The organism is Kribbella sp. NPDC005582 (assembly GCF_040605415.1).
Taxonomy (GTDB): domain Bacteria; phylum Actinomycetota; class Actinomycetes; order Propionibacteriales; family Kribbellaceae; genus Kribbella.
This window is the reverse complement of record NZ_JBEXCU010000001.1, coordinates 1,228,780-1,340,401: the sequence shown is the minus strand read 5'-3', so window position 1 is coordinate 1,340,401 and position 111,622 is coordinate 1,228,780. Positions and strand designations below refer to the sequence as shown.

General features: G+C 68.6%; 110 protein-coding genes and 1 pseudogene (2 of these 111 running past the window's edge). 74 read left to right on the top strand and 37 right to left on the bottom strand.

The genetic code is table 11. The features are described 5' to 3' along the window. Positions 1-727 carry the 5' portion of a hypothetical protein gene (locus tag ABZS29_RS06765; RefSeq protein WP_355459202.1) on the bottom strand. Its footprint begins 17 nt before the window's first position, so only the first 727 of its 744 coding nucleotides appear in the window; it begins with the start codon at positions 725-727; its stop codon lies beyond the left edge, outside the window. Positions 728-814: 87 nt separating this feature from the next. Between ABZS29_RS06765 and ABZS29_RS06760 the strand changes: the two genes are divergently transcribed. Genes ABZS29_RS06760 through ABZS29_RS06735 form a run of 6 tightly spaced genes read left to right on the top strand, consistent with a single transcriptional unit; the run spans position 815 to position 5,284 of the window. Beyond that, a complete protein-coding gene (locus ABZS29_RS06760) occupies positions 815-1,747 on the top strand; it encodes a Ppx/GppA phosphatase family protein (protein WP_355459200.1) in 933 nt (310 codons plus the stop codon). Between the two features lie 5 nt (positions 1,748-1,752). Continuing rightward, on the top strand, positions 1,753-2,622 hold the full coding sequence (locus tag ABZS29_RS06755; RefSeq protein ID WP_355459199.1) for a sugar phosphate isomerase/epimerase family protein: 870 nt from the start codon (positions 1,753-1,755) through the stop codon (positions 2,620-2,622). Next, the gene (locus ABZS29_RS06750) at positions 2,619-3,236 is read left to right on the top strand and encodes a TetR family transcriptional regulator (protein WP_355459198.1); all 618 of its coding nucleotides are present in this window, start codon (positions 2,619-2,621) and stop codon (positions 3,234-3,236) included. Before ABZS29_RS06755 ends, ABZS29_RS06750 begins: the two co-directional genes overlap by 4 nt. Next, positions 3,233-3,799 carry an HDIG domain-containing metalloprotein gene (locus tag ABZS29_RS06745; RefSeq protein WP_355459197.1) on the top strand — a complete coding sequence of 189 codons (567 nt, stop codon included), beginning with the start codon at positions 3,233-3,235 and terminating at the stop codon, positions 3,797-3,799. Before ABZS29_RS06750 ends, ABZS29_RS06745 begins: the two co-directional genes overlap by 4 nt. Positions 3,800-3,839: 40 nt before the next feature. Continuing rightward, the gene (locus ABZS29_RS06740; protein ID WP_355459195.1) at positions 3,840-4,562 is read left to right on the top strand and encodes an ABC transporter ATP-binding protein; all 723 of its coding nucleotides are present in this window, start codon (positions 3,840-3,842) and stop codon (positions 4,560-4,562) included. Further along, a complete protein-coding gene (locus tag ABZS29_RS06735; protein WP_355459194.1) occupies positions 4,559-5,284 on the top strand; it encodes an ABC transporter permease in 726 nt (241 codons plus the stop codon). The genes ABZS29_RS06740 and ABZS29_RS06735 overlap by 4 nt, the downstream gene beginning before the upstream one ends. Positions 5,285-5,324: 40 nt before the next feature. Here the strand turns inward: ABZS29_RS06735 and ABZS29_RS06730 are convergent, their stop codons facing one another. The 4 genes from ABZS29_RS06730 to ABZS29_RS06715 all read right to left on the bottom strand — a co-directional run bounded on the left by ABZS29_RS06730 (position 5,325) and on the right by ABZS29_RS06715 (position 9,493). Further along, positions 5,325-6,437: a hypothetical protein gene (locus ABZS29_RS06730; protein WP_355459192.1), complete on the bottom strand. Its 1,113-nt coding sequence runs from the start codon at positions 6,435-6,437 to the stop codon at positions 5,325-5,327. Positions 6,438-6,448: 11 nt separating this feature from the next. Then, positions 6,449-6,952, bottom strand: coding sequence for a SigE family RNA polymerase sigma factor (locus tag ABZS29_RS06725; RefSeq protein ID WP_355459191.1), 504 nt, complete (start codon positions 6,950-6,952; stop codon positions 6,449-6,451). A 63-nt stretch (positions 6,953-7,015) separates the two neighbouring features. Then, the gene (locus ABZS29_RS06720; protein ID WP_355459190.1) at positions 7,016-8,413 is read right to left on the bottom strand and encodes a M1 family metallopeptidase; all 1,398 of its coding nucleotides are present in this window, start codon (positions 8,411-8,413) and stop codon (positions 7,016-7,018) included. Between the two features lie 45 nt (positions 8,414-8,458). Continuing rightward, a complete protein-coding gene (locus tag ABZS29_RS06715) occupies positions 8,459-9,493 on the bottom strand; it encodes a DUF695 domain-containing protein (protein ID WP_355459189.1) in 1,035 nt (344 codons plus the stop codon). Between the two features lie 163 nt (positions 9,494-9,656). On the opposite strand from ABZS29_RS06715, the gene ABZS29_RS06710 reads away from it, so the two are divergent. After that, a complete protein-coding gene (locus tag ABZS29_RS06710; RefSeq protein ID WP_355459188.1) occupies positions 9,657-10,586 on the top strand; it encodes a proline dehydrogenase family protein in 930 nt (309 codons plus the stop codon). Here ABZS29_RS06710 and ABZS29_RS06705 read toward each other — a convergent pair whose 3' ends face one another. Further along, positions 10,587-11,090, bottom strand: coding sequence for a hypothetical protein (locus ABZS29_RS06705; protein ID WP_355459186.1), 504 nt, complete (start codon positions 11,088-11,090; stop codon positions 10,587-10,589). It lies immediately after the preceding gene. A gap of 103 nt (positions 11,091-11,193) precedes the next feature. Between ABZS29_RS06705 and proC the strand changes: the two genes are divergently transcribed. The 3 genes from proC to ABZS29_RS06690 are packed head-to-tail and all read left to right on the top strand — an operon-like array spanning position 11,194 to position 13,544. Beyond that, positions 11,194-11,997, top strand: a complete 804-nt coding sequence (gene proC / locus ABZS29_RS06700) for a pyrroline-5-carboxylate reductase (RefSeq protein WP_355459184.1) — start codon at positions 11,194-11,196, stop codon at positions 11,995-11,997. Between the two features lie 44 nt (positions 11,998-12,041). Continuing rightward, complete coding sequence (locus ABZS29_RS06695) at positions 12,042-12,620, top strand: hypothetical protein (protein WP_355459183.1); 579 nt, start codon at positions 12,042-12,044, stop codon at positions 12,618-12,620. Between the two features lie 18 nt (positions 12,621-12,638). Beyond that, the gene (locus tag ABZS29_RS06690; RefSeq protein ID WP_355459181.1) at positions 12,639-13,544 is read left to right on the top strand and encodes a TIGR03560 family F420-dependent LLM class oxidoreductase; all 906 of its coding nucleotides are present in this window, start codon (positions 12,639-12,641) and stop codon (positions 13,542-13,544) included. On the opposite strand, the gene ABZS29_RS06685 is transcribed toward ABZS29_RS06690, so the two are convergent. Continuing rightward, positions 13,541-14,284, bottom strand: a complete 744-nt coding sequence (locus tag ABZS29_RS06685) for an endonuclease/exonuclease/phosphatase family protein (protein WP_355459179.1) — start codon at positions 14,282-14,284, stop codon at positions 13,541-13,543. The two genes, ABZS29_RS06690 and ABZS29_RS06685, sit on opposite strands and share 4 nt — an antisense overlap. Then, positions 14,281-15,246, bottom strand: coding sequence for a tryptophan--tRNA ligase (trpS, locus tag ABZS29_RS06680; protein ID WP_355459178.1), 966 nt, complete (start codon positions 15,244-15,246; stop codon positions 14,281-14,283). The genes ABZS29_RS06685 and trpS overlap by 4 nt, the downstream gene beginning before the upstream one ends. 322 nt (positions 15,247-15,568) lie before the next feature. Between trpS and ABZS29_RS06675 the strand changes: the two genes are divergently transcribed. After that, positions 15,569-16,063, top strand: a complete 495-nt coding sequence (locus ABZS29_RS06675) for a GNAT family N-acetyltransferase (RefSeq protein WP_355459176.1) — start codon at positions 15,569-15,571, stop codon at positions 16,061-16,063. Here the strand turns inward: ABZS29_RS06675 and ABZS29_RS06670 are convergent. Further along, positions 16,060-17,193, bottom strand: a complete 1,134-nt coding sequence (locus ABZS29_RS06670) for a GDSL-type esterase/lipase family protein (protein WP_355459174.1) — start codon at positions 17,191-17,193, stop codon at positions 16,060-16,062. The two genes, ABZS29_RS06675 and ABZS29_RS06670, sit on opposite strands and share 4 nt — an antisense overlap. A gap of 120 nt (positions 17,194-17,313) precedes the next feature. Here ABZS29_RS06670 and ABZS29_RS06665 point away from each other — a divergent pair, with 120 nt between their 5' ends. Next, entirely contained in the window at positions 17,314-18,489 is a 1,176-nt protein-coding gene (locus ABZS29_RS06665) for an acetoin utilization protein AcuC (protein WP_355459173.1), read from the top strand. A gap of 136 nt (positions 18,490-18,625) precedes the next feature. Next, positions 18,626-18,841 carry a helix-turn-helix domain-containing protein gene (locus ABZS29_RS06660; protein WP_012923942.1) on the top strand — a complete coding sequence of 72 codons (216 nt, stop codon included), beginning with the start codon at positions 18,626-18,628 and terminating at the stop codon, positions 18,839-18,841. Between the two features lie 45 nt (positions 18,842-18,886). On the opposite strand, the gene ABZS29_RS06655 is transcribed toward ABZS29_RS06660, so the two are convergent. Next, complete coding sequence (locus ABZS29_RS06655) at positions 18,887-19,363, bottom strand: MarR family transcriptional regulator (RefSeq protein ID WP_355459171.1); 477 nt, start codon at positions 19,361-19,363, stop codon at positions 18,887-18,889. 63 nt (positions 19,364-19,426) lie between these two features. Here ABZS29_RS06655 and ABZS29_RS06650 point away from each other — a divergent pair, with 63 nt between their 5' ends. Beyond that, a complete protein-coding gene (locus ABZS29_RS06650; protein WP_355459170.1) occupies positions 19,427-20,659 on the top strand; it encodes an amidohydrolase family protein in 1,233 nt (410 codons plus the stop codon). Here the strand turns inward: ABZS29_RS06650 and ABZS29_RS06645 are convergent. Beyond that, entirely contained in the window at positions 20,656-21,516 is an 861-nt protein-coding gene (locus ABZS29_RS06645) for an alpha/beta hydrolase (RefSeq protein ID WP_355459168.1), read from the bottom strand. The two genes, ABZS29_RS06650 and ABZS29_RS06645, sit on opposite strands and share 4 nt — an antisense overlap. 55 nt (positions 21,517-21,571) lie before the next feature. Here ABZS29_RS06645 and ABZS29_RS06640 point away from each other — a divergent pair, with 55 nt between their 5' ends. Beyond that, positions 21,572-23,353, top strand: a complete 1,782-nt coding sequence (locus ABZS29_RS06640; RefSeq protein WP_355459166.1) for a BTAD domain-containing putative transcriptional regulator — start codon at positions 21,572-21,574, stop codon at positions 23,351-23,353. On the opposite strand, the gene ABZS29_RS06635 is transcribed toward ABZS29_RS06640, so the two are convergent. Further along, positions 23,350-23,565: a hypothetical protein gene (locus ABZS29_RS06635; protein WP_355459165.1), complete on the bottom strand. Its 216-nt coding sequence runs from the start codon at positions 23,563-23,565 to the stop codon at positions 23,350-23,352. The genes ABZS29_RS06640 and ABZS29_RS06635 overlap by 4 nt on opposite strands. A 9-nt stretch (positions 23,566-23,574) precedes the next feature. Beyond that, the gene (locus ABZS29_RS06630; protein ID WP_355459163.1) at positions 23,575-24,249 is read right to left on the bottom strand and encodes a class I SAM-dependent methyltransferase; all 675 of its coding nucleotides are present in this window, start codon (positions 24,247-24,249) and stop codon (positions 23,575-23,577) included. A 110-nt stretch (positions 24,250-24,359) separates the two neighbouring features. Between ABZS29_RS06630 and ABZS29_RS06625 the strand changes: the two genes are divergently transcribed. From ABZS29_RS06625 to ABZS29_RS06615, 3 genes are all read left to right on the top strand, one after another. Then, positions 24,360-24,461 (top strand): AURKAIP1/COX24 domain-containing protein, encoded by a 102-nt coding sequence (locus ABZS29_RS06625; RefSeq protein WP_008356322.1) that lies wholly within the window; start codon positions 24,360-24,362, stop codon positions 24,459-24,461. Between the two features lie 79 nt (positions 24,462-24,540). Beyond that, a complete protein-coding gene (locus ABZS29_RS06620) occupies positions 24,541-25,548 on the top strand; it encodes an NAD-dependent epimerase/dehydratase family protein (RefSeq protein WP_355459161.1) in 1,008 nt (335 codons plus the stop codon). Beyond that, the gene (locus ABZS29_RS06615) at positions 25,541-26,830 is read left to right on the top strand and encodes a lysophospholipid acyltransferase family protein (RefSeq protein ID WP_355459159.1); all 1,290 of its coding nucleotides are present in this window, start codon (positions 25,541-25,543) and stop codon (positions 26,828-26,830) included. Before ABZS29_RS06620 ends, ABZS29_RS06615 begins: the two co-directional genes overlap by 8 nt. Before the next feature lie 1,074 nt (positions 26,831-27,904). On the opposite strand, the gene ABZS29_RS06610 is transcribed toward ABZS29_RS06615, so the two are convergent. Together ABZS29_RS06610 and ABZS29_RS06605 are read right to left on the bottom strand one after the other, a co-directional pair. After that, positions 27,905-28,990 (bottom strand): DUF5667 domain-containing protein, encoded by a 1,086-nt coding sequence (locus ABZS29_RS06610; RefSeq protein ID WP_355459158.1) that lies wholly within the window; start codon positions 28,988-28,990, stop codon positions 27,905-27,907. Between the two features lie 205 nt (positions 28,991-29,195). Next, positions 29,196-29,738, bottom strand: coding sequence for a sigma-70 family RNA polymerase sigma factor (locus ABZS29_RS06605; RefSeq protein WP_132164702.1), 543 nt, complete (start codon positions 29,736-29,738; stop codon positions 29,196-29,198). Between the two features lie 399 nt (positions 29,739-30,137). Here ABZS29_RS06605 and ABZS29_RS06600 point away from each other — a divergent pair, with 399 nt between their 5' ends. The 10 genes from ABZS29_RS06600 (at position 30,138) to ABZS29_RS06555 (ending at position 38,954) form a co-directional block, all read left to right on the top strand. Beyond that, positions 30,138-31,583 carry an AMP-binding protein gene (locus tag ABZS29_RS06600; RefSeq protein WP_355459156.1) on the top strand — a complete coding sequence of 482 codons (1,446 nt, stop codon included), beginning with the start codon at positions 30,138-30,140 and terminating at the stop codon, positions 31,581-31,583. Then, on the top strand, positions 31,580-31,819 hold the full coding sequence (locus tag ABZS29_RS06595; RefSeq protein ID WP_355459154.1) for a glutaredoxin family protein: 240 nt from the start codon (positions 31,580-31,582) through the stop codon (positions 31,817-31,819). Before ABZS29_RS06600 ends, ABZS29_RS06595 begins: the two co-directional genes overlap by 4 nt. A 115-nt stretch (positions 31,820-31,934) precedes the next feature. Further along, entirely contained in the window at positions 31,935-32,693 is a 759-nt protein-coding gene (locus tag ABZS29_RS06590; RefSeq protein WP_355459152.1) for a redox-sensing transcriptional repressor Rex, read from the top strand. Continuing rightward, the gene (locus ABZS29_RS06585; RefSeq protein WP_355459151.1) at positions 32,690-33,973 is read left to right on the top strand and encodes a glutamyl-tRNA reductase; all 1,284 of its coding nucleotides are present in this window, start codon (positions 32,690-32,692) and stop codon (positions 33,971-33,973) included. Before ABZS29_RS06590 ends, ABZS29_RS06585 begins: the two co-directional genes overlap by 4 nt. Next, positions 33,970-34,851, top strand: coding sequence for a hydroxymethylbilane synthase (gene hemC / locus ABZS29_RS06580; protein ID WP_355459149.1), 882 nt, complete (start codon positions 33,970-33,972; stop codon positions 34,849-34,851). The genes ABZS29_RS06585 and hemC overlap by 4 nt, the downstream gene beginning before the upstream one ends. Before the next feature lie 68 nt (positions 34,852-34,919). Beyond that, on the top strand, positions 34,920-36,593 hold the full coding sequence (locus tag ABZS29_RS06575; RefSeq protein ID WP_355459148.1) for a uroporphyrinogen-III synthase: 1,674 nt from the start codon (positions 34,920-34,922) through the stop codon (positions 36,591-36,593). Position 36,594: 1 nt separating this feature from the next. Further along, positions 36,595-37,578, top strand: coding sequence for a porphobilinogen synthase (gene hemB / locus ABZS29_RS06570; protein WP_355459146.1), 984 nt, complete (start codon positions 36,595-36,597; stop codon positions 37,576-37,578). 3 nt (positions 37,579-37,581) lie between these two features. After that, positions 37,582-37,998 (top strand): hypothetical protein, encoded by a 417-nt coding sequence (locus ABZS29_RS06565; protein ID WP_355459144.1) that lies wholly within the window; start codon positions 37,582-37,584, stop codon positions 37,996-37,998. 9 nt (positions 37,999-38,007) lie between these two features. Next, positions 38,008-38,148, top strand: coding sequence for a hypothetical protein (locus tag ABZS29_RS06560; protein ID WP_355459143.1), 141 nt, complete (start codon positions 38,008-38,010; stop codon positions 38,146-38,148). Further along, on the top strand, positions 38,145-38,954 hold the full coding sequence (locus tag ABZS29_RS06555) for a hypothetical protein (protein ID WP_355459141.1): 810 nt from the start codon (positions 38,145-38,147) through the stop codon (positions 38,952-38,954). Before ABZS29_RS06560 ends, ABZS29_RS06555 begins: the two co-directional genes overlap by 4 nt. Positions 38,955-38,960: 6 nt before the next feature. Here ABZS29_RS06555 and ABZS29_RS06550 read toward each other — a convergent pair whose 3' ends face one another. Then, the gene (locus ABZS29_RS06550; protein WP_355459139.1) at positions 38,961-39,485 is read right to left on the bottom strand and encodes a dihydrofolate reductase family protein; all 525 of its coding nucleotides are present in this window, start codon (positions 39,483-39,485) and stop codon (positions 38,961-38,963) included. A gap of 126 nt (positions 39,486-39,611) precedes the next feature. On the opposite strand from ABZS29_RS06550, the gene ABZS29_RS06545 reads away from it, so the two are divergent. The 7 genes from ABZS29_RS06545 to ABZS29_RS06515 all read left to right on the top strand — a co-directional run bounded on the left by ABZS29_RS06545 (position 39,612) and on the right by ABZS29_RS06515 (position 47,338). Further along, on the top strand, positions 39,612-40,487 hold the full coding sequence (locus ABZS29_RS06545; protein ID WP_355459138.1) for a sugar ABC transporter permease: 876 nt from the start codon (positions 39,612-39,614) through the stop codon (positions 40,485-40,487). Further along, the gene (locus ABZS29_RS06540) at positions 40,477-41,313 is read left to right on the top strand and encodes a carbohydrate ABC transporter permease (RefSeq protein WP_355459136.1); all 837 of its coding nucleotides are present in this window, start codon (positions 40,477-40,479) and stop codon (positions 41,311-41,313) included. The genes ABZS29_RS06545 and ABZS29_RS06540 overlap by 11 nt, the downstream gene beginning before the upstream one ends. Positions 41,314-41,327: 14 nt before the next feature. Further along, positions 41,328-42,620, top strand: a complete 1,293-nt coding sequence (locus ABZS29_RS06535) for a sugar ABC transporter substrate-binding protein (RefSeq protein ID WP_355459135.1) — start codon at positions 41,328-41,330, stop codon at positions 42,618-42,620. Continuing rightward, the gene (locus ABZS29_RS06530; protein WP_355459133.1) at positions 42,620-43,699 is read left to right on the top strand and encodes a Gfo/Idh/MocA family oxidoreductase; all 1,080 of its coding nucleotides are present in this window, start codon (positions 42,620-42,622) and stop codon (positions 43,697-43,699) included. Before ABZS29_RS06535 ends, ABZS29_RS06530 begins: the two co-directional genes overlap by 1 nt. Before the next feature lie 248 nt (positions 43,700-43,947). After that, positions 43,948-45,369 (top strand): hypothetical protein, encoded by a 1,422-nt coding sequence (locus ABZS29_RS06525; RefSeq protein WP_355459132.1) that lies wholly within the window; start codon positions 43,948-43,950, stop codon positions 45,367-45,369. Positions 45,370-45,447: 78 nt separating this feature from the next. Next, the gene (locus ABZS29_RS06520; RefSeq protein ID WP_355459131.1) at positions 45,448-45,846 is read left to right on the top strand and encodes a hypothetical protein; all 399 of its coding nucleotides are present in this window, start codon (positions 45,448-45,450) and stop codon (positions 45,844-45,846) included. After that, a complete protein-coding gene (locus ABZS29_RS06515) occupies positions 45,830-47,338 on the top strand; it encodes a DnaJ C-terminal domain-containing protein (RefSeq protein ID WP_355459129.1) in 1,509 nt (502 codons plus the stop codon). Before ABZS29_RS06520 ends, ABZS29_RS06515 begins: the two co-directional genes overlap by 17 nt. Before the next feature lie 40 nt (positions 47,339-47,378). On the opposite strand, the gene ABZS29_RS06510 is transcribed toward ABZS29_RS06515, so the two are convergent. Continuing rightward, the gene (locus tag ABZS29_RS06510) at positions 47,379-47,966 is read right to left on the bottom strand and encodes a TetR/AcrR family transcriptional regulator (RefSeq protein WP_355459128.1); all 588 of its coding nucleotides are present in this window, start codon (positions 47,964-47,966) and stop codon (positions 47,379-47,381) included. 104 nt (positions 47,967-48,070) lie between these two features. Here ABZS29_RS06510 and ABZS29_RS06505 point away from each other — a divergent pair, with 104 nt between their 5' ends. Further along, a complete protein-coding gene (locus ABZS29_RS06505; protein WP_355459126.1) occupies positions 48,071-48,853 on the top strand; it encodes an SDR family oxidoreductase in 783 nt (260 codons plus the stop codon). A 1-nt stretch (position 48,854) separates the two neighbouring features. On the opposite strand, the gene ABZS29_RS06500 is transcribed toward ABZS29_RS06505, so the two are convergent. Beyond that, positions 48,855-50,066, bottom strand: coding sequence for an aldose epimerase family protein (locus tag ABZS29_RS06500; protein ID WP_355459125.1), 1,212 nt, complete (start codon positions 50,064-50,066; stop codon positions 48,855-48,857). A gap of 233 nt (positions 50,067-50,299) precedes the next feature. Between ABZS29_RS06500 and ABZS29_RS06495 the strand changes: the two genes are divergently transcribed. Both ABZS29_RS06495 and ABZS29_RS06490 read left to right on the top strand, forming a co-directional pair. Further along, positions 50,300-50,899 (top strand): isochorismatase family protein, encoded by a 600-nt coding sequence (locus tag ABZS29_RS06495; RefSeq protein ID WP_355459123.1) that lies wholly within the window; start codon positions 50,300-50,302, stop codon positions 50,897-50,899. A gap of 4 nt (positions 50,900-50,903) precedes the next feature. Then, complete coding sequence (locus tag ABZS29_RS06490) at positions 50,904-51,833, top strand: DJ-1/PfpI family protein (protein WP_355459121.1); 930 nt, start codon at positions 50,904-50,906, stop codon at positions 51,831-51,833. 18 nt (positions 51,834-51,851) lie between these two features. Here the strand turns inward: ABZS29_RS06490 and ABZS29_RS06485 are convergent, their stop codons facing one another. The 4 genes from ABZS29_RS06485 to ABZS29_RS06470 form a co-directional block, all read right to left on the bottom strand. Continuing rightward, positions 51,852-55,016 carry a glycoside hydrolase family 3 N-terminal domain-containing protein gene (locus ABZS29_RS06485; RefSeq protein WP_355459119.1) on the bottom strand — a complete coding sequence of 1,055 codons (3,165 nt, stop codon included), beginning with the start codon at positions 55,014-55,016 and terminating at the stop codon, positions 51,852-51,854. A gap of 108 nt (positions 55,017-55,124) precedes the next feature. Then, positions 55,125-58,109, bottom strand: a complete 2,985-nt coding sequence (locus tag ABZS29_RS06480; RefSeq protein WP_355459117.1) for a BTAD domain-containing putative transcriptional regulator — start codon at positions 58,107-58,109, stop codon at positions 55,125-55,127. A gap of 89 nt (positions 58,110-58,198) precedes the next feature. Continuing rightward, a complete protein-coding gene (locus ABZS29_RS06475) occupies positions 58,199-58,456 on the bottom strand; it encodes a hypothetical protein (protein ID WP_355459115.1) in 258 nt (85 codons plus the stop codon). An 88-nt stretch (positions 58,457-58,544) separates the two neighbouring features. Next, positions 58,545-59,075 (bottom strand): hypothetical protein, encoded by a 531-nt coding sequence (locus tag ABZS29_RS06470; RefSeq protein WP_355459114.1) that lies wholly within the window; start codon positions 59,073-59,075, stop codon positions 58,545-58,547. Positions 59,076-59,252: 177 nt separating this feature from the next. Between ABZS29_RS06470 and ABZS29_RS06465 the strand changes: the two genes are divergently transcribed. Then, positions 59,253-60,215, top strand: coding sequence for an LLM class F420-dependent oxidoreductase (locus tag ABZS29_RS06465; RefSeq protein ID WP_355459113.1), 963 nt, complete (start codon positions 59,253-59,255; stop codon positions 60,213-60,215). Positions 60,216-60,350: 135 nt separating this feature from the next. On the opposite strand, the gene ABZS29_RS06460 is transcribed toward ABZS29_RS06465, so the two are convergent. Then, complete coding sequence (locus tag ABZS29_RS06460; RefSeq protein ID WP_355459111.1) at positions 60,351-60,854, bottom strand: NUDIX domain-containing protein; 504 nt, start codon at positions 60,852-60,854, stop codon at positions 60,351-60,353. A 152-nt stretch (positions 60,855-61,006) separates the two neighbouring features. Between ABZS29_RS06460 and ABZS29_RS06455 the strand changes: the two genes are divergently transcribed. Beyond that, positions 61,007-61,570, top strand: coding sequence for a Type 1 glutamine amidotransferase-like domain-containing protein (locus ABZS29_RS06455; RefSeq protein ID WP_355459109.1), 564 nt, complete (start codon positions 61,007-61,009; stop codon positions 61,568-61,570). A 123-nt stretch (positions 61,571-61,693) separates the two neighbouring features. On the opposite strand, the gene ABZS29_RS06450 is transcribed toward ABZS29_RS06455, so the two are convergent. After that, on the bottom strand, positions 61,694-63,061 hold the full coding sequence (locus ABZS29_RS06450; protein WP_355459107.1) for a lytic transglycosylase domain-containing protein: 1,368 nt from the start codon (positions 63,059-63,061) through the stop codon (positions 61,694-61,696). Positions 63,062-63,307: 246 nt separating this feature from the next. Between ABZS29_RS06450 and hemL the strand changes: the two genes are divergently transcribed. From hemL to ABZS29_RS06405, 9 genes are all read left to right on the top strand, one after another. Continuing rightward, positions 63,308-64,627: a glutamate-1-semialdehyde 2,1-aminomutase gene (hemL, locus tag ABZS29_RS06445; protein WP_355459105.1), complete on the top strand. Its 1,320-nt coding sequence runs from the start codon at positions 63,308-63,310 to the stop codon at positions 64,625-64,627. 37 nt (positions 64,628-64,664) lie between these two features. Next, positions 64,665-65,288 carry a histidine phosphatase family protein gene (locus tag ABZS29_RS06440; RefSeq protein ID WP_355460835.1) on the top strand — a complete coding sequence of 208 codons (624 nt, stop codon included), beginning with the start codon at positions 64,665-64,667 and terminating at the stop codon, positions 65,286-65,288. Beyond that, positions 65,288-65,854, top strand: coding sequence for a TlpA disulfide reductase family protein (locus ABZS29_RS06435; protein ID WP_355459103.1), 567 nt, complete (start codon positions 65,288-65,290; stop codon positions 65,852-65,854). The genes ABZS29_RS06440 and ABZS29_RS06435 overlap by 1 nt, the downstream gene beginning before the upstream one ends. A 4-nt stretch (positions 65,855-65,858) precedes the next feature. Beyond that, on the top strand, positions 65,859-66,602 hold the full coding sequence (locus ABZS29_RS06430) for a cytochrome c biogenesis protein CcdA (RefSeq protein WP_355459102.1): 744 nt from the start codon (positions 65,859-65,861) through the stop codon (positions 66,600-66,602). A gap of 1 nt (position 66,603) precedes the next feature. Next, complete coding sequence (locus ABZS29_RS06425) at positions 66,604-68,178, top strand: cytochrome c biogenesis protein ResB (protein ID WP_355459100.1); 1,575 nt, start codon at positions 66,604-66,606, stop codon at positions 68,176-68,178. Then, the gene (gene ccsB / locus ABZS29_RS06420) at positions 68,175-69,137 is read left to right on the top strand and encodes a c-type cytochrome biogenesis protein CcsB (protein WP_355459098.1); all 963 of its coding nucleotides are present in this window, start codon (positions 68,175-68,177) and stop codon (positions 69,135-69,137) included. The genes ABZS29_RS06425 and ccsB overlap by 4 nt, the downstream gene beginning before the upstream one ends. Position 69,138: 1 nt before the next feature. Further along, the gene (locus ABZS29_RS06415; protein WP_355459096.1) at positions 69,139-69,393 is read left to right on the top strand and encodes a DUF4229 domain-containing protein; all 255 of its coding nucleotides are present in this window, start codon (positions 69,139-69,141) and stop codon (positions 69,391-69,393) included. A gap of 168 nt (positions 69,394-69,561) precedes the next feature. Further along, positions 69,562-70,164, top strand: a complete 603-nt coding sequence (locus tag ABZS29_RS06410; RefSeq protein WP_355459094.1) for a TetR/AcrR family transcriptional regulator — start codon at positions 69,562-69,564, stop codon at positions 70,162-70,164. Positions 70,165-70,220: 56 nt separating this feature from the next. Continuing rightward, complete coding sequence (locus tag ABZS29_RS06405; RefSeq protein WP_355459092.1) at positions 70,221-71,786, top strand: MFS transporter; 1,566 nt, start codon at positions 70,221-70,223, stop codon at positions 71,784-71,786. A gap of 61 nt (positions 71,787-71,847) precedes the next feature. Here the strand turns inward: ABZS29_RS06405 and ABZS29_RS06400 are convergent, their stop codons facing one another. Both ABZS29_RS06400 and ABZS29_RS06395 read right to left on the bottom strand, forming a co-directional pair. Then, positions 71,848-72,330 (bottom strand): GNAT family N-acetyltransferase, encoded by a 483-nt coding sequence (locus tag ABZS29_RS06400; protein WP_355459090.1) that lies wholly within the window; start codon positions 72,328-72,330, stop codon positions 71,848-71,850. 41 nt (positions 72,331-72,371) lie between these two features. Continuing rightward, a complete protein-coding gene (locus ABZS29_RS06395; protein ID WP_355459089.1) occupies positions 72,372-73,391 on the bottom strand; it encodes a M48 family metallopeptidase in 1,020 nt (339 codons plus the stop codon). A 140-nt stretch (positions 73,392-73,531) separates the two neighbouring features. On the opposite strand from ABZS29_RS06395, the gene ABZS29_RS06390 reads away from it, so the two are divergent. From ABZS29_RS06390 to ABZS29_RS06380, 3 genes are all read left to right on the top strand, one after another. Further along, positions 73,532-74,143, top strand: coding sequence for a M23 family metallopeptidase (locus ABZS29_RS06390; protein ID WP_355459087.1), 612 nt, complete (start codon positions 73,532-73,534; stop codon positions 74,141-74,143). 66 nt (positions 74,144-74,209) lie between these two features. Continuing rightward, on the top strand, positions 74,210-75,004 hold the full coding sequence (locus tag ABZS29_RS06385; protein WP_355459086.1) for an SLATT domain-containing protein: 795 nt from the start codon (positions 74,210-74,212) through the stop codon (positions 75,002-75,004). A 52-nt stretch (positions 75,005-75,056) separates the two neighbouring features. After that, positions 75,057-76,172: a PLP-dependent cysteine synthase family protein gene (locus ABZS29_RS06380; RefSeq protein WP_355459085.1), complete on the top strand. Its 1,116-nt coding sequence runs from the start codon at positions 75,057-75,059 to the stop codon at positions 76,170-76,172. A 560-nt stretch (positions 76,173-76,732) separates the two neighbouring features. Here ABZS29_RS06380 and ABZS29_RS06375 read toward each other — a convergent pair. The 3 genes from ABZS29_RS06375 to ABZS29_RS06365 all read right to left on the bottom strand — a co-directional run bounded on the left by ABZS29_RS06375 (position 76,733) and on the right by ABZS29_RS06365 (position 78,754). Then, positions 76,733-77,803 carry a hypothetical protein gene (locus ABZS29_RS06375; protein WP_355459083.1) on the bottom strand — a complete coding sequence of 357 codons (1,071 nt, stop codon included), beginning with the start codon at positions 77,801-77,803 and terminating at the stop codon, positions 76,733-76,735. Positions 77,804-77,845: 42 nt separating this feature from the next. Continuing rightward, positions 77,846-78,127 (bottom strand): hypothetical protein, encoded by a 282-nt coding sequence (locus tag ABZS29_RS06370; RefSeq protein ID WP_355459081.1) that lies wholly within the window; start codon positions 78,125-78,127, stop codon positions 77,846-77,848. 171 nt (positions 78,128-78,298) lie between these two features. Further along, on the bottom strand, positions 78,299-78,754 hold the full coding sequence (locus tag ABZS29_RS06365; RefSeq protein ID WP_355459079.1) for a MarR family transcriptional regulator: 456 nt from the start codon (positions 78,752-78,754) through the stop codon (positions 78,299-78,301). A gap of 77 nt (positions 78,755-78,831) precedes the next feature. Between ABZS29_RS06365 and ABZS29_RS06360 the strand changes: the two genes are divergently transcribed. Beyond that, on the top strand, positions 78,832-80,037 hold the full coding sequence (locus ABZS29_RS06360) for an FAD-dependent monooxygenase (protein ID WP_355459077.1): 1,206 nt from the start codon (positions 78,832-78,834) through the stop codon (positions 80,035-80,037). Here ABZS29_RS06360 and ABZS29_RS06355 read toward each other — a convergent pair. After that, positions 79,995-80,867, bottom strand: a complete 873-nt coding sequence (locus ABZS29_RS06355; protein ID WP_355459076.1) for a 1,4-dihydroxy-2-naphthoate polyprenyltransferase — start codon at positions 80,865-80,867, stop codon at positions 79,995-79,997. The two genes, ABZS29_RS06360 and ABZS29_RS06355, sit on opposite strands and share 43 nt — an antisense overlap. Before the next feature lie 36 nt (positions 80,868-80,903). Here ABZS29_RS06355 and menE point away from each other — a divergent pair, with 36 nt between their 5' ends. From menE to menD, 3 genes are read left to right on the top strand one after another with little or no spacing between them, the layout of a single operon-like run. After that, positions 80,904-81,968 (top strand): o-succinylbenzoate--CoA ligase, encoded by a 1,065-nt coding sequence (menE, locus tag ABZS29_RS06350; protein WP_355459075.1) that lies wholly within the window; start codon positions 80,904-80,906, stop codon positions 81,966-81,968. Beyond that, entirely contained in the window at positions 81,965-82,891 is a 927-nt protein-coding gene (locus ABZS29_RS06345) for an o-succinylbenzoate synthase (protein ID WP_355459073.1), read from the top strand. The genes menE and ABZS29_RS06345 overlap by 4 nt, the downstream gene beginning before the upstream one ends. Beyond that, positions 82,888-84,534: a 2-succinyl-5-enolpyruvyl-6-hydroxy-3-cyclohexene-1-carboxylic-acid synthase gene (gene menD, locus ABZS29_RS06340; RefSeq protein WP_355459072.1), complete on the top strand. Its 1,647-nt coding sequence runs from the start codon at positions 82,888-82,890 to the stop codon at positions 84,532-84,534. The genes ABZS29_RS06345 and menD overlap by 4 nt, the downstream gene beginning before the upstream one ends. A 19-nt stretch (positions 84,535-84,553) precedes the next feature. On the opposite strand, the pseudogene mptB reads toward menD, so the two are convergent. The 5 genes and pseudogenes from mptB to ABZS29_RS06315 all read right to left on the bottom strand — a co-directional run. After that, positions 84,554-85,867, bottom strand: a pseudogene (gene mptB / locus ABZS29_RS06335) (polyprenol phosphomannose-dependent alpha 1,6 mannosyltransferase MptB); the annotation flags it as partial. Positions 85,868-85,933: 66 nt separating this feature from the next. After that, positions 85,934-86,731, bottom strand: a complete 798-nt coding sequence (locus tag ABZS29_RS06330) for an ABC transporter permease (protein WP_355459070.1) — start codon at positions 86,729-86,731, stop codon at positions 85,934-85,936. Further along, on the bottom strand, positions 86,728-87,714 hold the full coding sequence (locus ABZS29_RS06325) for an ATP-binding cassette domain-containing protein (RefSeq protein ID WP_355459069.1): 987 nt from the start codon (positions 87,712-87,714) through the stop codon (positions 86,728-86,730). Before ABZS29_RS06325 ends, ABZS29_RS06330 begins: the two co-directional genes overlap by 4 nt. An 85-nt stretch (positions 87,715-87,799) precedes the next feature. Then, a complete protein-coding gene (locus ABZS29_RS06320; protein ID WP_355459067.1) occupies positions 87,800-88,417 on the bottom strand; it encodes a PadR family transcriptional regulator in 618 nt (205 codons plus the stop codon). Positions 88,418-88,433: 16 nt separating this feature from the next. After that, positions 88,434-90,017 (bottom strand): carboxylesterase family protein, encoded by a 1,584-nt coding sequence (locus tag ABZS29_RS06315; protein WP_355459066.1) that lies wholly within the window; start codon positions 90,015-90,017, stop codon positions 88,434-88,436. A 195-nt stretch (positions 90,018-90,212) separates the two neighbouring features. Here ABZS29_RS06315 and ABZS29_RS06310 point away from each other — a divergent pair, with 195 nt between their 5' ends. Together ABZS29_RS06310 and ABZS29_RS06305 are read left to right on the top strand one after the other, a co-directional pair. Next, a complete protein-coding gene (locus ABZS29_RS06310; protein ID WP_355459065.1) occupies positions 90,213-91,070 on the top strand; it encodes a GNAT family N-acetyltransferase in 858 nt (285 codons plus the stop codon). Beyond that, the gene (locus tag ABZS29_RS06305) at positions 91,067-91,906 is read left to right on the top strand and encodes a GNAT family N-acetyltransferase (protein WP_355459063.1); all 840 of its coding nucleotides are present in this window, start codon (positions 91,067-91,069) and stop codon (positions 91,904-91,906) included. Before ABZS29_RS06310 ends, ABZS29_RS06305 begins: the two co-directional genes overlap by 4 nt. Here ABZS29_RS06305 and ABZS29_RS06300 read toward each other — a convergent pair. Together ABZS29_RS06300 and ABZS29_RS06295 are read right to left on the bottom strand one after the other, a co-directional pair. Next, positions 91,899-92,516, bottom strand: coding sequence for an MBL fold metallo-hydrolase (locus tag ABZS29_RS06300; RefSeq protein WP_355459062.1), 618 nt, complete (start codon positions 92,514-92,516; stop codon positions 91,899-91,901). The genes ABZS29_RS06305 and ABZS29_RS06300 overlap by 8 nt on opposite strands. A gap of 2 nt (positions 92,517-92,518) precedes the next feature. Next, on the bottom strand, positions 92,519-93,787 hold the full coding sequence (locus tag ABZS29_RS06295) for an isochorismate synthase (RefSeq protein WP_355459061.1): 1,269 nt from the start codon (positions 93,785-93,787) through the stop codon (positions 92,519-92,521). Positions 93,788-94,045: 258 nt separating this feature from the next. Between ABZS29_RS06295 and ABZS29_RS06290 the strand changes: the two genes are divergently transcribed. The 16 genes from ABZS29_RS06290 to nuoN form a co-directional block, all read left to right on the top strand. After that, complete coding sequence (locus ABZS29_RS06290) at positions 94,046-94,744, top strand: demethylmenaquinone methyltransferase (RefSeq protein ID WP_355459059.1); 699 nt, start codon at positions 94,046-94,048, stop codon at positions 94,742-94,744. A 151-nt stretch (positions 94,745-94,895) separates the two neighbouring features. Beyond that, positions 94,896-96,209, top strand: coding sequence for a geranylgeranyl reductase family protein (locus tag ABZS29_RS06285; protein WP_355459057.1), 1,314 nt, complete (start codon positions 94,896-94,898; stop codon positions 96,207-96,209). Between the two features lie 101 nt (positions 96,210-96,310). Further along, positions 96,311-96,670 carry an NADH-quinone oxidoreductase subunit A gene (locus ABZS29_RS06280; RefSeq protein WP_132411643.1) on the top strand — a complete coding sequence of 120 codons (360 nt, stop codon included), beginning with the start codon at positions 96,311-96,313 and terminating at the stop codon, positions 96,668-96,670. 1 nt (position 96,671) lies between these two features. After that, positions 96,672-97,226: an NADH-quinone oxidoreductase subunit B family protein gene (locus ABZS29_RS06275; RefSeq protein ID WP_355459055.1), complete on the top strand. Its 555-nt coding sequence runs from the start codon at positions 96,672-96,674 to the stop codon at positions 97,224-97,226. After that, entirely contained in the window at positions 97,223-97,930 is a 708-nt protein-coding gene (locus tag ABZS29_RS06270) for an NADH-quinone oxidoreductase subunit C (RefSeq protein WP_355459054.1), read from the top strand. Before ABZS29_RS06275 ends, ABZS29_RS06270 begins: the two co-directional genes overlap by 4 nt. Next, entirely contained in the window at positions 97,930-99,273 is a 1,344-nt protein-coding gene (locus ABZS29_RS06265; RefSeq protein WP_355459052.1) for an NADH-quinone oxidoreductase subunit D, read from the top strand. Before ABZS29_RS06270 ends, ABZS29_RS06265 begins: the two co-directional genes overlap by 1 nt. Further along, entirely contained in the window at positions 99,274-100,098 is an 825-nt protein-coding gene (nuoE, locus tag ABZS29_RS06260; RefSeq protein ID WP_355459051.1) for an NADH-quinone oxidoreductase subunit NuoE, read from the top strand. 2 nt (positions 100,099-100,100) lie between these two features. Continuing rightward, positions 100,101-101,402 carry an NADH-quinone oxidoreductase subunit NuoF gene (nuoF, locus tag ABZS29_RS06255; RefSeq protein WP_355459049.1) on the top strand — a complete coding sequence of 434 codons (1,302 nt, stop codon included), beginning with the start codon at positions 100,101-100,103 and terminating at the stop codon, positions 101,400-101,402. Then, a complete protein-coding gene (locus tag ABZS29_RS06250) occupies positions 101,399-103,810 on the top strand; it encodes an NADH-quinone oxidoreductase subunit G (protein WP_355459047.1) in 2,412 nt (803 codons plus the stop codon). Before nuoF ends, ABZS29_RS06250 begins: the two co-directional genes overlap by 4 nt. Then, on the top strand, positions 103,807-105,144 hold the full coding sequence (gene nuoH / locus ABZS29_RS06245; protein ID WP_355459046.1) for an NADH-quinone oxidoreductase subunit NuoH: 1,338 nt from the start codon (positions 103,807-103,809) through the stop codon (positions 105,142-105,144). The genes ABZS29_RS06250 and nuoH overlap by 4 nt, the downstream gene beginning before the upstream one ends. Further along, complete coding sequence (nuoI, locus tag ABZS29_RS06240; RefSeq protein ID WP_355459045.1) at positions 105,137-105,730, top strand: NADH-quinone oxidoreductase subunit NuoI; 594 nt, start codon at positions 105,137-105,139, stop codon at positions 105,728-105,730. Before nuoH ends, nuoI begins: the two co-directional genes overlap by 8 nt. A gap of 5 nt (positions 105,731-105,735) precedes the next feature. Further along, positions 105,736-106,572, top strand: coding sequence for an NADH-quinone oxidoreductase subunit J (locus ABZS29_RS06235; RefSeq protein WP_355459043.1), 837 nt, complete (start codon positions 105,736-105,738; stop codon positions 106,570-106,572). Beyond that, positions 106,569-106,868: an NADH-quinone oxidoreductase subunit NuoK gene (gene nuoK / locus ABZS29_RS06230; RefSeq protein ID WP_132411663.1), complete on the top strand. Its 300-nt coding sequence runs from the start codon at positions 106,569-106,571 to the stop codon at positions 106,866-106,868. Before ABZS29_RS06235 ends, nuoK begins: the two co-directional genes overlap by 4 nt. Positions 106,869-106,880: 12 nt before the next feature. Next, positions 106,881-108,752 carry an NADH-quinone oxidoreductase subunit L gene (nuoL, locus tag ABZS29_RS06225; RefSeq protein WP_355459041.1) on the top strand — a complete coding sequence of 624 codons (1,872 nt, stop codon included), beginning with the start codon at positions 106,881-106,883 and terminating at the stop codon, positions 108,750-108,752. Further along, positions 108,749-110,272 carry an NADH-quinone oxidoreductase subunit M gene (locus ABZS29_RS06220; RefSeq protein WP_355459040.1) on the top strand — a complete coding sequence of 508 codons (1,524 nt, stop codon included), beginning with the start codon at positions 108,749-108,751 and terminating at the stop codon, positions 110,270-110,272. Before nuoL ends, ABZS29_RS06220 begins: the two co-directional genes overlap by 4 nt. Before the next feature lie 59 nt (positions 110,273-110,331). Continuing rightward, positions 110,332-111,622 carry the 5' portion of an NADH-quinone oxidoreductase subunit NuoN gene (gene nuoN, locus ABZS29_RS06215; RefSeq protein WP_355460833.1) on the top strand. 236 nt of this gene lie beyond the right edge of the window, so the window shows 1,291 of its 1,527 coding nt (coding positions 1-1,291); it begins with the start codon at positions 110,332-110,334; its stop codon lies off the right edge, out of view.

Genomic DNA, 111,622 nt, shown 5'->3' with positions numbered 1-111,622 from the left:
GCGGCAGGATCGGCCTGGCCGCTTCGAGCCGCTGCTTGCAGAGCTCGGCGAGGACGTCGTACGCCTTCAGGCCCATCAGGGTCTGCAGCTCGACCTTGCTCGACTCGAAGACCGCCTCGACGCCGATATGCGCCTCGGTGTTCCCCGTGCAGTACCAGTTCAGGTCGTGACCGCCCGGGCCCCAGCCGCGCCGGTCGTACTCACCGATGCCGACCTCCGTGTACGTCGTACCGTCCGGGCGCTCCACCTCGCGGAACGTCCGGCGGATCGGCAGCTGCCAGCAGACGTCGGGCTTGGTCTCGACGAAGTGCACGCCCTTCTTCAGGGCCAGGCCGTGCAGCGCGCAGCCGCCCATGCCGCCGTTGAAGCCGGGGCGGTTCAGGAAGATGCAGGCACCGTCGAAGACGCGGGTCTTCCGGTCGCCCTCGTCGTCGGTCTCGACCCAGCCGTTCCGCTTGCCCTCCTTGCGGAACTGCCAGTCCTCCTTGCCCAGCTCCTTCACATACGCCTTGACCCGGTTCTCGTCCTCGTCGTCGGAGAAGTGCGCGCCGAGCGTGCAGCAGCCGTCGTTCGGCCGGCCCTTGTAGATCCCGGCGCACCCACCGCCGAAGATGCAGGTCCAGTTCGACGTCAGCCAGGTCAGGTCGCAGCGGAACACCTGATCCGGGTCGTCAGGATCGGTGAACTCCACCCACGCACGGGGAAAATCAAGAGAAACCTCAGGCACCCGTGCAGCGTACGCGCCCAGCTGTGAGATCTGCGAACGGCAACTCCGAAACAACTGTTACGCCCCGGGTCGAGTAGTTTGTTGGGTATGCGGCTCGGCGTACTCGACGTAGGTTCCAACACCGTCCACCTGCTCGTGGTGGACGCGCACCGCGGTGCCGCGCCGCTGCCGGCGTACTCGCACAAGACCGAGCTGCGGCTGGCCGAGCACCTGGACAAGAACGGCAAGATCGCCGACGCGGGCGCCGACGAGCTGGTGGCGTTCATCGCCGGCGCCGCGGAGCTGGCCGAGGACAAGGGCTGCGAGTCGGTGCTCGCGTTCGCGACCTCCGCGCTGCGCGAGGCGCCGAACGGCGAGAAGGTGCTGGCGCGGGTGCGCTCGGAGGCTTCGGTCGACCTGCAGGTGCTGAGCGGCGTGGACGAGGCGCGGCTGACCTTTCTCGCGGTACGGCGCTGGTTCGGCTGGTCGTCCGGCCGGCTCGCGGTGTTCGACATCGGCGGCGGATCCCTGGAGATCGCGGCCGGGTCGGACGAGGAGCCGACGGTCGCGGTGTCGGTGCCGCTCGGCGCCGGCCGGCTGACCCGTGAGGGTGTCCACCAGGACCCGCCGGACAAGGACGAGGTCAAGGCGCTGCGGAAGCGGATCCGGATGGAGATGGCCGCGGTCGCCGGTGGCGTCCTGCGGGCCGGCAAGCCGCAGCGGGCGGTGGCGACCAGCAAGACCTTCCGGTCGCTGGCCCGGATCTGTGGTGCGGCGCCGTCCGACGACGGTCCGTACGTACCGCGCACGCTGAACCGCGACGATCTCGCCGAGTGGACACCGAAGCTGATCAAGATGTCGGCGGCCGAGCGGGCCGAGCTGCCCGGCGTCTCCGCCGGTCGCTCGTCGCAGCTGGTCGCCGGCGCGCTGGTCGCGGACGCCGTCATGGATCTGTTCGATCTGTCCGCACTCGAGGTCTGCCCGTGGGCCCTGCGGGAGGGCGTCATTCTGTCCCAGCTCGACCAGCTGCAGCCCCGGTGAGCCCGATGCCCGCGAACACCGCCGCCAAGATCGGCCTGTCGACCGCCTCGGTCTACCCCGAGACCACCGCGAGCTGCTTCGAGCTGGCCTCCCGCCTCGGGTACGACGGCGTCGAGGTGATGGTCGGGATCGACCCGCTGAGCACCCAGATCGACGCCATCCAGCGGCTCGTCGACTACCACCAACTGCCTGTGCTCGCGATCCACGCACCCTGCCTGCTGATCACCCAGCGGGTCTGGGGGACCGATCCGTGGGAGAAGCTGGAGCGGTCCGCTGCCGCCGCCAAGGACCTCGGCGCGGATGTCGTCGTCGTGCACCCGCCGTTCCGCTGGCAGCGCGACTACGCCCGCGGCTTCGTCGACGGGATCGCGCGGCTCGAGGACGAGACCGGCGTGATCTTCGCGGTCGAGAACATGTACCCGTGGCGTGCGCCCGGCAAGGGCCTGCAGGCGTACGCGCCGAGCTGGGACCCGACCGAGCAGACCTACGCGCACACCACTCTCGACCTGTCGCACTCGTCGACCGCCGAGCAGGACTGCGTCGAGCTCGCCGAGGCGATGGGCCGGACGCTCAAGCACATCCACCTCACCGACGGCACCGGATCGGCCAAGGACGAGCACCTGGTCCCCGGCCGCGGCACCCAACGCGCCGCCGACCTGCTGGCCACGCTGGCGAACCAGGACTTCCGCGGGCACATCATCATCGAGATCAACACCCGGCGCGCGACCAGCCGGGCCGAGCGTGAGGTCGATCTGATCGAGTCGCTCGAGTTCACCCGGAAGCACTTCATTTCGGACAAGCACGGCATTCGGGGGTCGCGTCGCTCCTCGTTCGCCGTCACCCCGGAGGGGGAGATCTCGGAGCTCACTCCGTGACTCCCCGCCGTACGGCGGAGGCGCCCGCGGCCCGGCCCGGTCGTTCCGGGCGCCGTCCCGGCGGACCGGACACCCGCGGTGAGATCCTCGACGCGGCCCGGAAAACCTTTGCGGACAAGGGATTCACCGCCACCTCGATCCGCGCGGTCGCCCGCGAGGCCGGGGTGGACGCGGCGCTGGTACACCACTACTTCGACAGCAAAGACGAGCTGTTCATCGAGGCGATGGCGTTGCCGGTCGACCCGCGCCAGATCGCCGGCACCGTCGTCGAGGGGCCGCGCGACGAGCTCGGCCGCCGGATCGCGACCGTGTTCCTCGGGGTGTGGGAATCGCCGGACGGGCAGCAGCGGATGCGAGCGATCGTCCGCAGTGTCGCGGGGAGTGCGGAGGTCGCGCGGCTGATGCGCGAAGGGATCACCCAGCTCATCCTGCAGCCGGTCTCCACGGCACTGGACGTGCCCGACGCGGCGCTGCGAGTCAGCCTGGTCGCGTCGCAGTTGATGGGCCTGGCGATGGTCCGCTACCTGATCGAGCTGGAGCCGGTCGCCTCGACCGACCTGCAGACTCTGATTGACCGCCTCGCACCCGTTCTTCAGCACCACCTCACCGGGTGATCCCGACCGACCGCGAGATCCTCGCGATTCACCGAGACATGGCGCCGACCCGAGCTGCCTTCGAGTCGGTCTCCACGCATTGCCAGATCGTCTGCACGCTGGCCGAGCAGCTCTTCGCCGGGCTGGACGTCGACACCGATCTCGTCCGCGCCGGTGCGCTGCTGCATGATGTCGGTGTCTACCGCGTCGCCGGTACGCCGTACATCCGGCACGGCGTCCTCGGCCACGAAACCCTTGCTGGACTGGGGTTTCCCGAGCAGATCTGCCGGTTCGCGTCGTGTCACACCGGTGTCGGGATCACGCGGGACGACGTACTGCGTCAGGAGCTGCCGATTCCGGTGGCGGACTACGTACCGCGGACGCGCGAGGAGGAGCTGGTCATGTACGCCGACAAGTTCCACAGCAAGCGGACCCCGCCGGTCTTCGTGAGCGGCGACAGCTACGAGGTGATCGTCAGCCGCTGGGGCGCCGACAAGGCGGCCACCTTCGCGGACCTCCGCCGCCGGTACGGCGACCCCGCGCTCGACGGGCTGAGCGCCGCTACCGGACACGCCGTGGTCTGAGGTCTTGCCACCGGGCCTTCGTGGTGGGTTAATTCATCACATGGTGAAAAACGCGGTGAGTTGCCGGGACGTCGCGGTGGTGCGCGGCGAGCGGGAGGTCTTGCGCGGGCTGAGCTTCGATCTGCGGACCGGGTCGGTGACCGGGCTGCTGGGGCCTTCGGGCTGCGGGAAGACGACGCTGATCCGCGCGATCGTGGGGCTGCAGGCCCGTGTCTCGGGCTCGGTGTCGGTGCTCGGTTCCCCGGCCGGCGCTGCCGGGCTGCGGTCGCGGATCGGGTACGTGACGCAGGAACCCAGCGTCTACGGCGATCTGACAGTCGTCGAAAACCTGCGCTTCTTCGCGGCCGTGCTCGGAGCTCCGGCCTCGGACGTCGCGCGGGTTGTCGATGCGGTGGACCTTGGCTCGCATGCCGACGTACGGGTGGATCGGTTGTCCGGCGGGCAGCGGTCGCGGGCTTCGCTGGCGGCTGCGCTGCTGGGAACGCCGGAGTTGCTGGTGCTGGATGAGCCGACAGTCGGGCTGGATCCGGTACTGCGGCGCGATCTCTGGGAACTGTTCCATCGGCTGGCGGCCGACGGGGTGACGCTGCTCGTCTCGAGTCACGTGATGGACGAGGCGGTGCGCTGTGATCGGTTGTTGCTGATGCGCGACGGTGAACTGCTCGCCGACGACACGCCACAGGCATTGCTGGCGGCGGTCGGCACGGAGGACATCGAGCAGGCGTTCCTGACCTTGATCGACCGGAAGGCGGAGGCGCGATGACGCTACGAGTGACGTTCGCTGTTGCGGGACGAGTGCTGTCCCAACTGCGCCGCGATCACCGCACGGTCGCCATGCTGATCGTGATGCCGGCGCTGCTGGTCACGTTGATGTGGTGGATGTTCATCGACTCGCCGACCACCTTCGACCGCGTCGGCGGTCCGCTCCTGGCGGTCTTCCCGTCGATCATCATGTTCATCGTGACGTCGGTGGCGACCCTGCGCGAACGGTCGAGCGGCACGCTCTCGCGGCTGTTCACGCTGCCGATGGGCAAGCTCGACTTCCTGCTCGGCTACGCTCTCGCCTTCGCGCTGATCGCCGTCGTACAGGCTCTCGTGGTGGTCTCGATCGCCTTGTATGCCTTGGATCTGGACATCCAGGGCGCCGCCTGGCAACTCGGCGTCGTCGCAGTTCTGGACGGCGTCCTCGGTACGGCGCTCGGCCTGTTCGCGAGCGCCTTCGCCGCCACCGAGTTCCAGGCGGTCCAACTGATGCCGGCCGTGATGATCCCGCAGCTGCTGCTGTGCGGTCTGCTGCTTCCCCGTGACCACCTGCCCGGCGTACTGCATGCCGTGAGCACTGTCCTGCCCTTGTCCTATGCCGTCGACGCCGTCGTGGGAGTTGCTCAAGGCAACAGTCCGGTTGGAGACCTGCTCGTTGTCGCGGCCTTCATCCTCGCCGCGCTCGGACTCGGCGCCGCGACGCTGAGACGCCGTACCGCATAGAAAAACGCCGGCCCGGGTGGTTCCGGGCCGGCGTCGTGGATTAGCGCTCCGGGTAGATCTTGCTGAGCAGCTTCCCGTCCTTGTCATAGGCGCGGACGGTCAGGTGGTCGGTCTTGTCGTCGTGCGACTTCTGGTCGAACTTCGCGAAGGCGAACCAGCCGTCCTTGACCGGTACGTCGAACTTCGGCCCGGTCCCGATCTGGACGACGATCTTGGCCGCGTCCACGGAGGTCCGGCCCCAGCCGGTCGGGATCGACTTGCCGCAGACCGTTCCCTCGCAGTCGGTGCCTTCACCGATGATCGTGGCGATATCCGTGCCCTTGTGTCCGTCCGGCCACTCCATGTGGGGCGTGTCCGTGCCGAGGTCGTCGAGCTTCAGCGCGAAGACTCCCCAGCCGAAGCCACTGGGCGGCATGTCCCGTTGCGGCAGCTCGCAGGCGATCGCCGTTCGTCCCGAGGGTGAGACGGCGACGAGCTGCGCGCGGCTGAATCCGCGATAGTTCTTCAGGTTGCTCGTGTCCAGCCGTTCGGCCGCCACGACATTCCACTTGGTCATGTCCGTCCAGGCAGCCACCGAGCAGTTCCGGAGCTGGCCGGCTGTTGTCTTCGGCAACGGGTCCGCCTCGGCGGCGGCCACCAGGGCAGCCGAGGGCTTGTCCCCGCCGGGAACGGTGCAGCTGAAGAGCGGACCTCCCTTCTTGCCGTCCGGGCCGATGGTGACGCTCCGCCCGCCCTTGTCCGCCGAGGTGGGCCGGAAGTCGTACATCAGGGTGCGAACGGACCGCAACTCCTTGGCCGCCAGGTCTCCAGTGGCGCCCGGGTAACGCAGCGCGCAGCGTCGCTTGGCCTCGGCCTTGTCGATCCGCTGTCCGGCGCCGTCCTCACCGCGCGGTACGCCGGGGACCGCTTCGAACTGTGAGTTCTCGGTGCCCGCCACGCCAGGGTCCTGCTTCGCGGAGCTGATGGTGGGTAGGAGGCTCGCTGCCAGCGCGATGGCCGCGACACCGGCGACAGCGCCGCCCGCGCCGAGAAGCCGGCGGCGGAGAAGGCCGCGATGGCCTCGGGTGAGGACTGCGTTGGTGTCGAAGTCGGGCAGCGGCTCGGCTTCGGCGAGGCGGTGCAGTTCAGCGCTGACTTCGGGATCGTTGTACATGAGGTCCTCCTTCACAGCGCCGGGCTCGGTCGCCGGTTCATGGCTTTGCGGAGAGTTTCGAGGCCACGGGCGGCCTGACTCTTGACCGTGCCTTCGGAGCAGCCGAGCACCTCGGCGGTCTGCTCGACCGACAGGTCCTCGTAGTAGCGCAGGACCACGCAGGCGCGTTGCCGGGGCGCGAGCGTGCGCAGGGCGGCCAGCACTTCGTCGCGGTCCGCGTGCCCGGAGGCGAAGTCCGTCGCGACGGGCTGGTCCGGTACGTCGGCGATCGAGTGTTCCCGTCGCCACGGTCGCCGGCCGCCGTCGTACGCGGCGTTGACGACCATCCGCCGTGCGTACGCGAACGGATTGCCGACCCGATTGATCTTCGGCCAGTGCAGGTACAGCTTGTACAGCGCGTCCTGCACGATGTCGTCAGCCTTGTGCCGGTCCCCACTGATCAGGTACGCCGTTCTTCGCAGCGACGGATTGGCCGTCTCGACGAACTCGACGAACGCCTGGTCCCGCTCGCTCATCCGCGCCTCCCACTCTCCAATGTCCCCCTCAAGACGGAAAGCCCGGTGAGCCGGGTTGCATGCCTAGAGCGTGGGCTTTCCCGGCTGGTAGACCCAGGTCTGGAAGAAGCTGCTCAGATCGCGGTGCGTCAGCCGCTCGACGTACCGGATGAAGGTCTGGGTCGAGACGTTGCCGTGCCGGTGGGCGGTCGGCCACTGCTTGAGCAGCTGGAAGAAGGCCCGGTCGCCGATCTTCAGCCGCAGCGCGTGCAGTGTCATCGCGCCGCGGGTGTAGACGAGGTCGTCGAAGATCTGGTCGCGGCCCGGGTCGGCCACCTTGCCGGTCCAGTTGTCCTCGCCGGCATACGCCTCCTCGAAGCTCTTCTGCGCCGGGACGCCCTTGAACTTCTCCTGGTACAGCCACTCCGAGTAGGTGGCGAAGCCTTCGTTGAGCCAGATGTCCGACCAGCGGATCGGCGTCAGGCTGTCCCCGAACCACTGGTGCCCGAGCTCGTGCGCGAGCAGTCCGCCGCTGACATTGCTGCTGCGCTGGTCGTAGACGGGGCGGCCCTGCGTCTCCAGGGCGTAGTGAACGCCGACGTCCGCGATGATGCCCCCGGTCGAGTCGAACGGGTACCGCCCGTACAACGACGCCTCCCACTCGACGATCTGAGCGGTGGTCCGGTTGAACAGCGCACCCTGGCCGGCCTTGGTGTCGATCGACTTGCCGATCGCGGTGATGTTCTGGCGCTTGTCCTTGAGGCGGCCGTGCGTGACGTTGTAGTTGCCGATCGCAAGCATGCTGAGCTCGCTGGCCATCGGCTTGTTCATCCGCCACCGGAACGTGGTCTTCCCGTGCTGCTTGGTCGTCGGGCCGGGCTCGCCGTTGGCCAGCACGGTCAGACCGGTCGGCACGGTGACGGTCTGGCTGTACGTCGCCTTGTCCGCCGTCGTGTCGTTCACCGGGTAGTAGGTCGCCGCCCCGATCGGCTGGTTCAGCGCCACCGCGCCGTCCTTCGTCGCCGCCCAGCCGGAGATCCCGAGTGCCGGATCATCGATCTTCTGCGGGACACCGGCGTACGAGACCGAGACCTTGAAGGGAGTCCCACGCCGCAAGCCCTTTGCCGGCGTGATCACCAGCTCCTGCGCGCCGGTGCGCGTGAAGGCCGCCGGTCGCCCGTTGACCGTCAGCCTGCTGATCTTCAACGGCCCCTGGAAGTCGAGGTTGAACCGCGAGAGGTTCTGCGTGGCCCGGGCTGTCACGGTCGTCGTCGCGCTGATCGCCTTGGTCTTCGGGTCGAACGCGAGGTTGATGTCGTAGTGGCCGACGTCGTACCCGCCGTTCCCCATGTCCGGGAAGTACGGATCCCCAGCCCCCGCCGCACCCGGCGAGAACACCGACGCAGCATCAGCAGGCAGGCTCCCCGCCCCCACCAACCCCAACGCCAAGATGACCGCCAGCAACCCCCGACGACGTCCCACAAGTCCTCCTACGTTTCCGGATCGGCCCCAGCAGCCTAAGCGACGTCAGCCGGACAGGTGGGAGACGTTGTCCCAGGCTGGGTCTTTGGTGGTGGTGACGGTCACCTTGCCGTGGGGCCAGCCGGGGGTGGCGGCTTCGAGTTGGGCGGCGGCGGGGGTGGTGCCGTCGGTGTAGTAGTGCAGGAGGCGGGTGCCGGCGGAGGTTTCGTGGGCCAGCAGGTTGCCGGAGCCGCCGAGGCGGTCGGTGAGGTGGTCTTCGAAGGCGCGGAGTTCGTCGAGCATGTCGGACTCGGGGAGGCCGTCTTCGCGGACGACGGGGTAGCCGATGGAGATCTCGACGTGGGTGTCGAGGTGCGGACGGCGGATGGAGCGCAGCGGGTATTCGGCGGTGGCGATCAGGCGGTGGCCGTCGCGGGTACCTTCCAGCATCTTCCAGGCGGGGCTGCCGTCCTCGAGGGTGTGTTCGGCGGCGAAGCCGGCGACGGCGGGGAGCAGCGCGCCGATCGGTCGGGCGTCGGCGGGTGGGGTGTCGAGGGTGTCGATGGCGCCGATCCAGGTCTCGACCATCTCCTCACCGAGCACGAGGTCGAGGATCAGGAACGTGACCCGCTGCCGCACCTCGACCGGGAGTTTGGGGAACGCCGGGTGGTAGACACCGACGTGGATCGCCGACGCGTCCGGGTCGACTTCGACGACCGCCTCCTCGATCGGTACGGCGGGCAGCCCCTCGAACTGGATCGTGCTGATCGGCCCCGGCCGCCGGAGGTCGGCGTACTCCCAGAGGTGGTCCGAGGCAGGTGCCGAGCGGAGCCAGCGGCGGGCAGTCGCGCGGCGGCTGGGGTTGCCGGCCGCGGTGACGATGAGGGCGTGCTTGGCGTGCAGCCCGGGCCCGAGCTCCCAGTCGAGCTCGGGGTGGATGCGGTTCACCCATTCACTCAGCGTCGCGCCGATGTCGGCGGGTTCCTTCCGGGCGATCGCGTCGGCGACGAGCGTCGCGCCGGTCGAGGTCCACCAGGTCCAGAACGCGCCGATCGGGTCGGCCTCCGCGACGGCCGTCTTGCGACGCTTGAAGATGGGCATACGTCCTATCCTCCCTCGCCGAGGGAGCGACCACACTCCGTGAGCAAACCAGTACGCCACTGGTGTGGTCCCGGACACAGGATTATGGAGCGTCCGGTTCAGGCGCGTAACCTGCAGACACCACTGGCATACGGGGCCGGGTGGCTTGAGGAGGAGAACAGAAGTGCTTCGGCGAGTCCTGCTGGGCATGTCCCGCAGCCCCCAGATCAAGAAGGCCGTGTCGGCCATGCCGGTCTCCAGTGGCATCGTGTCGCGGTTCGTGGCGGGTGAGACCGCTCCGGAGGCCGTGCTGGCCACCGAGAAGCTGGTCGCGAACGGCCTGAACGTCACGCTCGACCACCTCGGCGAGGACGTCACCGACCTGTCCGCGGCGACCGCGACGGTCGAGGCGTATCTCGAGCTCCTCCGCAAGCTCTCCGAAGCCGGCCTGACCAAGAACGCCGAGGTGTCGGTCAAGCTGTCCGCCGTCGGCCAGGCGCTGCCCGGTGACGGCGAGAAGATCGCTCTCGAGAACGCCCGGACGATCTGCCACGCCGCCCGCAACGCCGGGACCACGGTGACGCTGGACATGGAAGACCACACCACCACCGACTCCACGCTGGGCATCCTGCGCGAGCTGCGCCAGGACTTCCCGGAGACCGGTGCGGTGCTGCAGGCCTACCTGCGCCGGACCGAGGCCGACTGCCGCGACCTCGCGCACGCCGGCTCCCGGGTGCGGCTGTGCAAGGGCGCCTACAAGGAGCCGGAGTCGGTCGCGTTCCAGGACAAGCGCCAGGTGGACAAGGCTTACGTCCGCGCGCTGAAGATCCTGATGAACGGCGCCGGCTACCCGATGATCGCCTCGCACGACCCGCGGCTGATCGCGATCGCCGGCTCGCTCGCCGACCGCGCCAACCGCCTCCCTGGCAGCTTCGAGTACCAGATGCTGTTCGGCATCCGCCCCGAGGAGCAGCTTCGGCTGGCGGGTCTCGGCCACACCATGCGCATCTACATCCCGTACGGCGAGGACTGGTACGGATACCTGGTCCGTCGCCTGGCCGAGCGCCCCGCCAACCTGCAGTTCTTCGCGCGCTCGCTGATCAGCAAGAAGTAATCAGCACGGCGAGCCGTACTCGGTCCCGTACCACGGGCTGAACAGGGTGCCGTTGCGCGTGACGCCGTCCTTCAGCTCGTAGAGGCGCCAGCGAACGCACTTGCCTTCCCGGTGGTCGTAGTTGCAGTAACCCCAGCCATCGGCCTTGCTCGGCGCCTGGCAGTACCGGTCCTTGCCGTAGTTGGTCTGGATGTGGAAGACCGTCGCCCACCCGTTCTCTGCCAGGTCCCGCACCCATGAGACATCGCCCTCCCATTGGAAGCAGTGCTCACCCAGCCCGTACCCGTAGTCCCGGCAGGTCAGGTAGTTGGGCTGGCCGGAGTTGGTCGCCCGGAGCGGGTGGGTGAGGTCGGATGCGGTCGTCTCGACGTCGTCCGCGTCGTCGTCGGCGGTGATCACCGTCGAGACGGGCGCGGGAGGCTGGACGGCGGTGGCTTCGGTGAGGCCTACGGTGAGCGGGAGCAGCACGGCGGCGGCGAGGGCGAAGGTACGACGAAGTCGCATGGGCGGTTCCTTACGCGGGGGCGGAGGGACGGAGAGGACATCCTATGTCCTGTCCGTGGACAAATGATCGGAGTGCGTGGCGGATCGTCAGTACTGTGTGGGCATGACAGACCAGGTGGCCATTCTCGGGGCCGGTGTGATGGGCGAGACGTTGTTGTCGGGGCTGATCCGGGCCGGGCGACGACCGGAGCAGTTGCTGATCACCGAGCGGCGCGCGGAGCGGGCGGCCGAGCTGCGCGAGCGGTACGGCGTCGAGGTCGTCTCGAACCTGGACGCGGCCGCGAAGGCGGACACCCTGGTGCTCGTGGTGAAGCCGCAGGACATGCCGGAGCTGCTGGCCGAGATCGCTCCCGTGGTGAAGCCCGAGCAGACCGTGGTGTCGCTGGCCGCGGGGATCTCCACCAGCTTCATCGAGTCGCGGCTGCCCGAAGGCGTTGCTGTCGTCCGCGTGATGCCGAACACCCCGGCTCTCGTCGACGAGGGAATGGCCGCGATCTCCCGGGGCGCGCACTGCGACGAGAGCCACCTGGCGTTGGCCGAGGGACTGTTGTCCGCGACCGGCCGGGTGGTCCGGGTGCCGGAGAAGCAGCAGGACGCGGTGACCGCGATCTCCGGGTCCGGACCGGCGTACATCTTCTTCGTGGTCGAGTCGATGATCGAGGCCGGCGTCCACATGGGCCTGCCGCGCACCACGGCGACCGATCTGGTCGTCCAGACCTTGTTCGGCTCGGCCAAACTGCTGCGGGAGACCGGTGAACACCCGACCGTGCTGCGCGAGCGTGTGACGTCACCGGGCGGTACGACGGCGGCCGCCGTACGGGAGTTGGAGGACCACAAGGTGCGCGCGGCGTTCCTGTCCGCGATCGAGGCGGCCCGCAATCGCTCGCGCGATCTCGCCGCCGAGTAACACCTGCGGTGCGACTGGCGTGCTGAATCGGCTAGGGTCCGCCCATGGGTAATCGTTCGGAGCAGCAGAGCCCCGAGCAGCTGAGCCCTGCTCCGGAGCCGGTGGCCGAGCTGCCGCAGTTGCCGTGGCGGGTGCCGCTGGATCCCGCGCCGTGGTGGGCCTGGGCGTTGTTCGTGATCCCGTTCATCGCCATTCCGGCGCTGAACTCGTGGCTCTGGATGGGCGCCCGCGACATCCTCGCGGTCTTCCTGCTGACGATCATCGGCGCCTCGGTGGTCCGGATCGCCGGCGGCGTCGTGCTGTACCGGGTGATGCTGACGCCGACCGCCCTCAAGGCCCGCACCAGCATGCTGATCCGCAGCCTGCCCTGGCAGGACGTGGACAAGATCGAGGTCGGCGACGACAACGTCGTGCTCACCCGCGACAAGGACGAGAACGAGATCAACGGCATCCCCACCGACCGCACCGCCGAGGTCGCCGCCGTGATGGAAGCCCTGCGCCGCCAGGCCGCCGGTCGCCCCGCCCGCCGCGCTACCCCGCGCCCCGGCATCGGCGCCCTGCTCGTGCTGCTCTACCTGGTGCTGTCCATCGGCGCCTTCCTCCTGCGCTGGCACCTGGTCTGACGATTTAAAGTCGAGGCCATGGACTTTTCTCTGTGGCCGAGCGCCGGCCGGACCTGGACCGAAGTACTCGAAGGCGCCGAGTACGCCGAGCGCACCGGCTGGCACGGCGTCTGGATCGCCGACCACTTCATGAAGAACGACAACAACGACCTGTCGGCACCGGTGAACGAGGTGTTCGCGCTGCTCGCCGGCCTGGCCGTGCGCACCGAGCGGGTGCGGATCGGGTCGATGGTGCTCGGCAACACCTACCGGCACCCGGCCGTCGCCGCCAACGCGGCCGCGACCATCGACCAGATGAGCAACGGCCGCTTCGTCTACGGCATCGGCGCCGGCTGGCAGGTCAACGAGCACGAGGCCTACGGCATCGAACTGCCGCCGACCAAGGAGCTGCTGGCCCGCTTCGAGGAGGCCTGCCAGGTGCTGAAGGGTCTGCTCACCGAGGAGCGCGCGACCTTCGACGGCAAGTACTACCAGCTCAAGGACGCACCGCTCGAGCCGAAACCGGCACATCTCCCCGTACTGATCGGCGCCGCCGGCGAAAAGGTTGCCCTAGGCATCGTCGCCAACTACGCCGACGAGTGGAACCACTGGGGGCGCCCCGACCTCGCTGCCCACAAGGGCAAGGTCTTCGCCGAGCACTGCGAACGGATCGGCCGCGACCCCAAGACCGTCCGCCGCTCCGCCCAGACCTTCCTCGAGGTGATCGCCCCCGGCGACACCGAAGCCGCCGCCCGCAAGGAGAACTTCGAGTCCCGCGGCCTGCACGTCATCATGGGCTCGGCCCAGGAGGTCCTCGACGTCGTCGCCCAGTACGCCGACGCCGGCATCGACGAGATCCTCGTCCCCGACCACTGGTTCGGCTCCGGCGCCCAGCGCTTCGAAACCCTCGAACGCCTCCGCGAAGAGGTCTTCGCCAAGCTCTAGAGCGACAGCGTGGCCATCACCGGCCAGTGATCGCTGGGCAGCCGTCCGCCGGGCCGGAAGTGCGAGACGGCTGCCTCGGTCACTCTCCACGCCTGCGTGATCAGGATGTGGTCGATGCGGTCGTCGTCCTCGGCGCCGGTGAAGTCGTGCCAACTGCCGCCGGCATCAGCCGGTACGGCGTACCGCAGCCCGGCGTCGGTGAGCGCCTTCAGCGGCGGTGAGTCCGGCGTCGCGTTCAGATCGCCCATCACGATCCACGGCACGTCACCGGCGATCCACTTGGCGACCAGCCGCGACGACTGCAGTTGCGCGACCTCGCCGGCGTGGTCGTAATGCGTGTTCAGTACGCCGATCGTCGTACCGCTGCGGTGCCGTAGCCACACCAGCGTCGCGACGCGCGTCAGGTCCGCGTCCCAGCCGACCGAGCCCGGCGTACCGGGGTCGTCGGAGAGCCAGCGGGTCTCGGAGCGCTCGATGCGCCAGTCACCGGGCCGGACCAGCACGGACGAGTGCTCGCCGGCACTCATCCCGTCGTCCCGCCCGGCGCCGACGATCTCGTACTTCGGGAACCGGAACCGCAGGTAGTCGAGTTGGTCGGGCAGCACTTCCTGCAGCCCGACCACATCGGCATCGAGAAGCTCGATCGCCGCCACCGCCGCGTCCCGCCGCAGCGGCCAGGCGTTCTCGCCGTCCGGGGCGGAGGAGTTGCGGAGGTTGAAGGTGGCGGCACGAATCTTCATGGCATCGATCCTGCCAAACCCATCGCTCGCATCGCCGCCCGGAGTCGGGGTTCGCTCGCCTCAAGTGCCCGATCGCGTCCCTCGGCCAGCAATGCGTCGATCGCGCCGGGATCGGTCGCCAGCCGCGCGTACTCCTTCTGCAGCGGCTCGATAACCGCCAGTACGGCGTCGGCCACGTCCCGCTTGAGATCGCCGTACGACGAGTACGCCGTCGCCAGCGCGGTCGGGTCGCCGTCCGTACACGCGGCCAGGATCTCGAGCAGGTTGGTCACGCCAGGCTTCTCCGCTTCGTCATGGCGGACCTCGTTCTCGGAGTCCGTGACGGCCCGCATCACCTGGCGCCGGATCACGTCCGGCGGGTCGAGCAGCCGGATCGTGCCGACCGCGTCGTCGGAGTCGGACTTGCTCATCTTGGCGGTCGGGTTGGCCAGGTCCTTGATCCGCGTCGCCAGCGCGGCCTTGTGCAACTCCGGTACGACGAAGGTCTCGCCGTACTCTCGGTTGAAGCGGACTGCGACGTCCCGGGCCAGCTCGACGTGCTGGTCCTGGTCGCCGCCGACCGGTACCCGCTGGGCGCCGTACAGGAGGATGTCGGCGGCCATCAGGCAGGGATAGGTGAACAGCGACGCCCGGGTCATCGGCCGGCCGCCCTTCTCCTTGTACTGGATCATCCGGGACAGCTCACCGACGTACGAGGTGCACTCGAGCAGGTAGGCGAGCTGCGCGTGCGTCGGCACGTCGGACTGGACGAAGACCGCGCCGGGCGGGATGCCGGCCGCCAGCATCAGCGTCGCGCACTCTCTGGTGAGCGCGGCGAGCCGGCGTGGATCGTGTTTCGTGGTCATCGCGTGCAGGTTGGCGACGAAGTAGAACCCGTCGGGATCGGTGAACCGCCGCAGGGCGCCGAGGTGGTTGCCGAGCGTGAGACGGCCGGACGGGGTGATGCCGGAGAGCGAGGTCATGACAGTGCCTTTCGGTGAGGGTGCGAGCCCACCTCACCGAGCGCACAAAAAAGGCCGTCTCGGCGAGACGGCCTCTGGATGCGTGTGAACGCCGGGGGACCGCCCTAGACGGCCCACCACTGCTGCAGATTCGTGTTCACGGGTTCAGATTAGCTCACGATCGGCGATCGCTGCACTTGTTCTGCAAAATCTGTAACGCTTTGCAGTCCGGCCCCGATGAACCGATCGTTGGACCCGCTGCTGACCCAGCGCTCGGGCGGGCCGGCGCAGCCTGGGAGGGGTGTTGCGCCGCCCGCCGAATCGGGTTTGTCAGGATGAGGTCATGACGGTGCGGGTGCGGCGACTGGCCGAGGACGACTGGGAAACCCTGCGCGAGGTCCGGCTGAGCGCCCTGCTCGAGGCGCCGCAATCCTTCTACCAGACGTACGGCGACGCCGTGGCGCTGACCGAGGCCGACTGGCGCTCCCGGTTGCGGGCCACCGACAAGGTGTCGCTGCTGGCCGAATCCGACGCGCGCCCCGCCGGGATGGTGATCGGCGCCCCCGCTGGACCGGACGAGCGCGATCCGGATGCCGCGCTGATGCTGTCGATGTGGGTCGACCCGGAGTTCCGCGGCCAGCGGGTCGCCGACGCGCTGACCGCCGAGCTGGTGGTCTGGTCCCGGGAGCAGGGCTACAAGCGCCTGCTCCTCTGGGTGTACGACGCCGCGCCCCGGGCCGCCGCCTTCTACCGTCGGGCCGGCTTCGAGCCGACCGGACGCGTCGAGACGTTCTACGACCCGACGCGCCCGCTCACGCTGATGTCGCAGACCCTCTAGGCGGTCGGCTTCAGGCTGATGTCGATCGCGTCCAGTTCGGTGTAGCACTCGCCCTTGCCAAAGGTGACGGTGTTGGTGCCGACCTTCAGGTCCAGGTCCACAGCCGACGTACCGAGCAGATCCCACCCGTACGACGGGTACTTCATCGCGACCGCGGTGCCGCCGTTGGCGCTGACGTTGTGCGTGCACTCGGTGCCCATCCCGTTCGCGCCCCGGGCCCGGATCCGGTACGTGCCCGCGGTGCCGACCTGGAAGGTGAACTTGACGAAGCTGTCCGGCAGGTCGATGTAGCCGATCTTCGCGCCGCCGGAGGCCGAGGTGATCTGCGTGCGTTTGGTCGGCGCCCCGCTGATCACGGCGTTCGCGGACTGCTCAGCCTCGTACCGGGTGGTCTGGACCCCGGTCAGCGCGCTGTACCAGCGGACCGCGGCCTTCGACGCGGCGCCGTAGTTCGGGTGCCACATGTCGACGAAGTCGAACGGCTGGAACAGGCCCGAGTTGGCGTCCAGATACGACACCTGCTTGCCGGCGGCAACCTTCGCCGCGACGATGCCGGGAATCGTGTAGTTGAAGGCGGCGACCCGGCTGTAGTGGTTGGCGTCCGCGAGCTGCGGGATCGCGCTCACGAACACCTTGGTGTTCGGCAGGGTGGTCGTGATGCTGTCGATCAGCGCCGACAGCTTGCCGGGCGCGGCGCCGGCCGAGGCATCGTCGTACATGTCGTTGGTGCCGATCTGGAGCGTGATCACGTCCGGCGTGTAGGTGTTCAGCCAGCCGGTCACGCTGCCCTGGATCTGGCCGATGGTCCAGCCGCCGTGCCCCTCGTGGTTGCGGTCGCCGAGCGTCGTGGGACCGGACGTGACCGAGCCGACGAAGTCGATCGGCCGGCCGTCGGCCTTGAGCAGTTCGTACAGATCGACCCGGTACGCCGCTCCGGGGGCGTCGCCGCCGGCCGTGTTCGAGTCGCCGAGCGGCATGATCTTGGTCGGGGTGGCCCGCACGATCGGTACGGCGGGACCGTCGTCGGCGGGCGCGGTCGTGGCGCCGGTGACCGTCGCGGCGGTGACGGCGCTCCCGACCAGGGCCGCGGCGCCGAGCAGGGCGGGCAGTGCGCGAGTGATCGCACGCATGAGGGTTCTCCTCCAGATGGGCGGGCCGAACGTGGCGCCTCGATCGTCGGCCGCCGCCGGGACCCCGGCAAACCTTTCGACGGACCCCGAACAATCAGGCGGACCGCTATGGTCGGATCCATGAGTGGTGAGGCGAGACTGGTCTATGAGGATGGGCTGACGAAGTACGACTTCGGGCGCGGGCATCCGATGAGTCCGATCCGGGTGCAGCTGACCATCCGGCTGGCTGAACAGCTCGGCATTCTGGACCACCTCCCGATCGTGCCGGCGCCAGTGGCGAGCGATGAACTGCTGCGCACGGTGCACACGGCCGAGTACGTCGAGGCGGTCAAACGGGCCGGCGACAATCCCGACGAAGTGGATCTGGACCACGGGCTGGGCAGCGACGACACGTACTGCTTCCGCGGGATGCACGACGTCAGCGCCCAGATCGCCGGGGCCAGTGTCGAGGCCGCACGGTCGGTCTGGGAGGGCGAGGTGCTGCACGCGGCGAACATCGCCGGCGGCCTCCACCACGCGATGCCGAACCGGGCCAGCGGCTTCTGCGTCTACAACGACCCCGCGGTCGCGATCCAGTGGCTGCTCGACAACGGCGCGGAGCGAGTCGCGTACGTCGACGTCGACGTGCACCACGGGGACGGCGTACAGGAGGTCTTCTACAACGACCCGCGCGTGCTTACGGTCAGCCTGCACGAGTCGCCGACCACGCTCTTCCCGGGCACCGGCAGCGCCGGTGAGATCGGCGGACCGGATGCTTTGGGCTCTGCGGTGAACATCCCACTACCGCCTGGGACGGGAGATGCCGGCTGGTTGCGCGCGTTCCACGCGATCGTGCCGGACGTGGTTCGGGCGTTCCAGCCGTCGATCCTGGTCACGCAGCACGGGTGTGACTCGCATGTGGAGGATCCCCTCGCTCATCTGACCAAGACGGTCGACGGCCAGCGAGCGGCGTACCTGGCGCTGCACGATCTGGCCCACGAGGTCACCGGCGGCAAGTGGGTCGCCACGGGCGGCGGTGGCTACGCGATCATCGACGTCGTCCCGCGCGCCTGGAGCCACCTGCTGGCGATCGTGGCCGGCAAGCCGATCGACCCGCAGACGCCGGTCCCGGAGGCCTGGCGCGAAGAGGTGCAGATCCGGTTCGGCCGGGTGGCACCGCACCGGATGACGGACGGCCGCGACCCGGAGTACGTCGACTGGTCCGGCGGCTACAACCCGAACACCTGGCTGGACCGCTCGATCAAGGCCACCCGGGACGTCGCTTTCCCGTACTTGGGCCTTGACCCGACGTACTGAGTTCGTCACAGGATCGAGTCACACGAGTCCCCCTCTTTCCCATTCGCACCAACAGCCACTACCCTCGACACATGCACGGACGGAGGTGCCGGAGGGGAAGCCGGCGCACGATCCGTGCTGGAAGTGCGGTGCGCAAATGGCATCAAAGAAGTCCGGTGGTGAGCAGCCGCTCGCAGAGGTGAAGTTTCTGACCGTGGCAGAGGTTGCCACGGCCATGCGCGTCTCCAAGATGACGGTGTACCGGTTGGTGCACTCCGGTGAACTGCCCGCGGTGCGGGTAGGTCGTTCGTTCCGGGTGTCTGAGGATGCCGTGCACGACTACCTCAAGGGCGCCTTCTTTCAGGCCGGATAACCACGAGAGAGGCGGCCGGATCCCGTTCAGGGACCGGCCGCCTCGTCATGTCAGCTTCCGCAGCGCCGCTGCTGCTTCCCGGACGACCTCGGCGGGCAGGTGGTCCCACAGCTTGTGGTGGGCCGCGGCGCCCGCGGCGACCGCCTCCTCGGCGGTCTTCACGCCGGCCTCGGTCAGCCGGATCTGCGTGCCGCGCCCGTCGTCCGGATCAGGCTCCCGGACCACCAGGCCGCGGCGGACGAGCTGGTTCACCACGTTGCTGGTGCCGCCGGACGACAGCAGCAGGCTCCGGCTGAGATCCGAAGGCTTCTGCCGGTACGGCGCTCCCGATCGCCGCAGCGAAACGATCACGTCGAACTCGGCGGTGGTCAGTCCGAGCTCGCGCAGCACCTGCCGGGTCGCCTCAGTCAGAGCGTTGTTCAGGAACATCAGGCGCTTGGTCAGCTCGCTGGTCGGATAAAGCACGTCCGGCAGTTCGCGCTGCCACGCGGCCAGCAACTCGTCCACCCGATCCGGCGTCATGGTTGACAGTCTAGATGTCTTTGGTGATAGCTTTCAGGAAAGCTTTCTAGTGAGGAGTTTTCCATGCGGACAGTGGTGCAGGGCGGGTTGGTGATCGACACCGCGCCGGAGGTGACGGTCCGGGAGGTCGACGTACTGATCGAGGACGGCCGGATCGCCGCGGTCGGGCCGGGGCTGGCGGCCGAGGGCGCGGAGGTGATCGACGCGACGGACCGGATCGTGCTGCCCGGGTTCGTCGACACGCACCGGCACCTGTGGCAGACGGCGCTCCGGGGGATCGCGGTCGACGGTGACCTCGGGATGTACTTCGAGCGCGTGCTCGGCGGCCCAGGAACGCGGTACCGGCCCGAAGATGTTGCTGTCGGCAACTTGGTTGGCGCGCTCGAGTGCCTGGACGGCGGCATCACGACAGTGCAGGACTATTCGCATGTCCAGGGTTCGGCCGAGCATGCCGACGCGGCGGTCGACGCGTTGGAGCGCAGCGGAATCCGTGCGGTCTTCGGGTTCGGTCCGACGCCGCTGGGCGGCGGCGCGGTCGACGGCGCCGGCCTGCGACGGCTGCTGGGGCGGACTTCGGACCGGATCGGCTTCGCGGTCGCCGCGATCGGACCGGCGTACGTGCCGCTCGAAACCGTCCGCGCCGACTGGGCGCTGGCCGACGAGCTAGGGCTCCCGATCGTCGTGCACATCAGCAGCAGCGAGCTAGCCCCGACCCCGATTGCCATGCTCCGCGATGCGGGTATGACGCGGGCGAACACTCTCTACGTGCACGGCAACAATCTCCCGGACGCCGAACTCAAACTGATCGCCGAGTCCGGTGCCAGCGTCTCGGTCACACCGCTTGTCGAGGCGCGCCTCGGCCTCGGTACGGCGGTCGCCGGCCGGCTGCGCGCGGCCGGCGTACCGATCAGTCTTGGGATCGACACCGTCGCCAGTGCCGCCGGTGACATGTTCAGCGTCATGCGCGAGGTCCTCGCCCTCGGCCACGACACCTTCACCGCCGCCGAGGTTCTCCAGCAGGCGACGCTCAACGGCGCCCAGGCGCTCGGTCTTCCCGTCGGCTCCCTTGCCATAGGCAACGAAGCCGACCTGATGCTGCTCCGTGCGAGCGACCTCAACCTCGCCGGCGGCCTCCACGACCCGGTAGCCACCGTCGTCACCTCGGCCCACCCCGGCAACGTGGAGACGGTCCTGGTAGGTGGCTCCCCGGTCAAACAAAACGGCCGCCTACTGACCACCCCGCCCCTCGCCGACCTGTCCGCCTCCGCCGCCTACCTCCACGCAAGGAACGACTAGCGGGTGAGTAGGTGGGTTATCGCTGTGACGACCTCGTCGGGGGACTCTTCGGCGATGAAGTGGCCGGCGGTGGTGAGTTGGTGAGTGAGGTCGGGGGCCCAGGCGCTCCAGAGTGCGGCGGCGTCGAAGCCTAGGGCGGAGCCCCAGTCTTGCTGGATGACGGTGACTGGCATCTGGAGCTTGTTGCCCGCCTTGAGGTCTTCGGTGTCGTGTTGTACGTCGATGGTGGCGGAGGCTCGGTAGTCGGCGACGATCGATGGGATGGCGGCCCGGGACGCTTCCAGGTACGCCGTTCTGACGTCGGCGGGGATCGCGGTGGGGTCCTTGGTCCAGATGTCGAGGAAGTGGCCGAAGAACGTGTCGGAGGCACCGGCGATCAGGGTCTCGGCGAGGCCGGGGGGCTGGGCCATCAGGTAGAGGTGGAAGCCGACGGCGGCGGTGGTGCCGTGCATGACGTCCCACATGTCGAGGGTGGGGAGTACGTCGAGGATCAGCAGGTGGGTGACCACCTCGGGGTGGTCGAGCGCCGTGCGGAACGCGACCAGGGCACCGCGGTCGTGGCCGGCCAGGGCGAACGTGTCGTGCCCGAGCGCGTGGGCGACGGCAACGATGTCCTCGCCCATGGTGCGCTTCGCGTAGCCGTCGAGCGGCTTGTCGCTGTCACCGTAGCCGCGGAGGTCGGGGCAGATGACGGTGTGCTCGGCGGCGAGCTTCGCGGCGACGTGCCGCCACATCAGGTGCGTCTGCGGGAATCCGTGCAGCAGGACGACCGGCGTACCGGTGCCGCCGACTGCGACGTTGAGGGTGACGCCGTCGGCGCCAGGGAGCTGGTGGTAGTCGAATCCGGTGATCTTCACCCGGCCAGGGTTGCGGGTGCGGATGAGCGCTGGATGAGCACGTTACGGTGAGCGGGTGGAGTTCGGGGTGCTCGGGCCGGTGGTGGCTTGGGACGACGCGGGGCAGCCGGTTGCGCTTAAAGGGCCGCGGCATCGGGCGGTTCTGGCGCGGCTGATCGTGGCGCGGGGCCGAGTGGTACCCGCGACGCGTCTGGTGGACGACCTCTGGCTGGAACCGCCAGATGGTGCGCTGAGCGCCGTACGGACGTTTGTCGCGGCACTGCGCCGGTCGCTGGAGCCGGAGCGCGCACCGCGGGCTAAGCCGCAGCTGTTGGTGACTGAGGGGCCCGGGTACGCGTTGCGGACCGTTGCTGTCGACGCGTGGCGTTTCGAGCAGGCGGCGAACGCCTCGGCGTCGGTTGCGGAACTGGAGGCTGCACTGGGGTTGTGGCGCGGTCCGGCGTACGCCGAGTTTGCTGATGAGGACTGGGCGCAGGGGGAGCGGGCCCGGCTCGGCGAGCTGCGGTTGCAAGCGGTGGAGCGGCTCGGGGAGGCGCGGCTGGCGGCGGGGCTCGGTGGTGAGGCGGTGGCTGAGCTGGACGCCCATGTGACCGAGCATCCGTGGCGTGAGGAGGGCTGGCGGCTACTAGCGCTCGCTCTGTACCGCTCTGGTCGGCAGGCTGATGCACTCGCCGTACTGCGGCGTGCCCGCGCGATGCTGGTGTCGCAGCTCGGCATCGACCCCGGCCCGGCGCTGACGCGGCTCGAGGAGGACATCCTCAACCAAGCCGTGGAGCCTGCCTCGGTCTGGACTGCGACAGCAGCCGCCTATCAGCGCAGTGCGGGCAAGCGCGCCCAGCTGGAATCGACGGTCGGTCTGCTCCGCAGTCTCGCGGTGACCGGCGAGCTCGCCGAGGTACGACGGCATCGACTGGCCGCGATCACGGCGGCCGAGGAACTCGGCGATCCGGATCTGGTCGCGCGCGTGATCGGCGCGTACGACGTACCGGCGATCTGGACGCGGTCGGACGACGAAGCGCAGGCCGCGGCGATCGTCCGTGCCGCCGAACGCGTGCTGCCGACTCAGGATCACCCGACGATGCGAGCTCGGCTGCTGGCCACGATCGCCTTGGAATCAAGGGGTTCCAGCGCGGCGCGACCACTGGAAGCCGCGCGAGAGGCCGAGCGGATCGCGCGCACGCTCGACGATCCTGCGGTGCTTGCCTTCGCGCTCAACAGCGTCTTCATCCAGTCCTGCCGCCGGGCCGGACAGTCCCGCGAGCGTGATCGGATCGGTGCCGAGCTGGCCGCGCTCGCGGCCCGCCACGCGCTTCCGGCGTACGAGATCCTTGGGCTTTTGATCCGCCTGCAGTCGGCCTGTGCCGTCGGCGATTATGTTGCCGCCGACAACCATTCGGCCGCGGCTGATGAGCTTGCTGCTCGGCATGATTCGCCGTTGGTCACCGTCTTCACCCGCTGGTACGACGCTCTGCGCGCGGACACGCCGGCCGCCTACTGGCTCGCGGCCGAGCGCTACCCCGCGACTGCGATGCCCGGCCTCGATGCCGGTCTTCTCCCGCTGGCGCTCGCCGTTCAAGCCATCCGCCACGGAATGCCGGTCCCGGAGGCTGACTACGGCCCGCACGCGCCGTGGATCAACCCGGTTGCCACCACTCCGGACCCACCTCCGGGGCTCTTTCTCGAACTGCACTGGGCGCTGATCGCCCGCGCAGCCAAGGCCGGTGGGGACGAGCACACGCTGGCCCGGGCGCGCGCCGTACTGGCTCCTGCCGCAGACGAACAAGCCGGCGGACAGTCCGGGCTTCTTACCCTCGGTCCCGTCGCCGACTATCTCTAGAGGTCGTCGGGCGAGCCGGCCTCGGCCTGGCGATCGGCGGCACTGCGCTGTTCCTGGTGGGCGTGGTGTGAGGTGGGGCGGTAGGCCTCCTCGTACGCCGCGACGGCGCCGGCGAGGCCGCCTCCGCTGCCACGCCCCTTCGCCCAGCGCGCGAACCAGGTCAGACCGGCCAGCACGACGGCGGTGCCGCCGAGGAAGATCGCGGATGCCATAGAACCAGACTAGGCCGGTTTGGTGGCGCGGACGGCGAGCGAGTGCGGGACAGGGGGACCTTCGGGCTCGATGAATCGCTGGACGGTCAGGCCGGCGGTGAGGAAGGCGTTGAGGTAGTCGGCGAGCGGGACGTGGCTCATCCCGATCTGCCGGCGGATGCCGTCCTCGCCCCACCAAGGCGCGGGCTCGTGCCAGCCGGACTGCCGGTACGTCGGGTGTGCCGTGCGGCCGCCGTCTTCGTTGTAGACGACATGCGGTCCGTTGAAGCACGGATGCACGCCGTACTCGACGAAGACGCCGCCTGGTCGCAGGACCCGAGCGGCCTCCCGCACTACGGCGCCGAAGTCGTCGACGTCGGTGGAGACCCACATCACCATCACGGTGTCGAAGGACTCATCGGGGAACGGCAGTGCGGCCGCGTCGCCGACCATCAGCGGGCCGTCGGTGCGGGTGCGCGCGAGGCGGAGTTGGTCGGACGAGTAGTCGAGGCCGACGACCTCACGGCCGCTCGCACGGATGGTCTCGAAGTTGCGGCCGGTGCCGCAGCCGATGTCCAGGCAGGGGCCGGAGCCCTCGCCGAGAAGCTCGAGCAGGCCAGGTTGATGCGGCTCCGCACCGGTCACGAACCGATCGTCGTACCAGTCGGCCAGACCGTCGTACCGAGCCTTCGTGACACTGTTCATACGAGCCTCCCCAGACGTGATCTCCACCCTATCCAAGGCCCGCTTTAGGTCCACGAGGTGACGTACGGGTAAGCTTTGCCGACGTTCTCTTTGAGTTTGGATGGTCCACTGTGGGTTCCGTAATCAAGAAGCGCCGCAAGCGTATGGCGAAGAAGAAGCACCGCAAGCTGCTGAAGAAGACGCGGGTTCAGCGCCGCAAGCTCGGCAAGTAGTAGTTTCCCGCCGCGCCCCGTTGATGTTGAGGCGGCGCGGCGCTCAGTGGGGTTGCTGCTGTCTGGCTGGGGGTTTCTCGTGGCACAGGTAGTGATGGTGACCGGCGTCTCGAGAGACGCCGGTGCTCGCTGTGCCCGAAGGCTGGCCGACGATCCGTCGATCGGCACGGTCCTCGGCATCGACGTGGTTCCGCCACGCGCCGAGCTGGGCCGAGTCCGGTTCGTGCGTGCTGACATCCGTAACCCGGTGATCGCGAAGGTGATTGCCGCCGAGGGCGTCGACACTGTCGTCCACACGGGCGTTGTGGCCACCCCCGGCAGTGCCGGCGGCCGGTCGTCGATGAAGGAGATCAACGTCATCGGCACCATGCAGCTGCTCGCCGCATGCCAGAAGGCGTCCGGCGTGGCCAAGCTGGTGGTGAAGTCGTCGACCACTGTGTACGGCGCGGGTCCACGCGACCCGGCCATGTTCACCGAGGAGATGGCGCCACGGGCGATCCATCAGACCGGCCTGAGCAAGGACGCCGTCGAGGTCGAGGGGTATGTGCGCGGGTTCGCCCGCCGCCGCCCTGACGTCTGCGTGACCACGCTCCGGATGGCGAACTGGATCGGCCCCAAGACCGACTCTCCGATCACGCGTTACTTCGGCCTTCCCGTCGTACCGACAGTGTTCGGGTACGACGCGCGCCTGCAGTTCCTGCACGAGGATGACGGCGTCGAGGCGATCCACCACGCCACGGTGAACGACCTGCCCGGCACCTTCAATCTCGCCGGTGATGGCGTGCTCGCACTCTCCCAGGCGATCCGGCGGCTCGGCCGCCCGGCTCTCCGGCTGCCGTCGTTCACCGCCTCCAGCACGGCGGCCGTCGTACGACGTGCTCGGCTGGCTGACTTCTCGCCGGACCAGATCACCTTCCTGACCTACGGCCGGGTCGTCGACACCACGCGGATGCGGAGCACCTTCGGGTTCGAGCCGCGGTTCACCACCGCCGAGGCGTTCGACGAGTTCCGCCGCTCGCTCGGCCCCGGCGCGACCAGCCAGCTGGCCTCGCTGCTCACCACCGGCGTCGGAGCACTCCGTGGCTGACGCGGACGTCATCCCGATCGGCTCCGGTGGCCGCCCGGGTCGCGGCAGCGGCCGCCGTACGACGCCCTCCGCCGCGGCCCGCGCACTCGCCGGCCCGAACGCCGGCCGGTCGAAGAAGCCGAAGGCCAAGCCCGCCGAGCCGGACACCAACGCGCCGAGCGCGGTAGACGAGACGGTGACCGAGCTGCCGTCCCCCGCCGGCCAGAGCACCTCGACCGCGGACAGCACCTCCCAATCCGGCCGCACCTCCCAGTCCGGCGGCACCGACCGGGCTCGCGGCATCTCCCAGCTCGGCGGCAGCTCCCAGCCCGACAGCACGTCCCAGCCTGGCGGCACCGACCGGAGCAGCACGCGGACTCAGGGGCGGTTGCCGGACCTTGGCGCGCTCGCGGGCCTCGCGGGGCTGGACTTCGCGGCGCTGGAGAAGGTCGTGCGAGACATGTTCGGCGCGGACGGCGAGCGGCGGGTCGCGGAGTGGCTCGCGTTCCTGCGCCGGCGGTTGTCGGGGGAGTACGAGGTCGACGAGTTCGGCTTCGACTCGGACCTGACCGATCAGATCCTGCTGCCGATGCTGCGGCCGCTCGCGGAGAAGTGGTTCCGCGTCGAGGTACGCGGGGTGGAGAACATCCCGGACAGCGGCAGCGCGCTGATCGTCGCGAACCACTCCGGCACGATGCCGCTCGACGGCCTGATCACCCAGCTGATCGTCGCCGACCACACCAATCGCCCGCTGCGCACCCTCGCGGCCGACCTGGTGTTCCGGACGCCGTTCGTCGGCGAGTGGTCCCGCAAGGGCGGCGCCACGCTCGCGAACAACGACGACGCCGAGCGCCTGCTCCGCCAGGGCAACCTGGTCGGCGTCTGGCCCGAGGGCTTCAAAGGCCTCGGCAAACCGTTCAGCGAGCGCTACAAGCTGCAGCGGTTCGGCCGCGGCGGCTTCGTCAGCGCGGCGATGCGGACCGGCGTACCGATCGTTCCGTGCTCGATCGTCGGCGCCGAGGAGATCTACCCGCTCGTCGGCAACCTCTCCTCCCTGGCCCGCCTGATGGGCGTCCCCTACGTCCCGGTGACGCCGTTCTTCCCGCTGCTCGGCCCCCTCGGCCTGATCCCGCTGCCGTCCAAGTGGCTGATCGAGTTCGGCGAACCGATCCGCACCGACGAGTTCCCCGACGGCGCCGCCGACGATCCCATGCTGGTCTTCAACGTGACCGACCAGGTCCGCGAAACCATCCAGCAAACCCTCTACACCCTCCTCGTCCAACGCCGCAGCGTCTTCTTCTGACCCCGCCCCCACGTATCAGGGCTCAACCCCGACCTAGCGGGTTGCACCAGCAAAATCCGGGGTACAACCCACCCCCACCGCGGCCGACCCCTCAAATGTCACCCGCACTCCCGCCCCGCGCCCACCCCCACCGCGCCCACCCCCACCGCGCCCGCGCACTCCGCACCCGCGCCCACCGTGTCCGCGCACACCGCGCTCACTCGCACCGCGCCCGCGCCGTACGACGCCCGCCGCGCCCGCGCCCACCGCGCCCGGCGCGCCACACACCGCGCCCGCGATGGCGCCGTACGACGTCCGCCGCTCTCACGCCCACCGCGTCCGCGCACACCGCGCCTGCGCCCGCGCCGTACGACCTTGGGCACGGTTCGACCGTTTCGCCAAGCGTGCCGTGGTCGAGCGACGCTCAAGGCGAGGTCCGTCGACCACGTTGAGCACGGTTCAACCACCTCCGTCGGCGGATCGTGGTTGACCGGTGCTCAAAGTCCGCCGTACGGCGCTCTGCCGTCGGACCGCTCGTCGCCTCGCGCACAAAGAGCAGCCCGCCCACCTTTGTGCACCCATCAACCATGTGGACCCCGCCGGGATGGTCGAGTGGTGCTCAAGGTGGCGTGCCGCGGACACGTTGGGCACGGGTCGACCACTTCCGTCGGCGGATCGTGGTTGACCGGTGCTCAAGGTCCGCCGTACGGTGCTCTGCCGTCGGACCGCTGGTCGCCTCGCGCACAAAGAGCAGCCCGCCCACCTTTGTGCACCCACCAACCACGAGGACCCCGCCGGGATGGTCGAGTGGTGCTCAAGGTGACGTGCCGCGGACACCTTGGGCGCGGTTCGACCACTTCCGCGACCGGACGGTGGTTGATGGGTGCCCAAAGTTCGCCGTACGACGCTCTCCCCATCCGAGTGGGCGCCACGTCGAGCCCAAAGAGCAGCCGACCCACCCTTGTGCACGGATCGCGTCTTTGTGCACCCATCAACCATCCACGCCGCCTCGACGTGGTTGGTGGGTGCACAAGGTGGGCGGCTGAGAACAAAGAAGAAGCCCGGCCTGGGGGGCCGGGCTTCTGGGGTGCTGGGTTACTTCCAGGGTGGGAGCAGGGTCTGCAGGACACCCGGGACGTTGATCAGCGGGGGGAGGCTCAGGCTGGGAAACGGCCAGGGCCAGGACGGGGTGCTCGAGGGGGAGCCGGTCGGGGTGCCCGAAGGCGTTCCGGTCGGCTGGGACCCGGACGGGCGCGGGGGAGTCTTCAGGCTGCTCGGTGGCGGGCCTTCGGACTTCTCGACGAGCGTCGTGTTCGGCACCTTGGTGGGGGTGGTGGTCGGCTTGGCGGTCGGGACCGTGGACGCCTTGCCGGCCGGTGGGGTCTTCAGGTTGCCGCCGGTCGGCCGCGCCGACTGCTCGACGGTGGTCGGCACCGGCTGGTTCGCCGGCGCCTTCGGCTTGTCGCACTTCGGGCAGGCCGTGCTGCTGTGCCGGGCCAGCTCGTCGATCGTGGCCAGGGCCTCGACCGCCGACTTCAGCGACTCCGGTGGCAGCTTCGGCGCCAGCTCGCCCAGCCCCTGGCGGGCGCTGGTGATGAACGTCGCGACCGCCGCGATCGAACTCGCGTCGCCGTCCTGCTGGTACGACGCGACCAGGCGCGTCACGCCTCGGCGGGCCTGCAGCGAGAACTGGTCCAGCGTGCTGTTGATGGTGGCCGCGGAGCCGCCGTTACCGGCCAGCGCCTGGACCTCGGACAACCGGGTCTTGGCGTGCTCGAGCTCGCGCCGGCCGCGGGAGTCGTCGCCGATCCCCACATTGGTCGCCACGTTCTCGATGCTGCGCTTCATCCCGTACAAAGTGTCGCCGGGCATCGCCTGCTGAGCGGCAGCGGCAGAACCGATGCCACCTCCCAGCAGCACCAGCGCGGCGGTACTGGCCACGAGCCGGATGCGCCGGCCGTGACGATGGCGGATATCTGTCACGGACGCGTCGACGTCCTCGCCACTCGGCGGGTCGTCGGAGCTGTCGGGAAGGCTGCGCACAACGGTCGGAGTGCTGGTCGCCGCGCGGGCGGCCGCCTGCTCAAGCAAGCGGTGCCGTAGCTCGGCGCTGAACTCCGGTCGGGGTGCGACTGCGCCGGCGGTCCTCAGCCGTCCGACGAGTTCTACAGCCTCTGACAACTCCGGGTCATCGCTCAGTCGCGAAGAGTGACGGGGCCCGTGATCGACGGCGTGCGCGAAGGTCTCCGCGCGCGCTCGAGCCCTGTGTAGGTCACTCATGGATCTCGTTCTCCTCAATGGCCAGTCGGGATTACCGACAGGTCCTCACGAGGGAGAACGATGAAACTCCCTGACGGGTTACGGAAGACGCTCGTTGTCATCCGTCTCACCTCAAGTCCTTCGGGATAACCTTCGCCAAGTGCCGGACGGCCCTCAGTTGCAGTTGCTTGACGGCGCCTTCGGATTTCTCCAGCGCCCTGGCCGTTTCCGCGATCGACAGACCCGCGAAGAACCGCATGGTCAGGCAGTCGCGTTGCTCGTCGGGCAAGCCGGCGACGGCGTCCCGGAGCACCTCGGCGGTCGCGGCGGCCAGTACGTCGACCTCCGGCCCCTCGGTCTGCCGGTCGTGCGTCTCGATCTCGTCCGTGACCACCTCGAGCCGGACCCGGCCGGACTTGTAGTGGTCGGTGATCAGGTTCCGGGCGATCGTCACCAGCCAGGCGCCGAAGTCCCGGCCCTGCCAGCGGAAGGAGTCCAGGGCGCGCAGCGCCCGGACGAAGGTCTCGCTGGTCAGGTCCTCGGCGAGTGCCGAGGACGACACTCGAGCGTAAATGTAGCGATAGACGGTGAGTGAATACTCGTCGTAGAGCTCACCGAAGGCTCCGACGTCACCTGCCTGAGCGCGATCGACGAGCTCGGCCCGTCTCATCCCGTCCGGACTTGGCTCCGGCGTCGTCAAGTTCTCTCCCCGTTCGAAAGACACGTCGTCTGACACATCCGCGCATGGCCACTCAACTGAGGCACGGCGAGCACTGAGCGTTACGGCTCCAGTACGCGCTGTCAACAGCTGGCGGCGTGCCGCCTTCCCGTCGGTCGATCGTCACGAATGCGCCAGCGGACTGCTCCCGTCACCACCTGATGACGCAATGCAGCCTGCTGTCGGGGTTTTGCGCATGGTCTCCCCGTCATGGACGGGTTTCTGCAGTGTGAGGTTCAGCAGAAGCACATCCACGAGTTCACCTGTATATCTCCCGTCACGCTCTGCTGCAACCATTCCGTGCGTGCCGGGTGCTCGGTGACGCTCCGGTGGCCATGGCAGACTCAGCGGGTGGACTTCAATTTCGCGGACCTTCTTCGTGACACAGCGCGACGTCACGGGGATCGGCTCGCGCTGGTCGACGGCGACCGGCGACTGACCTGGACCGAGCTCGACGAGGCCGTCGAGACCGCTGCCCGCGGGTTCGCCGCGGCCGGTCTGGTGCCCGGCTACCGGGTCATCCTGTTGCTTGCCAACAGCATCGAGTTCGTCACGTCCTACCTGGGCGTTCTTCGCTCCGGACTGGTCGCCGTACCGTTGAACACCGGACTGACGAAGCCCGAGGTGGCGACCGTCGTGGCGCATTCCGGGGCCCGTCTCGCGGTCACCGACGCGGACCTGTCCGGGGTCGTCGAGGGGATCCGCACGGTGCGACCCGGCGACCTCCAGGGTGACGCTGTGTTACAGCCGACGATCGACGCGGAGACACTCGCGGTCCTTCTCTACACCTCCGGAACCAGTGGAGATCCGCGCGCCGCGATGCTCACCCATCGCGCCCTCGCGGCCAACGTGAAGAATCTCTCCGGCCTCGGCCCCGACCGAATGGGCCCCGACGACGTGGTGCTCGGCATCCTGCCGATGTTCCACGCCTTCGGCCTGAACGCGGTCCTCGGCTGGACCGTCTCGACCGGCGCCGCCCTGGTCATCGACCAGCGCTTCGACGCCGAGCACACCCTCGAGTTGATCAAGCGGCACGGAGTCACCCGGTTGCCGCTCGCCCCGCCGGCGCTGCACGCGCTGCTGGCCCGCGAAGATCTCCGTACGGCGCTCTCCGGCGTCAAGGTCGTGTTGACCGGCGCCTCGGCGCTGGATCGCGGCCTGGCCAACCGTTTCGAGCAGGAGACCGGCCTCTTCGTGCACCAGGGCTACGGCCTGACCGAGGCGTCCCCGGGCGTGACCACCACGCTGGGCGAGAGTGAGCCGAAGCCCGGTTCCGTCGGCCGCCCGCTGCCGAACGTCGAGGTCCGGATCGCCGACGAGCAGGGTGAGGACGTCGAGGGCGACGACCCCGGCGAAATTCTGATCCGCGGAGCGAACCTCTTCTCCGGCTACTGGTCGGACGGTGTGGACGGTCCGGACGCCGAGGGCTGGTACCGGACCGGTGATGTCGGGTTCCTGGATGCCGACGGCGACCTCTTTCTGGTGGACCGGCTGCGCGAGCTGATCATCGTCTCCGGCTTCAACGTCTTCCCGATCGAGGTCGAGGACGTCCTGGTCGGGGCCGACGGCGTCCTGGAGGCCGCGGTGATCGGCGTACCGTCCGACGACACCGGCGAGGCGATCAAGGCGTTCGTGGTCCCGGAGGCCGGGGTCACCCTCGATCCGGAGGCCGTCGCGGCGTACGCGTCGACCCGGCTGGCCCGGTTCAAGTGCCCCAGCCAGATCGAGGTCGTCGACCAGTTGCCGCACTCCGTCACCGGCAAGGTGGCCAAGGGCCGGCTCCGGGCGGAGCGGTGAGCGCGCGCGTCACGCTCTACGGCAAGCCCGGCTGTCACCTGTGCGACGACGCCCGGGCGATCGTCGCGGCGGTCTGCGCCGAGCTCGGCGTGGAGTGGACCGAGGTCGACATCACCCAGGACGACGCGCTGTTCACCCAGTACGGCGAGCAGATCCCGGTCACCTTCGTCGACGGCAAGCAGCACGACTTCTGGCGGGTCGACCCGGCCAGGCTGCGGAAGGCCCTCAAGGGTTAGTGCTGTCGGTCACCCTGGGGTTCGCCGATTTTGTTCTCACGTTCACAAGCTCCTAGAGTAAGAGGAGCCGCAGGGTACTGAACGCGGCTGATGAGAACCACCCCCCAGGAGAATTGTGACGCGTGCCAGCAGCCGTCGTCCCGGCCCGCCGACGAGAACCGAACGCGGCATCCCCGAGGCGACTGTCGCGCGCTTGCCGGTCTATCTGCGGGCGCTGACCGCGCTGTCGGACAGTGGTATCGCGACCGCGTCGAGTGAGGACCTGGCCACCGCGGCCGGGGTGAACTCCGCGAAGCTCCGCAAAGACCTGTCCTACCTGGGCTCCTACGGCACCCGCGGCGTCGGCTACGACGTCGAGTACCTGCGCTACCAGATCGCCCGCGAGATCGGCGTCACCCAGGACTGGGCGGTCGTCATCGTCGGGATCGGAAACCTGGGCCACGCGCTCGCGAACTACTCCGGCTTCGGTACTCGCGGTTTCCGGATCGTCGCCCTGCTTGACGCCGACCCGAAGCTGGTCGGCGAGCGGATCGGTGACATGGAGGTCCGCGACTTCGCCGAGCTCGAGCACATCGTCGAGACCGACCGGGTCTCGATCGGCGTCATCACCACCCCCGCCGGTCCGGCCCAGGAGGTCTGCGACCGGCTGGTCGCGGCCGGGGTGACCAGCATCCTGAACTTCGCGCCGGTGGTGCTGTCCGTGCCCGACGGCGTCGACATCCGCAAGGTGGACCTCTCGATCGAGTTGCAGATCCTGGCGTACCACGAACAACGAAAGTCCGGAGAGGTGGCGCTCCCCCAGGTGCCCGAGCTACCAGCGACCAACGGTCTCGCATCCGATCTCCCCGCGGTGGGCGGAGGTGTCGGCGCATGAGTTATCTCGTGGTCGGGATCAGCCATCGCAGCGCGGACATCAACGTGCTCGAGCGAGTGGCGCTGGACACGGACGCGGCGACCAAGCTCGCGCTGGCCGTGCAGAACACGCCGGCCGTGACGGAGTCCGCCGTACTGGCGACCTGCAACCGCACCGAGGTCTACGCGACCGTCGACCGCTTCCACGCGGGCATGGACGAGGTCACCGCGATCCTGTCCGACATCACCGGCGTACCGCTGATCGATCTGGCCGAGCACCTCTACGTGCACTTCGAGGAGGGCGCGGTCGCGCACCTGTTCCAGGTCGCCGTCGGGCTGGACTCGATGATCGTCGGCGAGAGCCAGATCGTCGGTCAGGTGAAGCAGACGCTCCGGGTCGGTCAGGACCTGGAGACGATCGGCGCCGACCTGAACGCCCTGCTGCAGCACGCGTTGCGGGTCGGCAAGCGCGCCCGCGCCGAGACCGGCATCGACGCCGCCGGCCGCTCGGTCGTCTCGGCCGGCCTTGAGGCGGTCGGTGGGTTCGAAGGCCGCCGCGCCCTGGTCGTCGGCGCCGGATCGATGGCCTCGCTGGCCGCCCAGACCTTGCTCAACGGCGGCGCCGCGAGCGTGATCATTGCCAACCGCAACTATGAGCGCGCGGTCCTGCTGACCGAGCGGATCGGCGGTACGGCGATCCAGCTGGCGAACGTTCCCGACGCCCTGGCCGAGGCCGATCTCGTGGTCTCCTGCACCGGTGCCCGCGGCGTCGTGCTGACCGAAGAGATGATCCGGAACGCCAGTGACGGAAGGGCTTTCGGCGTCCTCGACGTGGCGCTGCCGCGCGATGTCGCGCCCGCGGCCGCCACGATTCCCGGCGTCACGCTGGTCGGGCTGGCCGACCTGGCCGGGACCGCCGGCGGCAGCGCGCAGGACATCGAGGACGTACGGCGGATCGTCGCCGAGGAGACCGGTGTCTTCGAGGCCACCCGGCGGGCCGCGTCGGTGGCGCCGACCGTGGTCGCGCTGCGGACGATGGCCGGCGAGCTCGTCGATTCCGAGCTGGCCCGGCTGGACCGCCGGCTGCCCGGCCTGGACGACAACCAGCGCCAGGAGGTGGCCCGGACGATTCGCCGGGTCGTCGACAAGGTGCTGCACAACCCGACGGTTCGGGTGAAGGAACTTGCCGCCGACCCCGGCGGACCGACGTACGCGAACGCGCTGCGCGAACTGTTCGCTCTCGACCAGGCGACGGTCGACGCGGTGACGACGCCGAAGGCGCGCGGAGGTGAGCACGCATGATCCGACTGGGAACCCGGCGGTCCGCATTGGCGACGGCCCAGGCGAACTGGGTGGCCGACCAGCTGCGCGGACTCGGGCACGAGGTCGAGCTGGTCCCGATCGTCACCACCGGCGACGTCAATCTGGCCCCGATGGTGCAGATCGGCGGCACCGGCGTCTTCGTCAGTGCCCTGCGCGACGCGTTGATGGCCGGCGAGATCGACATCGCGGTGCATTCGCTGAAGGATCTTCCGACCACACCGGTCGACGGCCTGACGCTCGGCGCGATCCCGGTCCGCGAGGACCCGCGCGACGTACTGATCGCCCGCGACGGGCTCACCCTCGGTGAGCTGCAGCAGGGCGCACTGGTCGGGACGGGCTCGGCCCGCCGGGTCGCGATGCTCGACGCACTCGGCCTGGGCCTGGAGATGACCGGGATCCGCGGCAACGTGGACACCCGGATCGCCCTCGTCACCGATGGCAAATTGGACGCGGTGGTGCTTGCGAGGGCAGGGTTGTCCCGGTTGGGACGGCTCGCCGAGGTGACCGAGACCCTGGATCCGATTCAGGTTCTGCCCGCGCCGGGACAAGGTGCCCTGGGCATCGAGTGCCGGGCGGACGACACCGCGGTGCTGGCCGCCCTGGCTCCGCTGGAGGACCCGGCCACCCGGGCAGCGGTGACAGCGGAACGGCAAATGATGGCCACGCTCGAGGCAGGGTGCTCGGCTCCGGTCGGGGCGCTCGCCGAGGTGGTCGAGGGTGAGGACGGCCCCGAGCTCTGGCTCCGGGGCGCGCTCGGCCAGGACGACGGCGTACGGCGGCTCTCCGCGAACGGGCCGGTGGACGATCCGGTGTCTCTCGGCGTAGCGCTGGCGAACGAGTTGCTGGAGCGCGAATGACACCACCGGCACAGGGCACGACGACAGCCAAGAAGACAAGCACCACGAGGACGAGGGCGAAGGCAGACGTGAGCAGCGCACAGACAGCAGCCTCCACCGCGACATCCGCGACACCTCCGACTGTGCCGGCGAAGGCTGCCGCGAGCAGTGCGGCCAAGCAGCCGAAGCCGCTGGGGCACGTCACGTTCGTCGGCGTCGGCCCGGGTGACCCCTCGCTGCTGACGCTGGCCGGACGCGACGTCCTGGCCGGCGCGGACGCGGTCGTCGTCGAGGGTCCGGAGCACGACGCCTTCCTGGCGTACTGCAAGCCGGGCGTCGAGGTGATCGACGGCTCCGGCGCCGAGGGCAGCCGCGCGCTGCGCGTCGCCGCCCGCGGCCGCCTGGTGGTCAAGACGGCCAAGTCGGCGGCGAACGTCGTCCGCCTGCTGACCGGTGACCCGTTCACCTTCTCCAGCGGCGCCGAAGAGGCGGCCGCCTGCCGCAAGGCGGGCATCGGCTTCAACGTCATCCCCGGCGTCAGCGAGGTGAGCGCGGTCCCGACGTACGCCGGGATTCCGCTGACGATGAAGAACGACCGCGAGGTCACGGTGCTCGACCTGGCCGAGACCAAGCTGGACCTGAGCCGGCTGCACGCCAAGCAGACGCTGGTCCTGCTGAACGCGACCGATGTCCTCAAGGACACCGTGGCTGCGCTCATTGAGGCCGGTTTCGACGCTTCGACCCCGGTCGCGGCGACTGTCGGCGGCACGACCACCGCGCAGACCAGCGTGATCGGCACGCTTGACACGATCGTCGCCGACCTGCGGGCCGCGAAGGTCGTCGGCGAGGCCGTGATCGTCGTCGGTGCCGTGGTCGAGCAGCGCGAGGCGCTGTCCTGGTTCGAGACCAAGCCGCTGTTCGGCTGGCGGATCCTGGTGCCGCGCACCAAGGACCAGGCTGGTCCGCTGATGGACCGCCTCCGCCGGTACGGCGCGATGCCGGAAGAGGTACCCACGATCTCGGTGGAGCCCCCGCGCAACCCGCAGCAGATGGACAAGGCGATCCGCGGGCTGGTCGAGGGCCGCTACGAGTGGGTCGCGTTCACCTCCGTCAACGCGGTCAAGGCGGTCCGGGAGAAGTTCGACGAGTACGGCCTGGACGCGCGGGCGTTCTCCGGCCTGAAGATCGCGGCGGTCGGCGAGAAGACCGCCGAGGCGATCGCCGCCTGGGGCATCCGGCCCGACCTGCTGCCGTCGGGTGAGCAGTCGGCCGCCGGCCTGGTCGAGGACTGGCCGCCGTTCGACGAGGTGCTGGACCCGATCAACCGGGTCTTCCTGCCGCGCGCCGACATCGCCACCGAGACCCTGGTCGCGGGCCTGACCGATCTCGGCTGGGAGGTCGACGACGTCACGGCGTACCGGACCGTGCGGGCCGCCCCGCCGCCCGCGCCGACCCGCGAGGCGATCAAGTCGGGCAAGTTCGACGCGGTCGTCTTCACCTCGTCCTCGACCGTGCGCAACCTGGTCGGCATCGCCGGCAAGCCGCACGCCTCGACCGTCATCGCGGTGATCGGCCCGGCCACGCTGAAGACGGCCGAGGAGCACGGCCTGCGCGTCGACGCGATGGCCGATGCGCCGTCCGCCGAAGAGCTGGCCGACGCACTCGCCCGGTTCGGTGCGAACCGGCGTGACACCATGGTGGAAGCGGGCGAGCCCGTGACCCGCCCCTCCGAACGTCGTGCAGGATCGCGTCGAAAGAGCTGAAATGCCTGGATTCCCGGATGTGAGGCCGCGTCGGCTGCGTCAGTCGCCGGCGATGCGCAGACTGGTCGCGGAGACCACGATCGAGCCGCGGCAGCTGATCCTGCCGATGTTCGTCCGGGAAGGCGCCAGCGATCCGATTCCGATCGCGTCGATGCCGGGCGTCTACCAGCACACCCGCGAGAGCGCCCGGAAGGCGGTCGCCGAGGCGGCACGGCTCGGGCTCGGCGGTGTGATGCTGTTCGGCGTACCCGAGGAGAAGGACGAGGTCGGGTCGGGTTCGCTCGATCCGAACGGCATTCTGAACGTCGCGATCCGGGACGCGGTCAGCGAGGCCGGCGACTCGTTGCTGGTGATGTCGGACCTGTGCCTGGACGAGTTCACCTCGCACGGCCACTGCGGCGTACTGGACTCCGAGGGCCGGGTCGACAACGACGCGACGCTGAAGATCTACGCCGAGATGGGCGTCGCGCAGGCCTCGGCCGGTGCGCACATCGTCGGTCCGTCCGGGATGATGGACGGCCAGGTCGGCGTCGTTCGCAAGGCGCTGGACGCGGCCGGGTTCACCGACACCGTGATCATGGCGTACGCCGTGAAGTACGCGTCGAGCTTCTTCGGACCGTTCCGCGAGGCCGTGAACTCGGCCCTCCAGGGCGACCGCAAGACGTACCAGCAGGACGGCGCCAACGCGCGCGACGCGATCCGCGAGGTCGACCTGGACGTTGCCGAGGGCGCCGACATCGTGATGGTGAAGCCCGCACTGCCGTACCTCGACATCCTCCGGCAGGTGCGCGACCACGTGACCGTGCCGGTCGCGGCGTACAACATCTCCGGTGAGTACGCGATGGTCGAGGCCGCCGCGGCGAACGGCTGGATCGACCGCGAGCGGGCGATCCTGGAGACGCTGACGTCGATCCGGCGGGCCGGTGCGGACCAGATCCTCACCTACTGGGCCGCCGAGGCCGTCGACCTGCTCGGGCGTCGCTGAGCCTTGCCGTCCTCGTCCGGGCGACGCGTCAGCCGGGAGAACCTCGGCGCCTGGATCCTGAAGTGCAATCCGAAGGTCACCGACGTGGCCGGGCTGATCGATTCCGGCGTCACCAGCTGGTGCGTGCAGAAGAGCTACCGCACGGAGCTGTTCGAGGCCGGCCAGCCGATCCTGCTCTGGGTCAGCGGTTCCGCCGGGGGCGTCTGGGCAGCCGGTCACGTCACCGGTCCGGGAGAGCTGCGATCGAAGTACGTCGTACCGGTGTCGCTCGAGTTCCTCGCCGAACCGATTGCCCGCGAGGTCGTGCGAGCGCACCCGGCGCTCGCGGAGCTGGAAGTCCTTCGCCAGCCCCAGATGAGCAACCCGAGCTTCGCCACTCGCACCCAGTACGCCGCCCTCCGCGAACTGCAGGCCGGTTAAGGTGTTGGCGTGTCTACGACGGATCCGGCCGACCAGCCGAACGAGGCCCTGCAGGTAGCTCGCGACGAACTGCAGGCTGCCCGCGCCGACCTTCAGGGCGCCGAAGCAGCGCTGCGCGCGGCGCTCGACGAGACGGCGGACGGCAAATGAGTACGCCGGCCCAGGAACAGCAGCGGGTGCAGCAGCGGGCCGCTCAGCTCGCCGAGACCGCGGCCAACGCGTTGAACGCGGCCCGGGTGTCACTCCTGCAGGCGGCCGACGTCACTCGCGATGTCGATGCCTATCTGCGGCGTAGTGAGCAGGAAGTCTTCGAGCTTCCGGTCCAGGCCCAGCGGGTTCAGTTCGCGGAGGAGCCGCGACCGTTCCAGCGCAACGCGCAGGAACTGGCTGACCAGGCCGACCAGCGCCTGCGCGCCGGCCGACGCGGGATCGACGAGGTCCGGGATCGCGTGGGCGACGGCGCGCGCGCCTTGAAGGCCGGTCGGGACGCTCTGACCGAGCTGTCGACCCTGCCCGTCCAGCACGACCACGCGGCGATGGACCGGCTGTCGCACCAGCTCAACTCGCTGGACCGGGCCGTCGGCAACTTCAGTGAGAGCATCGACAGCGCCGACCGTCGGCTGGTCGCGGCCCGCGAGGCCCTGGACCCATTGATCAACTCCAGCGTCCACGTCGACGACCGCCAGGCTGCCGCCGCCCGCATCACCACTGCCGCGCAGGGTGCCGACACCCAGCTGATGCAGACGCGTAGCGGGCTCAACAGCCTCAACGAAGCCTTCGACGACAGCCGCGTCGACTCGCACCAGGCCGCCGCCGAATCCGCGGACCTGGCCCGCGCCTTCCACGCCGCTGCGAACCCGACCCCGCGGTCGGCACAGCAGCACCAGGCCGCTGCCACCGAGGAAGCGCACAAGCCCAAGGAGTCGGAGATCAGCTCCCGCCTCCGCGACCTCTGACGGCGGCTAGCGCACCACGGTGTAGTCGGACTGGACGAAGCCTGCCTTCAAGGTCCGGGTCGCGTTGTGCACCAGCGTGATGTCCTGGTCGAGAGCGCCGAACAGCGGTAGCCCGGAGCCGATCAGCACCGGCGCGGTGGTGATGGTCAGCTCGTTGAGCAGACCTGCCCGCAGGAACGTCCGGATGACGGCGCCACCGTCGGCGTAGATCCGCCGGGCGCCGCGGTCCTCGAGCGTCTCGACCAACCCGTCGAGCGTGCGGTGCACGATGATCCGCTCGTCGGTGCCCGGATCGAGCGTCGTACTGAGGACTTCGACGTGCTTGCCCTCGTACGGCCAGAAGCCGAACGTGAGCACCTTCTCGAAGGTCTTCCGGCCCAGTACGACGGTGTCGATCGGCGCCATGAACTCGTCGTACCCGGTGTCTCCGGCCTGCTCACCGCGCTCGGTCAGCCAGTCGATCGAACCGTCGGCGCGGGCAATGAATCCGTCGAGGCTGGTGGCGATGAAAACCGCCGCATGAAAGCTCACGGAAACAGTCTTGCAGGTGTCCGGATCCGGCCACGTCGAATCGCTTCGACCTCTTGTCCCGGAACCGCTTTCCCGGCATGCTGACCGGCACACAAGGCAAGCGCTTTCCATGGAGGAGGAGGATCGATGCGGCGACGGGACAACCTGACCGCCTATCTGTTCCTGTCGCCGTGGCTGCTCGGGCTCTTCCTGATCACGATCGGGCCGATGATCGCCTCGCTCTACCTGGCCTTCACCGACTACAACCTGATCCAGGCGCCGCAGTGGATCGGGCTGGAGAACTTCAGCCGGATGCTGTCGGACGAGCGGCTGCACAACTCGTTGCGGGTGACCTTCACCTACGTCTTCGTCTCGGTCCCGCTGCAGCTGGCAATCGCGCTGCTGCTGGCCGTCGTACTGGATCGCGGCGTGCGCGGGATGGCGTTCTACCGCTCGGTCTTCTACCTGCCGTCGTTGCTCGGCTCGAGCGTCGCGATCGCGATCCTGTGGCGGCAGGTGTTCGGTACCGAGGGCCTGCTCAACCAGGTGCTCTCTCTGGTCGGCGTCGAGGGCAAAGGCTGGATCTCCGACCCCAGTACGGCGCTGGGCACGCTCGTGGTGCTGAACGTCTGGACGTTCGGGTCGCCGATGGTGATCTTCCTGGCCGGCCTGCGCCAGGTCCCGACGATGTACTACGAGGCGGCGGCAGTCGACGGCGCCGGACCGCTGCGAAGATTCTTCGGGATCACGCTGCCGCTGATCACGCCGATCATCTTCTTCAACCTGGTGCTGCAGATCATCCACGCGTTCCAGTCGTTCACGCAGGCCTTCGTGGTCTCCGGAGGCAGCGGCGGACCGTCGGACTCGACGATGTTCTTCACGCTCTACCTGTACGACCGCGGCTTCGGAAACTTCGACATGGGCTACGCCTCGGCGATGGCCTGGTTCCTGCTGGTCGTCATCGCCATCTTCACCGGGGTCAACTTCCTGGTCTCCAAGTACTGGGTGTTCTATGAGAACTGAGCTGCGCCCCCGGACCGTGCTGACCCACCTGGCGCTGATCGCCACCGCGCTGGTGATGCTGTACCCGCTGATCTGGATGGTCGTGAGTTCACTGCGGCCGGGCAACGAGATCTTCCGCGACCCGGGCCTGCTGGTGAAGGACCTGCGGATAGAGAATTACCGCGCCGGCTGGAACGCACTGACCGAGCCGTTCAGCCGCTACCTGCTGAACTCCGCGGTGGTCGTCCTGGGCTCGATCCTCGGCAACCTGGTCTCCTGCTCGATGGCGGCCTACGCCTTCGCCCGGCTCGAGTTCGCCGGCAAGAAGATGTGGTTCGCGATCATGCTGCTCAGCATCATGCTGCCGATCCACGTGGTGATCGTGCCGCAGTACATCCTGTTCTCGCACGCGGGCTGGATCAACACGTTCCTGCCGCTGATCGTGCCCAAGCTGCTGGCGACCGACGCGTTCTTTGTCTTCTTGATGGTGCAGTTCATCCGCGGCATCCCGCGCGAGCTGGACGAGGCCGCCACCATCGACGGCTGCGGCCGGGCCGGGATCTTCCTGCGGGTGATCCTGCCGCTGATGGTGCCCGCCCTGGCCACCACGACGATCTTCACGTTCATCTGGACCTGGAACGACTTCTTCGGCCAGCTGATCTACCTGACCGACCCGCACATGTACACCGTCCCGGTCGCGCTGCGATCGTTCGTCGACGCGACCTCGAGCTCGTCCTGGGGTTCGATGTTCGCGATGTCGGTGGTGTCGCTGGTCCCGGTCTTCCTCGCCTTCCTGCTCGGCCAGCGCTTCCTGGTCAAGGGCATCGCCACCACCGGCATCAAGTAAGTAAGGAGCCTGCCATGACACGTCTCAAGGCACTGGCCGCCGCCGCACTCGTCTCCACCCTGCTCGCTGTGAGCGCCTGCGGTGGGAACTCCGGCGGACCGGCCGCGAAGGACGGCGAGGTGACGCTGCGCTTCTCTTGGTGGGGCAGCGACACCCGCACCAAACTCACCCAGAAGACGATCGACGCGTTCCAGAAGGAGAACCCGACGATCAAGATCAAGGGCGAGTACGGCGAATGGGCCGGCTACTGGGACAAGCTCGCCACCACCGTCGCCGCGAACGACGCCCCCGACGTCATCCAGATGGACGAGAAGTATCTGCGCGAGTACGCCGATCGCGGCGCGCTGCTGGACCTGAAGAAGGCCGGCGACCTGAAGACCGACAAGTTCAAGCCGGACACCCTCGGCGCCGGTGAGTTCGACGGCGGCCTGTTCGGGCTGAACGCCGGGATCAACTCGTTCGCCGTCCTCGCGAACCCGGCGGTCTTCAAGGCGGCCGGTGTCGCGATCCCGGACGACAAGACCTGGACCTGGGACGACTACAGCAAGACCGCCGCCGAGATCACCAGCAAGCTCAACGGCAAGGGCTGGGGCACCGGCGTCATCGGCGCCAACGAGGCCGGACTGAACCTGTGGGCCCGCCAGAACGGTGAGTCGCTCTGGACGCCGGACGGCAAGGTCGGTGTCTCGGCCGGGCAGACCGCGAAGTTCTTCGAGTACGTGCTGAAGCTGCGGGACAGCAAGGCGATCCCGTCCGCGGAGACCATCACCCAGGACATGACCGCGTCGCTGGACCAGACCTCGCTGGCCACCGGCAAGGTGGCGATGAGCTTCGGCTGGAGCAACCAGCTGAACGCCTTCAGCAAGGCCTCCGGCCAGGAGCTGAAGCTGCTCCGGATCCCGAGCACGACCGGGCAGGCGGCGAAGAACGGCTCCTACTACAAGGGTTCGATGTTCTGGTCGATCTCCTCGCGGTCGAAGAACCGGGAGGCGGCGGCCAAGTTCGTCGACTTCCTGGCCAACAACCCGGTCTCGGGCAACATCCTGCTGGCCGAGCGGGGGGTTCCGCCGAACACCGAGATCCGCGCCGCCATCACCCCGAAGCTGCAGCCCGCCGACGCCGCCTCGGCGAAGTTCATCGAGGAGATCGGCAAGGAACTCGGCGAGCCGTCGCCCGCGCCGCCGGTCGGAGGTGGTCAGGTGGAGAAGATCATTCAGCGCTACACCACCGAGGTCCTGTTCGGCCGGCTCGCGCCGGACAAAGCAGCGCAGCAGTTCCTCGACGAGGTGAACGGAGAGCTCAAGTAGTGTCGAAGAGGATTGCCGTGGCCGGAGTGCGCGGCCACGGCGCCACCCACGTCCGGAATGCCCTCGAACGCGGCCGGCTGGTCGGGATCGCGGACCCGAACCCGCCGGACGGTCTCGACGTCCCGGTCTTCGGGTCGCTCGATCAGTTGCTAGAGGCAACTGAAGTCGACGTCGTCGTGATCAGTACGCCGATCCAGACGCACGTGCCGCTCGCCGAGATGGCGCTGCGGGCGGGCGCCGACGTACTGCTGGAGAAGCCGCCGACCGCGTCCCTGGCCGAGTTCGAGCACCTGTCCCGGGTGCTCGACGAGACCGGCCGCGCGTGTCAGGTCGGCTTCCAGGCGCAGGCCTCGGCGGCGACTCTGCAGCTCGCGCAGTTGATGGCCGACGGCGAGCTCGGCGAGATCCGCGGGATCAGTGCCACCGGCAAGTGGTTGCGCAAGGCCGGCTACTTCGACCGCGCGCCCTGGGCCGGCCGCCGGACGCTGAACGGCGTCGCCGTGGTCGACGGCGCGGTCACGAATCCCTTGGCGCACTCGACTGCTGCCGCTCTCCTGCTCGACGGTTCGACCGGCGTCGATGACATCCGCTCGGTGGAGACCGACCTGTTCCGGGCCAACGACATCGAGTCCGACGACACCTCGACCGTTCGCATCACCACCACCCGCGGTACGTCGATCGTGATCGCGGTGACGTTGTGCGCGGCCGAGCACGTCGACCCCGCGGTGATCGTCCACGGTTCGCGGGGACGCGCCGTACTGAACTACACGACGGACACGCTCGAACTTCCGGGCGGACGGCAGACCCTGCCGCGGGGCGACCTGCTGCAGAACCTGATCGAGCATCGCGCCGACCGCGACGTACCGCTCTACTGTTCGTTCGCGGCGACCGGTGGATTCACGCGCGTCGTCGAGGCCATTCGGCTGGCGGACGAGCCGGCTGTGATCCCGGATGCCTGTGTCCGTTGGGAAGGCGAAGGCGCGGAGCGGCACCCGATCGTGCGCGACGTCGAGCAGTGGATCGATCGCGCGTCCGACGAGCTCGCGTTGTTCAGTGAACTCGGCGCACCCTGGGTTTAGTACTGCGGACCGTTTGTCCGTACACCGACTCGTCACGGCGAAGCAGGTTTTCCTCCGCCGCTTTCGTGACTTTGTCGAGTTTGCCTTTCGGACGTGTAAAGGCGAGGGTATTGGGGAGGTTCGAGACGTTTCCGGATTCGCCTCCCCTTTCGGGGCCGGGAACCGGTAGCCTCGTGCCGCCGTACCAGTCAGCCCCGCCGTCCGCGACGGAACTGCCGGAGTGCCCAAACCGGTCAGGAGACCACGTCTTGCAGGAGAACACCAGCAACACCAGTACTGGCGAACTGGCGAACGTACCCCTCACCGGGGCGGACAAGGTCGCCTACGCTTTCTACGCCACCGCGGCCGCGGCCGCCCTCGTCGGTCAGGTGTGGGCGGGCGTCACGCACATCCCGTGGCCGGACACCGGCTTCTCGACGTTCCTCAAGATCGTCCTCGTTACTCCGGCAGTGGCGGTCCTCGAGCTCGGTGGTGTCGCCACCGCCGCGCTGGCCGACCTGCGCCGCCGCAAGGGTGAGACGGCCTACGCGTACCGGGCGATGTCGTTGTTCGCCGCCGTGATCGCGGTCGTCTTCAACGTGGTCGGGCACTGGCGGCCGGAGGAGCGCTTCCTGGCCTTCGGCTTCGGCGGTCTGTCGGCGTTCGCCTATGTGCTCTGGCTGATCCACAGCTCGGCCCGGCGCCGCGACGCCTTGCGTCGCGCCGGCCAGATGATGACCACCGCCCCGGTGTACGGCGTGGTCCAGTGGTTGCGTGAGCCGAAGGTGACGTGGCAGGCGCGGTCGCTGGCGATCGAGCACGGCTACGGCCTCTACGAGAGCCTGCACGCGGCCCGGCACCAGATCCGCAACAAGACCCGCCGCGACGCGATCGCGAGCACGGTCGCGGAGTACATCCGCTCCGAGCACCAGGACGAGCGCCTCGCGAAGATCGCCGAGACGACGTACGACCCGGACCGGCTGGCCGGCATGCTCGAGGACCGGATCAACTACGAGGTCATCACCAACAAGCTGACCAAGGCGATCTCGCCGCCGCCCGAGCCGGAGCCGGCCCCCGACCCCGACCTGCGCGCGGCCGTCTGGGTCGTCGAGGGCGAAGCCCCGCGAGCCCGCCAGATCCGCGCTTCCGACACCGGCGTCTCGCTGCGCGACGAAGGCGCCTGGGATGCCGCGATGACCGGCGAGCTGATGGCCGTGGACTACCTGCCCTACGACCGCAGCACCGACGAGTCGGTCGCCGAAGCCGTCGTGGTCGAGGACTCCAGCGAGCACGTGGTCAAGAACGGCCAGGCCAACGGCAAGCTGAAGCCGACCGCGCCCAAGGCGAAGGTCGAGCCGGTCGTGCAGAAGCCGGCCGCGCCGTCGCCGTTCGCCGAGCCGAGCGACAACGAGCCGCCGGCCCTGATCACCACCGCCAAGGACGCCAAGGAAGCGAAGGCCAAGGACCCGAAGCCTGCCGACTCGTCACCCAAGGGCGACGACGAGCCGGAGCCCACCGCTCTCGAGAAGCTGCGCGCCCGCGCCTGGGCCCTGCTGGCCGACTGGCCCGAGGACCGCGAGCGCACCGCCCAGTCCCTCGCCGCCGCCATCGCCTCCAGCGAGCCGATGGCCGCCCGCTTCATCCAGCAGTACGACGTAGAGAACGGCGTCGCCACCTCGTCCCCGAACTGAGCCTGCGGCGGGAGGTGTTCGTACCCTCCCGCCACTCGCTATCGTGACCCTTCCATCGGTCGTACCGGAGGGGGACGCATGGCGGAGCTCAAGCTGCTCATCAGCGAGCCTGGGATCGACGACGAGATCCTGGAGGACCGTGCCCAGGTGATCCGGCGCGAGCTGCTGGAGACCGGTATCGGCGATGTACGGCTGGACCGGGGCGGCGCGATTCCAGCCGGTGGCAAGGGTGATCCGGTGGCGGTCGGCACGCTGGTCGTCAGCCTGGCCAGTACGGCGGCCGCGACCGCGTTCGTGACCGGCTCGCTGCGGGTTCTGCGCGCATTCATCGAACGCCGGGCCGGACGGGTCGTGATCATCGAGCGCAACGGCGAGCGGGTGGAGCTCAAGGGCGGTTCGGCCCAGGAGGACGAGCGGCTGGTGCGGCGACTGTTCCCGGACCTGCCGGCCGAGGGTGCCGATGGCCGGCATTCGTGACGCCCTGCTGATCGCCACTGGCGCCTACCAGAACGAGCTGCTGACCGGCCTCCGCACACCGTCCGCGGACGCCGAGCGCCTCGGCGCGGTGCTGGAGGATCCGGACATCGGCTGGTTCCAGGTGCGGAAGGTTCTCGACGCGCCCGCCGGCCAGATCCTGCGCGCGATCGAGCGGTTCTTCCTGAACCGCAGCCTCGACGACCTGCTGGTCCTGCACCTGTCCTGCCACGGCATCAAGGACGATCGCGGCAACCTCTACTTCGCGGCGGCGGACACCGACCCGGATCTGCTCGGATCGACCGCGGTCTCGGCGAGCTTCCTCAAGGAACAGATGGACCGTTGCCTGGCCCGGTCGATCGTGGTGATGCTCGACTGCTGCTACAGCGGCGCCGCGTTGCCCGGGATGAAAGGCTCGGTCGGCGTCGACTCCGTGGACCAGATGGAGGGCAGCGGCCGCGCGATCATGACCGCCTCCAAACGGACCGAGTACGCCTGGGAGAGCAAGGGCGTGGTCGAGCTCGCACCCGAGCCGTCGCTGTTCACCGAGGCGATCATCCACGGTCTCGCCACCGGTGAGGCCGATCGGGACAACGACGGCCACATCGGCGTCGACGAGCTCTACGGACACGTCTTCGAGCGCCTCCGTCGGTCCGGTGCCAAGCAAACTCCGGGACTCTTCGCCAAGCTCGAGTACCGGGTGATGCTCGCAAGCAACAAGCGGATCCGGACGCCGGAGCCGACGGTCAGCGCCCCTGCCGATGATCGGATCTGGCCGCAGCGGCGGGCGCGCCGTGGCGAAGACATGCTGCTGCGCCTCGACGTACCGATCCGTGAACTGGTGCTCGGTGGTCAGCGGCGGGTGTCGGTCGAGCGGCCGACCACCTGCCCGGCCTGCAAAGGCCTCGGCACGTCGCCCAGTTCGATCGTGACCAGGTGCGGCAAGTGTTCCGGCGCCGGCGAACTCGCCGCCCAACGGACGGCGGATCTGATGGCGGACCTCTTCGGCCCGAAGGACCCGGCGGCGCCCGCTCCCCGCGGCTGCCCGGACTGCACGGGCTTCGGCACCCTGATCGAGAATCCCTGCCTACAGTGCGAAGGCGACGGCCGGATCACCACGACCCGCACCCTGACGGTCAGCCTCCCCAAGGGCCTGTACGACGGTGCCCGGATCCGGCTCTCCGGCGAAGGCGAGACCGGCCCCGGCGGCGGCCCGGCCGGCGACCTGTTCCTAGAAGTTGCCGAAGGCAAGGATCCCGTCTTCGGCCGGGACGGCGACGACCTGACCTGCACCGTCCAGGTCCCGGCCGCGACAGCCGCGAAGGGCGGCATCATCGACGTCACCACCTTCGACGGCGTCAAACGCGTCCGCGTCCCCGCCGGCACAGCCACCGGCCAACGCCTCCGCGTCCCGGCCCACGGCATCCCACACCTACGCGCCGAAGGCCGCGGCGACCTCATCCTCACCCTGGAAGTGATCCACCGCAGCATCTGATCCTGCGAAGGCGGATCGGCCAGGGAACGGTCTGGCGGCGTTAGAGGGTGGTGCCCGGGGTGCCGACGCCGTGGAGGAGGGTTTCGACGAGTTGAGTGGCTACGGCGTCGGCGTCGAAAGGGGTGTCGGGGTGGGCGGCGGCATCTTGGCAGACCTCGTGGATGAGGGCGTAGTAGACGCGGCGGGCCCAGAGTGAGGTCACGCCGGGGCGGAGGCCGCCGGCGTCGGCCAGGCGCTCGAAGAGGCGATCGCAGCGTTCCACGATGCCGGCCTGGATCCGCTCGGCTTCGTTGCCTGGGGCAAGTGTTGCGTTGGTGGCGAAGCCCCAGGAGAGCTTGACTGCCAGCGCGTTCGCGGTCGCCTGGTAGAGGGCGATCAGGGGCGGGGTGGTTTCCGGGCGGGCGGCGTCGACGGCGTCGGACATCTGCTGGGCGGCCCAGAGGGCGAGGGCGGCGATCAGGGCCTCGCGGGTGGCGAAGCGGCGGTGCACCGTCGTACGGGCGACGCCGGCGGCGGCCGCGATCTCTTCCATCGTCGCGGTCGGCTTGCGATTCAGGGTGCGCTCGGCCGCCTCGAGGATCGTCTGCACGGTCCGCGCGCTGTCCGCTCGCAACCTGGTCTCGCTCATGTCGCCAGATTACCTGGCAGATGCAGTTCAGATGCTACTTGCGACATTCGTGATGCAAGTTGTACGTTGACTGAGTCAACGGAGATGCGAGTAAGGGGCTTTCGATGGATCTGCAGTTGAAGGACAAGACAGCGCTCGTGACCGGGGCGAGCCGGGGGATCGGCCTGGCCGTGGTCGAGCAACTCGCGGCGGAGGGGGTTCGGGTGGTCGCGGTCGCCCGGACCAGTACGCCGGAACTCCGCGCGACCGGGGCATTCGTCGTACAGGCTGATCTCGCCGTGGCCGGTGGGCCTGAGCAGGCGGTGGCGGCGGCGCTCGCGGAGGTCGGCGAGCTGGATCTGCTGGTGAACAACTTGGGTGGCGGCGAGGCTGAGCTCGGTGCCGGCTTCCTGGACTACGACGATGCCACCTGGCAGTCGATCTTCGAGCTGAACTACTTCGCCACTGTCCGGGTGACCCGGGCCGCGCTGCCGAGCCTGGTTCGGCAGGCCGGCGCGATCGTCAACGTCTCGTCCGTCGGGGCGCGAGTGCCGTCCGGTGGCCCGGTGCCGTACACGACGGCCAAGGCAGCGCTGACCGCTTTCGGCAAGGCGCTGGCCGAGGAGTTCGGTCCGCAGGGCGTTCGCATCAACACGGTCTCGCCCGGCGCTGTCCGGACGGCGCTCTGGACCTCACCCGACGGGTACGGCGGTCAGCTCGCCGCCAAACTCGGCGTACCGCAGGAGCAGTTGCTCGCGGCCCTTCCGCAGCAGTCGGGGATGCTCACCGGCCGCCTGATCGAGCCGAGTGAGGTCGGCGCGCTCGTGGTGCAGTTGTGCTCGCCGCTGACCGCGAGCATCACCGGCGCCGACTACCTCATCGACGCCGGTAGCTCGAAGTCCGCCTGAGTTACTTGGTGCCGAAGGTGTAGACGGTGGTGGACTTGTAGGTCTGGCCGGGGCGCAGGACCGTCGACGGGAAGTTGGGGTGGTTGGGGGAGTCGGGGAAGTGCTGGGTCTCGAAGGCGAAGGCGTCGCCCTGGCGGTAGGCCTTGTGGCCGATCCCGCGGAAGGTGCCGTCGAGGAAGTTGCCGCTGTAGAACTGGGCGCCGGGCTCGGTGGTGTGGACGGTGACCGTGCGGCCTTCCTCGGGCTCCCAGAAACGGGCCGCGAAGCGCATGCCGTCGTGGCCCGGCTGGCCGCCGAGGACGAAGTTGTGGTCGTAGCCACGGCCGACGACCAACTGCGGGTGGTCGCCGCGGAGGCGGGCGCCGATGGCGGTCGGCTTGGTGAAGTCGAACGGGGTGCCGGCGACCGGGGCGATCTCGCCGGTCGGGATCAGGCCCTCGTCGACCGGCGTGTACTTCGGCGCGTTCAGCTGCAGGACGTGGTCGTCGATCGAGCCACTGCCTTCGCCGGCGAGGTTGAAGTAGACGTGGTTGGTCAGGTTGACGATCGTCGGCTTGCCCTTGACGGTCGCGTGGTAGTCGATCCGCAGGTTGTCCTCGCGGTCGAGCGTGTAGGTGACGGTCGTGGTGAGCTCACCAGGGAAGCCCATCTCGCCGTCCGGGCTGATGTAGGTGAAGGCCACCCCGACCGCCTTGGCGGTCTGCACGGTCTTCGCCGACCAGACCCGCTTGTCGAAGCCGATGGTGCCGCCGTGCAGTGCGTTCTCGCCGTTGTTGACCGGGATCTGGTACTTCGTCCCGTCGATCGAGAACTGGCCCTTCGCGATCCGGTTGCCGTAGCGGCCGATGGTGGCGCCGAAGTACGGGCTGAGTGCCGCGTAGTCGGGCAGGTTGTCGAAGCCGAGGCTGATGTTCTCCACCCGGCCGCGCCGGTTCGGCGTCTCGACCCGCTGGATGGTGGCGCCCCAGGTCAGCATCGAGATGGTGACCCGGCCGTTGGTGAAGGTGTAGACGTCCACCTTCCGGCCGTCCGGCGTGGTGCCGAACGGGTCTTTGCGGATCTCCAGCTTGCCGTGATGTGCACCCATGGAGGCCAACCTATCCGGCGTACTGGACGCCTCCGCAGTGCTGGTCAGGGCTCCGGCGGCGGCCGCGCCCAGGCCGAGTGCTCCAGCCGTCCGGAGTACCTGACGGCGAGGCAGGTGATCGGGCATCGCATTCCCCTCACTGATGACTGTGTCTTGACGGGCGGGCGGCGGGAGCGTTTCCAGTGCCGCCTCGCGCACTGTAAGCATCTCGGCGCAGTGTTTGGAATAGTTCGGAACGGTGTGAATTCGTCCGACCTCTCCAACGTTGTGAAAGCCTCTGCCCAGCGCTGACCGGATCGGTCCGGTGCCCGCCGCGATCAGGCCTGCCGAGAGCGGCGACGATCCGTGACGATGGAGCCATGAGCCGAACCGCACTTCTCGTCGTCGACGTCCAGGAATCCTTCCGGGTCCGCCCGAGCTGGCAGATCGTCAACCACCCCGACATCGCCGACCGCGTCGGCCGGCTGGTCGCCGCCGCCCGGACCGCCGGTGACCTCGTCGTCTGGGTCCTGCACACCGAACCAGGCACCGGTACGACGTTCGACCCGGCCACCGGCCATGTCCGCCTGATCGAGGGCCTGGAACCGATCGAGGGCGAGCCGGTGCTCAGCAAGACCGCGCACAACGCCTTCACCACCACGAATCTGCAGCAGCTCCTCACTCAGCACGGCGTCACCGGGGTCGTGGTCAGCGGCATCCGCACCGAGCAGTGCTGCGAGACCACCGCCCGCCTCGCCTCGGATCTCGGGTACGACGTCGTGTTCGTCACCGAGGCCACTGCGACCATGCCGCTGCCGCACTGGTCGCTCCCCGCCGACGCGACCGTCGAGGAGATCCTCGCCGACCCCCGGACGCTGTCCGCCGAGGCGGTCACCGAACGTACCGAGTACGCGCTGGCCGGCCGCTTCGCCACCATCCGGACGCTGGACGAACTCACCGGCGTACCCGTGCCATCCTGACCGGATGGGGAGCATTCGGGTCGTCTTCGTCTTGGTGCCGAAGCTGCATCTGCTGGACCTCGCCGGGCCCGCGCAGGTGTTCTCGACGGCGGCGACCCTCGGGTACGGCTACGAGCTGACCTATGTGGCCGAATCCGGCGAGGTGATGACCGCGCAAGGCGTGCCGCTGAAGACCCAGCAGGACTGGCCGGAGCTCGGTCCGGACGACCTGGTCGTCGTACCGGGGTGGCGATCACCGCGGTTGCTGCCGGTGCCGCCGATCGGTCCGGAGACCAGCCAGCGGCTGCGGGATCACCATGCGGCCGGAGGCTCGGTGGCGAGCGTCTGCTCCGGTGCTGACGCGCTCGGTGCGGCCGGTCTGCTCGACGGCCGTCGCTACACAACCCACCACGACCTGACCGACATGATGGCCGCCCGCTACCCGCGCGCCTCGATCGTCCGCGACGTCCTGTACGTCGTCGACGACCGCGTCATCACCTCCGCCGGCATCGCCAGTGGGATCGACCTCGCCCTGCATCTGGTCGCGGGCGCACACGGCGCTGAGGCTGCCGCCCGGATCGCGCGCGAGATGGTGGTCTATGCCCGCCGCAACGGCGACGAGTTGCAGGAGAGCGTGATGCTGCGGCACCGCGGACACCTGAGCGATCTCGCCCATCGGGTCCAGGACGTGATCGACGCCCGGTACGCCGAACGCCTGCTGCTCGCGGATCTCGCCGATCAGGTCGGTGTCAGCGAACGCACCCTGACCCGAATGTTCACCGCGGCAACGGGCCTCACCCCGCTGCGCTACCAGCAACTGCTTCGCGTCGAGCGAGCCGAGCACCTGATCGGCCACGGCACGACGATCGAGGCCGCCGCCCGCGCGGTCGGCTTCGAAGACGCCCGCATGCTCCGCAGACTCCGCTCCCGCACGGTGGTGGCAGGGGCGGTGTGACCCGCCCCTGCCATCGACCTACTTCGTCTTGTACGCCGCCGTGAGCTTGCTGACGGCGGTGGCGAGCTGCCCGGAGAGCGCCGAGTGCTCGGCGTCCGAGGTCAGCTTCGACACTGGCTCGGTCAGGTTCTGACCGATCTTGTTCTGCGCGATCCATCGGGCAGCGCCGACCACGGCGTCACCCTCGGCGAAGCTGTCCACCTTGGTGCGATCCAGGTACTTGGCGGACTGCTCCAGTGCGGCCAAGGCGATAGTTGCCTGCGGCCCCGACCAGTCCTTGACCTGCAGCGCCACCGAAGCCGCGACACCGGCCGCCAGTGCGTACGGATCATGCTTGCGCAGCAAGGTGTTCCGGGCATCGGTCAGCTTCTGCCGAGCCGCCGCCTGCGTGGTCAGCCCCCACCCGAACGGGTACTGCGGGTCGTACGACGCATCGCCGACATTCAACGGCTGCTGAGCCTCGGTCCGCGGCCAGCTCACCGGCAGCCGGCCGCTGAACGGCTTCTTCCCGAACAGTACGTCGGCCACCCCGGCGCCCTCGGTGCCCGGCAGCCACGACGCCACCAGCGCGTTGATCTTGCCGAGCTGGTCGGCGACCACCTGCGGCCGCCCGGAGACGGTCAGCACGACACACTTCATCGCGCCGCACACCTTGTCCACGGCGGCCTTGTCGGCCTCCGACAGCACCTGGTCGTGACCGTTGCCGACGTCGCCGACACCTTCGGCGTACGGGCGTTCGCCGACCACGACGACACCGACGTCATGACCCTCGAGCGGTGCCGTGGCATCCGCGCTGAAGGTGGCCGTCGGTACGACCTGCTTGATGCCGTCCAGGATCGTCGTACCGGTGGTGGTGGCACCGGATTTGCCCTGCCAGGTGATGCTCCAGCCACCCATCTGGTTGCCGAGGTCGTTGGCGTTGCTGCCGGCCACGTATACCTTCGCGGTCGGTGCCAACGGCAACAAGTTGCCCTCGTTCTTCAGCAGCACCTGGGACTTGGCCGCGGCCTCGCGACCGACCGCCCGGTGTGCGTCGGTGCCGACCTGGTTGAGCTGGGCCGGGTCGGAGTACGGCTTCTCGAACAGGCCGAGCTTGAACTTCTCGCCGAGGATCCGGCGGACCGCGTCGTCGACCCGGCTCAGCGGCACCCGCCCGGCGCCGACCTCGGCGGTCAGCCCCTGCGTGAAGTCCTGGTACCGCGACGGCACCATGATCATGTCGAGACCGGCGTTGATCGAGGTCCGGATGTCGCTCGCGTAGTCGCCGGGCAGTTGGTCGATCGCCGCCCAGTCGCTGATCACGAAGCCGTTGAAACCCATCCGGTCCTTCAGGACGCCGTTGATCAGCTCGGCGTTGCCGTGCATCTTCACCGGCGCTGCGCCGTCGATCGAGACGCTCGAGAACGACGGCATCACCGTGCCGACGCCGAGCGCGACCGCCTTCTTGAACGGTGCCAGGTGCAGACGCTCCAGCTCTTCCCGGGTGACCTGGGTGACGCCCTGGTCGATCGTGTAGCTACCGGTCGTCGACGAGCCGTACGTCGTACCGCCGTCGCCGGCGTAGTGCTTCGCGGTCGCCAGCACGCGGTCCTTGTTCTTCAGCTGGCTGCCGTCGGCCTTGCCCTGCATGCCGGTGAGCACGGTGGCCATCGCGTCCACGAGTGCCGGGTCCTCGCCGTACCCCTCGTAGGCCCGGCCCCAGCGGTCGTCGCGGACCACGCACAGGCACGGCGCGAAGTCCCACGGGATGCCGGTCGCGCGGACCTCCGTCGCGGTCACCTCACCGGTACGGCGAGCCAGATCCGGATCGCGAGTCGCGCCGAGGCCGATGTTGTGCGGCAGGATCGTCGCACCGACCACGTTGTTGTGTCCGTGCACGGCGTCGACCCCGTAGATCAGCGGGATCTGCAGGCGAGTGGCCTGCGCGGTCCGCTGGAAGGTGTCGATCATCGCGGCCCAGCCGGCCGGTGTGTTCGGCGTCGGCACCGAGCCGCCACCGGACAGCAACGAACCGAGCGCGTACGTCGCGATGTCGCTGCGGGACTTGAGCGCGTTCCGCTCGGCCTGGGTCATCTGGCCGACCTTCTCGGCGAGCGTCATCCGCGACAGCAGGTCGTCGACCCGCTTCTGCACCGGCAGCTTCGGGTTGAGGTACGGCAGGTCGTGGGCGTCGATCACCACGACCGGCTGGGTCGCGGGCGACTTGGCGCCGGTGACGGTCAGTTCGAGCGGGATCGTCTCGGCGACCTCGGCGGTCCGGTCCTTCCGCGTCGCGACCGTGACAGTCTGGGTCGCGCCTGACGCCGTACCGGCTGGGAAGGTGAGTGTGCCGGTCGCCGGGGTGAAGTCGTCGGCACTGGCGGTCCCGCCGCCGGCGGTGTAGGCGACGGTGACCGGCTCCTCGAGCGGCGCGCTGCCGGTGGTCGTGACCGCGACCTTCACCTGGGCGCTGCCGCCCTCCTTGACCGGGTAGACCTCGGCGTCGGTGCTCACGCTGGCCTTGAGGGCCGGGTCAGCCTTGCCGTAGGTCTCGACCTGGTCGATCTGGAACTCGCCAGGCGCACCGCCCGGCATGGTGAACGCGTAACCCCACATCTGCGTGAGGCCCAGGACCTGGTCGATGCCACCAACCGGTTGGTAGTCACCGCGGTAGACGAAATCGCTGAACGGGATCTCGACCTGGTGCCAGCCCTGCCAGTCGTCGGTGAAGCTGGTGTTCCACAGCTCCGACGCCTCGGCGTTCGCACCGCCGTCCTTGATCTCGAAGAAGATCCGCTTCCCGGTGCCGGGCTCGGTCTGCGCGGGGTTCTGGCCGTACCACCAGAACCGGATGCCTTTGAAGGCCGACCAGTTCCCGGGGTTCTGGTCGTAGGTGATGTCGTGGCTGAAACCGCCCCACCCGCTGATGTTGTACGTACCGTGCAGGACTGAGCCGCCTGCCGGGGCGTCGGCGCGAGCCTGGAGCTCCATCGTCGGTGGGTCGTCGGCGTCACTGCCCCAGCCGAAGATGCCGGGGTTCGGCGGTGAGGCGAACGGCTCGGCCCCCTCGAAGGCGGCGAGCGTCAGCGGGGACGGGTCGACGGCGACGGCCGGCCCGGCCACGAGCGTGCCGGCCAGCAGCGCGACCGCTGCGACCACCGCCGTCCGCCGTCTGGATCTATTGGCAACTGGCCACCTGGGCATGGGCGACTCTCCTGAGCTCAAGCGCGGGCGCGCGCCCGCGTCGCGCCCGACTCTGGGCGCTCCCGGCGGCTAAAGCAAGGGGACGGCGGTTCCGGAACTAGAGCGCTCTCATGGAACATCTCCGTGCCGGCCAACGACCGGGGGAAGCTGTAGATCCTCGACACCGATCCCGAGATCTCGCAGCAGGCCGGCAAGTTCCGACTGCTCCTGCATGGCTCGGTCCTGCTCGCCCAGGGCCGCGTGAAGCGCAGCGAGCCGGGCCAGCTCCTGGGCGACCTCGAGCTGTACGCCCTCGTGCCGATGCCGGAGCAGGGCGCGCTCGAGCAACGGGGCCGCCTCAGCCGCTCGCCCACGGGCGAGCAGGATGTCGGCGCGCAGTCGCCACTTCAGATCGGTCGGCTCCGAGTCCGGTGCGCTCGGGCCGCTCGACGACGAGCTGTCGTCGAGGATCTGTTCGGCGCGGTCGATGTCATCGGCGCGCAGCGCGATCGCCGCTCGGCTCTGGGCGACGCCGAGCAGCACGTTGCGATCGTCCAAACTCCTGGCGAGCTGTTCGGCCTCGTTCAACGCCCGCTCGGCTGCCGCGACATCGCCGGTCAGTGCGAGGCAATCGGCGTACGTGGTGAGCCAAATGCTCAGCCGCCGAGACGGCCCGCGTGCCCGCTCAACCTCCAGGTTCTCAGCGACCAGCGCGGCGCCACGGGCCGGGTGTCCGGTGCGGGCCAGCAGGACGCCGAGGTGTCCGTGCGCCAGGCCCACCATCATGGTGTCGTCGCGTGCCATCGCACCGGACGAGGCTTCTTCGAATCGTGCCGTCGCCTCCTCGAAGCGACCGAGCTCGCGCAGTGCACAGCCGAGCTGCACCAGGGCGTTCTGCTCCATTGCCCCGGCATCGAGCTTGCGGGCGACGACGAGCTGCGACTCCGCCAATTCAGCCAGCTCGGAGAACCGCTCGGCCTCGGCGGCGGTGTGGAACAACGATCGCAGGACGCCCCAGCGCAGTACCAGGTCCGAACAGTCGACGACCCGCCGCAGCAGCTCCGCACGGACGTGCGTCTCGCCGCGGACCACCAGGTAGCCGTCCGAACGCAGTACGAGGGCAGCCGCCAGATCGAGCTCACCGGCGCGGCTCAGCGCGTGGACGAGGTCGCGGATACTGCCGATCTCCGCGTCGAACCAGGCTGCAGGTTGCTCCGCCGCGACGGAGACCCGGTGCGGCGGAAGACCTGCCGGGATCGTGGTGCCGTCCGGACCGACCACTGGGCGCAGTCCGTGACCGAAGCCGTCGTCGGCCTGCGAAGCCAGCCCCAGCCAAGCCAAGGCGGCCGTACGGCGACAACCCGCGACAGCGCTCGCGTCCTCCTCGCGGGCAGCGCGCTCGCCGGCAAAGGCGGCCACCAAGGGATGCAGGGTGAACCGGAGCTGTCCCGCGGCATCACGACCGCACGGCTCGACGAGATGGACGTCGACCAGCTCGTCCAGCGCCCGTGAGCCGAGCAGTACGTCGTCGTCCAGCAGTACGCCGGCGAACCACGCCGGCCAAGTCGTCACCGCAACGGCGGCGACCCGCCTGAGTAGTTGCTGCGCGGGTGCGGACAGGTGCCCGTCATACGACAGCGCGATGCTGGCCCGAACGTCGACGTCTCCGATCGCGAGCTCGTCCAAACGGATGTGTTCCTCGCTGAGATGCTCGACCACCTCGGACAGATCGACGACACCGGAAGCCAGCCGGGCCGCAACGACCATCAGCGCGAGCGGGAGGTGCCCGCACAGCTGCACGGCAGACCGCGCCAGTTCAGGTGCCGGCTCGGTGACGTCACGGCCTGCCCGCAGCAGCTCGACGGCGACCTCGGTCGACAGGGCCGGCACATTGCGGCGAAGTACGTCGTCGAGGCCGGCGAGCCGGTGACGTGAGGTGACGATCGCGGCCGAGCGCGGCGACGGCGGGAGCAGGTCGCGGACCTGTCGTTCATCGAGGGCGTCGTCCAGGACGACCAGCACGCGGCGGTTCGCGATCGCACTGCGATAGAGCGCCACCCGTTCCTCGCGGCCGACGTGGGGCGGGGGAGTGGTGGCGCCGAGCGCGCGGAGGAACCGGTCGATGATCTCGTCGGGGTCCCGTGGAACATGCGAGGTGCCGTCCAGCTCGGCGTACAGGGTGCCGTCGGGGTACCCGTCCTGGATGCGGTCGGCGAGAACGACCGCGAGCGATGTCTTGCCGATGCCGCCGGCTCCGACGAGAAGCGCCGTGCCCGGCCGCGGTTCAGGCGTCCGCAGGACCTCGGTCAGCTCGCCGAGGATCTCGTCCCGTCCGGCCAGCGCGATCGGGCGGGGCAGCTGCCGGGGCACGTGACGAGGAGAGGCCAACGGCGGGTCGACGTCCCGCAGAAGGCTGCAGTGAGTCTCCTGGAGATCCGGGCCGGGCTCGACGCCGAACTCGTCGACCAGCCGGCGGCGCAGCTCCTGGTAGGCGCCGAGAGCCTCGGTCCGCCGGCCGCTCCGGGCCAGAGCACGTAACCGAAGGTCGTGCAGGCCTTCGTGGAGTGGATCGGTGGCCAGCAGGATGTCCACCGACTCGAGAACGCCGGCGTGGTCGTGCGTCGCGAGCTGCGCCTGGGCGAGTGCTTCCCCGGCCGCGACCCGCTCGCGGTGGAGCGACTCGCGAGTCGCCGCGGCCCAGTCACCGGACAGGTCGGCGAGGGCGTCCCCGCGCCACAGCGACAACGCGGTTCCCAGCTCGGCCCGGGCGTCGTCGTACCGGTCGGACTGCAGATGCTCCCGCCCGCGGAGGACGTTTAGCCGGAAGGAGTGCAGGTCGAGTTCGTGGTCGGCGAGAGCGAGCTGGTAACCCAGCGGACGGGTCACGATCAGGGCTCCGGGCGCGTCCAGCTTGCTGCGCAGCCGGGCGATGAGGTTGTGCAGTTGCTGCCGGGCGGACCGCGGGGGTCGCGACCACAGGGTGTCGATCAGCCGGTCGGACGGCGTGACGCGGTCGGCGTTGACGAGCAGCATCGACAGTACGAGCCGCTCCCGGTTGCCGAGAGCGACGGGCTCGTCGACGACCTCGACCGGTCCGAGAACGCGAAAGTACACGCCACATTCTCGGACAAGATCGGGCGCACGTATACCCGCGCCCCTGACACCCCGTGGGGTCAGGAGCGCGGGTAGCCGGCGAGTGCTGCTCAGCCCCTGAGGACCAGGTGCCAGTCCGAGCTGCCTTCGTGGTCACGGTTGTAGGTGCAGGTGTAGGACCAGCCTTCGTACGGGCTGGACGGGTTGCCGGTGATGTTCTTGCCGGACTGGTAGCAGGCGCCGCTGGTGCTGTACCAACCGCCACTCACCGTGGCGGCTGACGCGATGCCGGTGGTGGCGACGGACACCGCCAGGACACCGGCGGCGAGTGCACCAGTGAGCGCAGCAGACTTACGGAACGTGGACATCGTGGCTCCTTCCTCAGGTCCGCCGGGCGTGGCGGGCCAGAACGGGAACAGGCTCGCCGAGCACGCTCACCATCGGCTAACCGTTCGCTCACAACGCCACCGGCCGCATGTGCGGCCGCTCGCCCCCGACCAGCCGGAACCGCACCAGCTCAGCTGCGGCGACCACCATCTCGACTGGCTCCATCGTCCGCCGTTCCGCCACCCAGTCGATCAGCTTCGCCGGCTCGGGGATATCGCCGGTGAAGTGCAGCAGGTTCACGTACCAGATGTCCCGTCGCCCCTGCTCGAACCACGCATCCTCGCCGAGCTGCACCGTGAGCTCGTCCATGAACGCGTCAGCCGCCGAGTCCACCGGCTCAGCACATGCCATCACCGACCCCGGCGTCAGCGTCAGCCCCGTCACCCGCATCCGGAACGGACCACCCGCCGTACTGGCCATCGCCTGGAGATATCGCGCACACGCCGGATCCCCGACCGGCACCTCGCTCCGATACCCCTCCAGCGCTCGTACCGTGAAGTGCGCCGACCCGAGCTGTCCCGTCTGCCAATGCCATGCCCCGGCGATCCCCGCCGCGTCCGCGGTCAACGCATCCAGTTGCGGATCGTCAGCCGGCAGCATCACCGACAGCGGCCAGCTGGAAGAGCTCGTCGAACTTGCTGATGGCAGTTCCTCCTCGTTCGGGGTGCTGCCGTTACGACGCCGCGAAAGATTCAGAAGTTCTGGTGCTCCGATTGAGAACAATTTCAGCGCTCAGAGTGATGGACCCGCGCCCGGCCGGACGGAAAGGATAAAACCATGACTACACGTTTTGGTTTGTTCGTGCCGCAGGGCTGGAAAATGGATCTGGCGCAGATCGCCGATCCCGTCGAGCAGTGGGAAGCAATGACGGCGGTGGCGAAGCGGGCCGACGAGCAGTCCTGGGACTCGATCTGGCTGTTCGACCACTTCCACACGGTGCCGGAGCCGAGTGACAACACGACCTTCGAGTGCTGGACCGCGACGGCCGCCCTGGCCCGCGACACCCAGCGCGTCAACATCGGCCAGATGGTCGGCTGCAACGGCTACCGGAACCCCGCGCTGTACGCGAAGATCGCGTCCACCGTCGACGTCGCCAGCCACGGCCGCCTGTACGCCGGCATCGGCGCCGGCTGGTACGAGCACGAGTGGAAGGCCTACGGCTACGAGTGGACCGACGTGAAGCCGCGGATGGCCGCCTTCCGCGAAGCCACCGAGATCATCCACAAGATGTGGACCGAGGACCGCCCCGTCTACCAGGGCAAGTACCACTCGATCGACGGCCCGATCAACCTCCCCAAGGGCGCCGGCAACAACAAGCCCAAGCTCTGGATCGGCGGCGGCGGCCCCCAGGTCACCCTCAAACTCGTCGCCCAGTACGGCGACGCCGCCAACATCGGTGGCGGCAACCCCGACGTGATCCGCGAAAAGGTCGCCGTACTGAAGGAGCACTGCGACAAACTCGGCCGCGACTACGACTCGATCGTCAAGTCCACCGGTATCAACGTCTTCCCCATCGACAAGGGCGACGACCCCAAACTCGCCACCGACAAGGCCCGCGGCCCCCTCGACTGGGAACGCTTCTCGAACGACAACAAGATCGAAACTGAAGACGAGATCGCCAACCGCGTCGAAGCCGCCCTCGAAGCCGGCGCCGACTACATCATCTTCTACGTCCCCGGCCTCGCCTACGACCTGTCGCTGGTAGACCGCGTAGAGCAGGTAGCCAAGCGCTTCGCCTGATCTCCGCGGCATGCCATGCGTCGGGAAGGACACGTAGTAGTCGGGCTGAACGGCGATCCCGCGCCTCAGGCCGGCTGCGAATCCGTCTGCTGAAGCACCACTACGTGTCCTTCCCGACACCGAACCGGTGCCGGGTCACCCCTTGGTCGGGTGGCGTGGGGTCAGGGTGGCTTGGCGGACGGTGCGGCAGTCGTCGTTGAAGACGATGTCACCGTCGAACTGTTCGCCGTTCAGGACCCGGTGGAACCAGTAGCGCGCGTCGTCCCACATCAGGTCGAGGGGGAGCGCGTCAGCCGAGTACCACTGGGGTGCGATTTCGTCTGACTCCTGGGGTTCTCTTTGCCAGCGGTCGCTGACGAAGACGGTCAGGCGGCAGTCCCAGTCCGGGCGGGCCGGGAACCGGAAGACCACGGTGGCGTGCTCGCTCAGGTCCGACTCGGCGACCGCCACGGAGGACTCCTCCATCACTTCGCGGACAGTGGCGGCCCGTGCAGTCTCTCCGGGCTCGAGGCGACCGCCCAGGCCGACGATGTAGCCGGTCCCGAAGCCGGTCTTCTTTCGCCCGAGCAGTACGTCGGAGATCGTCCCGTCCGGCCCGCGGACGACGAGGTAGCACAAACACATCTCGGTGAGCGGCATGCGGAAGACCTTAAGGCCGCCGCCCGTGGGGCTGGGGATATGCGCAGACGACTACCTCCTGTCGTTCGGGTGAACGCCTCCTGGTTACTAGGCTGCTGCTGATGAAGCTCTTGCTGAGTTCATGGTTTCTCTCACCTGACAGTCGACCGCCTGTGCTGCCTACCGAGTTGGTCACCGCCAAGGCGGGCATCGTGCTGAACGCACTCGACGAGTACGGCGACTCACGTGCGCGCGACTATGACCGCGAGCGCCGTACGCTGCACAGCTTCGGCTACTCCTGCGAGGAGCTCGATCTTCGCGACTACTTCGCCGCGTCCAACGAACTCCCCGAACGCCTGAACAGCCTCGACCTCGTCTGGGCTTTAGGCGGCAACGCCTTCGTCCTGGCCCGCGCCATGACCCAGGCTCGCCTGCGCGACGCCATCGACAAGCAATCGCATCGGCCCGAGTTCACGTACGGCGGCTACTCGGCCGGTGCCTGTGTCGCCGGCCCCGACCTGCAAGGCATCGACCTCATGGACGACCCGACGGTGCTGCCGGAGGGCTACTCACCAACCGTCGCCCCGGATTGCCTCCGCCTGGTGCCTTACCGCATCGTTCCGCACTGGCGATCCGACCACCCCGAAGCCGACCGCGCCGAGCATGCCGCCAACCACCTCGCCGCCCATGACCTGGAGCACCGCCGCCTCCGCGACGGAGAAACCCTCCAAGCCTGACGGGCAACCGCCGCACCCACACAACAAAAGGGCGACGCCACGGAGCTGGGGGGGAGTAGCTCCGTGGCGTCGCCAGGCGCGCCTAGGGAGGGGTGGGGGCAGGCGCGCCGTCGGGGGTGGGGGTCAGCTGCCGAGGATTCCGGTGCCTAGGACGCCCAGGAGGCCTAGCAGGGACAGCAGGTTGCGGATGACCTGGTCGACGGCTTTGGCGCCGCCGGTCTGGTAGGCCGTGACGCACTTCTGCAGTTGGTCCTGCGTCGGTTTGGTGATGGTCACCTTCTTCATCTCGGACTGGCAGTACGTCGTTGCCTTGGACAACTCGGTGACGGTGGAGCCGACGGTTCCGACGATCAGGCCGACGGTGGTCTGCAGGGTGGCCACGCCGGGGGGCGGGGGCTTCGGCGACGTCGTCGGGGGCTTGGGGGACGGTGTGCCGGGTTGGGTCGGCTTCGTCGTGGGGGGCTTGGTGGTCGTCGGCTTGCTGGTCGGCTTGGTGGTGGCCGGCGGCTTCTTGGTCGGGTTGGTCCCGGGCTTGCCGGGTTGCTCGACCGTGCCGGTGGTCGGGGTGACGACCGGGTAGGTCTGCTGGTCGTTGGCCTGCGGGAGGTTGTTGTCGGCGGGGGCGTCGACGTCGGGGTCGCCGATCTGGTCGCCGGCGCGCTCGATGCCCTGGTCGCCGGTGCCGTTGCCGACTGCGATCCAGCTACCGGTGGCGTACGCCTTGGCGATGTTCATCACCAGGTTGGCGTAGTCGGTGGAGTGGTTGTAGCGCAGCAGCGCCTTCGTGAGGTCGTCGGCGCGCGCCATGTCGGTGCTGCCGGAGCACAGATAGACGCCGGTCGACATCGCCGCGTCGTCGATGTCCTGCGGATTCCGGACGCCGTCGCCGTCACCGTCGACACCCATCGAGCGCCAGGTGCCGGGGATGAACTGCATCGGGCCGACGGCACGGTCGAAGGCGGTGTCGCCGTCGAAGGCGCCCGCGTCGGTGTCGTTGATCTTGGCGGTCCGGGTGCCGTCCAGCCGAGGTCCGAAGATCCCTGGTACGGCGACGCCCTTGCTGTTCAGCATGCTGCCGCCGAAGCGGCCGTGGTTCGACTCGACCCGGCCGATCGCGGCGACCAGCGTCCACGGCAGATGGCAGGTCGGATCGGCCTGCCCGAGCAGCTGCTGGGTCCGCGAGTACGCCTTGAGTGCCGCCTTCGGGATGCCGTTGCGGGACAGGCCGGACACCACCTGGTTGGCCGGCTCGCCCGGTTCGACGCCGTGGCCCACGACGCCCGGCACCGGCACGTTGGCCGGCTCGGCGATCGGGGTGTTCGGTACGACGACCGAGTCCTTACCCGACAGGCCTTGTTCCAGCGACGCCGTGGCGACCGCCGGATCGTCGGTCGCGCTGACGGTGAACGCACTCGCGAACAACGCCAGCGGGATGAGCGGCGCGACCGAGCGCCACCCGTTTGCTGTGGCGCGGCGTTTGCCCTTCGCCATCGATGATCCCCTCCGTGACTCATCGACCTGTTCAGCCCCACGCTGCGAACAGGTCCTTCGTCGTTGCCCGGTCAACCGTCGCGATAGGTACAACGTCCGCCCCGCTGCGTGGGTTACGCGCCGGACCCCGACCATGTACGTGCAGTCACCGGGTACCCATACTGGCGCGTAACAACGCGCCTGTGAACCCCCTGGGAGCGGCAATCCTGCCGCCCGCCCACCGGACGCACTGGTCTGTCGGGGAGAATGGCGGCCGTGCCCGACCACACAGAACAGTCCGCCGCACTCTTCGACAGGGCCTCGGCCGTCACTCCCGGCGGAGTCAACTCTCCCGTCCGCGCGTTCCGCGCCGTCGGCGGCGTGCCGCGCTTCATGACTCAGGGTGACGGAAGTCACATCACTGACGTCGACGGCAACCGGTACCTCGACCTCGTCTGCTCCTGGGGCCCGATGCTGCTCGGCCACGCGCACCCCGAGGTGACGGCCGCCGTCCAGGCCGCGGTCGCCCGCGGTACGTCGTACGGGACGCCGACCGAGCCGGAGGTGCTGCTCGGCGAGGAGATCGTCGCCCGTACGCCGGTCGACAAGGTGCGGCTGGTCTCGTCCGGGACCGAGGCGACGATGTCGGCGCTCCGGCTGGCCCGCGGGTTCACCGGCCGGGCGAAGATCGTGAAGTTCGCCGGCTGCTACCACGGTCACGTCGACGCGCTGCTGGCCCAGGCCGGCTCCGGCGTGATCACGCTCGGTATCCCCGGTACGCCGGGAGTCACCGAAGCGACCACCGCGGACACGATCGTGCTGCCGTACAACGACCAGGCCGCCGTCACCGCCGCCTTCGCCGAGTACGGCGACCAGATCGCGGCCGTGATCACCGAGGCCTCGCCGGGCAACATGGGCGTGGTCCCGCCGCAGGACAACTTCAACGCGTTCCTCGCGAAGACCTGCACCGACAACGGCGCGCTGTTCATCTCCGACGAGGTGATGACCGGCTTCCGGATCACGAAGTCGGGCTACTACGGCGTCGACGGTGTCCGCCCCGATCTGATGACGTTCGGCAAGGTGATGGGCGGCGGCTTCCCGGCCGCGGCGTTCGGCGGTCGCGCCGACGTGATGGCGCACCTGGCCCCGGAGGGCTCGGTCTACCAGGCCGGCACCCTGTCCGGGAACCCGATCGCGACCACCGCCGGACTCACCACGTTGCGACTGGCAACCGACGAGGTCTACGCGAAGCTCGACCGGACCGCACTGACCATCCAGAGCCTGGTGAGCGCCGCGCTGGACAAGGAAGGTGTGCCGCACGTCATCCAGGCCGCCGGGAACCTCTTCAGCGTCTTCTTCGTGGAGTCTGAGGAGAAGCGCGTCATCACGAACTTCGTCGATGCCGGTGAGCAGGTGCTGCCGAGGTTCGCTGCGTTCTTCCATGCCATGCTGGACGGCGGGGTGTACCTGCCGCCGAGCGCGTTCGAGGCCTGGTTCGTCAGCAGCGCGATCGACGACGACGGGCTCGCCGAGATCGAGTCCGCTCTTGCACCCGCAGCCGCCGCAGCGGCCGCCGTACAGAACTGAGAGGCAAGCAGTGACCGAAACGACGGTCGTGCACCTGATGCGTCACGGCGAGGTGCACAACCCGACCGGCGTGCTCTACGGCCGGATCCCCGACTTCCACCTGTCCGACCTCGGCCGTGCGATGGCCGACCGGGTCGCCGAGCACGTGAAGAACCGCGATGTCGTGCACCTGGTCAGCTCGCCGCTGGAGCGGGCCCAGGAGACGATGGAGCCGATCGCGAAGGTGTTCGGGATCACCCCGGATCTCGACGAGCGGGTGATCGAGGCGGCCAACCTGTTCGAGGGCAAGAAGTTCGGGGTCGGCGACGGCGCCCTGAAGAACCCGAGCGCCTGGTGGCTGCTGCGCAACCCGGTGAAGCCGTCCTGGGGTGAGCCGTACCAGCAGATCGTCCGGCGGATGCGGGACGCGATCGAGACCGCCCGGCAGAAGGCCGCCGGGCACGAGGCGCTGATCGTTTCGCACCAGCTGCCGATCTGGATCGTCCGGTCCGCGATCGAGGGCCGCCGGCTGTGGCACGACCCGCGCAAGCGGCAGTGCAGCCTGGCCAGCCTGACCTCGTTCACCTTCCACGGTGAGTCGATCGTCTCGGTCGGCTACTCCGAACCGGCCAAGGACCTGTTGCCGGTCAAGAACCCCAAGAAGTTCGTCGGCGGTGCGTGATGAAGTTCCGCCGTACGACGCTCTTGATCGCCGGAGTGCTGCTGGTCGCGGGGTGCACGACCGGGCAGGACTCCGCGCAGGACAGGCAGGGTCAGTCCGGCTTCGTCAGCGGCAGCAGCAACGTGTCGGTCTTCGCCAAGGCCGACCGCAAGCCGGCCCCGGCGCTGAGCGGTGACACGCTCGACGGCAAGAAGTGGACGCTGTCCGACCAGCTCGGCAAGGTGGTCGTCCTGAACGTCTGGGGCTCGTGGTGCCCGCCGTGCCGCCAGGAGGCGCCGGACTTCGCGAAGGCCGCGGAAGAGCTCGGCCCGTCGGTGCAGTTCGTCGGACTGAACACCCGCGACCTCGACCCGGCCCCGGCGAAGCGATTCCAGCAGGAGTTCAAGATCCCGTACCCGAGTGTGTACGACCCGTCCGGCGCGGCGCTGCTGCGGTTCCGCGGCCAGATCTCGCCGAACGCGATCCCGACCACGCTCGTGATCGACAAGGACGGCAAGGTCGCCGCCCGCGCGATCGCGCGGATCACCAAGGACACGTTGCTCGGCATGGTCAAGGACGCTGGTTGAGCTGATGGGTCAGTGGTTCGCCGACGCCATGACGGGGTCGATGCTGGTGGCACTGCCGATCGCGGTGCTGGCCGGAGCGATCTCGTTCTTCTCGCCGTGCGTCGTGCCACTGCTCCCCGGCTATCTGTCCTACGTGACCGGATTGTCCGCGGCCGAGCTGGGCTCGAAGCAGCGCGGCCGGATGCTCGCCGGTACGGCGTTGTTCGTGGCCGGCTTCTCGGCCGTGTTCATCCTGACCGGTGTGGTGTTCGGCAAGGCCGGTGACCTGCTGCTCGAGCACCAGGGCGTGATCACCAAGGTCCTCGGCGGCCTGACCATCGTGCTCGGCCTCGCCTTCCTCGGCGGATTCGGCTTCCTGCAAAAGGATCTGCGGGTGCACCGGGTCCCGGCGGTCGGGATCGCGGCCGCGCCGCTGCTCGGTGTGCTGTTCGGCTTCGGCTGGACGCCTTGCATCGGCCCGACGCTCGGCACGGTGATGACGCTGGCGACGACCGAAGGCAGTAGCGGTCGCGGCGCCTTGCTGGCTTTGGTGTTCAGCCTCGGGCTGGGGATTCCGTTCATCGTGGCCGCGCTGGCCTTCCGGCGGATGCTGGCCGCGGTCGCGTGGGTGCGCAAGCACCAGGTGCTGGTGATCCGGATCGGCGGCGTACTGATGATCACCGTCGGTCTGCTGCTGCTGACAGGAGTTTGGGATGTGATGACCGCGGACCTGCGGCAATGGGTGGCCAACTTCGGGTCGGCGGTGTGAGATGACCGAAGTACAGGATCGGATCGCGGCCGGCTCCAGCCCGGACGGGCAGCCGGAGCTGCCGGCGCTGGGGCTGAAGGGCTGGCTGCGCTGGACCTGGCGGCAGCTCACGTCGATGAAGACCGCGCTGGTGCTGCTGTTCCTGCTCGCGCTCGGCGCCGTCCCGGGATCGCTGATCCCACAGACCGGGGTCGACCCGATCAAGGTCGCGGACTTCCTCGAGCTGCACCCGAAGCTCGGCCCGTTCTACGACAAGCTCGGGCTCTTCGACGTCTACAAGTCGGCCTGGTTCTCGGCGATCTACCTGCTGCTGTTCATCTCGCTGATCGGCTGTGTGGTGCCGCGCCTCGGCGTGTACCTGAAGGCCGTCCGGTCCCGCCCGCCGAAGCCGCCGCGCAACCTCAACCGCCTGCAGGGTTACGAGTCGTTCACCGTCGATGACGACGCCGACGTCGTACTGGAGGCTGCGCGCAGCGAGCTGCGCCGGCGCCGCTTCCGGGTCGAGTCGTACGACGGCGCGATCGGCGCCGAGCGCGGTTACCTGCGCGAAGCCGGCAACCTGGTCTTCCACTTCTCACTGATCGTCGCGCTGATCGGCGTCGCCTGGGGATCGCTGTTCGGCTACCGCGGCACCGTATTGGTTGTCGTGGGCAACGGCTTTGCCAACTCGCTGGCCCAGTACGACGACTTCACGTCGGGCGCCGCATTCGACACCGAGAACGATCTGCCGCCGTTCCTGCTGAAGGTGAACAGCTTCAAGGCGACCTTCCAGGAGGACGGGCCGCAGCGTGGCGCCGCGCGCGAGTTCAACGCCGGCCTGACCTACGAGGAGACGCCGGACGGGCCGCAGAAGTCCTACGACCTGCAGGTCAACCATCCGCTCAAGCTCGACGGCAGCACGGTCTACCTGCTCGGCCACGGCTACGCGCCGAAGGTGACGGTGAAGGACGGCTCCGGCCAGGTCGCGTTCTCCGGACCGGCACCGTTCCTCCCGCAGGACGGCAACTTCTCGTCGTTCGGCGTGATCAAGGCCCCGGACGCGCGGCCGGTCACGCTCGGCTTCGAGGGATACTTCCTGCCCAGCGCATTGATCGACAACCTCGGTCCGCGCTCGGTCTTCCCGTCTGATCTCAACCCCATGCTGGTGATGACCGGGTACTACGGCCGGCCCCAGAAGGAGACGGGCAAGCCGGAGTCGGTCTACCAGCTGGACAAGTCGAAGCTGACCCAGTTCCAGAAGGACGGCGACAAGCTGCGGTTCCAGCTCAAGCCCGGTGACAGCCTGACGCTGCCCGACAAGGCCGGCTCGATCACGTTCGACGGCTACACCCAGTGGGTGAAGCTGCAGATCAGCCACACCCCGGGCCTGTACGTCGCGCTGGCCGGGCTGGTGCTGATGATCCTCGGGCTGATGGCGTCGCTGTTCATCCACCCGCGCCGTACCTGGGTTCGGGTCCGGACCGAGGACGGGCGTACCGTGGTCGAGGTCGCAGGCCTGGACCGGGGGCCGGAGCGTGGCATCGGCGACGAGCTCGAAGCGATCGGCAAGGCCATCAAGAAGCAGGAGCAGGTATGAATTCGTCCACGCTGGCGTCGCTGTCGAATCTGTTGATCCCGACCGCCACAGTCATCTACACGATCGCCCTGCTGGCGCACACGGCCGAGTGGGCCGCCGGCCTGCGGGTGCCCCGCAAGGCCGAGGAGAAGGTCCTGGTCGGTGCGGGCGGTCCGGATGTTCCGGTCGAGCCTGAGGTCCCCGAGACTCCGTCGGTGCGGGCCGAGCAGGCCAGCCGGATCGGCGTCCTGCTGACCCTGCTGGCCTTCGTGCTGCACGCGGGTGGGGTGCTCACCCGCGGTCTCGCCGCCGGGCGGGTGCCCTGGGGCAACATGTACGAGTTCTCGATCACCGCTTCGCTGGCGGTGGCCGCTGTCTACCTGGTGATGCTCAAGCGTCAGCGGCTGCAGTGGCTGGGTCTCGGCGTCACGTTCGTCATCGCCGGCACGCTCGGCCTCGCCGTACTGGCTTTCTATGTACCGGCCGGTGACCTGCTGCCGTCGCTGCACTCGTACTGGCTGGTCATCCACGTGTCCGCGGCCGCGATCGCCGGTGGTGGATTCACCGTTGGTGGGCTGGCATCCGCCCTGTACCTGATCAAGTCGCGGGCCGAGCGGCGTGCGACCGATGGCAAGCCGATGCCGGCCGCGCTGCGCCGGGTCCCGTCGTCCGCGGCGATCGACGCGGTGGCCTACAAGGTGCACGCCTTCGCCTTCCCGCTCTGGACCTTCGGTGTCCTCGTCGCCGGGCCGATCTGGGCGTACTACGCCTGGGGTCGCGCGTGGGGCTGGGATCCCAAGGAGGTCTGGTCGCTGGTGACCTGGGTCGTGTACGCCGGGTACCTGCACGCGCGGGCGACGGCCGGCTGGCGTGGCCGCCGGGCCGCGTGGGTCGCGATCGCCGGCTGGTTCGTCTTCCTGTTCAACTTCATCGGCGTGAACCTGCTGCTGTCCGGCTTCCACGCCTACTCGGGGCTGTGAGATGAAGGAATTCGCCATCTACACCGGCCTGCGGGCCGGTCTGTTCGCACTGTGCTTCGCGGTCCTGTACTTCCCGTTGCAGAAGCAGCTGGGGGTCTTCCCACTGCTGCTGGTGGCCCTCATCATCTCCTCGATCCTGTCGATCTTCGTGCTCCGCGCGGCCCGCGACCGGCTGGCCGGCAAGATCGAGCACCGCGCCGGGAAGATGTCCCAGCGCATCGAGTCGGCCCGCTCCGCCGAGGACGACGAGCAGTAGTTCGCCGCTCCTGACGCCGTACCACTGCATCGAGTGGTACGGAGAGTGACGCATGCCACTCGGAGGCTTTTCCGGAAATCCTTTGTGCATTTCTTCACTTGAGGCGTACCGTGATGGATAGAACGAAACGGTTTCGTTCTATCTGCAATCAGACGCTTACTCAGGGTGATGATGATCGAAACTGCGCGCCAGCGGCCACGGGTCGAAGGGGGCCGCGAGGAGGAGATCCTCGAGGCGACCGTCGCAGTACTGGCCGAGCTCGGGTACGACCGGCTGACCATGGACGCGGTCGCCACGATGGCGAAGGCCAGCAAGGCGACGCTGTACCGGCGCTGGTCGACCAAGGCCGACCTGGTCGTCGACGCGATCAGCCGGGCGAAGGGCTGCCCGATCCCGGAGGACGTCGACACCGGCAGCCTCCGCGGTGACCTGATCGCGATGTCGTGCGGCGACGGCGGGTTCACCGACGAGCTGCCGATGTCGGTGATCGCCGGCCTGGTGACGGCGCTGCACCGCGACACCGACCTGCAGAAGGCGTTCCAGGAGCGGTTCCTGGCGCCGCGGCAGGACATCAGCGTCGGGGTGTACCAGCGGGCGGTCGCCCGCGGCGAGATCGGGCCCGACATCGACATCGAGATGCTCTCGGTGACGTTGCCGGCCGTGATCGTGCACCAGGCCTACATCCTCGGCCAGCAACCGACCGAGGATCTGATCCTCCGAGTGATCGACAACATCATCCTGCCGGCGGCCCGGGGGTCGCAGGCGAGCTGACCGGCGAGGGGCTGGTCGGCGCATCGGCAACACGTATGCGCAAAAGGGGAAATCTCATGTCCGAAGACGTCGTCAAGGGTGATCGCCCGGTCGACTCCGTGCCCAGTGACAGGCCCACTGACGGGCCCACTCACGGGCACCGCAACCTGGGGATCGCGCTGGCCCTGATCAGCATGGCGCAGCTGATGGTGGTGCTGGACGGCACCGTCGTCAACATCGCCCTGCCGCACATCAAGACGGCCCTCGGCTTCACCGACGCCTCGCTGCCGTGGGTGGTCAACGCCTACGCGCTGGCCTTCGGCGGTCTGCTGCTGCTCGGCGGCCGGATGGGTGACATCCTCGGCCGCCGCAAGGTGTTCATCTTCGGTGTCGTCCTGTTCGGGGCGGCGTCGCTCGTCGGCGGTATCGCCCAGAGCGAGGGCGTGCTGCTCGCCAGCCGGATCCTGCAGGGCGTCGCCGCGGCGGCCGCTTCGCCGAACGCGCTGGCACTGATCACCACCACCTTCCCGGCCGGCAAGGAGCGCAACCGCGCCATGGCCGTGTACGCCGCGATGTCCGGGGCCGGTGCGGCCGTCGGTCTGATCCTCGGTGGCGCGTTGACCGAGCTGTCGTGGCGCTGGACCTTCTTCATCAACACGCCGATCGGCCTGATCGTCGCCGTACTGGCGTTCCGGTACCTGGGGGAGTCGGCGCGGCAGACGGGCAAGTTCGACCTGCCTGGCGCGATCACCGGCACCGTCGGTCTGACCTCGCTGGTCTACGGTCTGACCCGCGCGGGCTCCGAGGGCTGGGGCGACACCTTGACGCTGGGCTTCATCGGCGCCGGCGTCGTACTGATCGCACTGTTCCTGTTCATCGAGGCGCGCTCGCGGCACGCGTTGATGCCGTTCCGGATCCTCGCGAACCGGACCCGTGGCGTCAGCTTCTTCGTGATGCTGATCGTCGGTGCGGCGATGTTCTCGATGTTCTACTTCCTGGGCATCTTCGTGCAGATGATCATGGGCTACAGCGCGATCCAGACCGGTCTCGCGTTCCTGCCGTTCAGTGTCGGCATCGTGGCCGCCGCGCAGACCGCGTCGGCCCTGGTCTCCCGGATGGACCCGCGCTGGATCGCGGGCGCCGGTGGGGTGTTCGTCGCGGCCGGCATGTTCGGGTTCAGCCGGCTCCAGGTGGACTCGTCGTACGGGACGCACCTGCTGCCGTTCATCCTGCTGCTCGCCTTCGGGATGGGCCTGATCTTCGTGCCGCTCACGCTGACCGCGGTCAGCGGCGTCGCGAACGAGGACTCGGGCGTCGGCTCCGCCGTACTGAACACGGTCCAGCAGATCGGTGGTGCGATCGGCCTGGCGCTGCTCGGCACGATCTCCGCCAACGCGATCAAGGACAAGTTCACCGAGCTGGCCCCGGGCCTGCAGAAGGCCGCCGAGGCCGGGCAGTCGCCGGAGCAGCTCGAGCAGCTGAAGAACCAGTTCACCGCGGTCGCCACCACGCACGGTTTCACCCGGGCGTTCCTCTGGTCGACGTTCCTGGCCCTCGGGTCGGCGATCATTACCTTGATCGGCCTGTCGATCAAGCACAAGGACCTGGCCACCGACAGCAACGCGCCGGTGCACATGGGCTGATCGCCCCGCAAGGCTGAAAGGCCCGCTTCCCGGGAGGGGGGAAGCGGGCCTTTCTCTTGTGCTACAGGCTTTTGTGCATCACGTGATGCTTGAGGACCCGGTCGCCGAGGATCTCCTCCTCGTTCCGGACCACGACGTACCCGCTGCGTTCGTACAGGCCGATCGCCTTGTCGTTGCCCTCAGCAACCGCCAGGGCCAGGGTGTGCGCACCGGCCGCGCGGGCGATCTCCTCGACCCAGGCCATCAACCGGTCCCCGACACCCTTCCCGCGGCCGGCCGGCGCGACCCACATCGAGATCAGCTCGACCTCACCCTCGGCTTCGCCCGGGATCCCGCTGCACATGCCGACCGGCGTACCGTCGAGCAGAGCGACGACGTTACGCGCGCCAGGCATGTCCAGCCGGCCCCGCCACTTCTCCTCGGGCGCATCCGTCCAGTCGGCCGACGTCGACCCGAACGCGTACGGCGACTCCGCCAGCGCCGCGAGCCGCAGGTCGCGCCAGACCTTCCAGTCGTCGGAGCTCAGTTCCTGAAGTTCGATCATGAGCTCAGGATCTCCCGCCCGGCGGGTCCGGCGACACCGATTTAGCGGGGCGGGCGGAGCTTGTCGGAGACCCAGTCGCGGACGCCGCCGAGGCCGTCGCCGAGGTCGCGGAGCACTTTGGCGAGCGGGTCCTGCGAGCGGGCGAAGGCGTCGCTGTACGACTTGGCCGCGTTCTTGGCCTCCTGCGACATCGACGCGTCGGCGTCGTCCTGGCGCTTGGGGTAGTCGCCGGAGACGATCGTCGTGTACTCGCCCTCGTCGACCCAGCGCCGCAGCTCGTGCGCACGGATGACCGCCAGCGGGTGCGACTGCGCCTCGAGCAGCAGCAGCTTCAGCACGCTGTCGCGCAGGTCGCCGGAGCTCTCGTACTCCGTGCCCTGCGCGAGGAACGCGGTGGTGTCGAGCTCGGCGAGCTGACCGCCGCTGGCCAGCTTCATCTGCACGCGGAGCGCAACAGCCGGGTCCTGTACGGCGAGCAGTCCGGCGCGGTCGCCGGACAGCTCGGCCTTGCGCGACCATTCGTGCAGCGCGGCGATGATCGCCCGGATGCCCAGTGCGCCGATCGGCATCCAGTTCATCGCGCCGGTCAGCCGCATCAGCCAGAACAGCAGCGACTGGTAGAGCGCGTGACCGCTCTGCGCGTGACCGAGCTCGTGCCCGAGGATGAACCGCAGCTCCTCCTCGTCGAGCCCCTGCAGCAGCGCGCTGTTCACGACGATGATCGGCTTGTCCAACCCGATCGTGAAAGCGTTCCAGATCGGGCTGTTGGTGATGTAGAGCTCCGGCAGCTGCCGTACGTCGAGCGTGCTGCCCGCCTCGGTGTAGAGCCGGTGCACCCGCGGGAACTGGCGCTCGTCGACCCGGATCGCCGACCCGAGGAACTGCAGCCGCACGGCGCGCTCGTCGATCAGCCCGGAGATCTTCCGCAGCACGAAGTCGAAGCCCTTGAGCTGCCGCAGCGCCACCAGCGCGCCCCGGTCCGCCGGGTGCTCCCACGCCCGCGAACTGATGTCCGTCAGCGTGACCCTGGTCCTGGTCGGCCGGTCGTCGTTGTTGGTCATCGTTCCCCCACAGGTCGGCGTGTGCGTCCCAAGGTAGCTCGATCCAGGGGTCTGACCGACTTTGGCCGGAATGCTCGTCACTGCCACTTCCGGCAATCACGCTGGAGCCAGACAACTCTCCACCGCCCCTGGAGGACCACATGATCCGATCCGCCCTCGGTGCGGCCGTCGCCTTGGCCGCACTGACTCTCACGCCCGCGGCCTCCGCCGGCGCCGTACAGGATGCTGCACCGGCCCCGGGCAGCTACATGGCGCAGCGGGCCGCACTGCAGACCGGTAAGGCCGGCACGGCCATGACGCCGCTGGCGCGGCCGCTGCTGCGAGTGCCGTTCCGCTGCAATGAGACGTGGTCCGGCGCGAGCCGCTCCGGCCACAGCCCGTCGTACTACGCCGTCGACCTCAACTGGGGCTCGGGCACCGACGACCTCGGCAAGCCGGTCAAGACGAGCGCGGCCGGCACTGTCGTGCGCTCGGCGTACGACGCCGGTGGCTACGGCAACTACATCGAGATCGCCCACGGCGACGGCTGGCACACCCTCTACGCCCACCTGCAGAGCCGCGCCGTGGGGGTCGGCGCCACCGTCACCGACAGCACCCAGATCGGCCGCGTCGGCGACACCGGCAACGTCACCGGCCCCCACCTCCACTACGAACAGATCCACGACGGCACCGTCGTACCCGCCCTCTTCGGCACCAGCACCTGGGTCGCCTACCCCGGCCCCGCCGGCTACAGCCGCATCCGCGACTGCTGAGCCACCCGTGAAGCGCCGACCCGTTAGGGTTGCGGGTCGGCGTGGACGGTCGGATGGGGAGAGCTCGTGGCAACCGGTGTCGAGAACCTGCTGGAGATCAACCGGACCCTGCTGACCCTCGAACGACAGCTGCGGGAGGCGCGGGTAGCTCGGCGCGCAGCCCGGTTGGCGATCATCGGACTCCCGCTCGCAGCCTTCGGCGCGCTGGCACTCAAGATCGCACCGGACTTCGGTGTGGACAAGCGGCTGATCGGTTGGCCAATCGGAGTGGCCATCGCAGCCATGCTGCTGTGGCTGGCGTTCTACGGCTTCAGCCGCTCGGAGACGGATGGGCCGCCGGCTCCGGAAGAGCTGGAGCTCGAGCTGGCCGTGAGCCGGGAGCGAAAGGCTCATCTGCTGGCCGGCCTGGCGGGGCAGACTTTGCCGCGACAGTACGCCTACTGGGACCAGCTCGACGCTGAGCTCGAGACGCTGCGCAGGAGCGCGGCGTACTACCGTCGCATCAACAACTACCTGCAATCGACGGTGATCGTCGGCTCGCTGGCGGCGACCGCGGTCTCGAGCCTCTCGCTGGCCGACCAGGCCCTACGGTGGGCAGGAGTCGGTACGACGTTCGCCGTCGGGCTGGCAGCCGGGTTCACCGGCTACTTCAAGTTCCGCGAGCGAAGCTTCTACTTGCAGCAGACGGCCGACGCCGTGGAGTACGAACGGAACTGCTTCAACTTGGGCATCGGCCGGTACAAGGGGAAGCCGGAGCAGGAGGCGCTCGTGGAGCTCGTCGAAGAGGTCGAGCGGCTGCGGTCGGAGCAGCGCAAGCGGGAGCAGAACATCGATCAGCCTCCGGAGCGCGCCGAGAGCTGATGTCCTCCGCTCGGAATACCCATTTCTTGACGGAGCACCTAGCCTGCTGCGCATGAGTGACAGCGGGGTATGTCGTGAGGTGGATCGTCGGGACGACAAGGCGCGCGCCTGGGTGTCCGAGGCGATCCGGATCGTCGAAGCGGATGCGAACCGGAGCGCGGACACGCATCTGCACGTGTTTCCGATGCTGGCTGTCACCGGGGTCGACCTGTATCTGAAGGACGAGTCCGTCCATCCGACCGGGTCGCTCAAGCATCGGCTCGCGCGGTCGCTGTTCCTGTATGCACTGTGCAACGGGTGGATCAGCGAGGGGACGCCGGTGATCGAGGCGTCCAGCGGCTCGACCGCGGTCAGTGAGGCGTACTTCGCCCGGCTGCTCGGGCTGCCGTTCGTGGCGGTGATGCCGGCCTCGACCAGCCCGGAGAAGATCGAGCTGATCGAGTTCTACGGCGGCCGCTGCCACTTCGTCGAGCGCTCGGGCCAGATCTACGGCGAGGCCAAGCGGCTCGCCGAGGAGACCGGCGGCCACTACATGGACCAGTTCACGTACGCCGAGCGCGCCACCGACTGGCGCGGCAACAACAACATCGCCGAGTCGATCTTCGACCAGCTCGCGCTGGAACAGCACCCGGTCCCGACCTGGATCGTCGTCGGCGCCGGCACCGGCGGTACGTCGGCCACCATCGGCCGCTACGTCCGCTACCAGCGCCACGACACCTCGGTCGCCGTCGTTGACCCCGAGAACTCGGCCTTCTTCCCGGCCTTCGAGTCCGGCGACAACGACTTCGCCACCGGCCGCCCCTCCCGCATCGAAGGCATCGGCCGCCCCCGCGTCGAACCCTCCTTCGTCCTCGGCGTCGTCGACCGCATGATCGCCGTCCCCGACGCCGCCTCGATCGCCGCCATGCAGTTCTGTTCCCGAGTCACCGGCCGCCTCGTCGGCGGCTCCACCGGCACCAACCTCTGGGGCTCACTCCGCCTCGCCGCCGAAATGCGCCGTACCGGCGTCCGCGGCAGTGTCGTCACCCTGCTCTGCGACAGCGGCGAACGCTACGGCAACACCTACTACGACGAAGCCTGGCTCCGCACCAGCGGCATCGACATCACGCCGTACCTGGCCACACTCGAAACCTTCGCCACCACCGGCGAATGGAACGAACCGCAGTAGCTTCTCCTGTCCGGGCTACCGCCCGGGACCTGTGCGCTGCCGCGCACCTGGGCGGGCTGCCGCCCGCGCTCCCCGCTCCTTCGTCGCTCCCACCCACCCCTTCGAAAGCGTCCGGGGCCGGCGCGGTTCGGCACCGGATCGGGTTGTGGGCGAGCGGACCGCTGGGGCCCCTGCTGGTAAGTAGCAGCTGACAAATGGCTGCTTATCGGCTTAGGAAGCACGGGAGTTGCATCTGATGCAAGAACTCCCGTCGGTCGCGCTTGTCGTTGCGCTCGGCAACCGACCAGGTAGGCATAGGTTTCCGGCGTTAAATGCAGGATTCCACGCTCAGGAGTGGTCGGTGGATGGTGTTCCGGGCTTCGTCCGCGGCTGTTGCGTGACCCTGGCGTCACGCTGTTCCGAGCCGATGACTCAGTACCAGTCCCACCAGCGGCGCCGTGAGGAGCGCCGCAATCACTCGTGTCATCCGTATACCCCTGAGAGTGCGCCGGTCCGCCCGCTCCGCCAAGAACCGCGCCGAAGAAATGCGCGATCGGGCGCAGCGGGTGGACCAGAACCCATCAGGTGCCGGTGATGTGGAAGACCTTGCTGTAGCCGGTCAGATAGTTGCGGCAGGCGACCATCTGGGCACGGTACGGAATCCTGCCCCGGTACGCCGGTTGCGCGTTGAGCGTGAAGCGACCGCTCTGCCGGACACTCGCCGTACCGACGGTGCGCCACTGCGAGGCGCCGTACAGACGCTGCAGGTTGACCGGGCAGCCCGCGGGACTGCCGGCGACGGTGCCGTTGACCAGCACGATGGTGCCGACCGGCGCGCTGGCCTTGGACGGCGTTGCCGTGACCACGCTCGGATGCGGGATCCGCATGCTGAGCCCGCCGACCGGCGCCTGGGTCCCCGGCAGCAGCAGACAGTTGAGGAAGTCGGCGTCCGCGGCCGCGTACGACTTGGTGATGTAGCCGGCGGTGTCGGTGAGCACGGTCCCCGCCGTACCGACGCGCTCGACACAGCCGTTGTCGTTGCCGAGCAGGACCTTCAGGCGGGTTCCGTAGGGCTGCTTGGTGGCCGAGTCGATCACCGACCAGCGGACCGAGTACGGCTTTCCGGGCGGGACCGGGTTCGGAGTCACCCGGGCGGTGATCCGCGGCACGTGCTGGCCCGAGACCGAGATCCGCACCGGGTTCGGGTAGGTGGTGGGATCGGTGTTGTCACCGCTGGCCGGGTCGAACCGGCCGACCTTCAGCCCGAAGATCTCGAAGGTGCCGTTGGCGGTGGACGGTACGTCGACCTTGCCGCGCCAGGTGCCGTTGCGGACCGTGCCGTCGACCACTGTCAGCGGCGAGGAGTAGAGGTCGTTGAGTGGTCCTTCGTTCGCCCCGTACCGCTGCAGGATCGCGTAGAGCGTGAAGCCGCCGGGCGGCGGTTCGGGTTCGCTGAAGTTGTAGGAGGCCTTGACCGTGATCGTGACCGGGACCGTGTTCAGCCCGGCGACCGCGACGCGGGTCTTGTCGACCGTGACCGAGTGCACAGTCAGATCGGGATTCGGCGCCGCGAGCGCCGTCGGCGTACCGCTGAGCACCGCGCCCACGAGGGGCGCGGCGAGCAGCGTGGCCACGAGATGTCGGGTCCACATGACTTCAGAGTGACACTTTCCCCGCGCAAGACTGGACCGGAATCACAGACCGGTGATGCTGAAATTCTCGCTGTAGGCCGTGACGAAGCGGTAGCAGTTCGGCAACTGGACGCGGTACGGGATCCTGCCCTTGTACGACGGCGTCGCGGTCAGGGTGAACCGGACGCTCTCGCGCACCTTGGCCGAGTTCACGGTCCGCCACTGGGTGGCGCCGTACAGCCGCTGCAGGTGGGTCGCACAGCGGGCCGGAGCGCCGGTGACTGAACCGTTGACCGCGACGTTCGTCCCGACCTGGGCCGAGGTCTTCGCCGGGGTCGCCGACACGAGCCCAGGCGCGTTCGTCGGCTTCGGCCAGGGTGTCCCCTTGGGTCTTGCTCCTGGGGCCGACGACCAGTATTTCGCCGACGCTGCCCGTGCTCTGGTCTCCGGAATGTCGCTCATCGATCACGATGGGGATGTTTCCTGATCGGATCGCATCGGGATTTGCTTTCGGCGTTAGGTGAGTCGGGCGGTGATGTCGTCGGCTAGTTTGCCGAGTAGGCGGCCTAGGTCGGCGCGGTCCTGGGCGGGCCATTCGGCGACTACCTCGCGGAAGAAGCCGAGGACGGTGGTGAGGTAAGTCGTCGCGGCTTCGGCGCCGGTGGGGGTGGGTTCGATGAGGCTGGCGCGTTTGTCGTGGGGGTCGGTGACGCGCTGGACGAGGCCGCGTTGTTCGAGGGCCTGGACCTGGCGGGTGATGTGGGGGCCGGCGACCTGCATGCGGTCGGCGATCTCGCCGATGCGCAGGGGGCCGCCGGCGTTGGCGAGGGTGACGAGGATCGTCATGCCGGGGCGGTCGAGGTTGAGGCCGGTCGCGTCGGTGGCCCGTTGGGCGAGCTGGCCGCGGCTGATGGCGGCGCTGAGCTGGGTCAGCCGGGGGAGCACGTCGAGCAGGTCGTCGTCGCGGGTCAATTGATTACCTAACTTAGGTATGTATATGCTGAAGGAGATCGATACCTAAAGTACCTATCTCTCTCGGAGGATGCATCATGACTCGCAGCGTGCTGATCTCCGGCGCCAGCATTGCCGGCCCGGCCCTCGCCTACTGGCTCGACCAGTACGGCTTCGACGTCACCGTGGTGGAGAAGTCCGACGCGCTCCGCGGTGGCGGCTACGCGATCGACATTCGCGGTACGGCGCGGGAAGTCGTCGAGCGGATGGGCTTGTTGCCCGAGCTGCGCAAGGCGCACGTCGACTCGCGCAGGATCTCGTTCATTGCGCCGGACGGCGGGCTGATCGCGTCGCTGCGGCCGGAGGTGATGACCGGTGGTGAGGAAGGCCTCGATCTGGAGGTACGGCGGGGAGACCTGGCTGATGTGCTCTTCGCGGCGACTCGGGATCGGGTCGACTACCGGTTCGGCGACTCGATCGCGCGGCTCGACGACCGCGGTGACCGGGTGGATGTCCGGTTCGAGAGCGGTGCCGAGCAGTCGTTCGATCTGGTGATCGGCGCCGACGGCCTGCACTCGAACACGCGGAGTCTCGTGTTCGGTCCGGAGGAGAACTACCACCGCTACATCGGCTTCGCCTTCGCGGGCTTCACCCTGCCGAACGACTTCGGCCTCGACCACGAGGCGCTCATCTGGAACATGCCCGGCCGCTGCGCAGCGCTCAACGCGCATGAGCCCGACGAGCTGGTCCACGGCTTCCTCACCTTCCGGCAGGAGGAGCCGCCGTACGACGCCTTCCGGAACCCGCAGGCGCAGCGGGAGCTGGTGGCCAGCAAGTTCCCGGAGCAGACGTGGCACGTGCCGCGGCTGGTGGAGGCGATGCGGAACGCGGACGACATGTTCTTCGATGTGGTCAGCCAGATCCACATGCCGGGCTGGTCGCGCGGACGGGTCGCTTTGGTTGGTGATGCGGCCTATGCGACGTCGTTCATGTCCGGTCAGGGGTCGAGTGTCGCTCTGGTCGGCGCTTACGTACTGGCTGGCGAGCTGGCGACGCACACGGACCACACCGAGGCCTTCACTTCGTATGAGCAGCGGGTGCGTGGATTCGTCGAGCAGAACCAAGCCCTGGTTCAGCAGGGGCAGTCAGGTCTGGCTCCGACGACACAGGACCTGCTGGATGCCCGCAACGAAGCACTCCGTGGTCAGACAGTCCGGCGCGACGATCGCACGCAGGTGCACAACGCCCTGGTGCTGCCTGACTATGACGCGATGAACAGCCCGACCGTGAGCCCGACTGCATAGAGGAGCTCGGTGAGGCCGGTGCCCTGCAGCACTGGGATGAGTGCGGGGCCCACGGCATCGCCGAGCACGGTGCGGGTCGACTTGATTGCGAGCGGTACGGCGATGAAGGCCAGCAGCGCCCAGGGGGTCGCGAAAGCAGAGGCGATCGCCAGGATGAACGCCAGCCCGATCAGACCGGCGTACAGCTTCCGTGAGTTCGCAGCACCGAGTACGACGGCCAGCGTGCGCTTGCCGGTCACGGTGTCGGTGGGGATGTCGCGGAGGTTGTTCGCGACCAGGAGCGCGCAGGCAATCGCACCGACCGACACTGCGCCGGCCACTGCGACCCAGCTCAGCTTCTCGGCCTGGACGAAGGTCGTGCCCAGTACGGCGACCAGTCCGAAGAACAGGAAGACGCTGACCTCGCCTAGCGCGCGGTACCCGTACGGACGCTTGCCGCCGGTGTAGAACCATGCACCGACCAGTGAGGCGGCACCGGCGACCAGCAGCCACCAGCTGGAGGTCGCGCACAGCACAATGCCCAGTACGGCGCCGACACCGAAGCAGGTGAACGCTGCGGTTTTCACCTGTCCCGGCGTGGCGACCTTGGAGCCCACCAGGCGCAGCGGGCCGACCCGGACCTCGTCCGTGCCGCGGATGCCGTCGCTGTAGTCGTTGGCGTAGTTGACCCCGATCTGCAGGGTCAGAGCAACCCCCAGGGCCAGCAGCGCCTTCCACCAGACGAAGGCGTCCAGGTACGCCGCGGCGCCGGTTCCGACCAGGACGGGAGCGACGGCGGCGGGGAGTGTGCGGGGTCGCGCGCCTTCGATCCACTGCGCAGGGGTGGCCATGGGCAGTGATTCTTTCAGCCGTACGCTCGGACTGTTATGTCTACCCTCCATCTGGTCCCCGGTACGCCGGACGCCGTGCTCCGCGCGTTGACCGCCGTACTGGACGGCGGAGCGCCCTTCGCGCCCGTCCCGGACGACCCGGCGGCAGCGGCACGAGTAGTACGCGCGGTCGCCCCGGACCAGCCCGTTGACGACGACTGCGCTGTCGTACTGACCACGTCGGGGTCCACTGGCGAGCCGAAGGGCGTGGTGCTCTCCCGGGCTGCCCTGATCGCGTCAGCCGAGGCTACTCACGAGCGACTCGGCGGACAGGGGCAGTGGCTGCTTCCGATGAAGCCGTACTTCGTGGGTGGGCTGCAGATCCTCACCCGCTCTGTGCTGGCAGGTCAGACGCCGGTGTTGCTCGGCGGCAGCTTCAGCGAGTCCGCCGCCGCCATGACTGCCGAGCGCCGCTACACCGCGATGGTGCCGACGCAGCTCGCCCGGTACCTGGAGACCGAGGTGGACGCGTTGCGGTCGTTCGACGCGATCATCATCGGTGGTGCGCCCACGCCGGCCCCACTGCGGGCTCAGGCAGCAGCAGCCGGGGTGACTGCGATCCCGGCCTACGGGATGACGGAGACCGGGAGTGGCTGCGTGTACGACGGCCTGCCGTTGACGGGCACCGAGTTGGCCATCGACGACGGGCGGATCCTGATCAAGGGGAACACGCTGTTCTCGGGCTATCGGTCGCAGTCCGAGGTGCTCCAGGACGGCTGGTTTCGCACGCAGGACCGCGGTGAGCTTGTAGACGGTCGACTCCGAGTCACTGGCCGCATCGACGACGTAGTGATCTCCGGGGGAGTGAACATCAGCCTGCCGACCGTGCAGGCCAGACTGCTCGAGCACCCCGACGTGAAGGACGCCGCGGTCGTCGGAGTGCCGGATGCGGAGTGGGGGACCAGAGTGGTCGCGTACGTCGTCGGTGAACCAAGCCTCGACGAACTGCGCGACTTCGTCGCCGAGGTGCTGCCCCGGACATGGGCCCCGCGCGAAGTGCGCCGCCTGGACGCGCTCCCGATGCTTGCCTCCGGCAAGGTCGATCGGCAGGCGCTGCTGTGATCACCTACTCGATCGGCCTCAAGAACAGGTTCCGCGGCATCACTGTCCGCGAGGGCATGCTCTTCGAGGGCCCAGCCGGCTGGGCGGAGTGGAGTCCGTTCCTCGACTACGACGACGCCACCTCGGTCTCCTGGCTGCGCGCTGCCCACGAGGCCGCGTACGACGGCTGGCCGGCGCCGCTACGCGACGTCGTACCGGTGAACTGCACTGTGCCGGCGGTGGATCCCGAGAAGGCCGCAGCGATCGTCAGGGCATCAGGCTGCCACACCGCCAAGGTGAAGGTGGCAGAGCCCGGTCAGACGCTGGCTGACGACATGGCCAGAGTCGAAGCCGTGCGCGATGCCATCGGCAACGGTCAGGTGCGCATCGACGCCAACGGTGGCTGGTCCGTCGACGAGGCCCTCCGCAGCTTGAAAGAACTCGACCGCTTCACCCTGGAGTACGTCGAGCAGCCCTGTGCCGCCGTCGAGGACCTAGCCGCAGTACGCCGTCGCACCGACGTGCTGGTAGCCGCGGACGAGTCCATCCGCCGAGCCGAGGACCCGTTACTGGTCAAGAAGCTCGAAGCCGCCGACATCGCGGTGCTGAAGGTGCAGCCGATCGGCGGCGTCCGCGCCTGCCTGGAGATCGCGGAACAGATCGGTCTCCCGGTAGTCGTCTCCTCCGCACTGGAAACCTCGGTAGGCATAGCCGCCGGAGTAGCGCTCGCAGCCGCGCTGCCGGAGCTCCCGTACGCCTGTGGCCTGGCCACCGTCTCGATGTTCACTAGTGAAGTGACCAGCGAGCCCCTACTGCCGGTGGACGGCTTCTTGAAGGTCAAGCGAGTGCAGCCTGACCAGCTCGACGCCAACAGGGCCGATGCGGAGCGAACCGCGGTGTGGGAAGAGCGCCTGACCCGAGTGCAACAGAGGAGTGCCGGATGAACCCGTCCACTGCGTTCGCCACTGTGGTGGTCGACGAGCTGATCCGCTGCGGAGTCCGGGAGGCCGTGGTCTCCCCAGGCTCGCGCAGCGCCCCGCTCGCACTCGCCTTCGCCGAGGCGGACCGGGCCGGTCGGCTGCGGCTGCACGTCCGGATCGATGAGCGTACGGCGGGCTTCCTGGCCATCGGCCTGATCCGTGGAACCGGTCTGCCGGTGCCAGTGCTCACCACCTCCGGTACGGCGGTCGCCAACCTGCACCCGGCAGTCCTGGAAGCGTCGCACAGCGGACTGCCGTTGATCGTGCTGAGTGCGGACCGACCGCCCGCGCTGCGTGGTGCTGGAGCGAACCAGACCACCGATCAGCTCAAGGTGTTCGGCTCAGCCGTGCGACTGTTCCACGAGCTGGGTACTCCGGTCCGAGAGATCGGCCAGGTCGCCTACTGGCGCTCACAGGTCGCCCGTGCCGTTTCCAACGCCACAGGTGCTCGGTCCGCCGATCCGGGGCCGGTGCACCTCAACTGCCCGCTGGCCGAGCCGCTGGTACCGACGGGCGGCGAGGACTGGCCGGAGCCGTTGAACGGCCGCAGCACTGGGCCATGGACCGCTGTGCACGCCGCAGCCGGTCAGCCGTCGACAGTGTCGCCCGGACCGAAGACCGTGGTCGTGGCCGGCGATGGTGCGTCGCAGGCGGCGCGCCTGACCGCTGAGGCGGGCCACTGGCCCTTGTTCGCCGAACCGTCCAGCCGCTCGAGGATCGGTCCGGCCGTGATCTCGGCCTACCGGTTGTTGCTGCAGGCAAGTGAGTTGGCCGGGGAGATCGAGCGGGTGCTGGTGTTCGGGCACCCGACGCTGTCCCGGCCGACCTCCAAGCTGCTGGCGCGCGCCGACGTCGAGGTGATCGTGGTCGCGCCGACCGGGCTGTGGCCGGACCCGGCGCGCCGCGCGGCCGCCGTCGTCACCGGTCTCGAGGTCGCCGGACCGGATGTCACCAACTGGCTGGAACGCTGGCAGCAGGCAGATCAAGCAGCCCGCCCGGCGATCGACAAGCTGCTCGCCGACGGGCTCGCCGGGCCGGCGATCGCCGCGATCGTCGGTGCGGCCGCCGGTGCCGACGGCATGCTCGTGGTCGCCTCCTCCAACCCGGTCCGCGATCTCGACCTCGCGCCGGTCGTCCCGATCCGGACCATCGCCAACCGCGGTCTGGCCGGTATCGACGGCACCGTCTCCACCGCGATCGGCGCCGCGCTCGCGAACGCGGGAGCGACGTACGCGCTGATCGGTGATCTCGCCTTCCTGCACGACGCGAACGGGCTCATCATCGGCCCCGACGAGGCTCGGCCGGACCTGCGGATCGTGGTGGTCAACGACAACGGCGGCGGCATCTTCTCCACTCTGGAGCAGGGTGATCCGACGCACGCGTCGCACTTCGAGCGCGTCTTCGGTACGCCGCACAACACCGATCTCGGCGCCCTGTGCGCTGCTAGCGGGACGCCGTACCGGCTGGTGGAGACCGCTGCGGATCTACAGGCCGCACTGACGTCGACGGTGGCAGGTGTTGAAGTGATCGAAGCTCGAGTGCCGCGCTCGGCGCACCGACCCTTGGCTGCAGAGCTGGTTGCGGTAGTAGCGTCCGCACTCGACTGAGCAGCGGTGCGACCACGGCGATCACCAGTGCGGTCGTGGTGAGGATCGGAACCGTCGCACCGCGCAGTGAGGAGTTCAGCGGCGCAGCGATCGTGAAGATCACGCTGACTGTGGCAATGGTGGTCACCATCCGACGCCCTGGCCGAGCGACGGCCAGGAACGGCAGACACCACAGGAAGTACCAGTCATGGGCGGTCGGACCGAGCAGGACGATCGCCAGCAGCGCTAGGCCGACAGCGCGCGCCGCGTGATGGATTGACGACCGCAAACTCAGTACGGCGATCAGCGTGACCGCCAGCAGCATTCCGGCCAGCTTGACGACCTGCAGCGACTGTTCGGCGGCGCTGTCCTGGCCCAGCAAGCCGAGAATGCCGGAGGTGGCGTCGCCGACCAGATTGGCGATCGAGAACGGCGACCGAACCAGCCCCGGTACGTCGAGCGCGTTCAGCCAGCCTGAGCCGACACCGGTGAACGCACCGACCGTCACTAGCGTCAGGACGGACACCACGCCCGCAATGGCCAGGCTGGCGAACCGCGACAGCCGCCCGGCCAGCGGACTCATCACAGCGGCGATGGCAATCACCACGAGCCCACCGGGAAGCTTCACCGCGGCGGAGACGCCGGCCACGACAGCCGCCGTACCCCAGTGGCCGGTGAGGGCCAGTGCGAAGGCACTGCAGGCCAGACCGAGCATGAGCATGTCGTTGTGCGCAGCACCGATGCCGTGCATGAGCAGCATCGGGTTGGCGATCACCAGCCAGGTTGCGAACGTCGGATCGACCCGGCAGGCGGTGGCGAGCCGCGGCACGGTCCACGCGATCAGCAAGATGCCGATCACTGCCAGCAGGCGGTGCGCCAGCATCAGTATGTACGGATCCATGGTGAGGTGCGCGACCAGACCGCCGTACGCGAGAGGAAGGGGTCCATACGGCGCTGGTGTCTCCATCCAGCGCGGGTCGACCGCCTCGACGATCGGACCGGACAGTGCGGCCGGACCGACGGCGTACGGGTCGAAACCCTCAGCCACCAAGGCGCCCTGGGCCGCGTAGCTCCAACCGTCCCGGCTGAACAGTGGCGGAATCAGTAACAGCGGCAGACTCCAGTACGTCGCCATCCGCACCAAGCGCGGTCGCTGTCCCGCCATGACGTCGCGGCCGACCTCCAGCCACGCCCAAGCCATCAGGCCGAGCCCGGCCACCATGAAGGCCAGTGCGATCATCCGGCCGGCCAGTGTGGTCCGCAGCTCACCAGTGATCGGGAACGACATCACCCACGACGACGCGGGCACCACTGAGGTCACCAGGCTGGTGCAGGCGACGACAACAGAGCCCACCACTCCACGGATCAACGGCGAGCGCACGGCCGGAGGTTAGCCCGGCCGTGCGACGCCCTGATGAACTTAAGCCGATTCTTTCTTGAAGGTCCGGGCACCGACTGCCAGTCCGACGACAGTCAGCAGCACCACCCAGAACAGTCCCCAGAGCGCAGCACTGCTGGCGATCTCGCCGCGGAACATCGCCCGGACGCCGTTGACCACGTGCTTGAGCGGACTGATGTCGGAGAGCCGCTGCAGCCACGTCGGACCGATCTGCATCGGCAGGAGGATGCCGGACAGCAGCAGCAAGGGCATGGCGATGCCGTTGAGCAGCGGAGCCAGTGCGTCCTCGCTCTTGGTGATGAGCGCTACTGAGTAGGACAGTGACGCGAACGTCGCGCCGAGCAGCGCCACGATCACCAGCGACAGCAGCACGCCCTTCCATGGCGCGCGCAGACCGAGGGGGAGCGCGGCCAGGAGCAGCAGCACGGACTGCGCGACCAGTACGACCACATCACGCAGTACACGCCCTGCCATCAAGGCGATGCGAGAAGCAGGCGTGACCCGGTCGGCCTCGATCACACCGGCCCGGTACTCCGCGATCAGGCCGAAGCCGACGAACATCGCGCCGAACATGCCGAGCTGAACGATCAGACCGGGGATGAACACCTGGTACGCGTTCGTGGTCGCGCCCTGACTGATCTGCGCGGTGATCGGCTTCAGCAACGGGCCGAACAGGAACAGGTACATCAACGGCTGACTGAGCATCAGGATCGACCACATCGGGTTCCGCAGCGACAGTCGCATCGCCCGGTTGAACACGATCCAGGTTTCGCGCAGCACGTTGTTGGTGCGCGACGGGGTCAGCAGGTCGGCGCTCATGCCGCGACCTCCTTGGCAGCCGGCGCGGTCGCGTCCTCGTCGCGCAGCGAGCGACCGGTCATGGTGAGGAACACGTCGTCCAACGTGGGCCGGTGCACCTCGACGCCCTCCAGCTCGATGCCTTGGGCATCGATCGACCGCAGCAGCCCCGGCAGCACCGAGCCGCCCCGCGGAATCCGGAAGTTCACCGTCGTGCCGTCGGTCTCGACGGCCACAGCGCCGTCCAGCTCCGCGACAATCTTCGCGACCGCCGGTGCCTGCGCGGCCTCGGCCAGGTCGAGCCGTACGCCGTCACCGGAGACCTGCTGCTTGAGTTCCTCCGGACTGCCCGAACCGACGATCTTGCCGTGGTCGATGACCAGGATCCGGTCGCAGAGCGCGTCCGCCTCGTCCAGGTAGTGCGTGGTCAGGAAGATGGTCGCGCCGCGCTCCCGCAGACCGCGAATGTGCTCCCAGAGATTCGCGCGGGCCTGCGGATCGAGACCGGTGGTCGGCTCGTCCAGGAAGATCAGCTTGGGGTCGTGGATCAGCCCCATCACGATGTCGAGCCGGCGCCGCTGCCCACCGGACAGCGTCTTGCACTGCCGCCGCCACAGCCCCGGCAGATCCAGCTCCTCGAACAGTTGCTGCCCACGCGTGATCGCGTCGGCCTTCGGTACGCCGTACAGCCGGGCGTGGTCGACGACCTCGTCACCGGCGATCGCCTCGGGCAGCGTGGACCCGCTCTGCGCGACGTACCCGATCCGGCGGCGGACGCCGACCGGGTCCTTCGCCAGGTCGCACCCGGCCACTGTCGCGGTGCCGCTGGTCGGCTGGATCAGGGTCGCCAGCATCCGCATCGTCGTCGTCTTACCGGCCCCGTTGGGCCCGAGGAAACCCACGATCTCGCCATCGGCGACCGCCAGGTCCACCCCCTGTACCGCCTGCACCGGCCCCCGCCGGGTCTTGAACGTGCGGACGAGTCCGCGAGCTTCGATCATCATGTAGCCAGTCTGCTCAATCAATATTGAATAGTCAATGTTGAATGACGGGCGGTGAGGCCTTGACATCGGCCGGCGGAGGCGGTGATCAGGAAGGGTCGTCGCGCCATTGCGCGACGAGACTGGGGTCGATCGTCCAGTCCGGCGGCTCGCCCGCGAACGAGTAGTCGCCGTTCGCCACCCGGTCGCGGAAGTCGCGGGTCCAGTCCAGCTCACCACGCTCCCGGGCGGCGCTGATCCGGAGCATCTCGACGACCTGGTTCGGCGTTCCGGCATCGGCCTGGATCTGCCGCTCGTTGAACGGCGCCGCCTTCAGATGCGTCTCGATCTGGGCGATCCGCGCGTCCAGCGCGGCCAGTACTTCGTCCCGCTGCAGGGTCCACAGGAAGCTCAGCGCCGCCTGCATCCGGTCCGGGTGGAAGCCGTCCACGGTCCACAGGTGGTGCCGCAGCAGCGAGAAGAACTCGGTCTCGCCGTCCGCCGTGAGCTTGTACGACGTCCGCCCCGGCCGGTGGCCGGGCCCTTCCTCGAGCTCGGCCAGGTAGCCGTGCTTGGCCAGCGTCCGCAGGCCGGTGTAGATGGAGCCGGGATTGATGTTCGCCCAGTCCTGGACGTTCCAGGTCAGCAGCTCGCGGCGCAGCTGGTACCCGTAGGCCGGCTGGAAGATCCGGACGATCCCGAGCAGCAGCAACCGCGTGGTGGACATCTTCGCAGTGTAATTCTCAGCGGTAGAGGCGCTGCCACAACGCGTACTGGTGATCGGCGGCGAAGTTCGTCGCCCGTACGGCGTTCTTTCCGGGTGCGAGGCTCTGGACGGTGTTGCCGTCGGTGGGCGACCAGTGCGGCGAGCCGGCGGCGTTCGGCGTACCGGTGCGGGCGAACTGGGTCCAGTAGCGAGTCATCTGGTCGGCGAGCTGCTGCTGCGACCGGGTGAGCTGCCGACCGGCGAAGTAGTCGGTCTCGAACTGGTACTGGAGCTCACCGGCGTGGAACGCGCCAGTCGGGAAGGTGGGCTGCGGGCTGTTGGCCACCCAGGGCGCCTGCTCGTCGGCGAACTCGTAGGAGTACGTCGGCACCTGCCGGCGGAGTGCCCGGCTGACCTCTGTCACTGACCGCGCGAAGCTGGCGTCGGTGACCACAGCGGACCAAGCCTCGCTGAGTGAGCCATAGTTCTTGGCGGGGTAGTGCGCGAGGACCTCCGCCGCGTTCGCCGTGCCGACGTACGCCGCGACGCGTGCGGCGTACTCGGACTCGTCCTGCATCGGAGGGACGCCGTACTGCTGCTGTGCGGCCTCGAACGTCCGGTACTCGTCGCGAGTCATCCCCTGCATCACCGGGACCTTGTTGAAGCGTCCGCTGGTCAGAGCCTCAACGGGCGACAGCGGGAGTACGCCGCCACCGCCGTACACAGGTGCGAAGCCGTACTCCGATTTGGTGAGCAGCGCCTCTGTCGACAGACCGCGCAAGCAGGCCGCTGCGGTAGCGGCGTCAGTGCAGCCCAGATCGGTTGCCACCGACAACCCCTGGGTCTCCGCCATGGCACGCGGACGCGGGAGCCAGCTGGTGCTCCAGCTGGGCGAACCGTCCCATTCCGACCAGTTGTTCACCGTGCACGGACCGCTCTGCACAATGGCGCGCTGGAAGAGCCCAGCGGCGGCCGGGGAGGCCAGCTGAGCACAGGTGCTGATGCCGCCGGCTGACTCACCGAAGACCGTCACGTTGTGCGCGTCGCCACCGAACGCTGCCGCGTTCCGCTGCACCCAGCGCAGTGCGGCCTGCTGGTCCTCCAGTCCGAAGTTGCCGGAGCGGTTCCGGGCCGTCGTACCGTCTAGTGCGGGGTGGTCGAGGAAGCCGAAGATGCCGAGGCGGTAGTTGATCGTCACGACGACCACGTCGCCGCGCTTCACCAGGTCGTACGGGCGGTAGCGCGCACCAGAGCCGTTCCGGAAGCCGCTGCCGTGGATCCACACCATGACCGGCAGCTTGCGGGCCTGCCGGGGGCTGGTCACGTTGACGAACAGGCAGTCCTCGCTGACGCTCGCCTTCTCACCGAACAGGCCGGCGTTCTGCGCGCAGGAGGCGCCCGGGCTGGTCGCGTCGCGCAGGCCGCGCCAGGCATCCGCCGGACGCGGTGAGCCCCAGCGATTCGCGCCGACCGGCGGAGCGGCGTACGGGATGCCTTGGAACTCCCGCACGCCGTTGGTCAGCTGGCCGCGGACGGCGCCCTTGTCCGTCACGACCACCGGTCCGCGCGGAGCGGGCGTGGCTGCTGCCGGATCGGCCGCGAGCAGCGTGCCGACAGTCACGGCGAGTGCTGTGCCCAGTGCGTGGCGGGGCGTCTGTTGGTGATCATGGCGGTCTTCTTCCGTCGGAGTGGCTTGCCCCAACACTCGCCGTGATCCGGTCCGCACTCGATGGGTGTCACTCCCTGGCAGGGGTGGACTTTCCCCTACCGGAATCCGCTCGCCGGGAGGACTCGGACAGGCGTAGGCTCATCGACCATGCACGTCCAAGTCACCAGTGACCCGGCCGACTTCTCGCGACTCGTCTTCCCTTTCCTGCAACAGGATCCGGTGCTGAACACCGTCATCCTCAGCAACGTCCACGAACGGGCCACCGGCGTCCGGCCGGCCGACGACATCCCGCCGTACTTCGTCTCCGTGCACGACGACGACGTGATCGGCGTGGCGATGCGGACCGCGGGCCGCGGCGTGTACCTGGGATCGCTGCGCCCCGACCTCACGGACCTGGTGACCGACCAGTTCCTCGAGCTGTACGACGGTGTGGTCTCCGAAGGCCTGTACGACGAGGTCGTACCGGGCGGGGTCGCCGGTGACGCGGCCGCGGCTGAGCGGTTCGCGGAGCGCTGGTGCGAGCGACGCGGCGGGCAGGTGGAGGAGGCCATGCGAACCCGGCTGCACAAGCTGGTCACGCATACGGCGCTGACTGCCGAGACCGGCGTCGCCCGGCTGATGCAGTCCGAGGACATTGACGTGGTCGCCGCCTGGGGCCGCCACGGGTTTCCGGAGCTGGGTGAGGACACCCGGGACTGGGCGGAGTACCGGCTGGCCGAGAACACGATGTGGATCTGGGAGGTCGACGGCGAGCCGGTCAGCATGGTCGGCTACCACCGGCCGATCTTCGGCGTCTGCCGGGTGGGTCCGGTGTACACCCCGCCGGAGCACCGCCGCCACGGTTACGCCGGCGCGCTGACCAGCCACGTCACCGCCGAGATCGTTGCCGAAGGCCACCAAGCCTGTCTCTACACCGACCTGGCCAACCCGACCTCCAACAAGATCTACCACCAGGCCGGCTACCGCCCCCTCGCCGACTTCGTCGTCCTCGAGTTCACCGCGTGATCGCGCGGGCGACGGATGACGCGGCGACGTTCCAGGAGCTCGTTTTTCCTTACCTGCAACGCGATCCGCTGATCAACAGCAACCTCCTGACCAATGTCGCCGATCGGGTCCGCGGGATCATGAACGATCCTGAACCGCCGGTCTTCGTCTCCGTGCACTCCGATTCGCACGAGGTGGTCGGAGTCGCCATCAGTACGGCGTTGCGCGGGATCCAGCTGGCCGGTCTGCCGGCCGAGCTCGTGCCGCCGGTGGTCGACGTACTGGTTGAGGCCGCGCCGAAGGCCATCGGCGTGCATGGGACCGAGGCGTCGGCGAAGCTGTTCGCCGAGCAGTACGGCGCGCGGACCGGCCGGTCGTTCGCCGTTGCCGACCGCTCCCGGCTGCACGTGCTCGTCGACTTCGTCGCTCAGCAGGCCGACGGCTCGCCACGGCTGGCGACCGAGGCCGATCTTGAGGCGGTGACGCCGATGTTCAGCGCCTATCGCCAGGAGGTCGGTCACCCAGGCGAAGGTTCCGTGGTGGACCGCCGGTGGCTGCTGCAACGGGTGGAGCGCGAGCGCCTCTGGGTCTGGGAGAACGACGGCCAGGTCGTGACGATGGTCGGTCACCAGAGCCCGGTCTTCGGCGCCGTCCGGGTCGGGCCGGTCTACACCCCGCCGGCCCACCGCGGCCGTGGTTACGCCAGCGCTCTCACCGCCCACGTCACCCAGCACCTGCGCGCGGCCGGTGATCAGGTGTGCCTGAACACCGACCTCACCAACCCGACCTCGAACAAGATCTACGCCGCGATCGGCTACCGCCCCGTCCAGGACTTCGTCGGCTACGCGTTCAGTTGATGTCGAGGGAGTCGCCCGGGGCGAGCTTCCGGTACGGGCGGTCGTCGGTGTCGAAGAAGCGGGGCATCATGCCGAGGCCGATCTCGGAGAGCAGGCCGTCGTGGATCCCGACCAGCTGCTCGGCCTTCACCGCACGGGCGTAGTCGACCGCCGGTGGGAGGGCGAACCAGGGGCCGGAGATGGGGACCAGGTTGGTGTGGACGGCGCGGTCGGGCTGGGTGAAGGAGTCGCCGGGGTGGTAGACGGCGTCGTCGATCAGGAAGCCGATGTTGGCGCAGGGGACGCCCCACTCGGGGAGGATGACGGCGTGGTCCTGGCCGTAGGCGGTGACGGCGAAGCCGGCGGCGTCGAAGGACTGGCCGCCTCCGACGACCTGGACGCGGTCGCCCAGGTCGGTCAGCTGCGCGGCGACGCCGGCATTGGTGTAGACGGGCACGTCGAGGGCCTGCAGCCGCGAGATGTCGAGGTGGTCCTGGTGCTCATGCGTGACCAGTACGGCGTCCGCCCGCTCGAACACCGCGTCCTCGCTGAACGACCCCGGGTCGACCAGCAGCGTCTTCCCGTCCTTCTCCAACCGAACACACGCATGCGCGAACTTGGTGAGCTTCACAGTCAGTCTCCTAGTGCGTCTCGCATCGGAACCAGCTTGGCGTTCGTTTCGGCGAGTTCGGCGGTCGGGTCGGAGCCCGCGACGATGCCGGCGCCGGCGAACAGGCGCATCCGGCGGGCGTCGGTGGGGTCGGCCTGACCGCAGCGCAGCGCGATGCACCACTCGCCGTCGCCGGCGGCGTCCATCCAGCCGACCGGTCCGCTGAAGCGGCCGCGCTCCATGCCCTCGATCTCGCCGATCAGGTCGCGCGCCACGTCGGTCGGCGTACCGCAGACTGCTGCCGACGGGTGCAGGGCGGCGGCGAGGCCGAGGGCGGACGCGCCGTTGTTGGCGACGCCGGCGACGTCGGTCGCGAGATGCATCACGTTCGGCAGGTGCAGCACGAACGGGGTCTCCGGCACGTTCATCGACTTGCAGTGCGGCTTCAACGCATCGGCCACTGACCGGACCGCGAACTCGTGTTCCTCCAGGTCCTTCGACGACCGCGCCAGCGACGCGGCCAGCGCCAGGTCGTGCGCGTCGTCCCCGGTACGGCGGATGGTGCCGGCCAGCACGCGGGACGTGATCAGGCCCTTCTCCCGGCGTACCAGCAGCTCGGGGGTCGCTCCGATCAGGCCGTCGACGGAGAACGTCCAGCAGTTCGGGTAGGCCTCGGCCAGCCGGCGCAGCGGCCAGCGCAGGTCGATCGGCTGCTCGGCGATCGCGATCAGGTCGCGGGCGAGCACCACCTTCTCCAGCTCGCCGGAGGTGATCCGCTTGATGGCGTCGGCCACGATGCTCGACCAGTCCGTGCCGGACCGCGCTCCGTCGGAGAACGTCACGTCGTACACGGGAGAGGCCTCGTGGGTGACCAGATCGGGCGGTGCGGCCAGCGAAGCGGGGGAGATCGTGGTCACCCAGGTCGTGCCGCCACGACGCCCGACGATCACTTCGGGGACCACCAGCTCACCCGGGTCGGAGTCGGTGAAACCGAACGACCCGAAGCAGACCAGTCCCGACCCTGGTACGCCGATCTCGTCGCGCACCACGGCCGCGCCGACCAGCTGCTGCCACCACAGCACGGCGTCCTGGAAGCGGTTGCCGCCAGCAACGTCGAGACGAGCCGCGACGCCCCAGCCGATGTGACCGTCGCCACGGCGGACCCAGCTCAGGCCGCCCTCGGCCGGCAGATGGTCGATCAGTTGCTTCGCCACACCCTCGACCGGCTGGCTGCGGACCACCAACTGCGGCGCCGGCAGATGACCGGATCGGACCGGGTCAGACAAGCTCACGCAACCACTCCTCGCTAGCGCTCAGGCCCCGGATCACGACGGCCGCTAATGCACCCACGAGATGCAAGCGTACGACCGTCCGATGTCCAGCGAATTTCAGCGCCTGTCGGACCCGTGACGAACCTCGCGTCGCCGCGCCCTCTCATGGGTCCACCCATCAGGTTGTGGGTTCCCCACCGGCATGCGGGTGGGGAACCCACAAGCTCGTGGGGTAACCCATCGGATGGGGTGGGGGGAGGGGTGCGGGAGACTGGGGTGGTGACGCGTGCAGATCTGAGCAAGGACCCGGCCGCCGTGGCCGCCATGTTCGACAACGTGGCGGAGGGGTACGACCGCACGAACGCGGTGGCGACGATGGGGCTGGAGAAGCTGGTCTGGCGGCCGGCGACGCTGGCCGAGATCGCGCCGCGGAAGGGGATGAAGATCCTCGATCTGGCGGCCGGGACCGGTGCTTCGAGTATCAAGCTGCGCGAGGCCGGGGCCGAGGTGGTGTCGTGCGACTTCTCGGTCGGGATGCTCCGGGTCGGCAAGCGCAACCACCCCGAGCTGGACCTGATCGCCGGGGACGCGCTGCGGCTGCCGTTCGCCGACGAGACGTTCGATGTGGTGACGATCTCGTGGGCCCTGCGAAACGTGAACGACGTCACCGTCGCGCTGCAGGAGATGCTGCGGGTCACCCGTCCCGGCGGGCGGCTGGTGATTCTCGAGCAGTCGCATCCGACCTGGAAGCCGTTCCGCGTCGTCTACCTCGAGTACATGATGCGCGCCGTACCGGCGGTGGCGAAGCTGGTGTCGACGAACCCCGAGGCGTACGAGTACCTGGCCGAGTCGACCCGGGCGTGGCTGCCACAGGAGCCGCTGGCCCGCACGATCGAGGCGGCCGGCTGGACCCGGGTGAACTGGGCCAATCTGACCGGTGGTCTGGTCGCCATTCACCGGGCTGTGAAACCGGCTTAATTACGCAAGGAAACCCGCACGTAAATTGCTTGCCCACAAGGCGGTTGGGGCGAGTTTCGTGTCCGCGTCAGGCAGTCCTAGACTGTCGGATGACCAGGCTTAGTGAATCCCTTCACGAGCCGCGAGCCCCCAACTTTCAGGTCGGGATGAGATGAGCCAGGACGTGTCGGCAGGGCCCCAGGCCGAGACCGCGGACGTGATTGTCGTCGGCGCCGGACCAGCAGGTTCGTCCGCGGCGTACCACCTGGCGAACGCCGGGCTCGACGTCCTGTTGCTGGAGAAGACCGCGTTCCCGCGGGAGAAGGTCTGCGGTGACGGGCTGACCCCGCGCGGGACCAAGCAGCTCATCAACATGGGCATCGACATCTCCGAAGAGGCCGGCTGGATCCGCAACTACGGTCTGCGGATCCAGGGCGCCGGGCATGTCCTGCAGCTCGACTGGCCGGACCTGGCCAGCCACCCGAACTACGGCCTGACCCGGAACCGGATGGACTTCGACGACCTGCTCGCGCGGCAGGCGGTCAAGGCCGGCGCGCAGCTGCGGGAGCGGACCAACGTCACGGGCCCGATCCTCGACGACAAGGGCCACATCGTCGGCGTCACCGCGAAGCCGGTCGACGACAACGGCCGCCGGGCCGGCGCCGACATCGAGTTCCGGGCGCCACTGGTGATGGCGGCCGACGGCAACTCGTCGCGGCTCAGCATCGGCATGGGCCTGCACAAGCGCGACGACCGCCCGATGGGCGTTGCCGTTCGCACCTACTTCACCAGCCCGCGGCACGACGACGACTACCTCGAGTCCTGGCTGGAGCTGTGGGCCGACGACCCCAAGCAGCCGAGCCAGAAGCTGCTGCTGCCCGGCTACGGCTGGATCTTCGGCATGGGCGACGGCACGGTCAACGTCGGTCTCGGCATCCTGAACACCTCCGATGCCTTCGGCAAGGTCGACTACGCCGACCTGCTGAAGGCGTGGCTGAAGAACACGCCCGAGGAGTGGCAGTTCCGCGACGAGTTCCAGACCATCCCGATCCGCGGGGCGGCACTGCCGATGGGCTTCAACCGGCAGCCGCACTACACCCGCGGCCTGATGCTGCTCGGCGACGCCGGCGGCATGGTCAACCCGTTCAACGGCGAGGGCATCCCGTACGCGATGGAGTCCGGGATGTTCGCCGCCGAGGTCGCCGCCCAGGCGCTGCACCGGCAGCCGAACCAGCGTGAGCGTGCGCTGTCGGCGTACCCGAAGGCGCTGAAGCAGGAGTGGGGCGGCTACTACTCGCTGGGCCGGGTCTTCGTGAAGCTGATCGGAAACCCGGAGGTGATGCGGCTCTGCACCAAGTACGGTCTGCCGCGCACCACCTTGATGAAGTTCACCCTGAAGTTGCTGGCCAACCTCACCGACCCGCGCGACGGCGACGTGATGGACAAGATCATCAACGGGCTCACGAAGGTCGCCCCCGCCGCCTGATCGGCGGGGCGAGTGAGCTGAGTCACGCCGGTACTGGTAACAAAGTGCTGGCTGAACCGAACAACCAACAAGTCACCGGCTGAAGGAGGGAGCACCGAGCGATGCACCCCTACGTACCGATCCTCGCTCTTGGTGTGCTCGCGGCGCTCTTCGTGTTGGGCAGCATCACCGTGAGTGCGCTGGTCGGCCCGAAGCGATACAACCGGGCCAAGCTCGACTCGTACGAGTGCGGCATCGAGCCGACGCCGCAGCCGGTCGGCGGTGGCCGCTTCCCGGTGAAGTACTACATCACCGCGATGCTGTTCATCGTGTTCGACATCGAGATCGTCTTCCTCTACCCGTGGGCGGTGGCCTTCGACCAGATGGCGCTGTTCGGGCTGATCGAGATGGTCATCTTCATCGTCACCGTCTTCATCGCGTACTCCTATGTGTGGCGTCGCGGTGGACTGGAGTGGGACTGATATGGGTCTAGAAGAACAGCTTCCGGCCGGCGTACTGCTGGGCACCGTCGAAGGTCTGCTCGGCTACATGCGCAAGGCCTCGTTGTGGCCGGCAACCTTCGGGCTGGCCTGCTGCGCGATCGAGATGATGACGACCGGTGCGCCGCGTTACGACGCCGCCCGGTTCGGCATGGAGGTCTTCCGGGCGTCGCCGCGGCAGGCCGACCTGATGATCGTGGCCGGCCGGGTGAGCCAGAAGATGGCTCCGGTCGTGCGCCAGATCTACGACCAGATGGCGAACCCGAAGTGGGTGCTGGCGATGGGCGTCTGCGCCTCGTCGGGCGGCATGTTCAACAACTACGCCATCGTCCAGGGCGTGGACCACATCGTCCCGGTCGACATGTACCTGCCCGGCTGCCCGCCGCGGCCGGAGATGCTGCTGGACGCCTTCCTGAAGATCCACGACCAGATCCAGCACAGCAAGCTCGGCGCGCACAAGAAGGCGCTGCAGGCCGAGCAGGAGGCCACCGCGCTGACGGCGGCCCCGACGCTTGAGATGAAGGGTCTGCTTCGATGAGTGACCACCAGCCGGAGAACCTTCCGGCGACCTCGGAGGCCGGCGACGCTCAGACGCCAGGAGCCGAGGTCATCGACCAGCGACAGGGCATGTTCGGTGTCCGCGGTACCGGTGACACCTCCGGGTACGGCGGCCTGCGCCGTCAGGTCGCACTGCCCGGCGGTACCCCGAAGCCGTACGGCTCGTGGTTCGACGGCGCCACCGAGCGGCTCGAGGGCCTGGTCGGCGCGGACGCGATCGAGAAGGTCGTCGTCGACCGGAACGAACTGACCCTGCACATCGCCCGCGAGCACCTGGTCGCCGTCTGCCAGAACCTGCGCGACGACGAGGCCCTGCGCTTCGAGTTCTGCTCCGGCGTCAGCGGCGTGCACTACCCGAACGAGACCGGCCGCGAGCTGCACGCGGTCTACCACCTGTTCTCGATCACCCACAACCGGCGGATCCGGCTCGAGGTGTCCTGCCCGGACAGCGACCCGCACATCCCGTCGGTGGTCTCGGTCTACCCGGCCAACGACTGGCACGAGCGCGAGACCTGGGACTTCTTCGGCATCGTCTTCGACGGGCACCCAGCACTGACCCGGATCCAGATGCCCGACGACTGGCCGGGGCACCCGCAGCGCAAGGACTACCCGCTCGGCGGCATCGACGTCGAGTACAAGGGCGCCGTCATCCCGCCGCCCGACACGCGGAGGTCGTACAACTGATGACCGAAACACACGCAGACCCCTACGCGACCACCCGGGACACCACCGAGGGCAAGGTCTTCACCGTCACCGGTCAGGACTGGGACTCGGTCGTGGCCGGCCTCGGCGAGGAGCCCGAAGAGCGGGTCGTCGTCAACATGGGCCCGCAGCACCCGTCGACGCACGGCGTGCTCCGGCTGATTCTCGAGCTCGACGGTGAGACGGTGACCGAGGCCCGCTGCGGCATCGGCTACCTGCACACGGGTATCGAGAAGAACATGGAGTTCCGTTCCTGGACCCAGGGCGTGACCTTCGTGACCCGGATGGACTACCTCTCGCCGTTCTACAACGAGACGGCGTACTGCCTGGCGGTCGAGAAGCTGCTCGGCATCGAGGACGACATCCCCGAGAAGGCCAACGTGATGCGGGTGCTCCTGATGGAGCTCAACCGGATCAGCAGCCACCTGGTCTGCATCGCCACCGGCGGCATGGAGATCGGCGCGCTGACCGTGATGACGATCGGGTTCCGCGAGCGCGAGATGACGCTGGACCTGTTCGAGCTGATCACCGGCCTGCGGATGAACCACGCGTTCATCCGGCCGGGCGGCGTCGCCCAGGACCTGCCCCCGGGCGCCCTGGACAAGATCCGCGAGTACATCACCTGGATGAACAAGCACCTCCCCGAGTACGCCGAACTCTGCAACGCCAACCCGATCTTCAAGGCGCGGCTGCAGGACGTCGGCTACCTGGACCTGGCCGGCTGTATGGCACTGGGCATCTCCGGCCCGACGGTGCGCTCGACCGGCTACGCGCTCGACCTGCGCAAGACCCAGCCGTACTGCGGCTACGAGACCTACGACTTCGACGTCCCGACCTGGGACAGCTCGGACTCGTACGGCCGGTTCCGGGTCCGGCTGCAGGAGATGTGGGAGTCGCTGAAGATCATCGAGCAGTGCGCCGACCGGCTGGAGAAGATGGACGGCGACCCGGTGATGGTGGCCGACAAGAAGATCGGCTGGCCGAGCCAGCTGGCCGTCGGCAGCGACGGGATGGGCAACTCGCTCGACCACATCAAGCACATCATGGGCGAGTCGATGGAAGCACTGATCCATCACTTCAAGCTGGTCACCGAGGGCTTCCGGGTGCCGGCCGGTCAGGCCTACGTGGCGATCGAGTCGCCGCGCGGCGAGATGGGCTGCCACGTCGTCTCCGACGGCGGCACGAAGCCGTACCGGGTGCACTTCCGTGACCCGTCCTTCGCAAACCTGCAAGCGATGCCGATCATGTGTGAGGGCTCACAGGTGGCCGACGTGATCGTCGCCGTCGCCAGCCTTGACCCGGTAATGGGTGGAGTGGACCGATAGATGGCTGAGAACCACGCGACCGCGACCGACAAGCCGGTGCCTTACAGCACCGGTGACTCCGCGATCACCGAGACAACGATCGCGGAGATGCGCGAACTGGCTGCCCGGTACCCGGTCGGCCGGTCCGCCCTGCTGCCGATGCTGCACCTGGTGCAGTCGGTCGAGGGCCGGGTCACCCCGGAGGGCATCGAGGCCTGTGCCGAGGTGCTCGGGCTGACCGGCGCCGAGGTCTCCGCGGTGGCGACCTTCTACACGATGTACAAGCGCCGTCCGGTCGGCGACTACCACGTCGGGGTCTGCACCAACACGCTGTGTGCGGTGATGGGCGGCGACCTGATCTTCGAGCGGCTGAAGAGCCACCTCGACGTCGGGAACGACGAGACCACCGAGGACGGCAAGATCACCCTCGAGCACCTCGAGTGCAACGCCGCCTGCGACTACGCGCCGGTGATGATGGTGAACTGGGAGTTCTTCGACGACATGACGCCGGAGTCGGCCACTCAGCTGGTCGACGACCTGCGCGAGGGCGCCGAGGTGAAGTCGCCGCGCGGCGCCACCATCTGCAGCTGGCGCGAGACCGAGCGGGTGCTGGCGGGCTTCCCCGACGGCCGGGCCGACGAGGGCCCGACCGGTGGCAAGGCGTCGCTGGCCGGTCTCCGGCTGGCCCGCGAGCGCAACTGGACCGCACCGAACGGCAACGGCTCGAACGGCCGCGCCGCCGAGACCACGGTCTCCCCGGAGGCTGCCGCCGGTCCGCGTCCGGAAGACCAGCCCGGCAAGGAATCCCAAGCGGTCAACGGCGACGATTCGCGGAAGGAGGACTGACCATGCTGACCCCGGTACTGTCCGACAACTGGGACCAGATCAACGCGTGGCAGCTCTCGTCGTACCAGCGCACCGGTGGGTACGACGCCCTCCGGACGGCGCTGGCGATGCAGCCGGCCGACGTGGTCACCGCCGTCAAGGACTCCGGTCTGCGCGGTCGTGGCGGCGCGGGCTTCCCAACCGGGATGAAGTGGTCGTTCATCCCGCAGGACAACCCGAAGCCGAAGTACCTCGTGGTGAACGCCGACGAGTCCGAGCCGGGCACCTGCAAGGACATCCCGCTGATGATGGCCTCGCCGCACACGCTGGTCGAGGGCGTCATCATCTCGTCCTACGCGATCCGCGCGAGTGTCGCGTTCATCTACGTCCGCGGTGAGGTCCTGCACGTGATCCGCCGGCTGCAGCAGGCGGTCCAGGAGGCCAAGGACGCCGGCTTCATCGGCACGAACATCCTCGGCACCGGCTACGACCTGGACGTCGTCGTGCACGCCGGCGCCGGCGCCTACATCTGTGGCGAGGAGACGGCGCTGCTCGACTCGCTCGAGGGCCGGCGTGGTCAACCTCGGCTGCGTCCCCCGTTCCCGGCGGTCGCCGGTCTGTACGGATGCCCCACAGTGATCAACAACGTCGAGTCGATCGCCTCTGTTCCCGCCATCATCAAGAACGGCGCGGACTGGTTCTCCTCGATGGGCACCGAGAAGTCCAAGGGCATGACGCTGTACTCGCTGTCCGGGCACGTCACCCGCCCGGGCCAGTACGAGGCGCCGATGGGCATCACGCTGCGCGAGCTGATCGACCTGGCCGGCGGTGTCCGCGAAGGACACCAGCTGAAGTTCTGGACGCCGGGCGGATCGTCGACGCCGCTGCTGACCGCCGAGCACCTCGACGTCCCGCTGGACTACGAGGGTGTCGGCTCGGTCGGCTCGATGCTGGGCACCAAGGCGCTGCAGATCTTCGACGAGACCGTGTGTGTGGTCCGCGCCGTCCTGCGCTGGACCGAGTTCTACAAGCACGAGTCCTGTGGCAAGTGCACCCCGTGCCGTGAAGGCACCTGGTGGCTGGTGCAGATCCTCGAGCGGCTCGAGAAGGGCCAGGGGTCCGAAGCGGACCTGGAGACCCTGCTCGACCTGAGCGAGAACATCACCGGCCGCTCGTTCTGCGCCCTGGCCGACGGTGCGACCGCGCCGATCACCAGCTCGATCGCGCACTTCAAGGACGAGTACCTGGCGCACTTCGCCGAGGGCGGCTGCCCGTTCGACCCGATGGCAAGCACTGTCTTCGCTACCGCTGGAGCCCACGCATGACGATCCAAGCGAACCCGCCGGCCGGCGCGGAGGTGGAGCGGACCGACCTGATCACCGTCACCATCGACGACATCGAGGTCAAGGTTCCGAAGAACACCCTGCTGATCCGGGCCGCCGAGCAGATCGGCGTCCAGATCCCGCGGTTCTGCGACCACCCGCTGCTCGACCCGGTCGGCGCCTGCCGCCAGTGCCTGGTCGAGATCACCGACGCCGGCAACGGCCGCGGGATGCCGAAGCCGCAGGCCTCCTGCACGATCACCGTCGCCGACGGCATGGTGGTCCGTACGCAGGTGACCTCGCCGGTGGCCGACAAGGCGCAGCACGGGCAGATGGAATTCCTGCTGATCAACCACCCGCTGGACTGCCCGGTCTGCGACAAGGGCGGCGAGTGCCCCCTGCAGAACCAGGCGATGACGAACGGCCGCGGTGAGTCCCGCTTCCACGAGGCGAAGCGGACCTACCCGAAGCCGATCAACATCTCGGCCCAGGTGCTGCTGGACCGCGAGCGCTGCGTGCTCTGCGCGCGCTGCACGCGGTTCTCCGAGCAGATCGCCGGTGACCCGTTCATCGCGCTGGTCGAGCGCGGTGCGCTGCAGCAGGTCGGCATCTACGAGAAGGAGCCCTTCGAGAGCTACTTCTCCGGCAACGCGATCCAGATCTGCCCGGTCGGTGCGCTGACCAGCGCGGCGTACCGGTTCCGGTCCCGGCCGTTCGACCTCGTGTCGGTGCCGTCGGTGGCCGAGCACGACTCGTCGGGCGCCGCGATCCGCGTCGACTACCGGCGCGGCAAGGTGATGCGCCGGCTCGCCGGTGACGACCCGCAGGTCAACGAGGAGTGGATCTCGGACAAGGACCGGTTCGCGTTCAACTACGCGAGCACCGGCGACCGGCTGACCCACCCGATGATCCGCGAGGACGGCGAACTGCGGCCGGCGTCGTGGCCGGAGGCACTGACCTTCGCCGCGGAGAAGCTGACCGCGGCCCGCGGCAACGCGGCCGTCCTGACCGGTGGCCGGCTGACCCTCGAGGACTCCTACGCGTACTCGAAGTTCGCCCGGGTCGCCCTCGGCAGCAACGACATCGACTTCCGGGCCCGGCCGCACTCCGCCGAGGAGGCCGACTTCCTGGCCGCCGCGGTGGCCGGCACCGGACTCGGTACGACGTTCGCCGACCTCGAGAAGGCCGGCACGGTGCTGTTCGCCGGGTTCGAGCCGGAAGAGGAAGCGCCGTCGGTGTTCCTGCGGCTGCGCAAGGCGGTCAAGGCCCACGGCACCAAGGTGTTCACGGTCGCCGCCTTCGCGTCCCGCGGAGTCGAGAAGCTGAACGGCCTCGTCGTCCCGGCCGCGCCGGGCACGGAGGCCGCCGTACTGTCCGACCTGGGCGGCGACGTCAAGGCCGCGCTCGGTGCGGACTCGATCATCATCGTCGGCGAGCGGCTGGCCGCGGTCCCTGGTGGATACTCGGCCGCGCTGCGGCTGGCGCTCGACACCGGTGCGCAACTGGTCTGGATCCCGCGGCGTGCGGGCGACCGGGGTGCGCTCGACGCCGGCTGTCTGCCGGGCCTGCTGCCGGGTGGCCGCCTGGTCTCCGACCCGCAGGCGCGGGTCGACCTGCAGGCCGCCTGGGGTGTCGACAGCCTGCCGGCCACGCCGGGCAAGGACCTGACCGAGATCCTGGCCTCGGCTCCGTCGCTGGACGCGCTGGTGGTCGCGGGTGTCGAGATCGACGACCTGCCGGACCCGGCCGCGGCGCTGGCCGCGCTGGCCGCCGCGCCGTTCGTGGTCAGCTTCGAGGTCCGCAACTCGCAGGTGACCGAGCACGCCGACGTCGTCTTCCCGGTGGTTCCGCCGGCGGAGAAGGACGGCACCTTCGTGAACTGGGAGGGTCGCGAGCGGCCGTTCCCGGTCGTCCTCAAGGTGCCGGCCGCGATGCCGGACGTCCGCGCCCTGGCCGCCCTGGCCCAGGAGATGGACACCCCGCTCGGCTTCACCACGCCGGCCGGTGCGAAGCGCGAGTACGACGAGCTCGGCCGCTGGGACGGTGACCGTGCCCAGGAGCCGACGTACCAGGCCGGTCCCGCGCTCGGCGCCTTCGACTCCACCCGCCTGGCGACCTGGCGGATGCTGATCGACGACAGCCGCGCCTGCGACGGCGAGCCGCACCTGACGGCGACCGCGCGCAAGCCGGTGGCCCGGCTGTCGGTGACGACCGCGCACCGCGTCGGTCTCGCCGACGGTGACGAGCTGGTGGTCAGCACCGACGCCGGATCCGTCCGGCTCCCGGTCGCGATCACCCCGATGACCGACAACGTGGTGTGGCTGCCGACCAACTCGGCCGACTCGCACGTACGTCGTTCGCTGCACGCCGATCACGGATCGATCGTGACGATCGCCGGAGGAAACGCATGATCATGACTCCGCTGGCTGCCCCGCCGGATGCGGGGGTCGGCCACGACCCGTGGTGGGTGATCGGCCTCAAGGTGCTGATCATCTTCGTGCTGCTGGTCCTGCTGACGCTGTTCAACATCTGGTGGGAACGCCGGGTGGTGGCGCGGATGCAGCACCGGATCGGGCCGAACGTGCACGGACCCGCGGGTCTGCTGCAGTCGCTGGCCGACGGTGTGAAGCTGATGCTCAAGGAAGACCTGATGCCGAAGGGCGTGGACAAGTTCGTCTACGTGCTGGCACCGGTGATCGTCGCCGTCCCGGCCTTCCTGACCTTCGCGGTGATCCCGTTCGGGCCGACCGTGAAGATCCCGTTCACCGACACTTACACCCGGTTGCAGCTGACCGACCTGCCGGTCTCGGTGCTGTACGTGATGGCGATCGCCTCGATCGGCATCTACGGCATCGTGCTCGGTGGCTGGTCGTCCAACTCGACGTACTCGCTGCTGGGTGGTCTGCGCTCCAGCGCCCAGATGATCTCCTACGAGGTCGGCATGGGCCTGGCGCTCGTCACGGTGTTCCTGTTCGCCGGCTCGATGTCCACCTCGGACATCGTCGCGGCGCAGAGCCAGCACCAGACGGTCAGCCTGTTCGGCGCCGTCGACATCCCGATCCCCGGCTGGTACGCGTTCCTGCTCTTCCCGTCGTTCGTGATCTACGTGATCTCGATGATCGGTGAGACCAACCGGGCGCCGTTCGACCTGCCGGAGGCCGAGGGCGAGCTGGTCGCGGGCTTCCTGACCGAGTACTCCTCGATCAAGTACGCGATGTTCTTCCTGGCCGAGTACATCAACATGGCGACCGTCTCGGCGCTGGCCACCACGCTGTTCCTCGGCGGCTGGCAGGCCCCCTGGCCGATCTCCCTGTGGGACGGCGCGAACTCCGGCTACTGGCCGGTGCTGTGGTTCTTCGGCAAGCTGATGGGCTTCATCTTCTTCTACATCTGGCTGCGCGGAACGCTGCCGCGACTGCGCTACGACCAGTTCATGAAGCTGGGCTGGAAGATCCTGATCCCGGTCTCGCTGGGCTGGATCCTGCTGGTCGCCACCGTCCGCGCGGTCGGCCGGGAGACCACCTTCAGCCGGACCACGCTGCTGGTCGCCGCGGCGATCGTCGTCGTCCTGGCGCTGATCAGCATGGTGCTCCCGAGCAAGCCCAAGACCGACCCGACCACCGAGGTTGCCGACGGCAAGGACTTCGACGCCTTCGCCGGCGGGTACCCGGTACCACCACCGCTCGTCAGTACGCCGCGCCCGAGCGAGACCGACAGTCGTAGCAAGGAAGGCAGTCGTGGCTAGTGTCAAAGAGTCCCTCTGGGACCCGGTAGCCGGGTTCGGGGTCACCTTCCGGACGATGTTCCGCAAGGTGTTCACCGAGGAGTACCCGTTCGAGAAGAAGCCGACCGCACCGCGCTTCCACGGCCGTCACCAGCTGAACCGCTGGCCGGACGGTCTGGAGAAGTGCATCGGGTGCGAGCTGTGCGCCTGGGCCTGCCCCGCCGACGCGATCTATGTCGAGGGTGCGGACAACACCGACGGCGCCGACGACTCGGGCCGGTTCTCCCCGGGTGAGCGGTACGGCCGCGTCTACCAGATCAACTACCTGCGCTGCATCCTCTGTGGACTGTGCATCGAGGCGTGCCCGACCCGGGCGCTCACGATGACCAACGAGTACGAGCTGGCCGACACCAGCCGCGCCTCGCTGATCTACGAGAAGAAGGATCTGCTGGCGCCGCTGCTGCCCGGTATGCAGGAGCCGCCGCACGCGATGCAGCTGGGCAAGTCCCAGACCGACTACTACCTGGGCCTGACCGCCTCGGCCGTGGTCCCGGAGAGCGCCGCGAAGCACCCGGAGAGCTCCACCCAGGGTGGTGACGCGAAGTGATCCCGATGGTTGTCGGCTCCCAGGTCGCGTTCTGGCTGCTCGCCCCGGTGATGGTGCTGGCCGCGATCGCGATGGTGCTGGTCCGCAAGGCCGTGCACTCCGCGCTGCTGCTCGCGACGGTGATGATCTGCCTGGCCGTCCAGTACGCCGCTCAGGACGCGCCGTTCCTGTTCGCCGTACAGATCATCGTCTACACCGGCGCGATCCTGATGCTGTTCCTGTTCGTGCTGATGCTGGTCGGTGTCGACGCGTCCGACTCCCTGGTGGAGACGATTCGCGGTCAGCGGCTGCTCGCCGGCATCGCCTTCCTCGGCTTCGGCATCCTGATCGTCGCCGCGGTCGGCAACGGCATCTACGGCAACCCGATCGGCCTGGCCGACGCGCAGCCGGACGGTAACCCCAAGGGCATCGCGCAGCTGCTGTTCGGCAAGTACGTGTTCGCCTTCGAGGTCACCTCGGCGCTGCTGATCACCGCGGCCCTCGGCGCGATGATGCTGGCGCACCGCGAGCGGCTGACCAAGAAGCGCACCCAGCGCGACCACGCCGAAGAGCGGATCCGCAAGTACGCCGAGCAGGGGATCCACCCGGGTCCGCTGCCGACTCCCGGCGTACTGGCCCGGCACAACGCCGTCGACACGCCGGCGCTGCTGCCCGACGGATCGATCGCACCGACCTCGGTTTCGCGCGTCCTGCAGGCTCGTGGCACCGTGTTCCCCGAGGCTGAGGAGCGCACGGACATCGAGACCGTCCGCGAGATCACCGAGGGCGACCCCGGTGACCAGGTGAACTCCGATGCTGAGAGCACCGACCTGAGCGGCTTCGGCAAGGAGGACAAGCTGTGAGCACTGAGCCTTATATCGTGCTTGCTGCGATCTTGTTCAGTATCGGCGCACTGGGTGTGCTGGTACGCCGGAACGCGATCGTCGTGTTCATGTGTGTCGAGCTGATGCTGAACGCGGCGAACCTGGCGTTCGTCAGCTTCGCCCGCCAGCACGGCAACCTCGACGGCCAGATCGCCGCCTTCTTCGTGATGGTGGTGGCCGCGGCCGAGGTCGTGATCGGCCTGGCGATCATCATGGCCATCTTCCGCACCCGTCGTTCGGCCTCGGTCGACGACGCCAACCTGCTCAAGTACTGAGGTCTGAAACCGATGAGTCATGAGCTGACGTGGCTGCTGGTCGCGATTCCGGCGGTGTCCTCAGGCATCCTGTTGCTGGGTGGCAAGGCCACCAACGCGTGGGGTCACCTGCTGGGCACCGCGGCGTCGCTGGCCTCGTTCGTCTGCGGCGTCCTGCTGTTCTTCCAGATGCAGGGGCTGCACGGCGAGGAGCGGTCCGAGACGGTTCGCCTGTTCGAGTGGTTCACCGTCGGCAACGTGAAGGTCGACTTCACGCTGCTGATCGACCCGCTGTCGATCCTGTTCGTGCTGCTGATCACCGGTGTGGGTTCGCTGATCCACATCTACTCGATCGGCTACATGGAGCACGACGCCCGGCGGCGCCGGTTCTTCGCCTACCTGAACCTGTTCATCGCGGCGATGCTGCTGCTGGTTCTCGCGGCGGACTACCTGCTGGTCTTCGTCGGCTGGGAGGGCGTCGGTCTGGCGTCGTACCTGCTGATCGGGTTCTGGCAGCACAAGAACTCGGCCGCGGTGGCCGCCAAGAAGGCGTTCGTGGTGAACCGGGTCGGTGACATCGGCCTCTCGCTCGCCGTGATGAGCATGTGGGCCCTGTTCGGCTCCTCGGCCTTCACGAGCGTGAACGCCGGCGCCGAGGGAATGTCGAGCACCTGGGCCACGCTGGTCGGCCTGATGCTGCTGCTGGCCGCCTGCGGCAAGTCCGCGCAGGTGCCGCTGCAGTCCTGGCTGCTGGACGCGATGGAAGGCCCGACCCCGGTGTCGGCGCTGATCCACGCGGCGACCATGGTCACCGCGGGCGTCTACCTGGTGGTCCGCTCGCACGCGATCTTCGAGCAGAGCGAGGCCGCCTCGACCGCGGTCGTCATCGTCGGCACCGTGACCGCACTGGCCGGTGCGATCATCGGTACCGCCAAGGACGACATCAAGAAGGCGCTCGCCGGTTCGACGATGAGCCAGATCGGCTACATGATGCTGGCCGCGGGCCTCGGCCCGGCCGGCTACGTGTTCGCGATCTTCCACCTGATCACGCACGGCTTCTTCAAGGCCAATATGTTCCTCGGCGCCGGTTCCGTCATGCACGGGATGAACGACGACGTGAACATGCGGCACTACGGCGCCCTGCGGACCTCGATGAAGGTCACCTTCGTCACCTTCGCGTTCGGCTACCTGGCCATCCTCGGCATCCCGCCGTTCGCCGGCTTCTTCAGCAAGGACAAGATCATCGAGGCCGCGTTCGCGGACAACATCGTGATCGGTCTGTGCGCGCTGCTCGGCGCCGGGATCACCGCGTTCTACATGACGCGCGTGATGCTGATGACGTTCTTCGGCAAGAAGCGCTGGGACGACGAGGTGCACCCGCACGAGTCGCCCAAGGTGATGACGGTCCCGCTGATCATTCTGGCGGCGCTGTCGCTGGGTGGTGGCGCGCTGTACTTCGCCGGGCACTGGATCGAGCACTGGCTGGAGCCGGTGGTCGGGGCGCACGAGGAGCACCACCTGCCGCTGCCGGCGATCGTGATGACGCTGATCACCCTCGCGGTGGTCGCCGTCGGTCTCGCGATCGCGGTGCTCAAGTACCGCCGGGACATCCCGCGCGAGGCCCCGGCCGGTTCGCCGCTGACGGTCCTCGCCCGGCGTGACCTGTACGGCGACGCTCTGAACGAGGCGGTCCTGATGCGTCCGGGCCAGTACCTCACCCGGACGCTGGTCTGGCTCGACAACCGCGGTGTGGACGGTCTGGTCAACGGGCTGGCCGCACTCTTCGGTGGGCTGTCCGGCCGGCTCCGCCGGTTCCAGACGGGCTTCGTCCGTTCGTACGCACTCAGCATGGTCTTCGGCGCCGCATTCGTGGTCGTCGCCCTCCTCGCGGTGAGGTTGTCGTGAAAATCGGTTGGCTGACCCTCCTACTGCTGCTGCCCTTCGTGGGCGCCTTGGTCACCATGCTGGTGCCCAAGGCGAAGGCGCTGCTGTCCAAGCAGGTGGCGCTCGGCTTCTCGCTCGTCACCCTGGTGCTGACCGCGATCGTTGCGGTCGGCTACCACCAGAACGGCGCCGAGAAGTACAACGAGACGCACACCTGGATCAAGGCCTTCGGGGCGAACTACGCGCTCGGTCTCGACGGTGTCGGCATCGTGCTGGTGGTTCTCACCGCGCTGCTGACGCCGATCGTGCTGATCGCGTCCTGGAACGACGCGGACAAGGGCCGCTGGTCGGAGAAGTCCTTCTTCGCCTGGATCCTGGCTCTGGAAGCACTGTCGATCGGAGTCTTCTCCGCCACCGACGTCTTCCTGTTCTACGTGCTGTTCGAGGCCACGCTGATCCCGATGTACTTCCTGATCGGCGGCTTCGGCGGCCCGCAGCGTTCGTACGCCGCGGTGAAGTTCCTGCTCTACTCGCTGCTCGGCGGTCTGCTGATGCTGGCTTCGGTGGTCGGCCTCTACGTGATCTCGGCGCGCGCCGGCGAGCCGTCGTACCTGCTGAGTGACCTGATCAAGCTCGACATCGGCCAGAACACCGAGCGGTGGCTGTTCCTCGGCTTCTTCTTCGCCTTCGCGGTGAAGGCGCCGATGGTGCCGTTCCACACCTGGCTGCCGGACGCCGCCGGTGAGGCGACGCCGGGCACCTCGGTGCTGCTGGTCGGCATCCTGGACAAGATCGGCACCTTCGGGATGATCCGGTTCTGCCTGGGCCTGTTCCCGAACGCCTCCGAGTGGGCCACCCCGGTGGTCCTGGTGCTCGCGCTGATCTCGGTCCTGTACGGCGCCCTGGTGGCGATCGGCCAGACCGACATCAAGCGGCTGATCGCGTACACCTCGATCTCGCACTTCGGCTTCATCGTGATGGGTATCTTCGCGCTGACGTCGCAGGGGCTGACCGGCTCGACGCTCTACATGTTCAACCACGGTCTCTCGACCGCGGCGCTGTTCCTGGTCGCCGGGTACCTGATCTCGCGGCGCGGTTCGGCCCGGATCGCCGACTACGGCGGGGTCGAGAAGGTCGCCCCGGTGCTGGCCGGAACTTTCCTGTTCGCGGGTCTGTCCAGCCTGGCGCTGCCCGGTCTGTCGCCGTTCATCTCCGAGTTCATGGTGCTGGCCGGCACGTTCAGCAAGCACAAGGTGATCGCCGTGATCGCGGTGTTCGGCATCGTGCTGGCGGCGCTCTACATCCTGCTGATGTACCAACGCACGATGACCGGGCCGGTGCGTGACGGCATCGAGAAGCTCAAGGACCTGAACAAGCGGGAGATCCTCGCGATCGTTCCGCTGGTGGTCCTGATCGTCGGCCTCGGCATCTTCCCGAAGCCGATCGTCGACATCATCAAACCCGCGGTCGAATCGACCATGCAGCGCGTCGGGGTCACCGACAAGGCGCCGGAGATCCCCGTGACGGAGGGACAGAAGTGATCGGCCTGATCCTGCCGGCGGCGGACTTCGTCGCGCCGAAGATCGAATACACCGAGCTGATGCCGATGCTCGTGGTGTTCGGTGCGGCCTGTGTCGGCGTCATCGTCGAGGCGTTCCTGCCGCGCGCGCTGCGGCACGTCGCGCAGCTCGCGATCACGGTGGTGGCGATCGTCGCCGCCGGCGTGCTGACCGGACTGCTGATCAACGACAACAAGGAACTGATCGCGGCCCAGGGCGCGATCTCGGTCGACGGCCCGGCGCTGTTCACCTGGCTGATCCTGCTCGCGCTGACGCTGATCAGCGTGCTGCTGTTCGCCGAGCGCTCGCTCGACGGCGGCCTGTCCGCGTTCGCCGGCCAGGCGGCCGCCGTACCGGGGTCCGAGGCCGAGCGTGAGGGTACGGCGGCCCGGATCGAGCACACCGAGATCTTCCCGCTGACCCTGTTCGCGGTCGGCGGCATGATGCTGTTCGCGTCGGCCAACGACCTGCTGGTGCTGTTCGTCGCGCTCGAGGTCTTCTCGCTGCCGCTGTACCTGCTCTGCGGTCTCGCCCGGCGTCGCCGGCTGATCTCGCAGGAAGCCGCGATGAAGTACTTCCTGCTCGGCGCGTTCGCCTCCGCGTTCCTGCTGTTCGGGATCGCGCTGCTCTACGGGTACGCCGGCACGATGTCGCTCGGCGGAATCGCGGACGCACTGGCCACGGACACCGGCGCGGAGTCGATCCTGCTCGCCGGAACCGGTCTGATCGGGGTCGGCCTGCTGTTCAAGGTCGGCGCCGTACCGTTCCACTCGTGGACGCCGGACGTCTACCAGGGTGCGCCGACGCCGGTCACCGGGTTCATGGCGGCCTGCACCAAGATCGCCGCGTTCATCGGCCTGATGCGGGTCTTCTACGTTGCACTCGGCGGTTCGCGCTGGGACTGGGCGCCGATGATGTGGGTCGTCGCGATCCTCACCATGGTGATCGGTTCGATCGTCGCGATCACCCAGACCGACGTGAAGCGGATGCTGGCCTACTCGTCGATCGCGCACGCGGGCTTCCTGCTGACCGCGTTCGTCGGCCTGGCCCAGGCGGGCAGCGGTGTCCACACCGGCATCACCTCCACCCAGGCGGTGCTGTTCTACCTGGTCGCCTACGGCTTCTCGACGATCGGCGCGTTCGCGGTCGTCACGCTGGTCCGCGACGCGGGCGGCGAGGCGACGCACCTGTCCCGCTGGGCCGGGCTCGGCAAGAAGTCGCCGCTGCTGGCCGGGATCTTCGCGTTCTTCCTGCTCTCGTTCGCCGGGATCCCGCTGACCGCGGGCTTCACCGGCAAGTGGGCGGTCTTCAGCGCGGCCTGGACCGGTGGGG

Coding starts and splice junctions, on each gene's coding strand:
- ABZS29_RS06670 (WP_355459174.1), bottom strand. CDS start 17,193: ATGCGTGCGATCACTCGCGCACTGCCCGCCCTGCTCGGCGCCGCGGCC.
- ABZS29_RS06435 (WP_355459103.1), top strand. CDS start 65,288: ATGAAGTTCCGCCGTACGACGCTCTTGATCGCCGGAGTGCTGCTGGTC.
- ABZS29_RS06540 (WP_355459136.1), top strand. CDS start 40,477: ATGAGAACTGAGCTGCGCCCCCGGACCGTGCTGACCCACCTGGCGCTG.
- ABZS29_RS06235 (WP_355459043.1), top strand. CDS start 105,736: ATGGTTGTCGGCTCCCAGGTCGCGTTCTGGCTGCTCGCCCCGGTGATG.
- ABZS29_RS06690 (WP_355459181.1), top strand. CDS start 12,639: ATGGACTTTTCTCTGTGGCCGAGCGCCGGCCGGACCTGGACCGAAGTA.
- ABZS29_RS06270 (WP_355459054.1), top strand. CDS start 97,223: ATGAGTGACCACCAGCCGGAGAACCTTCCGGCGACCTCGGAGGCCGGC.
- ABZS29_RS06545 (WP_355459138.1), top strand. CDS start 39,612: ATGCGGCGACGGGACAACCTGACCGCCTATCTGTTCCTGTCGCCGTGG.
- ABZS29_RS06450 (WP_355459107.1), bottom strand. CDS start 63,061: ATGGCGAAGGGCAAACGCCGCGCCACAGCAAACGGGTGGCGCTCGGTC.
- ABZS29_RS06695 (WP_355459183.1), top strand. CDS start 12,042: ATGGGTAATCGTTCGGAGCAGCAGAGCCCCGAGCAGCTGAGCCCTGCT.
- ABZS29_RS06740 (WP_355459195.1), top strand. CDS start 3,840: ATGGTGAAAAACGCGGTGAGTTGCCGGGACGTCGCGGTGGTGCGCGGC.
- ABZS29_RS06585 (WP_355459151.1), top strand. CDS start 32,690: ATGAGTTATCTCGTGGTCGGGATCAGCCATCGCAGCGCGGACATCAAC.
- hemL (WP_355459105.1), top strand. CDS start 63,308: ATGGCGGCCGTGCCCGACCACACAGAACAGTCCGCCGCACTCTTCGAC.
- ABZS29_RS06535 (WP_355459135.1), top strand. CDS start 41,328: ATGACACGTCTCAAGGCACTGGCCGCCGCCGCACTCGTCTCCACCCTG.
- ABZS29_RS06495 (WP_355459123.1), top strand. CDS start 50,300: ATGAGCCGAACCGCACTTCTCGTCGTCGACGTCCAGGAATCCTTCCGG.
- ABZS29_RS06650 (WP_355459170.1), top strand. CDS start 19,427: ATGCGGACAGTGGTGCAGGGCGGGTTGGTGATCGACACCGCGCCGGAG.
- ABZS29_RS06410 (WP_355459094.1), top strand. CDS start 69,562: ATGATGATCGAAACTGCGCGCCAGCGGCCACGGGTCGAAGGGGGCCGC.
- ABZS29_RS06355 (WP_355459076.1), bottom strand. CDS start 80,867: ATGGCCACCCCTGCGCAGTGGATCGAAGGCGCGCGACCCCGCACACTC.
- ABZS29_RS06730 (WP_355459192.1), bottom strand. CDS start 6,437: ATGTACAACGATCCCGAAGTCAGCGCTGAACTGCACCGCCTCGCCGAA.
- menD (WP_355459072.1), top strand. CDS start 82,888: ATGAACCCGTCCACTGCGTTCGCCACTGTGGTGGTCGACGAGCTGATC.
- ABZS29_RS06685 (WP_355459179.1), bottom strand. CDS start 14,284: ATGAAGATTCGTGCCGCCACCTTCAACCTCCGCAACTCCTCCGCCCCG.
- ABZS29_RS06555 (WP_355459141.1), top strand. CDS start 38,145: ATGAGTACGCCGGCCCAGGAACAGCAGCGGGTGCAGCAGCGGGCCGCT.
- ABZS29_RS06400 (WP_355459090.1), bottom strand. CDS start 72,330: ATGATCGAACTTCAGGAACTGAGCTCCGACGACTGGAAGGTCTGGCGC.
- ABZS29_RS06520 (WP_355459131.1), top strand. CDS start 45,448: ATGGCGGAGCTCAAGCTGCTCATCAGCGAGCCTGGGATCGACGACGAG.
- ABZS29_RS06655 (WP_355459171.1), bottom strand. CDS start 19,363: ATGACGCCGGATCGGGTGGACGAGTTGCTGGCCGCGTGGCAGCGCGAA.
- ABZS29_RS06275 (WP_355459055.1), top strand. CDS start 96,672: ATGGGTCTAGAAGAACAGCTTCCGGCCGGCGTACTGCTGGGCACCGTC.
- ABZS29_RS06760 (WP_355459200.1), top strand. CDS start 815: ATGCGGCTCGGCGTACTCGACGTAGGTTCCAACACCGTCCACCTGCTC.
- ccsB (WP_355459098.1), top strand. CDS start 68,175: ATGAATTCGTCCACGCTGGCGTCGCTGTCGAATCTGTTGATCCCGACC.
- nuoF (WP_355459049.1), top strand. CDS start 100,101: ATGCTGACCCCGGTACTGTCCGACAACTGGGACCAGATCAACGCGTGG.
- hemC (WP_355459149.1), top strand. CDS start 33,970: ATGATCCGACTGGGAACCCGGCGGTCCGCATTGGCGACGGCCCAGGCG.
- ABZS29_RS06330 (WP_355459070.1), bottom strand. CDS start 86,731: ATGAGCGCCGACCTGCTGACCCCGTCGCGCACCAACAACGTGCTGCGC.
- ABZS29_RS06380 (WP_355459085.1), top strand. CDS start 75,057: ATGAGTGACAGCGGGGTATGTCGTGAGGTGGATCGTCGGGACGACAAG.
- ABZS29_RS06285 (WP_355459057.1), top strand. CDS start 94,896: ATGAGCCAGGACGTGTCGGCAGGGCCCCAGGCCGAGACCGCGGACGTG.
- ABZS29_RS06755 (WP_355459199.1), top strand. CDS start 1,753: ATGCCCGCGAACACCGCCGCCAAGATCGGCCTGTCGACCGCCTCGGTC.
- ABZS29_RS06485 (WP_355459119.1), bottom strand. CDS start 55,016: ATGCCCAGGTGGCCAGTTGCCAATAGATCCAGACGGCGGACGGCGGTG.
- ABZS29_RS06430 (WP_355459102.1), top strand. CDS start 65,859: ATGGGTCAGTGGTTCGCCGACGCCATGACGGGGTCGATGCTGGTGGCA.
- hemB (WP_355459146.1), top strand. CDS start 36,595: ATGCCTGGATTCCCGGATGTGAGGCCGCGTCGGCTGCGTCAGTCGCCG.
- ABZS29_RS06325 (WP_355459069.1), bottom strand. CDS start 87,714: ATGATGATCGAAGCTCGCGGACTCGTCCGCACGTTCAAGACCCGGCGG.
- ABZS29_RS06320 (WP_355459067.1), bottom strand. CDS start 88,417: ATGTCCACCACGCGGTTGCTGCTGCTCGGGATCGTCCGGATCTTCCAG.
- ABZS29_RS06425 (WP_355459100.1), top strand. CDS start 66,604: ATGACCGAAGTACAGGATCGGATCGCGGCCGGCTCCAGCCCGGACGGG.
- ABZS29_RS06500 (WP_355459125.1), bottom strand. CDS start 50,066: ATGCCCGATCACCTGCCTCGCCGTCAGGTACTCCGGACGGCTGGAGCA.
- ABZS29_RS06405 (WP_355459092.1), top strand. CDS start 70,221: ATGTCCGAAGACGTCGTCAAGGGTGATCGCCCGGTCGACTCCGTGCCC.
- ABZS29_RS06390 (WP_355459087.1), top strand. CDS start 73,532: ATGATCCGATCCGCCCTCGGTGCGGCCGTCGCCTTGGCCGCACTGACT.
- ABZS29_RS06725 (WP_355459191.1), bottom strand. CDS start 6,952: ATGAGCGAGCGGGACCAGGCGTTCGTCGAGTTCGTCGAGACGGCCAAT.
- proC (WP_355459184.1), top strand. CDS start 11,194: ATGACAGACCAGGTGGCCATTCTCGGGGCCGGTGTGATGGGCGAGACG.
- ABZS29_RS06460 (WP_355459111.1), bottom strand. CDS start 60,854: ATGCCGCTCACCGAGATGTGTTTGTGCTACCTCGTCGTCCGCGGGCCG.
- ABZS29_RS06635 (WP_355459165.1), bottom strand. CDS start 23,565: ATGGCATCCGCGATCTTCCTCGGCGGCACCGCCGTCGTGCTGGCCGGT.
- ABZS29_RS06470 (WP_355459114.1), bottom strand. CDS start 59,075: ATGCTGCCGGCTGACGATCCGCAACTGGATGCGTTGACCGCGGACGCG.
- ABZS29_RS06605 (WP_132164702.1), bottom strand. CDS start 29,738: ATGAGACGGGCCGAGCTCGTCGATCGCGCTCAGGCAGGTGACGTCGGA.
- ABZS29_RS06465 (WP_355459113.1), top strand. CDS start 59,253: ATGACTACACGTTTTGGTTTGTTCGTGCCGCAGGGCTGGAAAATGGAT.
- ABZS29_RS06515 (WP_355459129.1), top strand. CDS start 45,830: ATGGCCGGCATTCGTGACGCCCTGCTGATCGCCACTGGCGCCTACCAG.
- ABZS29_RS06510 (WP_355459128.1), bottom strand. CDS start 47,966: ATGAGCGAGACCAGGTTGCGAGCGGACAGCGCGCGGACCGTGCAGACG.
- ABZS29_RS06475 (WP_355459115.1), bottom strand. CDS start 58,456: ATGTCCACGTTCCGTAAGTCTGCTGCGCTCACTGGTGCACTCGCCGCC.
- ABZS29_RS06505 (WP_355459126.1), top strand. CDS start 48,071: ATGGATCTGCAGTTGAAGGACAAGACAGCGCTCGTGACCGGGGCGAGC.
- ABZS29_RS06265 (WP_355459052.1), top strand. CDS start 97,930: ATGACCGAAACACACGCAGACCCCTACGCGACCACCCGGGACACCACC.
- ABZS29_RS06440 (WP_355460835.1), top strand. CDS start 64,665: ATGCGTCACGGCGAGGTGCACAACCCGACCGGCGTGCTCTACGGCCGG.
- ABZS29_RS06705 (WP_355459186.1), bottom strand. CDS start 11,090: ATGCGACTTCGTCGTACCTTCGCCCTCGCCGCCGCCGTGCTGCTCCCG.
- ABZS29_RS06715 (WP_355459189.1), bottom strand. CDS start 9,493: ATGCCCATCTTCAAGCGTCGCAAGACGGCCGTCGCGGAGGCCGACCCG.
- trpS (WP_355459178.1), bottom strand. CDS start 15,246: ATGACCTCGCTCTCCGGCATCACCCCGTCCGGCCGTCTCACGCTCGGC.
- menE (WP_355459075.1), top strand. CDS start 80,904: ATGTCTACCCTCCATCTGGTCCCCGGTACGCCGGACGCCGTGCTCCGC.
- ABZS29_RS06735 (WP_355459194.1), top strand. CDS start 4,559: ATGACGCTACGAGTGACGTTCGCTGTTGCGGGACGAGTGCTGTCCCAA.
- ABZS29_RS06665 (WP_355459173.1), top strand. CDS start 17,314: ATGAGTGGTGAGGCGAGACTGGTCTATGAGGATGGGCTGACGAAGTAC.
- ABZS29_RS06310 (WP_355459065.1), top strand. CDS start 90,213: ATGCACGTCCAAGTCACCAGTGACCCGGCCGACTTCTCGCGACTCGTC.
- ABZS29_RS06490 (WP_355459121.1), top strand. CDS start 50,904: ATGGGGAGCATTCGGGTCGTCTTCGTCTTGGTGCCGAAGCTGCATCTG.
- ABZS29_RS06630 (WP_355459163.1), bottom strand. CDS start 24,249: ATGAACAGTGTCACGAAGGCTCGGTACGACGGTCTGGCCGACTGGTAC.
- nuoL (WP_355459041.1), top strand. CDS start 106,881: ATGAGTCATGAGCTGACGTGGCTGCTGGTCGCGATTCCGGCGGTGTCC.
- ABZS29_RS06675 (WP_355459176.1), top strand. CDS start 15,569: ATGACGGTGCGGGTGCGGCGACTGGCCGAGGACGACTGGGAAACCCTG.
- ABZS29_RS06415 (WP_355459096.1), top strand. CDS start 69,139: ATGAAGGAATTCGCCATCTACACCGGCCTGCGGGCCGGTCTGTTCGCA.
- ABZS29_RS06250 (WP_355459047.1), top strand. CDS start 101,399: ATGACGATCCAAGCGAACCCGCCGGCCGGCGCGGAGGTGGAGCGGACC.
- nuoH (WP_355459046.1), top strand. CDS start 103,807: ATGATCATGACTCCGCTGGCTGCCCCGCCGGATGCGGGGGTCGGCCAC.
- ABZS29_RS06375 (WP_355459083.1), bottom strand. CDS start 77,803: ATGTGGACCCGACATCTCGTGGCCACGCTGCTCGCCGCGCCCCTCGTG.
- ABZS29_RS06660 (WP_012923942.1), top strand. CDS start 18,626: ATGGCATCAAAGAAGTCCGGTGGTGAGCAGCCGCTCGCAGAGGTGAAG.
- nuoE (WP_355459051.1), top strand. CDS start 99,274: ATGGCTGAGAACCACGCGACCGCGACCGACAAGCCGGTGCCTTACAGC.
- ABZS29_RS06280 (WP_132411643.1), top strand. CDS start 96,311: ATGCACCCCTACGTACCGATCCTCGCTCTTGGTGTGCTCGCGGCGCTC.
- ABZS29_RS06360 (WP_355459077.1), top strand. CDS start 78,832: ATGACTCGCAGCGTGCTGATCTCCGGCGCCAGCATTGCCGGCCCGGCC.
- ABZS29_RS06395 (WP_355459089.1), bottom strand. CDS start 73,391: ATGACCAACAACGACGACCGGCCGACCAGGACCAGGGTCACGCTGACG.